Here is a 115,343-nt window from a genome sequence, read left to right as displayed (position 1 = left end):
TTGCGGAGGGAAAGAGAAGAAAGCAAAAGAAACGTCTTCAGAAGAAGTAAAAGCAAACACTTTAGAAATAGAAAAACCTCAGTTAACCTTTGGTTTTATTAAATTAACAGATATGGCTCCTTTAGCAATTGCTAAAGAGAAAGGATTTTTTGAAGAAGAGGGGCTTTATGTTTCTGTAGAAGCGCAATCTAACTGGAAAAATGTTTTAGACCGTGTTATAGACGGGCAATTAGATGGCTCACATATGTTGGCAGGGCAACCTATAGCTGCAGGAGCGGGTTTTGGTAGACAAGCAAAATTAGTCACCGCTTTTTCTATGGATTTAAACGGAAATGGAATTACCGTTTCTAATGATGTTTGGTCTAAGATGAAACCAAATGTTCCCATTGATGAAAATGGAAAACCTGTTCATCCAATAAAAGCAGATGCATTAAAACCAGTGGTTACCGAATATAAAAATAGCGGTAAACCTTTTAAAATGGGAATGGTATTTCCGGTATCTACACATAATTATGAAATACGCTATTGGTTAGCAGCAGCGGGTATTCACCCAGGAATGTATACCGCTGAAAATGTGCAAGGACAAATAGATGCCGAAGTTTTACTTTCTGTGACACCTCCGCCGCAAATGCCAGCAACATTAGAATCAGGAACTATTTATGGGTATTGTGTAGGTGAGCCATGGAACCAGCAAGCAGTTTTTAAAGGAATTGGAGTGCCTGTTGTCACTAATTATGATATCTGGAAAAACAATCCAGAAAAAGTATTTGTAATGACAGAAAAATTTATTGAAGATAATCCAAACACTGCAGTAGCAGTTACAAAAGCACTTATTAGAGCCGGTAAATGGTTAGATGATCCTGCAAATAGACCAGAGGCTGTAAAAATATTATCTATGTCTCAATATGTCGGCGCACCGGAAGAGGTCTTGGCAAATTCTATGACAGGAACTTTTGAATTTGAAAAAGGTGATAAGCGTTCTATGCCAGACTTTAATGTGTTTTATAAGTACAACGCAACATATCCTTTTTATTCTGACGGAATTTGGTTTTTAACACAAATGCGTAGATGGGGGCAAATTCCTGAAGCAAAACCTGCCGCTTGGTATGAAGAGACTATTAAAGATATCTACAGACCAGATGTATGGAAAAAAGCAGCCGACTTATTAGTAGCGGAAGGTAAAATACCGGCAACAGATGTGCCAACTACAGATGGATATAAGCCGGCAACCGCAGATTTTATTGATGGGACAACATATGATGCAAAAGATCCTATTGGATACATTAACAGTTTTGCCATCGGTAACAAAGATTAAGTAGTACAATAACCAAGGAAAAGAACAAAAGATGAAACAAGAAATCACATTGGAAAAAGAAAGCCAAGGCCTTACATTTTTAAAGCCTCTAGCTACACTCTTCAAGGCGAAATTTGAAAAAGATGTTGTATTAAAGTCTTTCAAGAAAACAGGAATTACACTGGTGTCTATTCTTTTGTTCTTAGGCTTATGGCATCTTGGCTCTAAGGCATTATACAATAAGGAAGCTACTTATAAAATAGAGAAAGCTTTGTCAGAACAAGGTCAAGAAGCAGCAGATGCAGAAAGGGCTTGTATAGCATCTGGTGATAGTAGTTGCCAGCCTAATACCTTGCCTTCTCCAACACAAGTATGGGCTTCTTTTCAGTCCTTAATAGCAGACCATCAACTTATAAAAGCAAAGAAAGAGGCTTTTGCCACGAAAATGGCAGCTACCAATGAAAAATTGATAGCACAGGGTAAAGATGCGATCATTTACACGGGGCGTGCGTCTTTTGTAGATACGGTTCTAACAAGTATTAAAACGGTCTTCGCAGGCTTTCTGTTAGCACTGATTATTGCTGTGCCTATTGGAATTGTGATTGGTTTGAGTCCGTCGTTACGGAGTGCATTCAATTGGTTTATACAAATATTTAAGCCAGTATCCCCAGTAGTATGGTATTTGCTTGTTTTTATGATTGTAAAGACTTTGTATATAGGTGCAAGCTCTGATAACGCCTTTGTTATCTCGTTTATTAGTGTTGGTCTTTGTGCCATGTGGGCAACTTTAGTAAACACGGCAATGGGGGTTGCATCAGTAGATAAAGATTATATCAATGTGGCAAAAGTGCTAAAACTAGGTACTTTTCAAAAAGTATTTAAAGTAATACTACCATCATCTCTTCCTTTAATTTTTACAGGATTACGCATTACACTCTCTGTAGCATGGATGGTTTTAATTGCGATTGAATTATTGGCACAAAGTCCGGGATTGGGATTATTTGTTTGGGAAGAGTTTCAAAATGGGGCTAATGATTCTAACGCTAAAATTATCGTTGCCATGTTTGTCATCGGGATTATAGGATTTCTTTTAGATAGGCTGATGCTTATGGTACAGCAAATGGTATCATTCAATAAAAACGAAGGAATATAATTTCTTTAAAGCGAAACGTATGGCATATTTAGAATTAAAAAATGTTTGTAAAACTTATGGTCAAGGGGAAAATAGTACAGCGGTGCTTTCTAATATCAATTTGAAGATTGAAGAAGGAGAATTTGTAGCTATTGTGGGCTTTACAGGTAGTGGAAAGACAACTTTGGTGAACCTTATAAACGGACTCATAAAACCTACCAGTGGTGAAGTGTTATTTAAAGGAGAACCAGTAGTAGGTACGAGTCATGAACGTGGGGTTATATTTCAAAATTACTCATTGCTTCCTTGGTTAACGGTTGCACAGAATGTATCCATGGCGGTGAAAGAAGCTTTTCCTAAAGAAAGTAAAAACGAAATAAAAGATAGGGTTGCTAACTATGTAGAAATGGTAGGTTTATCACATGCAATAAATAAAAGACCAAAAGAATTATCTGGGGGTATGCGCCAACGAGTAGCGGTAGCAAGAGCATTAGCAATGAAACCAGAAATGATTATTATGGATGAACCCTTGGGTGCACTTGATGCGCTGACAAGAGGAAATTTACAAGATGAAATCCTGAATATTTGGAATCAAGATAAGCGTACGGCACTCTTAATCACGAATGATGTTGATGAAGGTATTTATATGGCAGACCGTATCATTCCTTTGAAGCCAGGTCCTAAAGCAACCTTAGGTCCAGAGTTTAAAATAGAAATAGACCGCCCTAGAGATAAGACGGAGCTTAATGATAATCCTAATTTCATGAAAACTAGAAATGAAATTATCGCCTATTTAATGGCTATAGGAGAAGACCGTAAGTCGGTTTCAGAAATAGAATACCTGCTCCCAGATATAGCTCCAAAAAATTTTGTAGACCAATTTTAATAGTAGAACCATGAATTCAGCAACTATAGATACTAAAGACTCTTATTTAGAAAATGGGATTTACTACCCTTCAAAAGTAATGTTAGATCTTAAAGACCTGAAAAAGGTATATCCTACGCCCAAGGGAGATTATGTAGTTCTTGAGGATTTGAATTTGCAAATCATGAAAGAAGAGTTTGTGACCATCATTGGGCACTCTGGTTGTGGTAAAACAACCATGCTTTCCATGATTGCAGGTCTCAACCCTATATCTGGCGGAAATATTTCCGTATTAGGAAACCCCGTAAAAGGTCCTGGTCCAGATCGTGGGGTTATTTTTCAATCACCAAGCTTAATGCCTTGGATGACAGCGTTGCAAAATGTGCTTTTAGGGGTTAATCAAGTATTTCCGCATGCCACAAAAAAACAACGTATAGATATTGCTAAATATTATTTGCACAAAGTGGGTTTAGATGGGGCTTTTAATAAAAAGGCAACAGAATTATCACAAGGAATGCAACAGCGAGTGGGTATTGCAAGAGCTTTTGCTATTAAGCCTAAGGTATTGCTGTTAGATGAGCCTTTCGGAATGTTAGATTCTTTAACAAGGGGTGAGCTCCAAGATATTCTGATAGAAATATGGAATAAAGAAAAAATTACCGCAGTAATGATTACCCATGATGTAGATGAAGCCATTTTTCTTGCAGATCGTGTGGTAATGATGACCAGTGGACCCAAAGCCAAGATTGGCGATGTGCTAAATATAGATTTTGAAAGACCAAGAACAAGAAAATCTGTTTTGGAACATCAAGATTACTACAAATATAGAAAGCATTTAATAGATTTCTTAGAACATTAAAACAAGTTGAAAATTTAAAATAACACAATCAAATTTCAAATTATGAAAAAGGAACAATACGTACTTTTAGGGCTCTTTTTATTGGCCACACAATTTATAGCCGCACAATTTACTATAGATGGCGAGTTTAGACCACGAACAGAATACCGTCACGGATTTGGTAGTCCAATAGCGGAAGATGCGGATGCCGGATTTGGAATTTCCACTAGAGCACGTGTAAATTTTGGGTATGCAGATGAATCATACAAAGTGTATTTAAGCTTACAGGATGTAATGACATGGGGAGAAAATAGGCAGCTATTACCTGCCGATGCAAACAATTCTTTTGCCATTTTTGAAGCCTGGGGAGAACTAACCTTGGGAGAAGGTTTTTCAACCAAAATAGGAAGACAAACCTTAGATTATGATGATCAAAGAATATTGGGTTCTGTAGGTTGGGCACAACAAGCACGTAATCATGATGCCGCACTTTTAAAATATAAGAAAAACAAATTTTTATTGGATGTAGGTTTGGCATTTAACCAAGATAAAGCAGATTTATCTGGTTTTTCATCAGTAGGTACAGCATATAGCACAACAGGATTCTTTTCCTATAAAACCATGCAATATGCGTATTTAAAACAAAGCTGGGATGCATTTTCAGGAAGTTTATTGGTATTAAATAATGGTTTTCAAGAATATGAAGATGATGCAACTACGCCAGATGGTACCAGTAGTTTATTAACAATTGGAACCCATTTAGCGTACAAAAAAGGGAAGTTAGGATTGGAGAGTAATATCTTTTTGCAAACAGGACAAAGACAAGGAGAAGTAGATGTAAAGGGGGCTTACTTAGCGAGTCTAGATGCCAGCTTAAAGGCTTCTGATAAAGTAACATTAGGTGCTGGAGTAGAAATTATTAGCGGTAATGATGGTGATGCAGGAGAAACAGGAGCTTTCTTTCCGCTGTACGGAACCAATCATAAGTTTAATGGGTTTATGGATTACTTCTATGTAGGCAACCATGCAAACTCAATAGGTTTATTAGATGTGCATGTGAGTGCTAAATTTCAACTAAATGAAACTTCTAGTCTAATGGTAAAAGCGCTGAATTTTAGCGGCGAACAAGAACTGGCTAGTGGAGAGAAATCTTTAGGAACGGAAATAGATCTTGTATTTGCAAAGAAATTTAAAGGATATGGGCTAGCTATTGGATACTCTCAAATGTTTGCTAGTGATGGCATGTATGAATTAAAAGGTATTACAGAAGATGCTGCTGCAGGCGGTCAAAACTGGGCTTGGGTAATGTTGACCATTAAGCCAAAGTTCTTAAATACAGCGTCCAAATAAAGATAAGGTCACTCTTTCTATACACTAACTACTATGATGAAGAATATTTCATTGTAGTAGTTTTTTATTTTAAATTATAAGTAGGAATAATCTTACAAAATTGTACATTTGATGTTTCAATCATTAAATAAGCAAGTATATGAAAACTTATCTCATGCATCGGGTATCACTTTTAGTATTTTCAATATTCATTTTTAGTAGCTGTACTAATGATGATGCGGCTAATTATTATGAAGAAATTGCATCATCTTCCGAACTTTTTATTGCGGGCTACAAAAATGTACCCACTTATTTTTTTGATAACGAAGGTTATTTTAAACACAATCATACCGCGAAAGGAATAGATGGTTTTATCGAAGGTTTTGAGGAGGCTTCAAAATCTAGTTATGCTGCCAATGATGTAGTCATAGAAAATTCTGGGAGTTGGAATCTTTCTGACGCATTGATTGGTTCTTTGCCCAATGATAGAAAATATGGTTCTAAATCGGTTAGAATAAGAAATTCGGGACACTTGATTATGAATTTTGATATGACTAGCGGGGTAGAATCTTTGAGTATTCGGCATGCCGCATATGGTGCTGATGGAAGCTCTACTTGGCAACTAGTGCTATCTTATGATAGTGGTGTATCATGGCTAACGGTAGGGGATGTGGTGACCACCAATGCCACAATTTTAAACACAGTTGTTTATGAATTAAATGAATTAGGGAGTGCGCGTTATGGTATTTTAAAATTATCAGGAGGATCTAATCGTGTAAATATTGATAATATTGAAATGAGCATACCAGACGTTTCCGTAGGCGCTGGTGTTGCTTCAAAAGATAGTAATATTACCTTCGGAAACCCTTCTGATGCCGGAGTATTGTCAGATAATTACTATTTAGATAACACAGATTACGTCTTGTCTTATAATAACTCAAAAGGAACAGCAAATTGGGTGAGCTGGCACTTAAGTTCTGCTTGGACAGGAACTACAGAAAGATGTAATTGTTTTAAACAAGATACAGCCCTACCCTCTAGTTTTTTCAGAGCTACTACATCAAATTATACCAATACAGGGTTTAATAGAGGGCATTTGTGTCCGTCTGCAGATAGAAATGGGGATGAGGACTCTAATGAAAACACCTATTACATGACCAATATAGCACCCCAATCTCCTAATAATAACCAAGGAATTTGGGCTAATTTTGAAGACTATTTAAGAGATGTGGCAGCCGAGGGTAATGAAATTCATATAATTGCAGGCGTTGCAGGCGTGGGTGGAACAGGTGCTAACGGAGCTGCAGATTATATTTACAATAACATGATTACGGTGCCCGATACTTTTTGGAAAGTGGCGTTGATATTACCTAATGGTTCAGATGATATTGCAAGAGTAAGCTCTTCTACAAGAATGATTGCCATTAATGTTCCTAATGATCAAGGAATTAGTAGTGATTGGACGCAGTTTACGACATCTGTAGATGCTATAGAAGTTCTTACAGGTTATGATTTATTTGAAAATATACCTAACACTATTGAATCAGTTATAGAAGCAGTAGTAGATAGTGGTCCTGCTATTTAATGACAAAATAGGCAAACAAAAACCCTATCACCATTTTTCAAGAGTATAGGGTTTTTTGTGTGCTAGCGGTGTTCAAATTTTTCTAAGTATTCAACTACGTATTTTTAATTTATATTTGTAGAAATATCATTTAAAATATGAGCCAGACGATACGAATAGTTTTAGCAGATGACCACTCTTTAGTAAGAGATGGAATTCGTGCTTTGCTCGAAGAAGAAGAAGATTTAGTGGTTGTTGCGGAGGTTTCAAACGGTAAAGAAGCCATTGATATGGTCAATGAGAAAAAGCCAGATCTTTTAATTATTGATATTCGTATGCCGGTAATGAATGGTATAGATGCGGTTGAAATTTTAAACAAACAAGGGACTGCAACAAAAACCATTATTCTATCCATGCATGATTCGGAGGAATATATACTAAAATCTGTGAATGCTGGAGCCAATGGCTATTTGCTTAAAGATACCGGTAAGACCGAATTTATAAAAGCAATACGTACGGTACAGCAAGGAGGTAAGTATTTTAGTGGTGATATTTCTAATGTTTTGGTCAACAATCTTTTGAGTGGAAGTAAGCCTGTTTCTGAGAAGCCAAAACACATTAAATCAAGCGATAATCCATTTGATTTGACAAGTAAAGAACTTCAAATTTTGGAATTGATATTGTCAGGTTTAACGAACAAGCAAATCTCGGAAAAATTGGAGAATAGTAAACGTACGGTAGAGACACACCGGTTTAATTTAATGCGCAAGATGGATGTTAAAAACCTTATCGACCTATCTAAAAAAGCACAAGAATTTAACCTAGTCTAAGGGCTAATCGCGTTGTAGTTTAGTAATAATTTGACCTACATTTTTTTCTTCAAAAGATCTAATTCCTTTTAATACATAGCCAATTATTTTGGACTTTGGGTCTTTTATAAATTTTGCTAATTCTAAAACCAATAAATCTATTTTAGCGATAGCCTCAGGTTTTTGGCTTTCGTCAAGGGCCCATAATAGATTTGTACTGTTCCATGATTGTTGTCTGGCCTTACGCATGCTAAAATCAATCACCTTTTCATCTGTATTTTTCCCTAATAGATCTAATAAGAAAAGCAATGGGGAAACACGACTTAAACGATCTTGCATTTCATTGGTGATATTAAAAAGAATATCATTTACAGTATTAAAATCTTTTTCAATAAGCGTTAGCTCTTTTCCTTTCATAGTAGCCGCCGTTGCAATGCCTAAATCTAGATTTATGTGTGCATTAATCCCTAACATAATATGTTGCAGAATGGTCAGCTCTTCTGTTGCATTTTCAAAAGAAAATAACCAAGAAGCACTTACGCTATTCCCTTTAGTATGCTCCTGGTAGGCGTCTATGTACAAATTGGCAAAAGCAACATCCATCTGTTCTAATTGTGCATTGTCTTCAAAACTGCCACGTTCTACTTCCTTTAAAATTTCGGCAGTAGTTCTTCGGTATAAATAAGCAAATAAGCCCAATCGGCTATTTTTAGCAATACATTCTTCTATGATGGTATCCAGTACAACCAGTACTTCTTTGATGGTTTTAGGTTTATTCATTAGAGCAATAAAAAAGTTTTACTTCCTAAAAGTACCATTTTCTCTCTAGTACCTACCATATTGGGTGCTATATGCTGCATAATTTTGTCATTAAGTTTTAACATAAAAAATAAACAAATGAAAAAGACGGCATTAATTGTAGGAGGAAGCAGTGGAATAGGAAAAGCTACAGCTCAAAGATTATTAAAAGAAGGAGTAGAAGTGCATATTGTTGGTACCAATGATACGAAACTCAATGCTTTTAAAAGTGAGGTTTCGGAGAATTTACATTGTCATAAGGTTGATATTACAAACCTTAGTGCAGTAAGTGAGCTAAATAGTATGGTTGATGGATGGGAAAATTTGGACTATCTCGTAAATGCTTCTGGGATTTTTGGACCTAAACCATTCTTGGATCATACGGTAGAAGATTATGATTCTTATCAAGATTTAAATCGTGGTTTCTTTTTTATTACACAAAATGCGGCCAAAAAAATGGCGGCTACAGGTGGCGGAGCCATTGTAAATGTAGGTTCTATGTGGGCAAAACAAGCCGTAAAAGCAACACCTTCTTCGGCGTATTCTATGCAAAAAGCAGGATTGCATTCTCTTACACAACATTTAGCTATGGAGCTTGCGGATCATAAAATTCGTGTCAATGCAGTTTCTCCTGCTCTTGTAGAAACACCGGTGTATGATAGTGTTTTTGGTGATGCAGAAAAAGCACACGAAGCTTTAAAGGGGTTTAATGCGTTTCATCCAATTGGAAGAATAGGGCAGCCGGAAGATGTTGCGGAAACCATACATTTTTTATTGTCAGATAAAGCCTCATGGGTAACAGGTGCCATTTGGGATACTGACGGTGGTGTAATGTCTGGGAGAAATTAAGCCCAGTTTTTAATAAAGGATAAGAGGCGTGTCTTATCTTATTTTTTTTAATCTTTATAAAATATAAGTAATATGTATACAATGGATAATTTAAAGCACTTAGGTGCTTTGGAAAAAAATGCGAGTCCGGCTATGAAAGCATTTCAAGCTTTTGACAAAGAAGCCCTGAGTGATGGTGTAATTCCTAAAAAATACAAAGAATTAATTGCGATTGCGGTAGCATTAACAACGCAATGCCCTTATTGTTTAGAAATACATAAAGAGCAAGCTGTTAAAGCGGGTGTTACACAAGAAGAATTAGCAGAAGTAACCTTTATCGCAGCTGCCTTGAGAGCAGGAGCCGCCGTGGTTCATGGAACTCATTTAATGAATAAGTAATGATACAAACTACCTCTAAATATTTAATAATAGGCGCAGGCCTTTCAGGATTAACAACAGCATATGAGTTATACAAAGCGGGCGAAACAGATGTTATTGTTTTAGATGCTAGAGCAACCATTGGAGGTAGGATTTTGACCACTAATCAGATCGATTTTGGCGCTACTTGGTTTCAAAATCATCACACACATGTGGCTGGCTTGTTGAGGGAATTGAAGATTAAAAAATTCCCTCAATATACGAAAGGACAGAGTGTTTTGGTGTATAGTACTATGGCACCTGAGCATTATTTTCAAAATGATCCTAGTGCACCATCTGCACACAGAATTGCAGGAGGATCTATGGCAGTAATTAAAAAATTAGCAGCACCTTTCTCTAATCAAATACATACAGATACCACAGTTATAGCGATGGAAGATCTTGGTAATAGCATAAAAGTAGTAACCAATAAAGGTGTATATAGCGCAGAAAAAGTTGTGAGTACCATTCCGCCACGGATTGCAACACGGATAGATTTTTCACCAGCATTACCCAACAATGTTACTGAGGTGATGAAAAATACGCATACTTGGATGAGTAATGCTATAAAGGTTGGACTAAAATTTAAGCAGCCTTTTTGGAGAGCTAGAAATTTATCAGGAACGGTCATTGGGCAAGTAGGTGCTGTAACAGAATTGTATGATCATAGCAATCATGCGGAAACGGAATTTGGTTTAATGGGCTTTGTAAATGAAGCGCTAAGAGATGTAACTCCTGAAGAACGACAAGCAAAAATTCTTGCATATCTTACTAAATATTTAGGAGAAGAAATTATGGAGTACACCTCCTATAACGAAAAGGATTGGTCGCAGGATAAAAATACTTCTTGTGAAACCATTAAATCTATTTATATGAGTCCGGCGTATGGAAACCCTGTTTTTGCCGACTTCTATATGAATGGGAAACTGTTATTTTCTGGGGCAGAAACATCGCCCCTGCACGGAGGTTATATGGACGGTGCCATATATAGTGGAAAATTAGCGGCCGAAAAATTAAAGCACTAGTGAAAGATTCTCAAAAAATAGAGCAATATCACCTACATAAAGCGCACCCTAATAAGTTGCAGTTTCAATTGCATGATCTAAAAAGCTATCGGAAAAAAAATCCAGAAAAAGCAGCCACACCACATTCACATAGTTACTATCAATTATTATGGTTTTTTAATGCAGGAGGTACACACACGGTAGATTTCAATTCGTATGAGATTAAAGAAAATATGGTGCTTTTTACGAATAAAGATCAGATTCATTTTTTTGATGATAACCTAGAAGTAGAAGGTTGGTTAATTCATTTTAATGAGAGTTTTTTTATGCATTCAGATGTTGATATTTTCTTGAAATATAACATTTTCAATATCGAGCAAAATCCTTGCTATCTATTGGATCGTAATACGGTAAAAATTGCAACGCATCATATAGAATTAATAGCAAAAGAATTGCCCAATAAATTAAGTTTTGGTCATGAAGATATGATTCGTTTTTTGCTTAAATCGCTCTTAATAACCATGGAGCGTATTCATTATTCAGATAGTAGTAGAAAGCTGCAAATAAATAATCATTATGAGCGACAGTTTTTTGCATTCAAAGATCTTTTAGAACTTCATTATAGAGAGGGGTTCGCGATAAAAGATTATGCCAATTTGCTAAATACTTCCGCTAAGACATTAACCACCATTACTAAAAGTGTGGTAGGTAAAGCACCATCCGAATTGGTGAAAGAACGCATAATACTGGAGGCTAAACGCTTATTAAAATTTACAAGCCTACCTATAAATGAAGTAGCATTTCGTTTAGGTTTTGAAGACGACTCTTATTTTATTAAATATTTTAAAAGAACGATAGGCATGCCCCCTAAGGCCTACCGGGGCAATATATTATAGCTTTTTTACCTACATTTCTGAGCATAAATCTGTTTTTTTGATATTTGTTAATTATTGATATATCAAAACCTTAGGCTGATTATTATTAAATCAGCACTACGTATTTATACGTATTTTTTGTACCTTTCGATGGCTAATTATGATGCGTTTGCATCTAGATTTAAAATCATGCAAAAGAATACAACACACAAAACGATATGTTCCTACTGCGGAGTAGGCTGCGGAATAGTAGTAGAGAAAGATTCAAAAGGTGTTTTGAGTGTAGAAGGAGATGAAAATTACCCTGTGAATTCTGGAATGTTATGCTCTAAAGGTAAAAACCTAAACTACGTAGCGCAAGATACTTCAGATCGAATTTTGTATCCTGAAATGCGTTGGAGTAGAAACCACCCTTTACAACGGGTCTCTTGGGACACTGCGTTTGATCGGGCGGCAGCAGTTTTTAAAAGTATCATAGCAAAGCATGGTCCGGATAGCGTAGGTTTTTATGTGTCTGGACAGTGTTTAACAGAAGAATATTACTTAGCAAACAAAATTATTAAAGGGTTTATTGGGAGTAACAATATAGATACCAACTCTCGTTTGTGCATGAGTTCTGCGGTAGTAGGCTACAAAAAAACAGTCGGTGATGATGCAGTACCTATTGCATATGCTGATATAGAATTAGCAGATTGTTTTCTAATTGCTGGAGCAAACCCTGCTTGGTGTCACCCCATATTATTTAGACGTTTAGAAAAACATAAAGAGGAAAATCCGAATGTAAAAATTATAGTAGTAGATCCTCGTAAAACGCAGACCTGTGCTTCTGCAGATTTGCATTTACAAATCCTTCCAGGAACAGATGTTATCTTATTTAATGCTATTGCTAGGCTCTTAATAGAAAAGAAAAAGATAGATAAGAATTTCATAAAAAAGCATACAGAAAATTTTGAGGCGTGTAAAGCAAGTGCTTTTGAGCTAACCATTCGTCAGGCGGCAGATAAATGTGGAATTCCAGCAGATGAAATTAAAAAAGCAGCTCAGTATATTGGTAATGCAAAAGGCTTTATTAGCATGTGGACCATGGGGCTCAACCAGAGTGTTATTGGTGTTTCTAAAAATGTATCCTTACTTAATTTATCGCTGTTAACAGGCCAAATAGGAAAACCAGGATCAGGACCTTTTTCACTTACAGGGCAACCAAATGCTATGGGAGGTCGTGAGGTTGGCGGAATGGCAAACTTATTGGCGGCACATAAAGATTTAAGTAATCCTGAACATAGAAAAGAAGTGGCAGATTTTTGGGGAGGAAAACCTATTCAGGAAAAGCCAGGGTATACAGCAACAGAAATGTTTGATGCACTTGATGAAGGAAAGCTAAAAGCTATTTGGATTATTTGTACCAACCCTGTGGTGAGTATGCCTAATTCTAATAAGATAGAACGGGCTTTAAAGAAAGCTAGCTTTGTTGTGGTGCAAGAAATCTCTCATAATTCTGAAACTACAAAATTTGCAGATCTAGTTTTGCCAGCAGCAGGTTGGCTAGAAAAAGAAGGTACAATGACTAATTCAGAACGTAGAATTAGTTATTTGCCAAAAGTAATTGATGCTCCCGGAGAGGCTTTGCCCGATGCGGAAATCTTATGGCGTTTTGCACAAGCAATGGATTTTGAAGGGTTTAATTATACCAATGCTAGTGAGGTGTATGATGAGCATTGCTTGTTAACAAAAGGTACCGATATAGATATATCAGGATTGTCTTATTCTAGACTTAAAAACGAAGGTAGTTTTCAATGGCCAGTACCACACAATACCCATCCAGGAACGCCAAGGTTGTTTACTGACCTAGTTTTTAGTACACCAGATAAAAAGGCACATTTTAATGCGCCAGCCGAAGTTTATAATTCATCAGAAGAAACAAATATAGAATACCCACTAATCTTAAATACAGGTAGAGTTCGTGATCAATGGCATACCCGTACAAAAACAGGAAAAGTAAATAGATTACTCACTCATATTCCGCATCCTTATTTAGAAATGAATAAGGTGGATGCTTTTTTAAGGCGATTAAAAGAAGGCGATATAGCAGTTATTAAAAGTAGACGTGGAGAAGTTCAGGTAAAAGTGACTATTAATTATGACATTCGGGAACAAGTAGTCTTTATGCCTATGCATTGGGGTAAAGTTTTAAATAATGACTTTGGGCGTGCCAATAATTTAACCAATGATATTGTAGACCCTGTGTCTAAAGAACCAGATTTTAAATATTGTGCCGTTCAAGTGGCAAAATATGTCAAACCAAAGCAGAAAGTTGTCATTATAGGTGCTGGTGCTGCAGCGTATCGTTTTATTCAGTCGTACAGAGAAAAGAATGATGTTGATGAATTACATGTTTTTTCAAAAGAGCAGGATCCATTCTACAATCGGGTATTACTGCCAGAATATGTAAGTGATGAACTTTCCTGGGCAGCTTTAGAGAAACTTAAAAAAGGAGAGCTTAAAAAGTTAGATGTCGTGTTGCATCCTGGAGTTGGAATTTCACAAATAGAGGATAAAGAAAAATTCGTGGTAGATGCTAATGGTGTGAAGCATACGTTTGATTTATTGGTCATGGCAACAGGGAGTAGGGCATTTGTACCTAGTGATGTGCAAATAAAACTTCCGGGCAGATTTACGATGCGTGAACGTGGTGATGCAGATCGATTAAAAACCTATTTGAGAGAAACAGGCCTGCAAAATGAGGAGCAACATGTAGTTATCGTAGGGGGTGGTTTATTAGGACTAGAACTTGCGGCGGCACTAAAGAAAATACAGGTAAATATTAGTATTATTCAGCGTGCACCTAGATTAATGGAGCGTCAGTTAGATGATGTTGCTAGTAAATTATTAGCACAGGATGTAGTAGAGCGTGGTATTAATCTTTATTTTGATAATGAAGTAAGTACGGTGTTTAAGGAGAAGTCTAGTGATCATACCTTGCTGGTAAATTTAAAAACTGGAAAAACGATTAAATGTAATGCTATAGTTTATGCTATTGGTACCCGACCAAATATAGAACTGGCAAAGCAAACCAAGTTAAAAACAAGAAGAGGTGTGGTGGTTAATTCCTATTTGCAAACCAGCAATCCATCTATTTATGCTTTAGGGGAAATAGCAGAGTTTAATAATCAATTGTTCGGAATTACGTCTGCAGCAGAACAGCAGGCAGATATTGCTGCGAACTATATTTTAGGAGATTTTAGTAGCATCTATAATGGCTCTGTCTTAATGAATATTCTAAAATTTGAGAATTTAGACCTGTGCAGTATAGGAATGGTAAATTCTCCTGCGGGCGACAGTAGTTTTGAAGAAATTATACTGATGGATGTAAGCAAGCGTTTTTATAAAAAATGTATCGTTAAAGACGATACCCTAAAAGGAGCCATCCTAATGGGTGATAAGAACGAGTTTGCAGAATTTAAACGTTTGATAGAAGAAGAGATTGAACTCTCGGAAAAACGAAATGAATTGCTTCGTGGAGCTTCAAATACGGCTCCGATGAAAGGAAAACTGGTGTGCTCTTGCAGTCAGGTAGGAGAAGGTAATGTTATAGAAGCTATTCAGGGAGGATGTTCAGATTTCACAAAATTATGCTCAGAAACAGGAGCAGGTCTGGGATGTGGAAGTTGTAAACCAGAAATAAAAGAACTATTAAAAAATCAGCTTCAATTAAGCCATTAATGCATACAATTATGAATGATGATTTACATAGAATATTGCTAAAAGGAGGAGTTACCTCTCCAGGAGAATTAAAAGATGTGATTACCATGTTGGAAGCAGCAGGGCTTAAAGAAGTTTACTTTGGTTCTAGGCAGGATTTGCTTTTTCCATTAAACAATGCAGATGAAGAGCAGCTAGAGCGAATTTCTAAATACAATACAACAATTATTGGCGAGCGTTCCTATCAAAATATAGTATCTTCTTATGTCTGTGCAGATATTTTTGAGATGACCTATTGGTTAAAAGGATCTACCTATTTATACATACTTGAAGGGTTTGATTATGCGCCAAAGCTTAAAATAAATATCACAGATGCTAAACAGCGTCTTGTCCCTATTTTTAGTGGGAATTTAAATTTTATAGCCTCAGAAAGTGAAGACTACTGGTATCTGAATGTAAAATTACCACACTGGGAGACAGGTGCATTTTATCCTGTTCTAGTGTACAGCTGGGATATTAACACCATCTCAAAAGCAATAGAAGCTATTTTTGATGATATTCAAGATGTAGATGAGTTGTTTTTTGTGTTGAATAAAAATCTAGAAACCAATAATAAAACTATAGAAAAAGAGCTAGAAGTCCCCTACCTAACATTTCCTTATTATGAAGGGATGAATAGGATGGGGCTAGATCAATATTGGCTAGGATTGTACTGGAGAAATAATAGATATGATTTAAATTTCTTAAAAGAGTTTTGTGGTTTCTGTTTGGATAATGGCGTGGGTAAAATATGCATAACCCCTTGGAAATCATTTATCGTAAAAGGAATAAAAAGGCAGAGTAGACCAGATTTAGAAAAGTTTTTAGGACAGTGGGGTATCAATATTCGCCACTCACAATTAGAGATGAACTGGCATTTGCCTGTTGATGATATTGAGGCATTAGAATTAAAGAAATTTTTGGTGCTAAGTTTTGATCAAAATGATATTAGTACCTATGGGTTAACTTTTGGGTTGAGTAATGAATCTGGAAAACGCACCCATTTTTCTTCGGTGGTGATTGAAAAAAATACGGCGCCAACTATAGTAAAAGACTTTGCAATACGGCCAACGTATAATGTACTGCATTTTAAAAACTTTGATCCAAATACTCAAATCTATGAGGTGTACGCTCAAGATGTAGATAAAATAGAATTGCCAGGTTTATTAATGGAACTGAGTAAAAAGTACTTTAAACAATTAGGGCAAGAAAAAATCATCAAAGAAGAAACTAAAAAGGTATCAGAGCAATTATTTAGAGAAGTCTACCAATGTACATCGTGCTTTACAGTTTATGATAAGGAATATGGAGATGTGTCATTAGGGATTCCTGCAGGAACGTTATTTGAAGATTTGCCAGAAGATTATTGTTGTCAAGTATGTGATGCAGAAAAGTCAAATTTCGAAAAAATTGAACTTCAATTAAATTCTTAAGGCTTTTATGAACATATGCATATAATTTAGAATAGGTGTAAATACGTGCTTTCCTTGCGGTCTCGGCTAAATTTAGTAATTTTACCTACTTATTTATTTGTGATCGAAGCCATTTTTTATGTTTAAAATGGTTAACTTATAGATAAAAAAGCGGGAACATAACAAAACAATTTCAACCAATTTCTCTGCATATGTCAACAAATAGTAAGCCGGTAATAGATTTAAACAATAAAGAAACGCAAGCAGGTTCAAAAATCGATTTAATTAAGAATCTTATTTTTGGCGATGATATTCAGGCGTATGACTCTGAATTCGAGGCGCTTAAAAAAGATATTCTTGAAAAGAAAAGAATTTTAGAGGAGCTTGTTGAAGAAGTAAGAACAGAACTTAATACAGCTTTAGATTCTGTAGCTACAGACGTTAATATTAGAGTAACGGAGTTAGAAGAAAAATTAGAAGACAAGATTGAAACTCTAGATGCTGAAAAGCTTGATAAGAAAGCTTTGGGCAATATTTTAATTGAACTAGGTGAAAAAGTAAGCAAAAAGTAATTTTTTAAATAAAATTATTATGGTCGAGAAAGACAAAGTAGAGCTTCTTAGAGACATTTTGTTTACAGATGACCGTGTTTTTGCCGAAAAAATCGCCGATCGTATTAAGATTATAGAAAAAACGGTTAATGAAAAAGATCAACTTTCAGAAAAAGTAGATCCTATTATTACGCAAAGGCTTAATGAGTTTATAGCTGATATTCCTAAGACACTAGGTCCTACAATTACCCTCACGTTAAAAGAAGAAATAAGGAAAAACAAGGATGATATTGTAGATGCGTTGTATCCTATTTTGGGTAAAATGATTAAAAAATATATCTCGCAAGAGATGAAAATCTTATCCGAGAAAATCAACCAAAAACTATCAGCATCACGCTGGAAGATAAAGTTTAAATCTTGGTTTACGGGGGTTAAAGAAGAAGAGATTATTCTTAGTGAACTAGAATCTGCGAATATAGAACAGGTCTTGTTAATAGAAAGAGGCTCTGGGATTTTAGCGGCGAGTTATACCAAATCAGAAACCATAGATGAGGATATGATTTCTGGAATGCTAACCGCAATAAAGGGCTTTGTAGAAGATGCCTTTGGACAGAAAAATCAAAATTTGGAATTAATAGAATACGAATTATATAATATTCACTTACAGAGTTTTGTGTCTTATTATGTAGCTGTAGTTATATCTGGTAATTATTCTATCAGCGCAAAAGATAAAGTTCAAGACCTTATTTTTGATTTTTATGATGATTTTATGGGAAAAAATTTAGATTCACTTTTCGCTTCAGAAAAGGAATCAGATAAAAAAATAATGGACAGAGAAACACTTGAAAAAGAGCTACTCGTAAAATTTGAAAATGCAAGTATCTAAAAAAATTGTAGTCTTAGGACATTTTGGGGTGGGTAAAACCTCATTAATTAGGCGTTTTGTAGAAGATAGTTTTTCAGATAACTATAAGGTATCTATTGGCGTTCATATCACAAAAAAGGTAGTAGAGGTTTCTCCTGAAGAAGAAGTGTCTCTAATTCTTTGGGATTTAGAAGGAACAGATGATCTAACAACTATAAGAGATGCGTATCTATTAGGAACGCATGGTGTTGTATTTGTTTTTGATGTAACAAGACCCTCTACATTCCAAGCATTAAATGCTGATTTAGATATTGTAAGATCTAAAATATCAAAAACTCCGCTATTGGTAGTGGGTAACAAGGTAGATTTAGTATTGAAGGAAGATTTAGAAACACTATTTACAAAAAATAATATAGAAACAAATTTTTTAACGAGTGCCAAAACAGGTAATGCGGTAAATGATTTATTTCTACATTTAGCCAAATTATTACATTAGAATGCTAGATCAGTATCAGAAAGAATATGCTACCCAAAACGTTCAATTTATTTTAGTCGATGAAAAGGGCACTATTCTAGAAACAGATCAAGCCTTTTTAAAGTTAGAAATAAACAGCTCAATCTTTGATGTACATGCGTTCTTTTATACCTTTGAATCTATAAAAGATACCTTAGAGAACGCGTTGCTATTTAGTTGCGTTCATATACACTTTAAAGATGAAGATTATGTTACAGACATAAGATTTGTTAAAAAAGAAGAAGGGTATTTAATAATTATTACAGACTATACTAGTCATTATACGGAGTACCAGGCCATTGCTCAAACACGTAATGAGTCTATTATAAATGGGGAGCTTGTTGCCATAAAAAATGCTGAATTAGAGGAAAGAGAAAATTTTAAAAATTCTTTTATCCGTAATTTTAGTCATGAATTACGTAACCCACTTACCAGTATCATCTCTATTACCAAGATACTTTCAGATACGGCATTAACCAATCAACAGCAAGATATGGTTACTTTTCTCCAACAGTCAAATGCGAATCTAAAACAGCTTTTAGATGACATATTAAGTATCAGTATGATTTCTTCCGGAAGGTTAAAACTTCGTGAGAATATTTTTAGTTTATCGCAGCTTTTTGATTTACTACGTTTTACGTATAAGACTAGAGCCCTTGACAATAATATTGAATTTGCTGTTAATGTAGACAAGAAGATTGTAGATCTTGTAGAAGGTGATAGATTGCGATTGTTTCAGGTGCTTACCAATTTGCTTGATAACGCTTTTAAATATACGCAAACGGGTAGCATACGTTTAGACATTCAATTAAATCAGAAAAGAGCCAACAGATTAAACTTACGCTTTGAAATCGTAGATACAGGAGTAGGGATATCCGTAGAAAACCAAACCGCTATTTTCGAGAGTTTTTCACAATTGAGTGGAGAACAAAATTCTGATGCACCTAGAGGCACTGGTTTAGGCTTGTCTATTGTGAAGGGGTTATTAAACTTAATGGATTCAGAAATTAAGGTAATTTCGAATGTTGGTGAAGGATCTTCTTTCTATTTTGATTTAACACTAAAACAACCATTAGCTACTACATCTAAAACCAGTATTATAACACCGCGTAAAAAGAAAGATAAAAAAGCGAAGTTTAGAACAGACAAAAAATTTAGAATATTACTAGCCGAGGATGATATTAACGTGCAAACGGTACTGTTTAAATCTCTGTTAGACACCAATTACTTCTATATAGATCTTGTGAGTGACGGTGCGCTAGTGATGGAGAAACTTATTAATGAAGAGTATGATCTGTTATTAATTGATATTAACTTGCCTAATGTAACAGGAGATCAAGTGGCACGGTTAATTAGAGATTTTCCTTTTAAGAACATTAAGAGTATACCGATTATAGGCATCACTGCGTATTCTTATGAAGATGATTTTAAGGCTTTTAAGAAATCAGGGATGAATGCAGTTCTTTCTAAACCCTTTGAACATGAGGAGCTTTTGAGCACTATGGCGAAATACCTGAAATAGCCAAAGTTATACGTCTTAAAGGACTACAAATTTAAAGTATATAGCATTCTTTCAATTTATGAAATGAATGCTTTTTTTTGTTTCATCCGTAAGAAAAAACCTACAATTGTGCTTTTTGTCGATAATTAAGCATATTTCAACGAAGAATCAATTTTGCTCTTGTAGGATTCTTAAATAAGGAAATAGTACTATATTTTTACAAAAGATTTGAGGGAGTAACCAACCTTAAGTTCACGAAAACACATGACCAACTTAATGAATACAATTAATTTTTAATATATGAATACTTCATATTTAGTGATTTTTTTGTTTGTATCGAGTACGATCTGTTTTCTGTATTCACTCTTTTTAGTGTTGAACATTTTCTCCGTTAAAAAAAGATTGAATAGTTATTTAAAAAAAAAAGACAGTCCGATAGATGAAGCAATTAACAATATCAGTAGTAATGGGTCTATTATGTGTATCCACATGGATATTAGCGGCGCCAGTATTAACAGCAAATAAAGTAGAGGTTGAAAAAGAAAAATCAACTTTAGATAGTAAAAGTTTAGCGAGTAGAGCACAAACACTAACCATGTTATAAGAGTGCAAAAACGATAACAAACCCATTTACAATGGTTGAAAAGTAAAGTGTTTGTTATGTTCCCCTAAAAGGGCATTTTGGAAGCAATTTCAAATGCCCTTTTTTCATGTTTAATAGTGCCGATTCAAATTAATTTATAGCAAGCATTAAAGAGTACGGTTTTTTATCCTAAATTGTTTGGCAGATTATCTCAGCCAAATGAAAATTACCAGAAAAACAGTGGCCCTACTATTGGGTCCCTTATTATACTTATTTTTTTATAATTCAAGTCCGCCTTTGGGCATGTCTGATGATGCTTATCTAATGGTGGGAATTACACTTTGGATTGCCGTCTGGTGGATTACAGAGGCAGTGCCCATTGCGGTTACTTCTTTATTACCCATAATATTATTTCCTCTTTCTGGAATCCTAGACGTGGCTGCTACTACTTCTGCTTACGGAGATAAATATGTTTTCTTGTATTTAGGAGGGTTTATTCTTGCGATTGCCATTGAAAAATGGAATCTCCATAGGCGTATTGCTATTAATATTATCAACTTAATAGGAACTAATATCTACAGAATAATTCTAGGGTTTATGGTGGCTACTGCATTTCTTTCTATGTGGATCTCAAATACGGCAACTGCTGTAATGATGCTACCTATGGGAATGTCTATCGTATCGGAATTAAAAGACAATCCAAATACGGCGGCCAATGAAAATAGTATTTTCGGAAAAACCTTAATGTTGAGTATTGCGTATGCTGCATCTATTGGAGGGATTGCGACACTTATAGGTACTCCGCCTAATTTAGTTTTTGCGGGTTTTGTAGAAAAAACATATGGGATAGAAATTTCTTTTTGGCAATGGATGAAGTTTGGTTTGCCTATTTCTGTTTTATTACTTGTAATAGCGTGGTTTTATTTAACGCGAGTGGCATATACCTTTAAGCAAATTGAATTCCCTGGCGGTAAAAAGGAAATACAAAGGCTTAAGAAAGAATTGGGTCCAATGAAAAAAGAAGAAAAGGCCGTTCTTTTTGTTTTTGTGCTCACGGCTTTATGCTGGATTTTTAGATCGTATGTACTGCAGAAATTTATACCTAAAATAGATGATACTGCGATAGCCATTGCAGCTGCAGTGCTTTTATTTATTATTCCATCGACTAAAAAAGAAGCGTTAATTATTTGGGAAGATGCGGTCAAAATACCGTGGGGAATTATTTTATTATTTGGTGGTGGAATGGCACTTGCTTCAGGATTTCAAATTACGGGTTTGGCAGCATGGCTGGGGGCTCAAATGGGGTTATTGCAAGGGCTATCTTTATTCTTATTGGTGCTTTTTATTATTGCTGCTGTTAATTTTCTAACCGAGGTAACTTCAAATTTGGCAACAGCAGCTATGCTCATGCCAATATTAGCGCCCATAGCTTTGCAATTAGAAGTTAACCCATTTATTTTAATGGTCGCCACAACACTCGCGGCTTCTTGCGCTTTTATGCTTCCTGTGGCTACGCCTCCTAATGCCGTGGTGTTCGGCTCTGGCTATCTTAAAATTTCAGACATGATAAAATCTGGGTTTTGGTTAAACATCATTTCTATTATAATACTCACTTTAATGGTGTATTTCCTGCTTCCTTTAGTTTGGGATTTAGATGTGCTTACGGTATAACTGAAAACAGGTATAGCAATTGTACTAGACCTAGGGGCTTTTTGTTTGAATTGTGGCTATAACTTTGTCACATTCTATATATGACAACCACAATTTAAACGACTATTATGAAAAAAACATTTGGTACCCTAATCTGTATTTCCCTTTTCCTAGCAAGTTGCGGAGATTCAAAAGAAAAACAAGTTGATGAGCATGGTACAACGACTACCTCTGCAGTGCCCGAAAGTAAGTTTGATTCAAACGAATTTATAGGGAAATATAATGCATATATTGATTTTGGCAATGCCTTCAATAAAAGAGCTAATGATGCTTATAATCATTATTTTGATTGGGCATCTATTGAAAACGGGCCAAAAGGAGCTAAGAATATTAAAGGGGTATATACATTACCAGAACATTCTTTGAACGCTTTGGAAAAAGGCTTGATGATGAATGTAGAGATAGCGGGTGTAGATGCGCCTATGAAGGTGGTACATGAAAAAGCAAAAAACCTGTTTAATATTCTTGAAGAAGCAAACGGTTACTATAAAAAGCAAGACTATAAGGATGATGCTTTTGTGAAAGGACAGGAGCTACATGAGCGCTTAAAAACAGCATTTGATGCATACTTTATCGCATATGATACTATGTTTTCAGAATTTGTAGTGGTACAAGATGAGTTGTTTGCGTTTGATGTAGAAAAATTCAAATCTAGTGGACAATTAATAAAATATAATTTAATGATGGGCTTGCATACCTCTGAAGCTGTCTTAGATGTCATAGGAGGTTTAGATGGTCCCGAATTAAAAAATATAGACATGAAAGCTTTTGATACTAAAGTTGCAGAATTTAGGCTTTTTTATGATGCGTTAGAAAAATTAGCTCAAGATGAAACACAGTTTAAAAAAGAGTACGGAACGTCGGTGGGTGCAAAGCACAGTCTCAAAAGTTTTATAACAACGGGAGAGCAGTTTATTCGCGAGATAAGAAACTTAAAAGAGCGTGTGGAAGAGGGTGATTTTAAATATAGTATTGTGCATCCTAGTATCCCAGACAATGGCTCGCCGTTAAAATTAAGTAAGACGTATTCAAAAATGGTAAATGAATACAACCGAATTCAATAAGGTATTGGAAAAGTGTATGATAGAGGAGCGGTTAATACGGCTCCTTTTTTTATTTAAAAAGAATAAGCAAAGCACCAAGAGCGGTTAGTATTAGAATCATTTTTCGGTAAAAATCATCTTTAATTATTTTAACCAAGCGCACGCCAATAAATAAACCGATAATAATTCCAGGAGCTAATTTTAAATTGATGAGGAGCGTGTCTGTTGTGATTGTTTTCCAAACAAAGATGTGAAATGGTAATTTAAAGACATTAACTATAAAAAATAACCAGGCAGCAGTACCTATGAATTCATTTTTAGGCAAGCGCATCGCTAGGAAAAATATATTAGAAAATGCCCCGGCCAAATTTCCAATCATAGTGGTGATACCTGCCATAATACCTGTAAATCCAGCAAAGGCCCAATGAGTAGGAACAGATTTACTCTTTCTCCTGTCCCACCAGTACATCATTAGTACACTGCCAAGAATTATAAAAGCCATTCCAAATTTAAAAGCTTGCTCATCCAAGTCTTTCCCGATAACCACGCCAATAAGTACTCCAGAAATCATCCAAGGTAAAAACCGGATAATGTATTTCCATTGCGCATGTCTGTTGTAATAAATAACAGCAAAAATATCACCAACAATAAGTAAGGGTACAATGAGGCCTGTAGATTCTCTTGCGCCAAAAGCAATAGCCATTAAAGTTACAATGATAATTGCTATTCCTTTAATGCCCGATTTTGAAATTCCTAAAATAATAGCAGCCAAAAAGGCTAATATCCAAGAAGATTGAGGGATTGTTGAAGAAAGGGTTAAATACATGAAAACTGTTGCTCTGTGGTTTACAAAAGTATTGTAAAATAATTAACTTTAAAGGCAGACATATAAATTCCTAATCCCATGAAAGAGAGAATTGCAGCGGTAGATATATTTAGAGGAATGACAATTGTGTTAATGATATTGGTAAATAATCCGGGAACATGGGCTAGTGTGTATCGGCCATTTTTACATGCAGATTGGCATGGATATACCCCAACAGATATGGTGTTTCCATTCTTTATATTTATTGTAGGAACATCAATTTTCTTTGCGTACAGTACTAAGAAGAGTAATGTAGCGACCTATAAGAAAATAACAATTCGCAGTCTTAAATTAATAGGCTTAGGTTTGTTTCTGGGTGCTTTTACCTTGACCTTCCCATTTGTCAAGGATTTTTCAGAGATTCGTTTTCCTGGCGTATTGCAGAGAATTGGTGTCGTATTTTTTATTACTTCAATCCTATTTCTAAATTTTAATTGGAAACAATTAATGGCCGTAACAGCGGTAATTCTTGTAGGGTATTGGGTGGTCATGGGCTTCATTCCTGTAAACGGTATAGCATCAACTTTTGATAGGGCTCCTAATAATTTAGCCAATTATGTAGATTTAAAGCTTTTGGGAACCCATATGTGGAAAGATGATTATGATCCTGAAGGAGTGTTAAGTACAATTCCAGCTGTAGCAAGCTGCCTTTTAGGGGTGTTCACGGGGCAGATCTTACGTACAAAGCGGCAAAATAAAATAACTATTTTAATGGTGCTCGGGAGTGCTTTAGTACTTCTTGGTCATGCTTGGGATTTTGTTTTTCCTATAAATAAAGCGCTATGGTCTAGTAGTTTTGTATTGGTAAGTGCAGGTTGGGCTAATCTAATTTTAGCACTAATTTATTATATCACAACCATTAGAAAAGTGCAATTTGGGACTATTTTTAACTATGTAGGAGCTAATGCAATAACGGTATTTTTCTTATCTAGTTTTGTAGGTAAGTTATTTGGTTTGATACATGTTGGTACGGCCAATGTTACTCTAAAATCATGGTTCTTTACAACGTTTTACGTTCATGATTTTTTACCCGCAGAACTCTCTTCCTTTTTATATGCCTTCACAATTATGAGCTTTTATTGCCTCATCGCTTTGGTACTTTACAAAAGACAAATTTTTATTAAAGTGTAGTGGCTATTCAATTAGATTGTGTAGTTTTATTTGAAACAAGAATGATTATGACAGATAACGAAAAATACACGAAGATATATAGTGGTACTCAGGTTGGGGTGATTCTCTTAAAAGGATTATTTGAAGAGGCAGGTATTCCATACATTGAAAAAAACGAACAAAATTCTGGAGTGATTGCTGGTTTTGTAGGTGGTACCTCTTCAACAATATCTTTAGCGGTACTGGAGAAAGATAAAGAAAAGGCGCAAGTTATTATTGCGGGTTATGAAAGCGGAGTAGCTAAAAATTAAGACCTATTGGCCATTAGTTTTGCTACGTATTTCCCTATAACGTCAAACTCAAGGTTTACAATAGTTCCTTTTTTATAGGAGTTAAAACGGGTGTGCTCATAGGTATAAGGAATTATTGCTACACTAAACGTATTAGATCCAGAGTTAACTACTGTTAGGCTGGTTCCGTCAATAGTGATAGATCCTTTTTCTATTGTTGGGTTATTTAGGGTAGCATCATATTCAAAAGTAAATACCCAGCTACCCTCTTTTTCTTCTATAAGGATACAGGTTCCAATTTGATCAACATGTCCTTGAACAATATGGCCATCTAGGCGAGAACCTAAAATCATGGCGCGTTCTAAATTTACGCGGTCACCCACCTTTAAGTGATCAAGGTTGGTTTTTTGTAAAGTTTCATCAATAGCGGTTACGGTATAGGAATCATCCTGTATGCCAACTACAGTTAAGCAAACACCATTATGAGATACACTTTGGTCTATTTTAAGATCAGGAGTAAGAGAAGACTTCACGGTAATGTGCAAATTGGTGTTTTCTTTCTTTAATGTCTTTACTTCTCCTAAAGTTTCAATTATTCCTGTAAACATGTCTCGTTTTAATTAACTAGTTTTGTGCTGTAAAATTACTATAAACCCATAAGATATCATGGAGGAAAGACAAAAAATAAAAGTAGGGGTTTCTATTGGCGATTTAAATGGAATAGGTTGTGAGGTAGTATTGAAAACTTTTGAAGACAATCGAATGTTAGATTTCTGTACTCCTGTGATTTTTGCATCTAATAAAACTATATCATACCAAAAGACAGAGCTTAAGTTAGATATTAATTATCATGGGGTTCAAGAAGCTTCAAAAGCGTTGGATGGTAAGATTAATGTGGTTAATGTATGGCGTGAAATTCCAAATATAAAGTTTGGAGAAGCTACTGCAGAAGCAGGTGATTTTGCTATTAAATCTTTAAAGGCAGCTGTTCAAGCCTTAAAGGAAGGAGCGATCGATGTATTAGTTACCGCTCCTATAAATAAAAATAACATTCAGGCAGAAGATTTTAAATTTCCAGGGCATACAGATTTTCTTGCACAGGAATTAGAAGGAGAGAGTCTAATGTTTATGATCACGGACGACTTGAAAGTAGGTTTGCTCACAGATCATATAGCCGTTAAAGATGTTGCCGCAGCAATAACACCAGAATTAATAAAAAGTAAAGTAGCGACCATAGAGCAATCTTTAAAAGTAGATTTTGGAATCTCTAAGCCTAAAATTGCGATACTAGGTATTAACCCACATAGTGGTGATAATGGTATTATTGGTAAGGAAGATGATGATACGTTAAAGCCAGCTATTAAAGAACTTTCAGATAGCGGGAGCTTAGTTTTCGGGCCTTACTCAGCAGATAGCTTTTTTGGATCTGATGGATATAAGAGTTTTGATGCTATTTTGGCGGCATATCATGACCAAGGGTTAATTCCGTTTAAAACATTATCATTTGGTAGAGGTGTAAATTACACCGCAGGATTAAATAAAGTACGTACTTCTCCAGATCATGGTACTGCTTATGAAATAGCAGGAAAAGGAAAAGCAGATCATAGCTCATTTGAAGAAGCTGTTTTTAAGGCGATAGAGATCTTTAGAAATAGAAAAGAATACAGCGAGCTAACGGCAAATCCTCTTAAAAAGTCAAGATTGAAAAGAGAATTTAGATAAATAAGTCGAGCGAGAAATAATTTTTAGCTAATTTTATTAGTAAATACAGCCTTTGAACGCTATTTTACAAAAAAAGCTAAAAAGTTGGGTTTTAGTAAAATAATAGTATCTTTGCACCCGCCTTTACGTGGCAGGAGCACTAAATAAGTGTCAAACATGAAGAAGCATAAAGAGTTCGTGATTCCTTTTTCAGGATTGAAGCAAGGAAGGCATGAATTTAATTTTGAAATAGACAATACGTTCTTTGAATCTTTTGAATACGATGAGTTTAATAGCGCTGCAATTAAGTTAGCAGTTGTATTAAATAAATCTAGTACGATGTTGGAGTTAGAGATAGCTGCGACGGGTACTGTAAATGTTTATTGTGATGTTACCAATGAACCTTATGACCAACCTATTGAAGCAGATTTGGAACTGCTAGTTAAATTTGGTGATGAGTTTAATGATGACAATGATGAAATTCTGATACTTCCTCACGGAGATTTTCAGGTAGATATTTCGCAATATGTTTATGAAATGATCGTTTTAGCAGTGCCGCTAAAAAAAGTTCATCCTGGAATAGAGGACGGAACTTTAAAGTCAGCAGCATTGGATAAACTAGAAAAATTGCATCCAAAAGAAGTAAAAGAAAATAAAAATAAAGAAACGGATCCTCGTTGGGATTCATTAAAAAAGTTATTAACGGATAAATAAGTTTTAAAAATGGCGCATCCAAAACGGAAGATTTCCAGAACAAGAAGAGATAAAAGAAGAACACATTATAAGGCTGTTGCCCCTACTCTTGCAAAAGATCCAACAACTGGTGAAATGCATTTGTATCACAGAGCACACTGGCATGAAGGTAAATTATACTACAGAGGCCAAGTTTTAATTGATAATACAGAAGAAGCAGTTGCTTAATTAACTTCTGATATAAGTATATGGACTCCCACTTGCAAAAGTTGGGAGTTTTTTTATGACAGCAATCCAAAATCTTAAAAACAAGTCTTTTTAAGATAAAAAGTCGCAAAAAATCACTAATTTTCACCAAATTTGTGGCTTTTTTAAAGATTTTAAGCACAAAAACATTTCTAAATGGGTAAACTATCAGCGGCCATCACGGCGGTAGGGGCTTATGTTCCAGAGTTTGTAATGACTAACAAAATGTTAGAAGATCTAGTGGATACTAATGATGAATGGATCACTACTAGAACAGGCATAAAAGAAAGAAGAATACTAAAAGAAGAAGGAGCCGGTACGTCTTATATGGCGATTAAAGCGGCGGAAGATTTAATAAAGAAAAGGGGTATAGACCCTAAAGAAATAGATTTAGTACTTGTAGGTACAGCAACTCCAGATACTTTGGTGGCTTCTACAGCAGCATTTGTAGCCTCAGAAATAGGAGCAACCAATGCTTTTGCCTTTGATTTGTTGGCGGCATGTTCAAGCTTCTTATTTGGAATGTCTACAGCAGCAGGTTTTATAGAATCTGGAAAGTACAAAAAAGTGCTTTTAATAGGGGCCGATAAAATGTCATCTATTATTGATTATAAAGATAGAACTACCTGTATTATTTTTGGAGATGGAGCAGGAGCTGCACTTTTTGAACCTAATGAAGAAGGTTTAGGAATGCAAGATGAATACTTACGTTCTGATGGAAACGGAAGAGCTTATTTAAGTATGAATGGTGGTGGGTCTATTATGCCCGCTACGGAAGAGTCTGTTAAAAACAAACAACACTATATATTTCAAGACGGTAAAACCGTATTTAAGTTTGCTGTATCTAATATGGCAGATGCTGCAGCAGAAATTATGGAACGAAATTCCTTAACACATGATGATATTGCTTGGTTAGTACCACATCAAGCCAATAAGCGTATTATAGATGCCACAGCGAACAGAATGGGCTTAGATCATGATAGTGTGATGATGAATATTCAAAAGTATGGAAATACGACATCAGCCACTTTACCGTTATTATTAAACGATTACGAAAAGCAGTTAAAAAAAGGAGACAACTTAGTTTTTGCAGCTTTCGGAGGTGGATTCACCTGGGGATCTATCTATTTAAAATGGGCATATAACTCAAAATAACAATATCAACTATATATTAAACTAGAATTCGATGGATATTAAAGAAATTCAAAGCTTGATTAAATTTGTAGCCAAATCTGGTGCTAGCGAAGTTAAATTAGAGATGGAAGACATCAAAATAACGATTCGCACAGGAGCAGTTGGTCCTGAACCAGCTACTTATGTTCAACAGATACCAATGGCACACAACCCAATGGTACCTGCAGCGCCTGCACCTGCACAAGAAGGAACTCCTTCAGTGGAAATTGCAGCAAAAGCAGAAGTTAGTGATGATGATAAATACATCACAATTAAATCTCCTATAATTGGTACTTTTTATAGAAAAGCATCTCCAGAAAAACCAGTTTTTGTTGAGGTAGGTAGTGTCATAAATAAAGGTGATGTACTTTGTGTTATTGAAGCAATGAAATTATTTAATGATATTGAATCTGAAGTTTCAGGTAAGATTGTTAAAGTTTTAGTAGACGATTCTTCACCAGTAGAATTTGATCAACCATTATTCTTGGTAGATCCATCATAAGAAGTTTTAGATACTTAAATTTTAAATGGTTGTTGTCAACCATTTAAAATCATTTAAAATTTAGGACTCAACTAATAAAATTTCAAAAGATGTTTAAAAAGATATTAATTGCAAATAGAGGAGAGATTGCACTGCGTATTATCAGAACTTGCCGCGAAATGGGAATTAAAACTGTTGCAGTTTATTCCAAGGCAGATGAAGAAAGTTTGCATGTGCGTTTTGCAGATGAAGCAGTATGTATTGGCCCAGCTCCTAGTAGCGAGTCTTATTTAAAAATACCTAATATTATAGCAGCCGCAGAAATTACAAATGCCGATGCTATTCACCCAGGATACGGGTTTTTATCTGAAAATTCTAAATTCTCTAGAATTTGCGCAGAACACGATATTAAATTTATTGGTGCCTCTGGGGATCAGATAGATAAAATGGGCGATAAAGCTACTGCAAAGGAAACAATGAAAGAAGCGGGTGTACCATGTGTACCTGGCTCTGAAGGTTTGCTTAAAGATGTTGCCGATGCTAAGAAGATTGCTAAAAAAATGGGTTATCCTGTTATGATTAAAGCAACTGCTGGTGGTGGTGGTAAAGGTATGCGTGCGGTTTGGAGTGAAGATAAGATAGAAGATCTTTTCAACAGTGCTGTTCAAGAAGCTAAAGCTGCCTTTGGGAATGGCGGTATGTACATGGAAAAACTTATTGAAGAGCCAAGGCATATCGAGATTCAGATTGTTGGTGATCAGTATGGAAAAGCATGTCACTTGTCAGAAAGAGATTGTTCTGTGCAAAGACGTCACCAAAAGCTTACGGAAGAAACACCTTCTCCTTTCATGACCGATAAGTTAAGAGAAGAAATGGGTGCCGCTGCAGTAAAAGCTGCTGAGTTTATAAAATATGAAGGTGCGGGTACTATAGAATTTTTGGTAGATAAACACCGAAATTTCTATTTTATGGAAATGAATACACGTATTCAGGTAGAGCATCCAATTACAGAACAAGTGATAGATTACGATCTAATTCGTGAGCAAATTCTTGTTGCTGCCGGTGTGCCAATTTCTGGTAAGAATTACTTGCCAAAATTACATTCTATTGAATGTAGAATTAATGCAGAAGATCCATATCATGATTTTCGCCCTTCACCAGGAAAAATTACAACATTACATACTCCAGGAGGTCACGGTATTCGTTTAGATACGCACGTTTATAGTGGGTATACTATACCGCCAAACTATGACTCTATGATCGCAAAATTAATTACCACTGCTCAAACTAGAGAAGAGGCAATTAATAAAATGAAACGTGCATTAGACGAGTTTGTTATTGAAGGAATTAAAACAACAATTCCTTTTCATAGACAACTAATGGATCATCCAGATTATTTGGCAGGTAATTACACCACCAAATTCATGGAAGATTTTAAAATGGATCCTCCTAAGGAATAAATAAAATAAAAAACTCCGGCGCTATGCCGGAGTTTTTGTTTTGTAAGTATTTTAAAAAAATCAAGCGAAAACTTTATTCTTTATTTCTACAGATTCTAAAGCCTTGATCCATGGCCTTTCTTTTAGCATCATTATAACCTCTGTGAGCTACCTTAGCATATGTATCTATGTTGATCCATCCGCCACCTCTTTGTGTTCGGTATGTTCCTTTAGAAATATGTTCTGTTTCATGCCACTCTTCACACCATTCCATCACATTGCCGGTCATATCATAAAAGCCTAGTTCATTAGGTTTTTTTAAACCCACAGGTTTCGTGGCGCAGTGATTGCTTTGCATGCTTCTGTAGTTCCAGGTGCCAGAAAGAAGGCTGTCGCCTGTATTCTTCCAAGTCCAAGCAACACTGTCAATTACATTACTACCGCTATACGTAAAACTTTTGCTTAGCTGCCCACCTCCAGCAGCATATTCCCATTCTACTTCTGTGGGTAATCTGTAACCGTTTGCTTTTTTATTTATAGGAATATCTCCATCTAAAGAATCTTTAGTAGTATCAATATTATAATAAGGAAGCAAGCCTTCTTTGCTGCTTCGTTTATTACAATAGGTGATACAATCATACCAAGTAACCATTTCAACAGGTAAACTGTCACCTACATGATTAGAAGGGTTTACAGGCATAATTTCGTTCCATTCTTTTTGGGTAACTTCAAATTTACCCATATAAAAGTCAAGAACTTTGCCTTTAATTCCATACAATTGAGAATTCTTATTTTTCATCATTCCTCCTTCAACAAAAATAAAATTAGCGAAGGTGACAGGAGCTGTCTTATTTTCTGCGCAGTAGCTATTTAAGAGAAGTATTAATGTGAATAAGAAGTATCCTATAGGTCTTTTCATAAAATAAGCAAGATTAAGTATGTGTTTAGTAAAATTATTGCAGACACTCTTATAAATTTATTTTACCAGATTGTAGCATTTATTTTACCCCAGTTGCCATTGCCGTCATTTTGACTTGGTGTGTAGTTAAAACTTTCAATACCAAAAACTTGGTACCATCCCCAGTTATTTAAACTACCTTCATTACCGTAAGTACCCCAATGTTCTGCATGTTTTTGAAAGCTAATTCGCTGATTTACATTTAATGCAATACTATTTGGGTTTTTGTTTTCAGAAATAAATTGCTTGAACTTCTTATCACCTTCAACAGAGGGTCCTTCTCTATCTTGAATTAAAAATCTGTAATTTTTATTGTTTACCGTAAAGTCTTGATTTTTGTTCACTCCAGGAATGCCATCTCCTTTTTTCTTCTCTACGATATAATATTCAATTAATTCGCCTGAGGTAGCTTTGACCCAGCCATACGCTCCAACAAATTTATAAGAACCTTCAAGGGTACCAATGTTGTAATTAATGACTCTGTTCCATTGGCCAAATTCCCAACCTTTACCGCCAACAATATCTTGGTTGTTCTTGTATTCTATTTCAAAATTTCCAGGATAAGTTTGTGCGCCAGAAAAATTTAATTTTCCCCAACCACCTTCTTTGTAGATGGTCCACCAATATCCGCCATTTAATGTTGTAGCATCTGTACGATCATCGCCAACAAAAAAGGCTTGTGTTGCAGAAAATTTTAATACATCTAGTTCTTCAAGACTAGTGCTAGTGTCAGCATCTTCCGTTGAACAATTTACAAGAAGCATTCCTCCTAGTAAAAAAGTAAACATTTTTAGTTTTTTCATCATGTAATAATTTAGGTTTATTGTTATTTTAATTCAATTACCGGAAACTCTAGGCGTTGATTTTCAAATAATTATAGTCAAACTTACTGCTTGGTTTAGCGTAGCTCTATAAGTATTGAGTCATTATCTGCAAATCTTGAAGCATTAAATACAGCTTGAGAAAATATGCAACATACGATATTATGAGTGGCTGTTTATTTTGTAGGAGATGCTGATCAGTGCTCTTGATTTCAGCAGGTTACGAATGTTTTTGCAATAAAAATTTTCAAAAGTTATTTTGTAGGGTTACTGCTTTGGGCTATTTAGAAATTGAAAATGAGCTATTTATAGATTTTAAGATTCACGGTATTCAGGGTATTTTCAACGCGTTTTATGTTATTTCTTTGTACAGTAATCTAAAAATTAAAAAATAGTTCATACAATTTGTAACATAATTAGAAGTTTACATACTTAAATAGTACTACATATGCATATGATTAGAAAAACTACATTATATATTATTCTATTTTTTTCAATGACACTTTTTACGAGTTGCTTTGAAGTTCTGGAAGAGATAAATCTAAATTCTGATGGCAGTGGTACTATGCTAGTTACTTTTAATTTGAGTAGAAGTAAAAGTAAAATAGCCTCAGTGATGTTACTAGATAGTGTCAACGGCTATAAGGTGCCTTCTAAAAATGATATTAACTTGGCGTTAAAAGATGCTGAAAATCATTTAAAAACCATTAACGGCGTTAGCAATATTAAAAAGACAGCAGATTTCGAAAATTATATTTTCACCCTTTCTTGTAATTTTGATAAGGTGGCAAATTTAGACGCTGTGTTTCAGGATTTAATTCGCCAACAAAACAAAAAGGAAAAAACAAATTTCAATACGACTAATTTTGCCTACAATAGTGCTACAAATAATTTTGAACGCTACTTTTCGTATGATACCAAAATAAAAAAAATCTTCTACAAATTAAAAGGAGAAGATAGAAAAGTTTTTAATGATGCTACGTATACAAGTATTTATCGTTTTAAAAATGCAGTCAAAAGTATTTCTAATACTCATGCAAAAGTTGCTCCCAACAAAAAAGCAGTATTCTTAAAGATAGATGCGATGTCTCTTATTCTAGGAGAAAAAAGTGTCGCAAATACTATACAATTATCAAAATAATTCAACCACAACAAATACAATTTCCAATGAAAAAAGTATTACTTTTTACATCGCTTTGCTTTGCTACTTTAGTAGCTTCGGCGCAAGATTTAATCACTAAAGTACCTAAAAATGCGAGTGTTGTAATAGCCCTTAAAGGAAAAAATATAACCAATTTAGTTTCTATTTCAGAATTTGAAAATTCTAAAATGGGAAAAATGTTTATAAAACAATTATCTAGAAAAACAGATGGTGCCGTCGTAGATTTAGAAACCTTAGGAATAAATTTATCTGAGAACTTCTACTATTTTATGGAGACTCAAGAGGGTGTTTTTACCCACAATTTTCTAGTTCCTTTAAATGATAAAAGAGGTTTTTTTAGCCTTTTATCAGAACATCAAAAAGAAGGCGTGCAGTACGATGGTGATTTTGCCTATATCGTAGATGACTACGATAATATGGTAACCATGTGGAATAACAACACCTTGTTATTCACAGTTTCTCAAGAAGAGACTGATTATGATGATGTGTACGGATACGATGATTACGATTATGACTATGCGGAAGATGCAGCTGTAGCCGTAGAAGAAGCAGTAGATGCTGCTGAAGCTACCTATCCTATATTGAGTTTTGATCAAACCACCTATAATTTCGGAACCATTAAAGAGGGTGATATTGTAGAGCATACTTTTAACTTTGTAAATACAGGATCTTCTTCTTTAGTTATTTCCGATGCTAAAGCTAGTTGTGGTTGTACGGTTCCTAGTTTTTCTTCAGAAGAAATTGAGCCAGGGGCGTCAGGAACTATTTCTGTAAAGTTCGATAGTTCTAATAAGAGCGGTAGCCAAAGTAAAACAGTGACTATTACAGCTAATACGGAGAATGAAGTGGAAAGATTATACATCAAAGGTATGATCACGGAAGACGGTGTTGCCGAAGTTGAAGAGGTAGTAGAAATTGTAGAAGATGTTTACGAAACGGAAATAGAAGAAACGGTAATAGAATCTACGGAATATGATGATTCTAGCTATTATAATGATGATTATTATGCGGAGCAAGATAGAAAGCGTGAGATAAGAGAAGCTAAAAGAGCTGAAAAAAGAAAAGAAGCTATGGCTTCTGTTATAGAAAAAGCAAAAGCTACGCTTACAGGTAATTATGCAGAAGGAAGCATTTTAAAAAATAGTTCTTATCTAAAAAGTGTAGGTACAGGAAAAGATGAAGCAACGCTATGGGTTAATGATTTTACAGCCATTTATAATGATGCTATTCCTTCTTATTTTGGAAGTGGCTATTACGGTAGTAACCCTTATGAAATGTTTAATTTTGAAAGGTTGTATGGCGGAATGTCATTGACTTCGAAATTAAATTTTGATGATACCAATGCATCGATCAAAACATCGTATACGATGAATGATGAAATGGCGCAGTACCATAAAGACATGTATAATGGAAAAATGAATAGCAATTTCTACAAGTATTTTAATGAAGATACGATGCAAGGCTATTTTTCAGTTAACACAAGCACAGAAGGTACTTTAAAGGCATATCCTAAATTGGTAGATGCGATGTTTGAAGGTGTAGAAAAAGAACATTTAGAAGATTTTGTTCCTATTGCAACACGTTTGGTATCTATTTTATTAGACGAAGAAGCTATTGCTAAAGTGGTTCGTGGAGATATGTTATTGGTGATGAATGGTATAGAAAATGTTGAAGTGACCTATACTACGTATGATTATGATGAAAATTATGAAAGTGTAGAGGTGACTAAAACAAAGACAGAGCCAATTCCAAAATTTATTTTGATGGTTACTTCAGAAGAGAAAGAAATCTTTAACCGTATCATGCGAATTGGGATAAAAGAAGGAGCAGTAACTGCAGAAAACGGATTCTACCAAGTTGAAATTCCTGACGCACCATTTAAAGTAAACATGCTGTTTAAGGACAATACCTTATTAATTAGTAACTCTAAGGCAGATATTACAGCAATGAGTAATGGTACTTATAATGCTAAGGTTTCAGGAAGACATAAAAAACTTATCTCTAAAAACTCTGGAAGTATTTATGTAAATGGTAAAACTATTACGAGAGATATTCCAGGAGACATGATTCCTAATGCGTATAAAGAAAAATTAAATTACATTTCAGACAATGTAGAAGATGCTACATTTAAAGTAAGTAAGATGAAAGGTAATGTTCTTGAAGGTGAAATGATTTTAAATACACCAGAAGGAAAAGGACATAAGAATAGCTTGGCTTATTTCTTAAATATGATTGATGCTTTAATAGATTAAATTAACACAGCAATTCATGAAAAAGTTTTTAAAAATCACCTTATCATTGCTAGGAATAGCAGTGATAGGGTATTTTATTTATGTGCAGTATCAGAAATCGGCCTCGTTAAAAAATCGCATTCATGTAAATGCAGACAGTGTACTAAAAGTTGGCTTGCATGATTTTCAAAAAACTATTTTGCTAGATGCCTTGTCTTCTCCTATGTTTTATTGGGATAATGCTGATTTTTCAAGTAGCTCAAAAGATGATGAGGATAAAAAAGAAGATAAGAATGGGATAAATCTCAAACCTTACTCCCTAGTTTTTTACACCATGAAAGAGGTGAAAAACACCTTATTTACTACCCTACCAATTAAAGATTCAGAAGCATTTAATGCTTATGCTTTAGCCTATTTAACTGCTAAAAAAGTTACAATTATTGAGGGCGATTATACATATGCCTTAGATGAAAAAACAAAAATTATATATGCATGGAATAATGAAAATCTTGCAATAGCCTATGCTCCCAAAAAATCATTTGAATTATGTAAACCTGTTTTTGATGATGTTCTTTTAAATAAAAAGCTTATTTCCGATACAGACCATCCTTATTTAAAAAGCTTAATAGCAGCAGATGATCATGTTACGTATGTGAAAGATAGTAGTGTCGTTCATTTAAATTTTAATGATGGGAACGCTTATTTGTCTGGAGTCATGTATACAGCTCAGCCTAAGGAGTTTAATGAGTCTATGAAGTATGTAGCTACTCCAGAAGCATCCTTACTGTTGTATGTGGATGCAAATTTTTCTAATACCGCTCATGCATCTAGTGTAACCGATTTGTTGAAGGATTTTTCATTTTTCGAGAAAAATAATATAGAAGCAGATTCCTTGGTAGCTAAATCTACAGGTATAATAAGTTTGGCGGTTAAAGGTACTACCCTGCAGACAGATAGTATTGTTACCTATGAGTATGATGATAATTTTGATAAGGTGGCCACTGTTGCGCTACAAGAGAAAGAGGCACCGTCTATTTTTCTAAACATAGCTTCAGATACTACCCTAAAATCATACTTAAAAAAGCAAGGGGCTATAGAGAATGGCGTTTTAAAAGCCTTACCAATGTATTCCTTTTACGAAAAAGACACGACCTCAGAAGTATCTTTCTCTACTCAAAAAGAAACCCTTAACCATCCGTTCAAAACAGGTAGTTATTTTTTTAGTCTCTCAGCCAATTTTAAGAGCTTGCAAAAAGATTTAAAAATTCCGAAAGCAGATAAGCTTGCGGCTTTATTAAAAACAGTTAGAATTAATGCCCAACAAGTAGAGGGGAATAAAATAGTCCTTGAAGGGAGTCTAACAGCAGAAAATAACGAAATTAATATTATTTCACAGTTGTATTTTGGACTTCAAAAAACAGATTCTATTCCTTAACTTAGGCTACTTATGAAGTTAAGTTATTGGGAATATAAAACGTGGTTATCTCATATAGATTTTACAATTGTCGGTAGTGGAATTGTAGGTTTAAATTGTGCCCTACAATTACGAGCTAAATACCCTGAGGCTAAGATTTTAGTTTTAGAAAAGGGTATTTTACCACAAGGAGCAAGTACTAAAAATGCCGGATTTGCCTGTTTTGGAAGTATTTCTGAGATCTTATCAGATTTAAAAACACATACAGAAGAAGAGGTGTATGAGTTAGTAGAAAAACGTTGGAAAGGAATTCACCTCTTACGGGAAAATTTAGGAGATAAAGAAATAGGGTTTAAAAACTGGGGAGGGCATGAAGTATTTACCGAACAGCAAGAAGTGCTTTTTACAGAATGCTTAGAGCAAATCGCGGCAACAAATTCATTTCTAAATCCAATTTTTAAAGGCGATGCGTTTAAAGTGCATTCCAATACATTTGACTTTAAAAAGGTACAGGAGGAATATATTACAAATGTATTTGAATCTCAGATTGATACCGGTAAAATGATGTCTCAGCTCTTACTTCGTGTTCAATCAAGTGGCGTCATTCTATTAAATTCAATAGAAGTAGAATATTTTGAGGATTTAGAAGATCATGTGGTGGTGAAAACCAATGAGTTTGAGTTTAGGACTAAAAAATTAATCATTGCAACCAATGGTTTTGGAGCTGCACTTTTAGAAGAAGAAGTAAAACCAGCACGGGCTCAAGTATTAATTACGAAACCCATTAAGGATTTAAAAATTAAAGGGACTTTTCATCTAGATGAAGGGTATTACTATTTTAGAAATATAGATAACCGAATTCTGTTTGGCGGGGGTCGGAATTTAGATTTTAAAGCAGAAGAAACGAGTGCTTTTGGAGAGACACCACTGGTTCAAAATAAATTAGAACAATTATTAAAGGAGCTAATACTCCCGGATTACGATTTTGAAATTGCGTATAGTTGGAGTGGTATTATGGGTGTAGGTCCGCAAAAAAGACCCATAATTAAGCAAGTTTCTAACCGGGTGTATTGTGGAATACGAATGGGTGGAATGGGAATTGCAATTGGTAGTATTATTGGTAAAGAATTGGCGGATTTAGTCTAGATTTGCGCGCGCAAAAATTAGATCTAGTAACTGCTTTTTGCTTTAATTTAAATCGGATTTGTGATGGAACAAAATTTAAAAAAACAGCTATATGACTTCTGTAAGAATTTTGCAGATAAGAGAATATCTCGTATTCGGTTGAATATTGCAGATTTTAAAGAGTCATTAGATAGTGAAACGAAGAGTAGTGCTGGTGATAAGCATGAAACGGGAAGAGCTATGCTTCAGTTAGAATTAGAAAAATCTGGAGTACAACTAGCAGAAGCAGAGAAAATGGCTAAGGTTTTAGATATGGTAAATATTAAAACTAAAACAAATTTTGTAGGCTTAGGTAATTTGGTCAAAACAAATAAAGCAAACTATTTTCTAGGCATCTCAGCAGGAGAATATAAGGCAGATGGTATTTCGGTCTATTGCATTTCTTCAGAAACACCAATGGGAAAGTTACTTTTTGGTAAAGAAAAAGGAGCTATAGTTACTTTTAATACCAATGAAATTACAATTAATGAAATTCTCTAAACAAGCTTTAGAGAATTTCATTTCTCATTACTTTTAGTTTTCTACTTTCAGTAAATTAATATCAAAAATTAGTACAGATCCACCTGGTATTGGGCCATATGTGTTAGAGCCATAGCCTAAATGTGCAGGGACAAATAATTGACCAGAACCACCTTCATTAAAATAGGCAATACCTTCGGTCCATCCTTTTATGACACCATTAATATTAAATGTAATACCATTAGCATCACTCTCGTCAAAAACTTTACCATCTAAGTAGTAGCCTTTGTAAGCAACGGTAACATCAGAATTACTTAAAGGTTGTTCCCCTTCGCCTTGTGTTTCAATACGATAATACAAACCAGATTCACTTCTAGTGGCGTCTATATTAGTTTTGGCGATATATGCTGCGATATCAGCTTCGTTTTTTGCAACGTAATCAATATTTTCTTTCTCTTCATTACATCCTAGAAATAGGATAAGGCATAAAAAAAGGATACTATTTTTCATTTGGATTTTTTTATCAAATATATGTAGGCTATTTTAATTCTAGTCTATTTTTTTTCCTTGAGTGGTAAAAGACAAACCTTGTGAGCCAGATGTAGAAATCATTACACCTTCAAAAATAGGTTCTGAAGTATTTGGCTTTACTTGCCAATCAAAAATAAAATTGGCTCCCGGTCCACCCTGCTTATCTTTTTCGGCAATAACAATAGCTAAGGTCTCTAACGGATTTAAATAGATTGTCTTGTCTATGTAGGTGTTAAGAAGCTTGCCCTGTGAGTCAAAATATTCTCCTTTAGTAATGTACAATGTATCTTTTCTACTGGTGTTTCTAATGCTTACCGTGGCCGTTAAATCGTGTGTTACGTGTTCTGTGACGCTGTAAATCTGCGAATAAACGGATAAATAACTACTCCCATTTTCAAGTGAGTCTGGTAAGGTTGTCGTGTGCATTCTTTCTTCCCAGTTCAAATTACTATCTACTGATTTTGGTTGGGGGTCCTCACAAGATGCAAGGAAACATAATAGACTGCAAAGACATAATAGGGTTTTCATCTGCTCAACTTTAGAGCTATAAAAATACGTAAAGTTTAGTAGTTATTACGGCCTTAAATTTAGGAGTACTTACCAATTGTTTTTATTCCGATTTGCTTTTTTCTCCGCAGCTTTCTTTTTACTGTGTAAACGTTTTTCAATAGAAGATCTACTTGGTTTTGTTCGTTTACGTTTTTTAGGTTCTTTTAGCGCATTTTCTAAAATAATAAGGAACCTTTTAATAACGAGTGCTTTATTTTTATGTTGGCTTCTGCTTTCATCACATTGCAGTTGTAAGACCTTTTCTTTGTTTATTTTATTTTTTAACTTTAAATAAATTCGTTCTTTATCAAGGGTATTTATACTGCTGGAGTTGGCCACATCAAAGAATAACTCAATTTTAGTAGCCACTTTGTTTACATGTTGGCCACCAGCACCGCTACTTCTAACTGCTTTAAAATGTAATTCTTGAATAATCTGTTCTTTATGAAGCATTAATCTTTAATTCTTGCATTGATGGTTTCAAGTGCTACATTTAAGAACACTTCTTTTTCTGCCTCATAGGCATGAGGAGCGTTGAATAGAATAGGATCGGTCTCATTAAGTTGGGCTTCAATTAAATAATGAGAACCTTTAAAATACGAGTTTTTAACCCATACCTTTAAACCACTATTTTCAGAAATAATCAGTTCTGATGGGTATACTAAAATAGATTTCTCAAGCGTAGCATAAGGTTTTAATAAAGATATAGGGATAAGATTTACATCTCCAAATAAGGAAGCGGTATAGCTATTTTTGGGATGCATGTAGAGTGTTTCGGGATGTTCTTTTGCTAAAATTTTACCTTCTTTTAATACCATAACCTCATCTGCAAAAGATAAAATATCATGAGTGTCATGTGAGGCTACGATGCAAGTGATCTGTTCTGTTTTTAAATAGTTGAAAAGATTCCTTCGCAAACTATTTTTCCTAGAATTATCAATGTGGCTGAAAGGTTCGTCTAATAAAAGAATTTCAGGTTTTTGGGCAAGAACTCTTGCTAGTGCTACTCTTTGCTGTTGGCCGCCACTTAAGAGTTTTACTTTTGTCTTAGCAAAAGCTGTCATCTCAATCATTTCTAAAAGCTCTTCCGTGCGCTCTTTAAGTTCTTGAGGGTAGAATACAGATAAATATTGACTCACATTTTCTTCTACCGATACATAGGGCATCAAATCAAAATCTTGAGAAAGGTATTTCATGAAGGTCTCTCCGGGAACCAATTTAAAGTCGGGACCTAAAATAGGATTGTCGCCCCAAGAAATACTTCCATGAGTGGGTTGTAAAATACCATACAAAAGTTTTAACAAGGTACTCTTTCCGCATCCGCTTTCACCAATAATAGAAATATGGGCTCCTTTATCAGCGGTAAAACTAATATTAGAGATAATCTGATGTGAGGAATAAGAAAAAGTTAAGTCTTTTACGTGTAACATAGTGTATTCTATAGCAGACAAAATTAGAAATAAAAAATCCGTTTCAGTTAGAAACGGATTTTAATCTTAGATATTGAATGAAGAGGAAATCAATTTAAGCTTGAAAATGCTTCATCATTACTAGTTTTCTATTATTCTATGAACTGATTGGTATTCATAATTCTGTAATGACTACCTTCTTTCATACATGGTTTAAATGTGCCCTTAATTTCTTTAAAAACTACTTGATCACCATTAGATAAAACAATCTCTTTACTATCGTCTCCTTTGTAGCGTAAGGTTAATTGATCATTCTCGTAAATGCGAATTTCTGGCTTTACCGTTGTTTTTAATGAAGCCATTCCTGATTCCATCTCAGGGATACTCGTAATTTCAATTTTTGAAAAATCAATAGTCTTATCTTTATAGGTAAGGGTGCCATTTTCTAATGTGGTGAAGTAGGTGCAATCTGGAGTAACTGCAATCGTTGCCATATCTTCAGGGTTTTCAAGGGCATTAGTACTTTCAAATCTTTCAAATAATGGTTTGTAAGAAGAAGTCCACATGTCAAAAAAGCCTGTGTTTTCTTTTACAGTTTCCAAATCTTTTTTAGCAGCCGCTATATCTCTTTTTAAAAGATGAGCGGCAAGTAAATTTGCATAGATAACTTTGTTTTTAATTTTGTCTTTAACTTTTTTTCCAAAGTCAACACTTAATTGACTAGTCCAATAGGCTATGGCTTTGTCTAAGCTCGCAGTGTCGCTGCTGTTGGCTACGATAGCGTCAATTAGGGGTTGTGAATTGGTATTGAAATCATTTGCAGCACCATCTTTGGTTTTCTTAAAAAGGCCAAACGGAATTTCTAAATCTGCAGAGCCAGAAAATAGGTGCTCTTGAGTTTTTAATAGCTTTTGAACATATGAGGTTACCATTCTGGCTCTTGTCACTTTTCTATCATTTGCCATGTCGTATTCGCTACTGGCAACCACTTGATAATCTACATGATCTTCAATGCGGGTTACTAGTTTGTTTTCTTTATTAAGCACTAAAATATTATAATTCCCTTCTAAATTAATTACTGCTTGCCCCGGTATTAATTTACCGCCAATAAAGCCCACCAGTATTTGAAGATCTGCATTATCATCTACTTGGGTTAGACCACTTAATTTTAAACCATTTGTGTTTGATGCAATGGTTGGGTTTTCATCTGTTGGTGTGTAGTTCCAATAAGCACCATCATCTTGAATAGTATAACTAAATGTTTTGGTGTTTTTAAGAAATTCTGGTTGTTCAAAGCTTGTCGTTACATTACTTGTTTTTACATCTGATTTTTGTGCATTGGCAAAGGAAATGCTTGCTAAAAAGGACAGTAAAAGTACTTTTTTCATAATCGGTAAGGTTTTGTTATTGAGGTTTAATTAAAATAAATAATCCGTTCCCTAATGGAAACGGATTTTAATCTTAGATATTGAAAATGTATTACTCTTTAAATTCTTTCAAAACGGCTTGGTTTGGTAGCGTTTCAAACCCCATGTTAAACAAAGTGAAAGCTTGTAAGTCTACTTGCTCATTTATGATAGCCTCGGTAGATTTTCCAGCGCCATGACCCGCATTTACATCAATACGAATTAAAGTAGGATTGTCTCCTGCTTGTGCTTCTTGTAAAGCTGCGGCAAATTTAAAACTATGCGCAGGTACCACACGGTCATCATGATCACCAGTAGTAACTATGGTTGCTGGGTATGCTGTTCCAGCTTTTACATTGTGTACTGGAGAATATCCTTTTATGTATTCAAACATTTCTTTAGAATCTTCAGAAGTTCCATAATCATAAGCCCAGCCAGCACCAGAAGTAAAGGTATGGTAACGTAACATATCTAAAACACCAACGGCAGGCATTGCTACTTTCATTAAATCTGGTCTTTGGGTCATTACAGCTCCAACTAATAAACCACCATTAGAGCCACCTTTAATAGCTAAAAATTCTTTAAATGTATATTTTTTCTTTGTTAGGTATTCTGCGGCAGCAATAAAATCATCAAACACATTTTGCTTCTGTAATTTTGTGCCGGCATCATGCCATTTCTTACCATATTCTCCGCCACCTCTTAGGTTAGGAACTGCATATACACCGCCTTGCTCCATCCAAACCGCATTAGAAATACTAAAGGATGGGGTTAGGCTCACATTGAATCCTCCATATCCGTATAGTATGGTTGGATTTTTGCCATTAAGTTCTAAGCCTTTCTTATGGGTGATGATCATAGGAATTTTAGTACCATCTTTAGACGTATAAAATACTTGTTTTGATTCGTAATCTGACGGATTAAAGTCAATATTAGGTTTCCAGTATTGCGTATAGTCTCCTGTTTCTACATTGTATTTGTATAAAGAACCAGGTGTATTATAATTGGTAAAAGAAAAATAGAACTCTTTGTCTTCTTTTTTTCCGCCAAATCCTCCGGCCGAACCAACACCAGGGAGTTTAACTTCTCTAATTAGTTTGCCATCATAATCATATTGAAACACTTTAGAGATCGCATCCACCATATATTCCGCAAAAAAGTATCCACCGCCCGTATTAGGAGATAATACGTTTTCTGTTTCTGGGATAAAATCTACCCAATTTTCTGCACCAGGATTTGCGGCATCTACAGTAACTATCTTTTGATTAGGGGCATCCTTGTTTGTCATAATATACAATTTGGAACCCTTGTTTTCTATTACATAACTATCGGTGTCTGTGTGGTCTAGAATAGTCACAAATTCAGCATCTGCCTTGCTTAAGTCTTTCATTAAGAGTTTATTTCCTGAAGTAGATGTACTAAGGTATACAAATAGGTATTGGCCATCTTCAGTAACGCTACCACTTATGTAACGGTGTTTTTGATCAGGAGTACCACCGTAAATTAAAATATCTTCTTTTTGAGGGGTTCCTAATTTATGATAGTATAATTTGTGCTGATCTGTTTTGGCAGATAATTCACTTCCTTTTGGCTTATCATAGCTAGAGTAGTAGAACCCGTCATTTTCTTTCCAAGAAATGCCACTAAATTTAATATCGACTAAGGTATCTTCAATAACTTCATTTTTGGCAGCGTCTAAGATAATTACTTTGCGCCAATCACTACCGCCTTCTGAAATAGAGTAGGCAGCCTTGCTGCCATCTTTAGAAAAGTCTAGACCTGCTAGAGAAGTTGTGCCATCCTTAGAAAAAGTATTTGGGTCTAAAAATACTTCAGCGTCTGTATCTTCTCCTTTTTTTCTATAGACGACATATTGGTTTTGTAGTCCGTCATTTTTATAGAAATATGTATATTCTCCTTCTTTGAATGGGGATCCTAATTTCTCATAATTCCAAAGCTTTTCTAAGCGCTTCTTTAAATCTGAACGAAAAGGAATGTGCTCTAAATAGCCGTACGTAACCTTGTTCTGAGCTTTTACCCAGTTTTCTGTTTCAGAACTTTTATCATCTTCCAACCATCGGTATGGATCTTTTATTGCTACACCAAAATAGGTGTCTACGCTATCTACTTTAGCTGTTGTTGGGTATTTCACAGTAATTTTTTCTTTTTTAGGTGTTGTTTCGCAACTGACTAGTAGTAAGGTAGTCGCTGCTAAGCTTGCTAGTTTTTTCATAGATTGTTTAATTAGTCACTCTAAAAATAGCATAAAAAAACCTTTGTAACGAGCTTGTTACAAAGGTTTTAACATTCTTAAAAATTATGCGCTTACACTAAATTGTGCGCAACTAAGTATTCTCCAATTTGTACGGCATTTGTAGCAGCACCTTTTCTAAGGTTATCAGCAACAATCCACATGTTTAATGTATTTCGTTGGGTTTCATCTCTACGAATACGTCCTACAAACACATCATCTTTATCATGTGCATAGATAGGCATTGGGTAGGTGTTGGTATCTGGATTATCTTGTACAATAACACCAGCGGTTTCACTTAATAATTTACGTACTTCTGTTAAATCAAAATCGTTTTCAAATTGAACGTTTACCGATTCTGAATGACCACCAGCTGTTGGGATACGTACCGCAGTAGCGGTAATTGAAAAAGTACGGTCATCAAATATTTTTTGAGGTTCACGTGCTAACTTCATTTCTTCCTTAGTATATCCATTTTCTAAGAAAACATCACAATGTGGTAACGCATTTCTTCCTATAGGATAAGGGTAAGCCATTTCTCCCTGAATACCAGCTATTTCATTTTCTAATTGTTGAACCGCTTTTACGCCGGTTCCAGAAACAGATTGGTAGGTTGAAATTACCACACGTTTCATTTTATATTTTTTATGCAGCGGAGCTAAAACCATTACCAATTGTATGGTAGAGCAATTTGGATTTGCTATGATTTTATCTTCCTTAGTTAATTGGTCTGCGTTAATTTCTGGTACCACTAATTTTTTAGTAGGATCCATTCTCCATGCAGATGAGTTATCAATAACGGTAGTTCCTACTTCAGCAAATTTAGGAGCCCATTCTGTTGAGGTATCTCCACCAGCAGAAAATATTGCAATCTCTGGCTTTGCTGCTACAGCATCTGCTAAACCTATAACGGTATATTCTTTATTTTTATAGGTCATTTTCTTCCCTACGGAACGTTCAGAAGCTACTAATAATAATTCTGTAATAGGAAAATTACGTTCTGCTAATACTTTTAGCATTACTTCCCCTACCATGCCTGTTGCACCTACAACTGCTACTTTCATTGTTATAAATTTAGATGGCAAATGTAATTCAATACAATGTATCGGACAAAGAAATTAAAGATGAATAATTATAATTTAACAAAAAGTTATATTTGTAACAATTTTACATTATCTTTCAGCATATGGAAGCTAGGACATCTAAAAACCATAAATTTACGAAAACAAGCTCTTTAGTAGAATATATGAAGGTATGGATTATTGATGATGACCTAGTGTCACGATTTGCAACACAATATGGGGTACAACAAGCTTCGGCATTATGCAATATTGCTATTTTTGAAAGCGCAGGGGAAGTACTAGATTTAATTAGGGAAGACGCATTTACAGGAGACGATTTACCAGACATCTTATTGTTAGACCTGGTAATGCCGGAAATAAATGGGTGGCAATTTTTAGAAGAATTAGAAGTAACGGGTAAGACTAAAGATACTTTGCGTATTTATGTGTTGTCTGCTTTTACAAATTATAAGGATCGAATTTTGGCAAAGGATCATCCTTTAGTATACGGTTATTTTGATAAGCCTTTATCGCGAGTAAGTGCAGATGCTATTTTTAAAGCACTAGAATAACCTTTCTTTTCCATCAACTTAATTTATTGGAACAAAGAAAAACCGTCAAATACATTAGCGTAATGTACTTGACGGCTTAAGATTACTACTGTAGTGCAGCGGTATTACCCAATAATTGGATAATGAATATTATTTATTTTTTCAATAAATCTCTAATTTCAGCAAGAAGATCTTCTTGAGATGGTCCAGCAGGAGCTGCAGGAGCAGGAGGAGTTTTTGTTTTGTTGTAAGCTTTTACAATCAAGAACATAACGAAACCAACAATGATTAAATTAACGATAGTGTTAATCCAAGAACCGTAAGCAATAACAGCACCACCAGCTTCTCTTGCAGCTGCTAAGGTTGCGTAATCATTTCCGTCCATTGCAATGTGCATGTCCTCAAAATTCATTCCACCAGCAAAATATCCAATAAATGGCATAGCGATATCTTTAACAAATCCATTAATTACGGCTCCTAATGCGCCAGCCATAATTACTGCAACTGCAAATTCAATGACGTTACCCGTCATAATGAAATTCTTAAATTCTTTTAACATGATTTAGTGTTTTTAATTATTAGTTAATTTGTTTAATGTAGCGCAAGATACTAAAAATTTAAATCTTAAATAAATGTTAATGAATATTTTGTTATTCAATGATAACACGCTTTACCCTTTGAGAAATGCCGGTAAGTACTTCATAAGAAATGGTATTGGCTCCTTCGGCAAATTCTGTAGCGGTTGGTTTCTCACCAAAAACAATAACTTCATCTCCTTCATGGCAGTCAATAGCCGTAACATCTACCATAATCATATCCATGCAAGTGTTGCCAATAATAGGGGCATAGTGCCCATGAATACACACCACACCCTTGCCGTTTCCGTACTCTCTTCCAATACCATCTGCATGGCCTAGCGGTAGAGTGGCTGTTTTTATGGGGGAATTAGAAGTAAAAGCGCGGTTGTAGCCCACACTTTCATTAGCTTCTAGGTAATGTATCTGAGAGATGTTTGTTTTAAGGGTAACTATAGGAATAAAATTTTTATCTTCTATAGGGTCATTGCCAAAACCATAAAGACCAATGCCACTGCGTACCATATCAAAATGGGCTTCCGGGTAATTTATAATTCCAGAAGTATTGGCTAAATGTTTAAAAGGAATATAAGGTAAAGCAGCATCTATTTGCGTACAAATTTCATGGAAACTTTTAATCTGACTTAAGGTGAACTCCTTCTCGTTTATATCTTCGGAAGCAGCCAAATGTGAAAAAATAGACAACACTTTTATAGTAGAAGTTTCCGCTAGTTTACGTGTAATCTTAGAAATATCATGGGCGTTAAACCCCAATCTATTTAATCCGGTATTAAATTTTAAATGTACAGGATAGTTTTTTTGTTGGTGGCGTTCAGCAGCAGTTATAAAGGCGGTTAATATTCTTTCAGAATAGATATTGGGTTCTAAGCACCGTTCAATAATAGTATCAAAACTCACAATTTGTGGGTGTAAAACTAAAATGGGAATTTTAATTCCTGCATTTCGGAGTGCTACCCCTTCTTCTGTATAGGCCACAGCAAGATAATCGGCACCTACTGTTACTAATTTTTGAGCAATAGCAACCGCGTCACTGCCATATGCATAGGCTTTAACGACTCCTAAAAATTTAGTTTTTGAACTGATTTTACTTTTTAAGTATCTGTAATTGTGTTCTAGTGCGTTTAAATTAATCTCTAGAACAGTTTCTTGAGCCTTAGCCATTAGAATTGGTATTATCTTTTACTTGCTCCACATCTATATCAATATCTTTTATTTTTTCACGGAGCATAGCCTTGTAATATGCGCCACGACTCAAGGGCTCATAAGCATCTATTTCTCCTAGTAGTACCAAATTATCATTGGTAGATTTTCTAAAGCTATAGTTGGCTAGGTTACCTGTACGCGTACATATTGCATGTACCTTAGTAACATATTCTGCCGTAGCCATTAAAGCGGGCATTGGACCAAAGGGGTTTCCTTTAAAATCCATATCAAGACCTGCGACTAAAACACGAATACCTTTGTTGGCTAAATCATTGCATACCGCAACAATTTCATCATCGAAAAACTGCGCTTCATCAATTCCAACAACATCACAGCCGTCTGCTAGCAAACGAATATTAGCAGCTGCCGGTACGGGAGTAGAGCGTATTTCATTAGCATCGTGAGATACTACCATTTCCTCATGATAGCGTGTATCGACTTGAGGTTTGAAAATTTCAACTTTTTGCTTCGCAAATTGGGCTCTCTTTAGCCTTCGGATCAGTTCCTCTGTCTTACCAGAAAACATAGAACCGCAGATAACTTCGATCCAGCCAAATTGTTCTTTAGGGTTTACAGTATTTTCGAGAAACATTTTGTAATTTTAGACGAAAGTTATACGTTATTCGTTTTATTAAAACGAAGCCATAAAATTACTAAACAAACACGGTCTTTTATAATAGATTAGAATAAAAAGTTTTGACAGATGAAAAAACAGCTGAAAAAGAAATTGGTTAAAATTGCTACAAATATTATTACTGCTGATGACATTAGTGATATAACTGAAATGTATGCTGCATCAAAAGAGTTGTATGAAAAGCTAGCTGTACTTAAATTTATTGAAGAGGAGCTAAATGATATAGAGATAGATGTTTCTAAAAATGCAATTGCAGCTAAATTTGAGGAATTAGCAAATGCCGTTATGCATGAAAATAAACACGTTCCAGAAAGCAATCCGCATCAAGAAGATATCATTATTCCAGGAATGGATACCATTAAGGATATGGTTTCTGAAATGCCTATGAGTGCAGAAACAGAAGACGTATTCGCAGATTTTATGGCAAAACCTGCATTAATGAAGAATGATAAGGAGCTTTTTATGCCTGTAGAAACAGAACAAAAAGTGAATGAAGAGGTAAAGAAATCTGTAAATGAAACTTTTCAGAAAGAAATAAAAGTAGGTCTCAATGATCGTTTAGCTTTTGTAAAGCACCTTTTCAATAATAATATGGAAGATTATAACCGTGTTATTTCACAGTTAAATACGATTGCTACAGAAGAACGCTCTATTGCTTTTATCGTAAATATGGTGAAACCAGATTATAACCATTGGGCAGGCAAAGAGGAATATGAAAATAGATTCATGGAATTAATAGCACGCAAATTTTCTTAAACATTAATTTGTAAGCAAGCGCAATAAAGGCTGACTTATAGCATAACTTAAACTATATATCAGCCTTTTATTATGAAATACCTTAAAATTCTCTACTGGATTGGAACTGCATTATTAACTGCAATTATGCTATTTTCCATTCAAATGTACTTGTTAAATACAGCAGCAATACAAGGTGCATTTGTAGCCTTAGGATACCCTGCTTACCTGGTGTATCCCTTAGCTTTTGCTAAGATCTTGGGTTTAATTGCTATCCTTGGTAATTTTAATACATCTTTAAAACAATGGGCATATGCAGGCTTTTTCTTTAATATCAGTTTAGCCTTTTTTGCACACATAGCAGCTAATGATGGGCAATATTTATTTGCGCTATTAGCCTTTATAGGATTAATAATTTCTTATTTTGCGGGTAAAAAGGCAAGGCCGTAATTTTACCCAATGGGAAAACTCTATATTGTACCAACACCAATAGGAAATTTAGAAGACATTACACTAAGAGCCATACGTGTATTAAAAGAAGCAGATTTAATTCTAGCGGAAGACACACGTACGAGTGGTAAACTATTGCATCATCTTGAAATCTCAACGCATATGCAGAGTCACCATATGCATAACGAGCATAAGACGGTAGATGCCATTGTGAAACGTATGCAAGCAGGAGATACTATTGCTTTAATTTCTGATGCCGGTACGCCAGCAATTTCAGATCCTGGGTTTTTGTTAACTAGAGCTTGTGTAGAGCATCATATAGAGGTAGATTGTCTTCCCGGAGCTACGGCTTTTGTTCCTGCATTAGTAAATAGCGGATTGCCTAATGATAAGTTTGTTTTCGAAGGTTTTCTACCTGTCAAAAAAGGAAGACAAACAAGGTTATTGCTGCTCGCAGAAGAACCAAGAACTATTATATTTTATGAGTCACCACATAAGCTTGTGAAAACACTTGGAAATTTTGTAGAATATTTTGGTGCAGATCGGCAAGTTTCTGTTTCTAGAGAATTAACCAAATTGTATGAAGAAACAATACGTGGCACGGCAGAAGAAGTATTAAAGCATTATACAGATAAGCCGCCTAAAGGAGAGATCGTGATTGTCGTTGCCGGTAAAACCAAACAAAAATGAAGATAGCAGAGTTTAAAAGTAAATTAGAAAATACCCCTAAAGAAATTGAATTTTCTGAAACGATGGCTGTTATAGAGGAGCATTATAATTTTTCTCCGACAGCATTCACCAACGGAACATTGAAAAATGCTGCAGGTGAAAATTCAGGATCGTGTAAATTATTTGCTTTTGCAGTAGATCAAGAATTGACAAAGGAACAGACTTTAGCTGCTTTTGGGGCTTTTTATTTCAAAGATGTTTTGAATGATATAGAAGGAAACGGACATCAGAATATTCGAAATTTTATGGCGACAGGTTTTGAAGGATTACATTTTGATGGTGTGGCTTTACTCCAGAAGTAATGGCTATGAAAACCCCGTCTTATAAAATACTGTTTGCGATTACGCTAATAGCCTTTTTTGTGTCATGCACAGATAAGGTAAAAGAAACAGTGACTAAAAAGAGTGAAATGTTACCTAATGGGATGCATCTTACGATTGAAAAAACAGACATTAAAAAAACCTCTTTTGGGATATTCACCAATCATAACTACGGAACTTCTCATAGGTTTAAATACCGCGTTGCTGTAGATCAAGGAAGTATAGAATGGGATTTTGGTGTAGGGGAGCCAAAACACTTTCTTTTTTGTGACAAAGGGATCTATATTCATTACTTAAATGAAAATAGTTATACCGAAGAAGCTAGAGATACTATCAATGATACGATTGAAGAAGTACGAGTTACTAAAATTGAAAATCAATACCAGAAATATATAGATGAACGGTATTTATTCAAATTATTTGGAGATGCTTACTGGGTAGATGTTACAGAAGAAGAATATGCTAGAAACAAATCACTATGTTCTGAACAGGCCATACCAAACGACAATGAATTGACCATTGATGCTGTTGAATAGTTTGAGCTTAAAAATAAACCCCACCAATTGGAAGGGCTTGATTTTTAATTTTTTATAGTCATTGGTTCTCGATACTATTTTTGTTTTATAACGCTGCACAAAAATCATTGGAACTGACGCTATGCTGTCTTGATTTTTAATCTGAATACTATTGTCACTTCGAGTGAATTTTAAGCTTTTTTGCTTTAGATTAGTATCGAGAAGTATTCGTGTTCCTAGCGTTTGTCCATATTATCTTTTTACACGGAGCCATTCAAAAATCACTGGAACTCATATTTTTGAAATTACCATCAACTAATATTTAGATCCGTCGTGTTTGCCTTTCTCCCACCCCGTTTTTCCTAAATATTGGTCCGCACTTTCAACCGCACCATTTTCTATAGTGGTTCCCATAGAATCATTCCATCTATTTAAATAGCCAAAAAGAGAAATGACACCTAGCATCTCTACAATTTCACCTTCATTCCAATACTGGTATAAACGTTCTTTTATTTCGGCATCCACACCATTTGGTACTTGAGACGCTTGCAATGAAAAATCTAGCGCAGCACGTTCTGCCTCAGAGAAAGCAGCATGAGTTCTGTATTCCCAAATATTATCTAATTGCTCTTGCTCTGCTCCGTAGCGTTCTGCGGCTCTAATGGCATGTGCTTGGCAATAACGGCATCCTGTGGCATTACTACTTACCCAAGCAATCATACGTTTTAGGGCAGAAGTAACTCTACCTTCATTAGCCATAACAGCTTTGTTCAAATTAATAAATGCTTTAGAAATTGCAGGTCTGTGTTGCATGGTTAACACAGAATTTGGGCAGAAGCCCAAGGTTTCATTAAAGAATTCTGCTAATTCTTTGGTTTCTTTATCGTGATTCGGATCTAAAGGTTGTACTAAGGCCATATCGTTCTTAATTTATATTCTTTTATCGTATTTTTGAGTAATCAAATCCCTTACAAGAAACGAAAAATTATGAGCACAACAAATCATATATCAACCAAATGGTTGGGCAACATGACCTTTGAAAGTAATAACCCTTCTGGGAATAGTTTAAAAATAGATATTGCTAAAGAAGATGGTGGTGATGGAAATGGGTACAGGCCTAAAGCTTTAATGCTTTCTTCTCTTGCAGGATGTTCAGGATTGGATGTAGCAGCATTAATCAAAAAAATGAAATTAGACGTAGAAGAATTTCATATTGAAACCATTGCAAATTTGACGGATGAGCACCCAAAGTTTTACGATAAAGTTGCGGTAGAATATCATTTTCATGGCGCTAATCTTAAAGAAGATAAATTGCAAAGAGCAGTAGATTTATCCGTAGAAAAATATTGTGGCGTAATGGAAATGTTTCGTCAGTTTGCTGAGATCGAAATAAATACGTTTTTCCATAATAAATAAGGGTATTCAAGTTCAAGTATCAAATTCATTATCAAGGCTGAAGACTAAAGTTTAAGTTTATTTTTTAAAGGATATGGAAAATAAAAAATATAATTTATAGGATAGACTGGTGGCTTTTGCGGGAGATATTATTTTATTCTGCAAAGACTTGCCAAATGATATGACTGGAGAGTATTATGGGAATCAATTACTGAGGTCTGCAGGTAGTCCTGCTCTTAATTTTGGAGAAGCTCAGGGAGCTAGTTCGGTTAAAGATTCTATTCATAAGGCAAGTATTTGTTTAAAAGAATTGAAAGAGTCTAGAGTAAACCTGAAGATTTTGAATAAGGTTTTTTATGGTGATGAAAGTATACGTTTGAATCTATTAGAAGAAGTAGAACAACTAATAAAAATTATTGCAACAATTATTAAAAATAAGAAAAATCAGTGACTTTAAGTTTTTTGAACTTAAACTTGATACTTGAACTTGATATATGCGCTGGACGATTAAAGCCAAACCCGAAGAAGAAAAAATTAAGGAACTTGCCAGTGCTTTAAACGTAGAAGATCTCGTAGCGCAATTATTATTGCAACGCGGCATTTCTACTTTTGAAGAAGCAAAATTGTTTTTCAGACCTCAGTTATCAGACCTACATGATCCTTTTTTGATGAAGGATATGGATATTGCGGTAGCGCGTATAGAAACGGCAATTAATGAAGGAGAGAATATTCTGGTTTTTGGCGATTATGATGTAGATGGTACTACAGCGGTAGCCTTAATGTCTTCGTATTTATTATCTTTTTATCCTAATGTGGCTACCTATATTCCAGATAGATATGCAGAAGGTTACGGCGTATCTTATAAAGGAATTGATTTTGCAGAGGATAATAACTTCTCTTTAATAATTGCCTTAGATTGCGGGGTAAAAGCGGTAGATAAAGTGGCTTATGCCAAAGAAAAGGGCGTAGATTTTATTATTTGCGACCACCATAGACCTGGTGATACCTTGCCAGATGCTGTTGCTATTTTGGATCCTAAGAGAAGTGATTGTACGTATCCGTATGATGAACTCTGCGGGTGTGGGGTAGGTTTTAAATTGATACAAGCATTGGGTTCTAGGCAAGGAGAAACCATTCAAGATTTAATTCCTTATTTAGATTTAGTAGCTACCGCTATTGGTGCAGATATTGTGCCTATTACGGGTGAAAATAGAGTGCTTGCCTATTATGGCTTAAAAGTAATAAACTCAGACCCAAGAGCTGGTTTCAAGGCAATAATCAATCAGATTAAAAAATCCGTATTAACCATTACAGATGTTGTTTTTGTCATTGCCCCACGGATTAATGCTGCGGGTAGAATGGTACATGGGCAGCATGCTGTTAATTTGTTGACGGAAACTAATGAAGCCCAAGCTGAAAAGTTTGCGGGTGAGATAGAGAAATACAATATTGATCGGAGAGGTTTAGATCAAGAAATAACCAAAGAGGCACTTACTCAGATTATTGAAAATAAAGAGGAAGAAGGTTTTACGTCTGTGGTGTATAAAGAAACATGGCACAAAGGAGTAATCGGTATTGTAGCTTCTAGACTTACGGAAACCTATTATAGACCAACTTTAGTGTTCACAAAAAGTGGTGATAAATTAGCGGCTTCTGCACGCTCTGTTAAAGATTTTGATGTGTATAATGCACTCGAAGGTTGTGCAGATTATATAGAACAGTTCGGGGGACACAAATATGCAGCTGGACTTACTTTACAAGAGGACCAGTACAATAATTTTAAACATCAGTTTGAAAAAGTAGTTTCAGAAACCATAGATCCTAATTTGTTGATTCCTGAGATTGCAGTAGATATGCAAATTGAAATTAAAGACATTACACCTAAGTTAATGCGGATTATAAAACAGTTTGAACCTTTTGGACCGGAGAATATGACGCCTGTGTTTATGGCGGAAAATATTCAAGATTCTGGGTATGCAAAGGGCGTAGGTGAAGAAGGGAAACATTTAAAATTTGCGGTTACCCAAAATGGCTATGGCCCTATTGGGGGAATTGGTTTTAATTTAGGCGATAAATTGCCATTGTTAACAGGTAGAAAACCTTTTAGCGCTGTTTTTTCTATTGATGAGAATGAATGGCAAGGTAATGTGAGTTTGCAATTAAAATTACGAGATATAAAGTAGATTAATTTAAGGGTTTTGTATTCCTAATTATTGTTGATACACGTACCTTTGCAGCTTACTTTTTTGAATGCTTCGCTATGGATCCGTATGCTGCTTTACGCTATAAAGAGTTCAATATTTTTTTACTAGTCCGTTTTGCCATGGTTTTTGCCTGGTCTATGCAATTTATTGTAATAGAATGGCAGGTGTATACCTTAACTAAAGATCCGTTATCCTTGGGGATTATTGGTTTAATGGAGGTAATCCCTGCAGTTTCTATGGCACTTTTCGCTGGGCATATTGTAGACCAGAAAGAAAAACGAAACCTGTTGATGCTTTGTATTCTGGGGTTTTCTGTTATTAGTTTTGGGCTGTTTGTGATTAGTATCCCTTCTGTGATCGTTGATTTAGACACCAAAACTATTTTATATACCATATATGGCTTAGTATTTTTAGGGGGTATTGTACGTTCTTTTATTGGTCCCACTATTTTTTCATTAATCGCCCTAATTGTTCCTAAAAAAATATATCCCAATGCTGCGACATGGAGCAGTTCTACCTGGCAAATGGCGTCTGTTTTAGGCCCAGCGTTGGCAGGGTTCTCTATCAGTTATATTGGTGTGCATTGGTCCATGTGCTTGATTTTTGGTTTTTCTATAATGGCATTAATAGCACTTTTCAAAATTGAGCGTAAGCCTATTCTAAATCCGAAAATAGGAGAGCCAATTTTTCAGAGTTTAAGTGAAGGTTTAAAATTTGTATTTACGAATAAAGCCATTTTAGGGGCATTAACACTAGACATGATCGCCGTTTTATTCGGAGGTGCCGTGGCGCTATTGTCTGTCTTTGCACAAGATATTTTACATGTGGGCGCAGAAGGCTTCGGGATTTTGAGAGCAGCACCCGCAGTGGGAGCAGCAATTACCATGTTGGGCTCTACCCGATTTCCTATTCATAAAAATGCTGGGAAAAAATTACTCTTGGCGGTATTTGGTTTTGGTCTTTGTATGATTGTTTTTGGATGGTCTGTATATTTTTGGGTATCTGTTGCGGCCTTATTTTTAAGTGGAGCGCTAGACGGAATCTCCATGGTGGTACGCCAAACTATTCTACAATTAAAAACTCCAGACCATATGCGAGGGCGTGTGGCATCTGTAAATTCTATTTTTGTAGGTTCTTCTAATGAATTAGGTGCTTTTGAAAGCGGCGTAACTGCAAAATTAATGGGCACGGCTACTGCTGTAATTTTTGGAGGTATTATGACCATAACTACAGTAGGGATAACTGCTCTTGCTTTTCCTAAATTTAGAAAGCTAGACCTTCAGAAAGATGTTGAGGAACATGAGGCAGAAGATTAAATTCTTTAGCTTTTGAGTACAAAAAAAGCCCAATGAAGGGCCTTTTTGTCTGTAGGTAATTTAAGATTCGGGGAGAACACTTATTTTTTAGTAGGTTGATTTTTTCGATTTGGGATCAATAACTCAACTTTAATAACAGGGTAAAGATAGTATGGTAGTTCGGTTTTTTATAATTTATGTTGTGAACTCATAAATAGTAGTTGTAGGAAAAGGATTACATGTTGTTTGATGTTTATTTTAGGCAAATGTTCTTCTAATAATTTTAAAAGGATATGCATAAGGGATAAATATTTTTTTAGGAATGGCTTCTATAATGACTGAGTTTGGGCAATAAAAAAAGCCCAATGAAGGGCTATTTTTTGCTGTAGGTAATTTAAGATTCGGGGGAATACTTATTTTTTAGTAGAGTAATTTTTTCGGTTGCGTTATTCAACATAGTAACAAGGTAAAGATATCGTAGGAGAGTATTTTTTTCTAATTTATGTTGTGAACTAGCGCAAAAAACGTTGTAAGAAAGAGCTTACTGTTGTTTGGGCGATAATAAAGGAAGTGCAGATTTATTTTGAAGTAGGGCTATACGTTTTCAGAATCATTTCTTTACCATCAAAAACTCCGTAAGTATAATAACCAATCCAGTCTCCTAGGTTTATATATTTAGATTTGTCAGTTAAGGTAATATCTAAAGGTAAATGTCTGTGGCCAAATACGAAGTAATCATAATGGTCTTGCTCTAGCTTGCGTTTGGCATATTGTACAAGCCATTCCTTCTCTTCTCCTAAGAACTTAGCATCGTCATCACCAGAAATCAGCTTGTTTTTTACCGATAGGTATTGCGCTAAACGTACGCCTAAATCTGGATGTAACCATCTAAAGAGCCATTTAGAGAACGGATTGGTAAATACTTTTTTCATCCGTTTGTAGCCTTTATCACCAGGACCTAAACCATCTCCATGACCAATAAAAAAAGACGTGTCGTTAAAGGTGAACTGTTGGGGTGAATGAAAAACAGGAATGCCTAATTCTTCTTCAAAGTAACCATTCATCCAAAGGTCATGATTGCCTACAAAGTAATAAATAGGAATTCCGGAGTCTGCAATTTCAGCTAATTTTCCTAAAGTTCTAGTGAAGCCTTTTGGAACTACGGTCTTGTACTCCATCCAAAAGTCAAACATATCTCCTAATAAAAAGATAGCCGCAGCATCTGTTTTAATTTCATCCAACCAAGCCACAAATTTTTTCTCTCTTGGATAGCTGTGTTCCATAGTGGGAGCACCTAGGTGATTATCACTAGCAAAGTATACTTTCTTACCTTCTGGAACTTTTAAGGATTGCATTTATTAGAGACTATTAAGGAGATTAATTATCACTAGCGTACCACTCTGCAAAAGAGGTATCTGTTTCTTGTAGTCTTAACGAATGTAATTGAATATTTTCTGGTAGTCTTGATATAATTCGTGCAGAAAAATCAATCACCATATTCTCACTTGTAGGTTGGTAATCTGCTAAAATTACCATGTGACCGCGGTCTGTAAGCTCTTTCGCCAATTCTACATGAGGTGTATTTTTATTAAATACGGTAGCATGATCAAACTGATCTACGATTTCTTCTTTGACAATCTTTTTTAAATCACCAAAATCTATCACCATGCCTAATTTTACATGAGAGGTATCTGTAATAGGCCTGCCAATTACCGTAACAGAAAGTTTATAACTGTGGCCGTGTACATTTCTACATTTACCATCATACCCATAAAGGGCGTGACCGGTTTCAAAATTAAATTGCTTGGTGATTCTGATATTACTCATAATGATAGCTTAAACAAAATGCTTAAATAAGCTGCAAAAGTATTGATTTATATGGAGTAATTTTAAAAAACACCAATCTTAAATAAAAGGTTTGCAGTTAAGATTTGGCGCTAGTTGTTATTGCTACACAATAGCAAGAGCATCTTTACGGTACAACTTTATAGAAAAAGTACCTTTTAAGGCGGTTACTTTCTTTTAAATTTTTTATTATTTCTGTATTTATTGAAAAAATAAATAGCACCAACAATTAATAATAACAAGGCAAAAAATGTACTGCCGTTTAAAAACTCAAGTATTTTCATGATAACTAATAATAGGATAAAAGAATAGAACGATTATTTTTTAGAGATATTATTTTTTAAATTTTTCTAAGGTGTTTTTTGTAAATACTGACAAGGCTAACTTTCCTGTGATGGCAGCTCTTTCAGGTAATAAATCATGCCAGTGGTCTGTGTTTTTCCAGAGCACTTTTTTCCAATCTTCCAAGGCTTGCGGATTGTATTGTGATAGACTATTGGTGTAAAAATCTAACTCTTTGTCTAACTCAGAAATAGAATCATAAACTTTAGCAAATAAACCTTTCTCTTGCGCCCAGTACGCATTTTTCCATGCCGTAGGGCATAAGGATAGTTCAGATAAAGCGGCTGTTCCCAGCTTACGTTCTACGGCTGGTTCAATCACAAAAGGAGCTATGCCAATAGTAAGCTCAGATAAACGAATAGAAGCGCTTTCTGTAGCGTAAACAATATCACACGCGGCTGCTAGACCAACACCACCGCCTACGGTTTTACCTTGTACGCGTCCAACAATTACTTTGCTACACGCACGCATGGCATTGATGACTTTTGCAAAGCCATTAAAAAAAACTTTTCCTTCTTCCAGCGTAGAGACGGCTACCAATTCATCAAAAGATGCGCCGGCACAAAAAGTACTATCGCCTTCAGATTTAAGAATAATTACGGTAACATCTTTATTCGCTGAAAGTTTAGAGAACTCGCTTGCTAGCCGATCTAGCAATTCACTTACAAAGGAGTTGCTTGCTGGATGGCCAAACTCTATGGTAGCCACCTTGTTTTCTATTTTCGTATAAAGACTTCCGTTAGGTCTTGTAGTAGCCATATATTGTAATTTATATCAAAAGTAATTAAAAAATAAGAGAGACTAAGACGCATCACATAGTTCTAAGCGGCATAAATTTTCTTTTAAACTCGATCACCAAGGCACCACCACGGATAAACATCCAGAGGGTAAATGCGATCCAAATACCTTGGAGTTCTAAACCAAAATACTTCCCGATAAATAAAGCGGGAATAAAACCTAGAAAAGTGGCAGCTAATAAAGTATTTCTTAAATATTTCATTTCCCCTAACCCTTTAAATAATCCGTCAAATATAAATGCAATACTATTTATAGGCTGCCCTAGAATTACAATAAAAAAGATCCCATAAAAAGCGTTTAGTACCGGAATGTCATTGGAGAAAAAGGTTCCAATCGGGGTGTAAAAAATAAAGCCTAAGGTCATAAGTAATAGGCTGACAAGTACACCATATATCATAATTTTTTTTGCCAATAAAAAGAGGCCGTCATAGTCTTTACTCCCCAATAGTTTTCCTCCCATAATATTACCTGCAGCAGCATAGCCATCAATGAAAAAAGCAGAGAAAAGCCATAGATTTATGGCAATGGTATGCGCGCCAATATACTTATCGCCAAGTGCTGTGGCCTCTCTAACAGCTAATATTAATGCAATATTAAGTGCTAAGGCTCTTACAAATAAGTTTAAACTCATGATGATGAGTCGGCCTAACTCTGGATGTAAAGGAAGTTCAGGTTTTAAGCGAATGGTTGTTTTTGTAAGGAGTAAAATAAAAGCCATAATGGCCATAACTGCTTGTGCAATTAAACTTGCCCATGCTGCGCCCTCTAAATACATAGGCTCTAAAATGCCTGTAATTCCGTAAACAAAAATATAATCAAGAAATACATTGAGAACTGCACCCACAATAGCAATGAGCATGGGGTAAAATGTATTTTGTAATCCTCTGAAAATACCCATTACGGCAAAGGTGAAGAGGGTTAGTGGAAAGCCCCAAACTCTAATAGAATAATAGGAAATACAGTACTCCAAAATTTTCCCTGTAGCGTTTAAGAATCTAAAGATATCGTCTACAATAAAGATGGTTGATAGTAAAATTAAAATACTCAGCCCAATATTTAAATATATGGCTTGTGCGGGTAACGATTTTATTGCTTCTTTTTTTCCGGCCCCTACATATTGAGAAATTATGGCAGAAATAGCACTTCGGGTTTGTCCTAAAATCCAAATTAACATGGATAAAAAAGAACCTACAATACCTGCCGCAGCCAAAGACTCTATACCATCTACCTCAATATTACCAACAATAGCAGTATCCGTAATAGAAAGTAAGGGCTCTGCAATGCCCGCAATAGTTGCCGGAATTGCCAGTTTATTTATATCTTTAAAAGTGATGGTATTCTTCAAGTAAAAAGGAATTTATAGTACAAGCTCGTAACAATGAAAAGGATGTATACTTTGTTTAGGAAAGTAGATATCGCCTAGTTTTTTATAGCCTCTAGCTTCGTAAAATTTTTGATTTCTTTTATTTTGGCTAAAGGTATCTAATCTTACACTGCTATAATTTTTTTGCTTGGCGTAATTTTCAGCAAAAGTCATCATTTTTTGAGCATAGCCCTTTCCTTGGTTCTCGGGATGCACAGAAAGTCTGTGAATATAGATGTTGTTTTTATTTTCTGTGAGCCATTTTATGGGCTGGTATTCCTGATCCATATGGGTAGAAATAACAATAGTGCCTATAATTTTAGAATTTTCTTCTAAGACATACAATTCATTTCGGTCTATGTCGTTCTCAAAAGCGTCTTTTGATGGGTAATGTTCATTCCATTGATGAATACCGTTATCAGACATATTTAAAGCACAGGCTCTAGTAATTTTAAGAATATCGGGAATTTCTAATATCTTTGCGCGACGCATTTTTTTAGTATATTTCTTTATTATTTGTAAATTTAAAAGATATAAAATAAAAGCGTAGTGCATTTTTTGAAATCAATTTATTGCGATTGCTTTTTGTTTCAACTAAAAAAAATATAGACTACTAAAACAAACAATTTCTACACATGAAAAATATATTAGTTCCGATTGGTACCTCACCAGATTCTCATGAAACTTTACAATACGCAGTAGATTTTGCGACTCAGTTTTCTTCTGAAATTTATGTAATGGAAGTATTTAGTGTGTCTGCTAACGCAGGTACATTAAGTAACGTTTCTGGAAAAATTACTGAAAATAGTATTGAGCGTTTGAAAGAAATAATAGAGAAAGTCGATGCTAAAGATATTGTCATTAAGATTGCAACCTACAATGGAGGTATTGTTAGTGGCGTAAAAGATATTGATAAGGAATTAGGAATAGATCTAATTATTATTTCTCCTAAAAGTAATGATATAAAAGAAGGGTTGTTCTTAGGGAATACTTCTGGTAAAATTGTAAAGCAAACAAATATTCCTAGTTTAATTGTACCTAAAGGAAGTGTGTTTGCACCTTATAAAACAATTCTTACCGCATTTAAATCAGGGGTGTTAAAACGCAATAGAATTTTAGTGCCATTAATTCAGATTAAAAAGAAATTTAGCTCTGTAGTGAATCTTTTATTGGTAAAAACACCGGGATATACAGATGCAGATTTAAAAATCAATACCGCTTTAATGGATATCAGCTCTCAGCTTACCTTAACCGAAAATGCCACTACTTATTTAGGAGTATTGGAGCATTTTCAAGCGCAGCACCCAGATCTATTGTGTGTTTTTAGAAGAAGAAGAGGCTTCTTTAAAACCTTATGGGAAAAGAATACCATATCAAAAGAAGAGTTTTATTCTCCGGTACCCGTTTTAGTTTTAAGCGTAAAGAAAGATTAATTTTTCATTTTGATTCACAAATAAAATAGACGTTCTTTGAAGGGTCTATTCGGGGGATTAGCTCAGCTGGCTAGAGCGCTTGCCTGGCAGGCAAGAGGTCACCGGTTCGACTCCGGTATTCTCCACAAACCATCACGAACAGTGATGGTTTTTTATTTTGTAGCGCTTCTTGTTTACTCTGATGCTTCATAGGTTTAATTTGTTATTTTTGTTAGGGGAGGCATTAATAGCATATGAAAAGACACTTTGGAATCGCAATCTTACTTTTAGTCTGTTCAATTTCATGCAATCAAATAGAAAAAAAACCTATTGATTCGGTAAATGAGATGGATGTAGTTACCACTCCTTCTAGTTTATATACGGATTTAGAGGGTAATCCTATTTCTTTAAATGATTATAAAGGCAAGAAAATTTTACTAAATTTTTGGGCAACATGGTGTAGCCCTTGTATTGAGGAAATGCCTTCTTTGGAGCGCGCCATGACGCTATTGAAAGATGATAACTTTATCTTTCTTTTAGCTACCGATGAGCCCATCGAAACCATCAACAATTTTAAAGCTCACGCGAATGTTAAACTTAATTTTATACGTTACACTGGTGCCCTATCGCAATTAAAAATTTATGCGTTACCAGCCACATTCATTTATAATGAGCAAGGAAAGGAAGTCACAGTAATTAGGGGTGCATCTGAGTGGGATGCTCCCGAAATGATTTTGAAACTAAAGAATAGCAATTAAATGAAGTCTATAAATTTCATAACCGTAAGCATAGTTTTAGTATTATTTGTCTCATGTACGTCTAAGAAGAAAGAGCAAGTACCCTCAGAAAAAAATGCAGTGTTGGTGCATTCTTTGGCATTTCCTGGCGGCACAGAAACATCATTACCGCATTTATTTTCAAACACGGAGCAAACCATACTCTCTTGGGTAAAAAGGGTCAATGATTCTGTAGCGCAGTTAAATTACTCCTATTTAAAAGAGGGGAATTGGGAGCAGCCTAAGGAAATTATAACAGGTACGGATTGGTTTGTAAATTGGGCAGATTATCCAAGCATTACAGAGAATAATGGAAACTTACTTGCACATTACCTTAAAAAATCTTCTAAAGAAACTTTTTCATATGACATCAAATTAAATGTTTTACCCAAGGATGCCTTAAAATGGGAAAGTCAGAAGGAATTACATACCGATAATACAAAAACAGAACACGGTTTTGTAACGGTTGCGCCTTATCAAGAGGATTCATTTTTTATCACTTGGCTAGACGGGAGAAATACGATGTTTGATGCCGCTGAGGCGCATGCGGGTCATGGAGGTACTATGGCTATTAGAGCTGCTGAGGTTTCTTCTGAAGGTACCGTCAGTGAAGAGGTGCTTTTAGATCCTAAAACCTGTAGCTGTTGTCAAACGACAGCCGCAATTACGGCTAATGGCCCTATTGTTTTATACCGAGACCGTACGGATGAGGAAATTAGAGATATTGCCATTACAAGACGCGTAGATGGGAAATGGACGACTCCTAAATTTATTCATAAGGATGGATGGGAGATAAAAGGTTGTCCTGTTAACGGACCTAAGGTAGATGCTATTGAAAATAATATTGTAGTTGCTTGGTTTACGGCGGTAAATGGGGAACCAAAAGTGCAGTTGGTTTTTTCTGAAAATGGAGGCGAAGATTTTTTAGAACCTATTTTAATAAGCAATAAGGAAACTTTGGGTAGGGTAGATGTTGAAATGCTAAACCCTGATGCTGCTATTGTAAGTTGGATGGAAACAATTGCGAAAACTACCTACTTAAAAGCAATGAAAGTAACTAAAGGAGGCGTAAAATCTACGCCAATTTCTATTAGTGTGTTGGACGACTCTCGAAATACTGGGTTTCCACAAATGGAAAGAGTAGGCGACAAAATGTATTTTGCATGGACTGTTTATGATGCTAAAATATCAAGTATAAAAACAGGAACTGTAGCCTTAGATTTATTCTAATAAACGATGCTTAAAGGGTATAAATAAATAGCGGAGCTTTGCTCCGCTATTTTCATTTTTAACTAAAATAGATAGCAATAAGCTATAGTTTGCGCTATTTCTGCAGCTTCAATTTCACTTAGAACCTTAATTTAAATTAACTACGTTTATTCCAGTATTGATATGGTCTGTTTCTGGGCTATTAATAGCAGCACTCGTTCTATTGTAATTGCAGGAGTCTTGGGCTTCTAGAGCAAATTCTCGCCTACTATCTTCTACAATTTGCCCTTTAGGTGCGATACCTGTTTTTTGGGGTCTAAAAGTGTGGTTATTTGAAGGTTTTAAATACTTAAATAATTGCAAAATGTAATTCCTGATAGTTTGTTACGTCCAATATTGTAATCTCTTATTAGGGTAAATGGGTTTGAAGTGTCGCCTCAAGTAACATCTGAAAATACTTTAGGTTCCAGTGAAGACAATTAATCTTAGTTTTATAATTAGCTTAAAATCAGCAACTATTGAAAACACTTACGACATATTGGTTTCTACAAGATTTTAATCTATTTAAAAAATTAGGGATGTCTACAATGATGGAAATGTGCGATTTGTTAGAGATGGAAAATATTGATAAGGGGCAAACCATACAAATTGGTACTCGAGATAAGAAGTGCGTTTTCTTTGTAAAAAAAGGAGCGGTTAAAATTATGGATGCTTCTAGTAATACCACAAAGTACATCGTTAAAAACGGTAATATTTTTGGCGAGCTTTCATTATTTAATCTGGAAGCGGCTTCAAAAGAGGTAGCGCAAACGCTTGAAGATTCTATCATTTGTTATATAGAATCTGATACCATGGAAAGGCTTCTGGAAAAGCATAATTCATTAAAAAATAAAATTCTCAAAATTTATGGATTGCGAATTCAAAAATTAGAGAATAGGCTAGAGAATCTTTTATTTAAAGACAGTAAAACAAGGATAGAAGATTTTATACGGGCATATATTGAAGAATTTGGACTAGTGAAGCAGGGTAAAATTGAAGCTAAAAACCTACTGTCTCATAAAGATATTGCGAACCTGACCAATACCTCACGACAAACAGTAAATAATGTACTGAGCTCTTTACGTAAGGAGGAAAAGATATTTTATGATTCAAAATACATTTCGATCCTACATCAAAATATACCTGAAATTACATAAGCGATTAAAGCAACCAACTAGACCATATCATTTATGAGTACCAATACAACCATTAAAACCCTAGGATACCTAGGATTATTAGGAGCCCTATTCGTAGGGATAGGAGAATACTTACTGCATTATTCACCCAATATTTTAGGCCATGCAAAAGACTATGAGTTTTTTGCGTTTGTAAGCCTAGAGCACATGACGCTTGGGCATTTTCTAACGGTCATAGGACTTCCATTTTATTTTGCAGGCTATATTCATATTTATTTGATGTTAAGGTCTGGAAATGAAACGCTCGCAAGACTTACGCTTGGGTTGGGTTTTATAGCCTTTGCAGTAGGAGGTATTTGGATAGGTTCTAGAGCCACAATAGGGAATATTGTGCACTTAAAAGAAGCTATCTCTCCCGAAGTTTATAAAAACCTAATAGCGCATTATACCAATCATGCAGAGATATTGGTACAGGCATTGCGCGTAGTAATCGCCCTATTATCCATCACTTTTGTGGGTGCTATTTTAAAAGGAGGTACGTATTATAAAAAATGGATGGCCATTTTTAATCCGATACTTATTTTAATAGCCATAGCGCTTAGTGGTCTAGCAATACCATCTATTGGGCAGCATACCTTACCTATTTTAATGAATATCACGCATTTCATACTTTTTAGCCTATCAATTTATCAACTAAACAATTTTATAAAACCATTACATCATGATTAAAAAGATTTTAAAAGTACTAGGCATCGCTTTGGTATTAATAATAGGGATCGTCCTTTTTCGTTTCTGGAAAGATTCCGTTTCTGACAAGTACGATGTTAGTATAGCTGCAGAGAAAATTCCAAAATTTAAGAGTATTCCTTTAGATTTTACTCATAAATATAGGGGTGATACATCATTACCTATAGCGCCATCGGCACTTATCGATATTGATAATGATAATGTTGATGAAGTGTTTTTTGGTGGCGGAATGGATCAAGAAGATGCAATCTATGCCTATAGAGATCATGCATTTGTCTTAATTTCTGAAGAAGTTGGTTTGGCTAAAAAAGGAAATACAACGACCACCTTAGGAGCTATATCTGCCGATATGGATAATAATGGATTTTCAGATTTAGTATTAGGTCGTGAAGATGGTCTGTATATTTATTATAATACAGATGGTGTTTTTACCATTCAGAAAATTGAGACACCAATCAATAAAAAATCTACACCTGCTGGGATTACCGTGGGTGATATAGATAAAGATGGCGATTTAGATATTTTCCTGTCTACCTACCTTAAAAAAGAATTAATGGAAGGGCAGAATATTTTTGAACGTTATGATTATGGAGCTACGAGCGAGCTTTTATTGAACAACGGAGATAATACTTTTGCTAGCATTACCAAACAAGCAGGATTAGAATATGTACATAATACCTTTCAGGGTGTTCTTGTAGACATTGATAATGATTCTTGGTTAGACTTGGTGGTGGTTCATGATACCGGAGAGGCTAGAACGTATAAGAATAACGGTGATTTAACCTTCACCATGAAAGAGAACCCTTTAACAAAGAAATTTGCTTACCCTATGGGCTTGGCAGTGGGGGATTATAATAATGATGGTCTGGTAGATTTTATGTTTTCTAATGTAGGTACTACCGCACCAGATTTTATGGCCAGTGGTGATATTAAAAATAAAGAGTTATACACAGATAAGTGGATTCTCTTTAAAAATGAAGGCAATTTTAAGTTTACAGATGCAGCAGAAGATGCTAAGATTGCTGATTATGAATTTTCATGGGGATGCACTTTTGCAGATATGAATAATGACGGACTTCAAGATTTAATTGTGGCAGAAAATTATGTTGATTTTCCATTTAGTAAACTGTTTAAACTACCAGGAAGATTTTTAGTGCAAAAAGAAGATCACACTTTTGTGCCTACCGAAAAGGAAAGTGGTGTTGAAAATCCTTTTTACGGGATAACTGCTTTGGTAAGTGATTTTAATAAGGACGGGTATTTAGATTTAATTTGGACCAATATAGATGGGCCAGCTTTTGCTTACCTAAACGAAGGTGGTACTAACAACCATATTCAAATTAATTTAGTAGAAAATGCAGCAACTATGGGGGCAAAAGTCACTGTAGAAACTCCAACGAGAAAACTAACAGATTGGTTAGTTACGGGAGAAGGGCTTGCAAGTGATCAAACTGCGTTATTAAATTTTGGATTAGGAGAAGAAACTACGGTAAATAAAATTACAATCCAATATTCTAATGGTAAGGTAGATGAGCTTTTGAATCCTAAAGTAAATACCATAGTAGATGTTCAAAAAGAAAAATTGTTAGCAATGAAACTGATGTTAAAAGATTCTATAACTCAATAATATGAAAAATCTCTTAAAATCAGTTTTTAATAAAAGACCAGATGCATTTGATGCGATCCCTGAATCAGTATGCCCTAATTGTTGGGGAGACCAGGAATATGGGAATGTTATTCGTGAAAAGTATAGGGATATTCAAATAGAGGTCAATAATAAAGAACGTAAGCACGCTTTTATTCAAGATTTTATCGTCACAAATTTAAGTGGTATACGATTAAAAAGTACGGTTAATGGTTTAGAGTGCCCAACCTGTCAATTGCGTAATGAAAATTAGTAGTTATAGCTTAATTCTATTCTTGCTTATTATTGGAACTATAGGAGTAGGAGGGCTTGTAATAGAAGAGATGCAAACAGGAAGTGGTTGTCCTAAAATAGGAATGCTACCAGCATGTTATATAATCTTGTTTTGTTTTTTAGTTCCGCTTGTAGCGCATTTAAAAAAGAAATGGAATATGCTGTATTTTCTTTTTACAGGCTTGGCTTTTCTAATTGCGATAATGGCTTCGGTGATGCAGTATTTAGGACCTAGTGAATGCCCTAAAACAGATGGGGGTATCCCTATGTGTTATTTGTCTTTGGTGATTTTTTCACTATTAATTACGCTTAAAATAGTTCAGATAAAAAAATAATATAGTAACTAACCAACGGTTCAAAATGAAAACTTTTAAATTATTCAATCTTTTGTTGCCATTAATAGTGGTGCTAAGTTCCAGTTTAGTTTTTTCACAAAAAATAGAAAAAACTATTTACATGACAGGGAACACCTCAGATGTAACGAATACTCATGTCCTTACTCAAATAGCCTTAGCGGCAAAATCTGCAGAAAACCCTATGCTTATTTTATTGGGTAACGAAGCTCCTAATGAAAATTATGAATCATCACTTAATGAGCAACTTTTAATTTTAGATGATTTTAAGAAAGAAGCCGTTTTTATTGGTGGTAGTCAAGAATGGTCAAAAGAAGGCTACAAACGTTTAAAAGATATTGAAAAGCATATTAATAAAAATAGCAAGGCTAAATTTTATCCTGATAATGATGAGCCTATTGATTCTTATGATATTTCTGAAAATGTTGTTTTAATTACCGTAGACTCTCAATGGTATTTAGAAGATTGGAACCAAAATGTATATATTAATGAAGATGCGGAAATTAAGAATAGAAATTTATTCTTTTTAGAATTCGAAAACAGAATTAAAAAAGCGCAAGGAAAAATTATTCTTATAGCGATGCATCATCCTATAGAAACCAATACAAGACAAGGCTTATGGGCGAATACCGGTGGTTTTAAGCTTAATGATTTTCAAAATACACAATATAGAAGTTTAAGACAGCGGCTCAAAACGATAGCTAGAGGAGCAGAGGATGTTATTTTTCTTTCTGGCCATGGTAAAAACCTTCAATACCTTAATAAGGCAGTTCCTCAAATTATTAGTGGAGCGGCAGGGGAATTAGAAGCAGTAAAAAAAGGAGAAGATGGGCAGTTTTCACTGGCAAAAAATGGCTACGCGCGTTTAGATATAGATGTAAATGGAAAAGTTGTAGTGCATTTTTTTACGCTCGAAAACGGAGTTTCAAAACAAGCTTTTACAACAACTATTTTAAAAGGCGGATTGGAAGAGGAGACGGAAGCATACGCAACCAAAAGTAATTTTCCTTCTAAAAAATCTGCTGCAGTATATACCAAGGAAGAAACGACTAAAAGTGGGGTGTATAAAGCACTTTGGGGAGATCATTATAGAGAATATTACGGAAAAGAAGTGCATGTTCCTGTGGTGCTTTTAGATACCTTAAAAGGTGGGTTGATGCCTGTTAAACGTGGTGGTGGACAACAATCCAAATCACTTAGATTAGAAGATAAAAACGGACAACAGTTTGTAATGCGTGCTTTAAAAAAGAGTACCACCAAATTTTTACAAGCCAATGCTTTTCAAGACACTTATATTGGTGATGCTTTAGAGGGTACCGTTGTAGATAAATTTCTTTCAGATTTCTATACCACTTCGCATCCATATACTCCTTTTGCTATTGGGGGTTTATCAGATGCTGTAGGCGTTTTTCATACCAATCCGGAGTTGTATTATATTCCTAAACAGAAAGCATTAGCGGAGTTTAATGATGATTTTGGGGATGAATTATATATGATAGAAGAGCATGTAGGAGATACCCAATTAGCGTCAAAGTCTTTTGGTACACCGGTTAAAATTTTAAGTACTGCAGATGTTTTACAAGAGATTAATAAATCGGGTAAATCTGTTGTAGACGAACCTTCCTATATTAAAGCGCGTCTTTTTGATATGCTTTTAGGAGATTGGGATAGGCATGAAGATCAATGGCGATGGGCACTTTTTAAAAATGAAGATGGTACAGAATACTGTAAGCCTATACCTAGAGATAGGGATCAAGCTTTTTCAAAGTATGACGGTGCACTTATCAGTTTTTTAACTAGAGCCATACCAGGCTTACGTAAAATGCAAACCTATGACGATGATTTAAGAAGCGTAAAATGGTTTGCGTCATCCCCATACCATTTAGATCTAACATTGATCAATGCTTCTGGATGGGAAGAGTGGGAAAAACAGGCAAAAGCAATTCAAGAAGGGCTCTCTGATGCTGATATAGAAAAGGCTTTTGAAAATATCCCGGCAGAAATAAAAGGAGCTACAATAGAAGATATAAAAGAGAAGCTAAAAGGAAGGCGTGAAAATCTTCTAAAAATTGCCAATGCATATTATTTGTATTTAAATAAATTTGAGGTAGTCACAGGAACACAAAAATCAGACGATTTTAAAATTACGAGACTACCAAATGGTCAAACAAACATAAGAATAGACCGTAAAGATTTAGGAATTTTAAACCGTACTTTTTCCAGAGATGTTACCAAAGAAATATGGATATATGGTCTTGATGGGAGTGACACATTTGTCGTAGAAGGTGAAGGAGATCACTTGGTGAATATAAAAATAATTGGAGGCAAGAAGAATGATACTTACGATTTTAAAAATACCAAGAAAGTAAAATTATATGATTATAAGAGTAAGGATAATACCATCGTCAATAAAAAATCTAAAAAATGGCTGGTAGATGATTATAGTATCAACAACTATGATCACAAGAAAGTAAAATATAGTTTTGATCAACTCTTGCCCATAATTGCGGTTAATCCAGATGATGGTCTTAAAGTGGGTGTACTTAGTAATCATACTTTTTATGGGTTGCAAAGAAATCCGTTTACCTATAAGCATAGTATTAATGCCGCTTATTATACAAGTACATCGGGCTTTGATGTTTCGTATAAAGGAGAGTTCTCTAATATCTTCAAGCACTGGAATTTTGGAATAGAAGGCTTATATACGAGTCCAAATTTTGCTGAAAATTTCTTTGGCTTTGGTAATGAAACGGAGTATGATACGGATGTGAATGATTTAGATTTTAATAGAGTTAGAATACGGAAGTGGAATGCAGCTGTCTCTTTAAATTGGAGAGGCGCAAACGGAGGATTCTTTCAGTTTAAACCACTTGTAGAATCATTTGATGTTGAAAATACAGAAGACCGTTTTGTTTCTAACCTTTCAGTAGCTAACTCAATTTTTGAGCGTCAGATTTATGGCGGAGCTGAGGCTACCTACAGTTTTGAAAATAAAGATAGCGCCGCTTTTCCTACTTTAGGGTTAAGTATGGGCTTAACGGCAGGATACAAAACAAATATTGATGATACCACCGCAGAAAATAGCTTTGGATACCTACAACCAGAATTAGCAATAAACCATAAGCTTACAAAAAGTGGTAGTTTAATACTGGCTACCAAATTAGGCGGTGAAGTTATTCTTGGAGATGATTTTGAATTTTATCATGGGGCTACAGTAGGAGGTAACAATAGCCTTAGAGGATTTAGAAATGAACGCTTTACAGGGAAACAATCTTTTTATCAGAATACAGATGTAAGAATACCATTAGGAGGTTTAAAAACAAGTGTCATTCCTATTCGTTTTGGCGTAACAGGAAGTTTTGATTATGGTCGTGTTTGGACAGCTAATGATAACTCTAACCTTTGGCATAACTCCGTTGGAGGGTCTTTATGGGTTGTTGGAGCAGAAGCTTTAACAGCTAATCTTGGCTATTTTAATAGTACAGATGGTGGTAGAATTGTCTTTGTACTCGGATTCTCATTTTAATACTAAAAACCAATATACCTATGAAAAAACCAATTGTTATTGCGGAAGTAAAATCATTAGAAAACAAAAAACCGGCGCATGCCTTAATCAATGGTCTTGATTTGGTCATTGTTAAGTTTGATGATGTGATATCGGTACTCTACGGAAGGTGCTTGCATCGAGGGGCATTGATGTCTGATGGTCACATAGATGGTCATAACCTTATCTGTGGGGTACATGGTTGGGATTATCGGTATGATACCGGTGTTTCTGAATATAATAATAATGAAGTGCTGCATAAGTTTACAACAAAAGTTGAAAACGGAGAACTCTTCGTAGATGAGGTAGAAATTGATGCCTATTTGGAAAAACACGCACAACCTTTTAATCGGGAAGAATATTTAGGGGCTTACGCAGATACGCACCCTGAAGAAACAGAACCTTATACAGGGTATATAAAAGAATTGGCAAAAAACGGATTAAAAAATCTTGGACATCATGGTTTCTCTGCGTCCATGGGGGTAGATAGAAATACACTTCCAAAATGGAGTGATATTCAGTTTTTACCGGCACAATTAGCGAGTCGCCCTTTGTTAGATGAAGAAGATGTGGCTACTAAGGTGGTGATTGGTCCTAATGCGAAAAAACCATTGAGCTTAGACATTCCTTTGTTTGTTAGTGATATGAGTTTTGGTGCCTTGTCACGAGAAGCAAAAATTGCATTATCAAAAGGAGCAGAACTTGCAGGTACGGGTATTTGCTCAGGAGAAGGGGGTATGCTTCCTAAAGAACAAGAAAATAACAGCAAATATTTTTACGAGCTTGCCTCTGCACAGTTTGGTTTTTCGTGGGATAAATTAGATCATGTACAAGCGTTCCACTTTAAAGGCGGACAAGGAGCTAAAACAGGAACAGGAGGTCATTTACCAGGAAGTAAAGTAAGTAAAGAAATTGCTGAGGTAAGAGGCTTAAAAGAAGGTGAAACTGCAATATCACCAGCAACCTTTCCAGATTTTCATTGCGTAAAAGACTTTAAGGCTTTTGCAGATAAAGTAAGAGAATATACAGGGGGTATCCCCATAGGATTTAAGATAGCGGCGAGTCATATAGAAAAAGACATTCAGTTTGCACTAGATGTAGGAGTAGACTATATTATTCTGGATGGCCGAGGAGGAGGTACGGGCTCTGCTCCTACCATTTTACGAGACAATATAAATGTACCCACTATTGCGGCCTTAGCAAGAGCACGTAAATATTTAGATAAAGTAAATGCTAAAGGGGTAACCTTGATAATTACAGGCGGACTACGAATTGCAGAAGATTACGGGAAAGCACTAATGTTGGGTGCAGATGCTGTTGCCGTTTCTAATGCTGCATTACAAGCTATTGGTTGTTTAGGAATGCGTGCTTGTGGGAGCAATAACTGCCCTGTAGGAATAGCCACTCAGAAAGAATCATTAAGAAGCCGATTAATTATTGATGCTTCGGCCAAACAATTGCATAATTATTTTGATGCCACTAATAATCTAATCAAAGTAATTGCAAGAGCATGTGGCTATGACGATATCTCTAAATTTAATATGGAGGATTTATCCACTTTTGATAGAGAGATGCATTATTTGACAGGAATACCCTATGCAGGTACAAATCTTTAAAGACAAAATCATGACAAATCAAATTCATATTGCAGCACAATACTTAGCAACAGCAGGGATTAATTTTTTAGATAAAAAGCCAGATGATAGTCACACTAACCTTGGATTCAATGCAGAAAAAGGTTCTTTGGAAACATGGCCTCTAAATGATAATGGCTATAAAATAGCACTAGATTATCAGACTTTTTCACTTAGTTGGTTGCGCAATGAAGAGCAATTGGAGGTTATTTTTCTAGACGGTAAAACGCATAAAGAAATAATTACATGGATACAGCATGTATCGGAAGTTTTAGAACGGAATACACCTTATAGTTATGCATTACATTATGAGTTGCCATATGAAAAAATAACAGCTGATTTTACGTTTAAAAAACCAACACAAGAAGAACTTACTCGTTTGGTAAAGCTACGTACCATTGCCCAAAATTCTTTAGAAGCGATAGTCAAAGAGCTAAATTTAGACACTACCATTCGGGTTTGGCCACATCATTTTGATACTGGAGGCTTTATAGCCTTAGACAAACCGGAAGATGTTAGCGTAGGTTTTGGTATGGCCATACCAGATACACTAGTAGCTGATTTTTATTTATACACTAGTGGATACAAGGGGCACAATGGTATTAGTACGGAAGCATTTGAGAAATTGCCTTTAGGAAGTTGGAAAAATGAAGGTTTCAAAGGAGCGGTAAACCCTATGAAACATGTAGATGTAGACAAAGCAATTGCTTTTTTTAAAGAAACAATCTTAACCTATAAGGCATTATAATTTTGAAAGAAAATCATTTTGGAATTACAGAGGCATTATCATTGGCTTCTTTTAAGGAGATGGATTACCTCGCAGTTGCGCAGTACAATTTACCTATAGCCCTGATGATGGAAAATGCAGGGCTGCAATTGGCTAATTTGATTGCATTATCTGCTACTAAAGCCTCTACAATTTTAATAGGGGTAGGCAATGGTAATAATGGTGGTGGCGGTCTAGTGGCTGCCCGTAGATTAGCCGCTTGGGGTTATGAGGTGTATTTAGATATTCCTGTAGAAATTACCAAACCATTACCGGCAGAGCAATTAGAGCGTGCGCTCCTGTTTGGAGCGAAAAAAGAAGTAATCGCAATACCAGATATATGGGTAGATGCTTATTTAGGTTTTTCGCAGAGACTCCCTTTAGGCGAAGCATTTTTAACCAGAATGCAGGCAGCCAATACGTCTAAAGCCATTAGAATTTCGTTAGATATTCCTATGGGGATTTCAGAAGATGGCACGCAGCCTATGTTCCAAGCAGATCAAGTGCTTACCTTGGCAGCACCTAAGCAAATTCTGAATACGCTCTCTCTTAAAACTAAAATTTTTATTGCCGATATAGGAATTCCCTATGGCATCTATGAGAAGTTTAATATTCCTATGCCTTCTTTTTTTAAATCATAAAATAGCTAACTTTAATCCGTATGGAGCCAAAAGATAAAAAAACACAAAAAGCAGAAAGTAAATATTTAATGGAGGAATTAAATATTGATATGGATGGCTTAAAGGCATTAAAAAAGAAATTGGCTAAGGTAGAGCCAAGGTCAGAACGTGGTGCAGAAACGCTATTTAGGTTAGTTTCTAAAAATCAATACACGCTCAATACCATGATAGATCGGAAATCAAACATATTGATTTCTATAAATGCCCTTATCCTATCTATAATCTTAGGAACCGTTTACGGGCAGTTAGATAAAGATCCTCATTTAATATATCCAGTGGTAATGATGCTGCTTACCAACATCATATCTATTGCATTTGCAATCTTTGCTACTAGGCCAGAATTAAAACACGGGGAGAAGCATACCAACAACTTATTGTTTTATGGGAATTTCAATACCATGAATGAAGAAGAGTATGTAACCCAGATGACTGGTTTAATGTACAAAGGAGATGAGTTGTATGAAACTATTGCAAAAGATGCCTATTATCTTGGTAAAACGATAGATAGAAAATTTAGGCTTCTTCGTAAATCTTTTCATGTTTTTTTAATCGGGATTATTCTTTCGGTGATAGCTTTTCTTATGTGTCATTTATTGTTTGCCTCGATGGTCTAATGACGGGATTTTATAAAATTTTATTTATTTAAGATCTTTTTAGTAAAATAAAAAATATTCTGCTTTTAGTTACGGTATATCGCTGGTAATGAATGAGTAGTATTTTTGAATACAACCCAAGAAATGACTGTTTTCTTGAGTTTTTTATTTTAAGTAAAAAAAAATCAATTTTTTTTCAGGAGTTTTAAGTAGATGGTTGTTTTATTTATATAAGCAATGAAAAAGAAAAGATGATGACTATACATGAACAAACCTACGGAGTAAAGACAAATGGAATGGAAGAGATTAATGCAATCTTCGCTAACTGTAATAAATTTATTATTGGTATTGGAGTACTTGCAATTATTCAATTTTCAATTCTATATATGGTACTATAATCTTTGTTATTTATAAAAAGCTGTATATAGTTTCCCCAAGCGTTATGTAGCCCATATAGATTACAAAGTAATAGTGTTAAGTTTTTTACAAATGAAAATCTTTGGTGTTGTAGCCCCCAGATTACAGTATCAAGATTGACATTTATTTTTTAGTAATAACATTGAACAGCGGACATTATGGATTTACATGAACGAATTTCTGCTCTAAAGATTACTCAAAATGAAGAAATGAAAACTATACTAGTTAAGTATAAAAAGTTTCTAATTGGACTAGGTATTTTTATTCTAATCCAATTCTTAATCCTACTTATGATATTATAAAAATTGACAACTAACTATTGGGCTACACCGCAATTGTCCCCCCACAATGTGTAGCCTAATATTTTTTCTTAAAAAATTAGCTTTACGGTGGCATTAGGAGTAAGACCCAGAGAGCTTTGATCTACCTTTTGTATGTTTTCAGAGGCATCTAGTCTATAGTAAGAAGTCATAGAGTTATCTCTATTTAGTATGTTCCATAATGCAACACCAACTTCTAATTTGGTTTTTTCACGCCAATTAAATTGATACTTGCTCGATACATCTAAACGCAAATAATCACTTTGTTTACTGCTATTTGCTTCGCCGTAGTTAATGGTGCCATTTTCTACTTCATTCCCTATAATAGGTCTGGTAAAAGGTTTTCCTGTTCGCCAGTTGAACCCCGTTGCTAATAACAAACTCTTAATTGTATAATTTGTACCGGCAGTAATCGTATTTGTAATATCAAAATTGCTAGGAAAACTTTCATTCTGCAAGTTTTCAAAAGTATAGTTGCTTTTCAAGTGCGAGTAACTTATCCAGCTACTAGAGTTTTTTAATTGTTTTCTAAGCAATACGTCTATCCCGCTAGCATCATAATTTCCGCGCTCTCTAGAAAATTCATAAGCATCTTTAAAACCTTGACTTTGTGTGGTTATGCCCTGTACTTCTTTATAAAATGGCACCACATTTACCAACCATCCTTTCTGATTATGGCTTAGGCCCAAAGACACTTGCTTGCTTCTAATAATAGGAATGGTACTGTCATTAGATAATTGCCAACGTCTTTTTTCAATTCCTAAAAAATCATTTTGAAAATTAATGATCTGAGATGTATTTTGGTGTTTATACTCTCCTAGAATTTCAATATTAAAAGTGCTCCAAAAATCATGGTTAAAACTTATTCTTGGCTCCCAAAGTGTTTTTTTAAATTTGGTAATGTAATTATATCTAAGTCCTAAGTTAAGGTGGGTTCCCTTGTTTTTTGTTGATACATTCAAGGCGCTAAAAGCACCATGAGCTCTTAGTACTTCTGCTTCTAACAATACATATCTAGGATCATCTACGTCATCTAAATTAGAAACTTTGGTTTCTACAAAATCATACCCATTGGTAAGTGATAGTTGAGAAGACAATTTTGTTCGGGTTAATAGTTTTGCTCCGGTCTCAGAAACAATGTTTTTCTGAAGAAACCGTTGATTTTCTTGAATGTTTACATTTGTACCTTTTAACTGGTAATCGGTCTCATAGACGCTCACTTCAGTTTTAAAAGTATCCGTCCAATTTCTGTGGTATTGTATGCCGCCAGCGATACTACTTTGCTTTAGGTTGCTCTGTTGTATTTCTTGGGCACCGAATGAATTTTCAGTCTCATTAAACCTCACATTATTGGCCGTGTGTATGAAGTTAAACTGCAATCGGTCTTTATCAGAAGGAGTAACTAATAATCGAAAGGAAGTGTCGTAAAAATTAAATCCAATATCAGAATTGGTTCTAACAGAAGCTTCATTTTCTATTTCTGTATCTTGAGAAATACGTTTATAGTATTTAGAGTAGGTGGGGGTTTCTACAAGATCACTGATAGATTTTCTTGCGGCAATTTGTAAAGATGCATTTTTCCCTAATGGGGTATCAATGTAGCCATTAATGTCTAAAAGGTTAGCAGCGATACTTCCCTTAAATTTTTGGTTGATGTATTTATCGGTACCCATAGAAATGGTTCCAGAAACACCATCGGTCTCGGATGCATTGCTGCCATTTTTTCGAAGTTCTACTTTCTGGGTTATGTTAGGGTTGTACATAGAGATTAGTCCAAAGAAATGACCAGATTGGTACATTTTAATACCATCCCAAGTAATTAGATTTTGATCATTACTGCCTCCACGTATATTTATATTAGATACGGTTTCATCAATACTTTGTACGCCAGGTAAGGCTTGTACCGCCTGTAATACGTCATTATCAATAAGGCCAGGAAGTATAGAGAATTTATTAAAATCTATTTGAAACGTTCCATTGTCTAATTTGTCTACACCTCTAATTAAATAATCATAGACCACAATTTCTACCAATTGCTCATGGTTGGTAACTAAGTAGATGTTCTCACAGGTACTACTTTTACTAAAATACCGTACTTGCCTTTGTAGAATTTTATGTCCAAAATGTCTAATAAAGATGATGTCATCATCAGAATTAACTTCTATTTCAAAATACCCCGCTTCATTGGTGAGTGTTCCTGCGCTTCCATTTTGGATGGTCACATAGGGCAGTAATTCTCCAGAGTCTTTATCGGTAATATAGCCGCAGAGTTTCCGCTTCTTTTTTCTAATAGAGATGATTTTTTTTGAAACAAAAACAAAATTTAAATTAGATGATTGTCTTAAATCTGCTATGGTCTCTTTTAAAGATAATGAGGTGTCAATGGCGTTAACGGCTACGTTCTCTATAAGAGAAGATGCGTAATTAAATTGTACATCATAGTGAGATTCTATGGTGCTTAATATACTGTCAAGAGGAAGTGCCGTATTTGTTTCTTGAGCGTGTATATGTATGCTATTAAAAAATAGCAGGATTATTCCTAAATAAAAATAAGACTTCTTACTCACTAATAAGCAAACGCACTTTGTTTTGCTTTAGTATTTCATACGTTAATCCTAATGGCTCAGCTATAGCCATAAGTGCATCTTCTAAATTGTTATGAACAAAACCTCCTGTAAATAATTGTTCAGTGTCTATATCTTGAGCGCTTATCTGAATAGCGTATTGCCTTTCAAGTTCTGCAAGCACTTCATATACAGGAATACGCTCAAACTGACTCATATTATCTACCCATTGCGGACTAGGCACCGTATGTTTACTTGTTTTAATCGTCTTGTTAATTTCAAGAAATTTATCTCCTACTTTCAATATTTCTGTACCCGTTTCTGTAACTACACGTACCGTACCTTCATAGCAGGTAACTTCAAAAATGCCAGCTCTTTGTTTTACATTAAACTCGGTACCTAATACAGATACGGTTCCTGAAGGCGTAATAACATCAAATTTAGATCCTTTGGCAACATCAAAAAATGCTTCTCCATTTAATTCAATTTCTCTTTTATCATTCCATTCATTCGCATTGTATTTTACTTCAGAGCTTGCATTTAATACTACTCTTGAGGAATCTGGTAATTCAATAGTTGTTTTTTGCGCGACACTTGTTTCAATATCAGTAAGGGTAGTATAAAAGAAACTATAGTAAACACCAAATAGGATTACAACGGCACTTGCAATTTTAAGCATAGGCGTAAACCATTGCAGTTTTTTAACGGGAGTTTTGTCTTCTTCAATACGAGCTTTAAAAGTCTCGAAATCTGGCATTTTAGAAAAGTTTGAAGCCTTGAAAACAGTAGCATCCTCGATAATTTTCGTATAGAAAGGCGCTTCGTCTAAGGTAGCGAAAACATTGTTTTCTTCTTCCGTTAGTTCGTCTGCCAACCATTTCTGTATTAATTTGTTTTTATCCATGAGATATACTCGTTTATTATAAAACAACTAAGAAGCTAAAATTCCTGACTATTTTATCTTAAAATTTTCTAATTCTTTTTTTAATTGATCAAAAGCCGAGTATATACGGTATTCTACAACTTTTCTTGTTACCCCTAATAGTTGTGCAATTTCTTCATGCTTTTTACCTTCTACCTTATTAAGCATAAAAGCGCTACGTTGGTCTTCAGATAATTTAGCCAACGCATTTTGGTATTTTTTATAGTATTCATCTTGCTCAAGAAGAAATTCTGGAGTTTCGTTCGTGTAGTCCTTAGGAGCATCATTCTGATATTTTAAAACTACTTTTTGATGTTTGTATTCATTCAGCATTAAATTATTAGCAACAGTATATAAAAAAGATTTAGCCTTCTCTAGGGTTACTTTTTTACAATTTTCCCATAATTTTATAAACGCTTCTTGTGCTTTATCACCAGGATTTAAATTTTCTCCATACTTGTAGTATAAAAAATCATGTAAACTTTGGGAGTATTTATTATAGATATTGGCGTATAATGTTTCATTGCAAATATCTGCGTGGAGGTCTTTTTTCAATACGATATTTTTTATTTCAAAAATTTCAAAAAACTTTTTTCTAAAATTTTCAGGAGTTTTTAACGTTGAGTTGTTATAGTAGTACACAAAACACATTAATTTATCCTAACCATGAAAAACAGTAACGTATTAATAGGTTTTTTATTACTTTTTCTAAGTCTTCTAAACACTTCTTGTAGAAAAGAAGAGTCAGTTTTTGAGGGGGCTACACCACAAGATAGACTGGTTGTTGGTTCTAATGCCTATACATTACTAACCCGAACAGCCTTACATGATGGTTCTTATGATAATATTATAGACCAAGCAAGTTGCATTTCTATGAAGCTTCCAGTAGATGTTGTTGTTAACGGTGTAGCTATAGAAGTATTGAGTATTGAAGATTTGGATCTTATCAGTGATGTTTTCAGTTTAGATCCGGATGATGACGATGTCTTAGAAATAGTTTACCCAGCTACAGTAGTTTTTGCAGATTATTCAGAAGCTATAGTTTCAAATGCAGCCGAGCTTGAAGTTTACAGGAATGCTTGTGGAGATGAGAATAGTATTGATGATGATATTGAATGTATTGATATAAAATATCCAATAGGTATTTCTTTGTTTAATACCATTACAGAAGTTCTAAGTGCTAATACGGTAAAGAATGATCATGAGTTGCTAGATTTTTTAGATGATTTGACAGATAATCATGTAGTGAATATAGATTTTCCGATACAGGTCTTATTAAAAGATGGCTCAGAATTAGAAGTCAACACTATGGAGCAATTAGAAGCTGTTATTGAGAGTTCTAAAGATAGCTGTGATGAGGAGGATACTAATGTAGAAGATACGGAATGTGATGATTGCTCTGAAGAAGAAGTTGCAACAATTTGGTCTACTTGTGATGCTTGGGAAGTAGATAAGCTTTTTATTTTAGGTATCAGTAAGAAAGATGAATATGAAGGTTTTTCATTCAATTTTAAAGCAGATGGAAGTGTTGAGGTGAATACTTCTACATCAGAAACTTATACGGGTAGTTGGGCTACCACCAAACTGACACTTTTTACCTACTTAGAAATTACGCTTCCGGAGTTATCAGATATTAATGGTACCTGGACGATTATAGATCTTGCTATCTTTCATAACGATGAGGCTAGAAGTAAAATAGAACTCTTAAGTGGCTTAAGGAGTCTTAGATTCAAAGAGGAGTGTGTTCCTACTGGCGAGAGCGAGAATAATAACCGGGAGGATGATGACAGTGATGATGACGATGATTAGTACCACTACTATTACATGCGATAGCTGAAGATGTTTGAATACCACGCTTCAGTAAAGTAAAAGCTCCATAATTAGATTATGGAGCTTTTGGTGTAAAAAAACTAGTAAAACTAACGAAACTTAGTACCCACTATTCTGTACGAATTCTTTGGTGACATCCATAGTTTCCTGAGGGATAGGAAAAATTCTTCGATATGGTTCGGTTGCTGGTTTAGCGGTATATGCCGCATCAAAAGTGCCAAAACGTACCATTTGAGGTCTTCGTTGTAACTCCCAATACAATTCAAATCCTATTTCTTTATAGAGTTGCGCTTCATCCAAAGCCGTTAATATTTCGCCAGGAGCATTACCAAAAAGGGCTTCTCTAGTTCTGCCTGTTCTTAGCATATTTAGATCTGTTAATGCCGCTCCCGTTTGGCCGTTTCTAAAATAGGCTTCTGCGCGCATAGCATACATTCCTCCTAAACGATATAATGGAATATCTACTTTACTAGTACCGTTACCGTTTTCAGGATCATATTCAAACTTAAAAATACGGACTCCTCTATTGATTTGATCTTGGGCAAAAACCGCTTGAGCAGGGTTATCAAAGTTAAGCTCAGGAGTAAAATCCATAGGAGTAGCAGTACTTTTTTCCATAACTAAAGGAGATACCGCAATTCTTCCATCGGCAGTCATAATAAAGCCTCCATTGCCATCTAAAACAGGACCAAATTGTGGACCTACTAAAAACCCGCTATTAAAATGAAACCAAGCATTGCTTTCTGAATCTGGAACAAAATCTTCTGCAGGTACACTTATATCAGTACCATCGTTCATGAACCAGGTACCGTCACTGTATTGATATTTTCTAGAAAAACGAGGATCATTTTCATTACCAGTCCAAGTCGCAAAAAATTCTGGAGTAGTACAGGCTGCATTGGTTCCTCTATTAGCCGGAGAAGGTCTTTGGTTTCGGGCTACAGATACGTACCCAAAATCATTATCTCCAGAGCGTACTGCTTCAATTTCTTGAACTACCGCAAAAATCATTTCTGTGCTTGAGCCATTATTAATGGAGAAGTTTGAAAAGTAATTGTTTTCTAAAGCAAATTTCCCAGAATTAATTAATAAAGAAGTATACTTAATTACTTGCTCCATATCATTACTGCCAGCAACCAAAGATTCTTCTGTAAAATTAAAAGCGGCGCTACTGTTATAGCGGTCTTTAAATACGGCCCTATTTAAATACATGGTAGCTAGGAGACCATAAGCAGCTTCTTTGGTAAAACGGCCATTGTAGGTAGCTTGTTCTCCTAACGCAGCTAAATCTGGAATAATAGTTTCTACTTCAAGAATCAAATCATCAATGGCATCTTCTGCTTGTAGAATCTGGATCGTTTGGTCTTCTCCATAAGGATCTCTGTAAGGTGCTTGTCCATAAAGATCTAGGGTGGTGTACGTGTAAAATGCTAATAAACCGCGAGCTTCGGCTAAAAATAAGTCTTTAGTACTCGCCTCTGAAGTATAAATGCTTTCAATGGCGGTTAAAGAACGTGTTATTCCGTTGGTGAGATAATTCCAGTTGCCTGTGACGATACTGTTGTCTGGTGCCCAAGTAAACTCATGCATAGACCTCCATTTACCACCATCTCCCCAGTCACTACCCCGTGTAGGTAGCATAGCTATGTCTGTTGTGTATTCTTGAAGTGCAAAAACCCCACCGTGATCTACAAAAGTTTTATCGCCTAAACGATCATAAGCAGAAGCCAATACTCCTTCTGGATCTGCAGTTTGTTCTCCTAATTCCTCATCCAAAACCACTTCTTCTAAATCAGTACAACTGGTAAAGAGTAAGCTAAGCATAAGAAAGGTGATGCTATATATTGTTAATTTTTGTTGCGTGTTCATAGTTTATTATAATTTAAAAATTGCGCCTAAAATAAATGTTCGAGAACCAGGATAGCTAGAATAGTCAATTCCTAGTGATTGATTTCCGCCACTAGATTTTGGACTATTAATTAATGGATCGTATCCAGAATAATTAGAAATAGTCAAAAGGTTTTGACCTGTAACATATAAGTTAATCCCCTCTAGCCAGTTTACATTATTCAGCTGTAAGTTATACCCTAAACGCGCCGTATTTAGACGTATAAAATCTGATTTTTCTAAATAGAACGTAGACAATTGAGGCGAGTTTGCTGGGTTTGCACCTGTTTCATAATAGGCAGTAGAAACATTCCTATCAGATGCCAAATTATTAATGTTTAATGCATTTAAGCCCGTATTGTTTATTAAATAACCTCCGGCTTGACCAATTAAAGAGAACGAAAAATCAAAATTCTTATACTTCATTTGACTGTTGAAACCATAGGTAAATTTTGGTAAAGCACCTTCTATAATGATACGATCATCTGCTGTAATATTACCGTCATTGTTCGTATCCTTAAAAACATCAAATCCGTCTTCGTCAAAACCTATATGTTCTAATAAATAAAAAGACCCAGCCGCATAACCACTTTTGTAGATGTTGGCTAAAACGCCAGACTGGCCAGGCCCAGATATGGAACCAGAAAGTATTTCAGATACGGGTAGGTTTTTAATTTCATTAGCTAATGTTGCACCGTTGACATCTACATCCCAACTAAAATCTGAGTTGGAAATAAGATTGGAACCTATCATAAATTCCAAGCCAGAGTTTACAATTTCGCCATCTATATTTACCCAAATATTATCAGTGGGACTCAATACTTGAGATGGAATATTTAAAATGGCATCTGTAGTGGTTTTTTGGAAATAATCTAAGGAACCATATAATTTTCTATTCCATAAACTAAAATCTAAACCAACATTATACTGCTCAACAACCTCCCATTTAAGATCCGGATTTGGAGTTCTTAATACAGATATTCCATTGTTCAAAGCATCAGTACCATACAAGTAATAGCCATCTGCTCCAGAGAGTGCATAACTAGCTTGTGTTATTTTGTTTTGTACTTCCTGATTTCCAGTTTGGCCCCAGCTTGCTCTTAGCTTAAGACTTTCTACAGGACTATCTCGTAAGAAATCTTCTTCAGAAATATTCCATCCTAAAGCAAAAGAAGGAAAGTAACCATACTTGCTATTTTCGCCAAAACGGGTAGAGCCATCGGCACGCATAGAAGCGGTTAGTAAGTACTTGCCATCAAAAGAGTAATTAAACCTTCCAAAGTAAGACTGTAGTTCATTCTCTTGCGCAAAGCCGTCTATATTGATCTGTGAATTGTTTGAAGTTGGGCTGTAAACCGGTTTAACGCCATTGTCTTTCTCAGGGATATTGTCTAGGTTAAAACTAGTTCCGGAGCGCTCAAACTTCTGATAAGAGAAGCCACCTAAAATTTCTAATTTGTGCTTTTCTCCTGCCATTAGGTTGTAGGTTAAGTAGTGTTCTAACAATGTGCTCTTAGACTCTAGATTATTTTGAACATACATTCCTAAAGGATTCAAATCTGTTAGGTTTGGATAAATGGTAGTGTTACGTTCAGCAATAGAGCGGTCTACTCCATAGTTCAATTTATACTCTAAACCTTTAAATAGACGCAAAGAAGCTTCTATATTCCCAAGAATACGTAGTGTACGTGTTTCGTCCTCATAAATACTTAATAAGTATGCTGGGTTGTAATGAGCATTCATATTAAAATTGGTGTATACGCCATTTTCATCATAGACTGGTCTTGTTGGGTTAGCCATTAACGTATGTATAATTAATTGCCCGTTAGATCCACCGTCATCACTAGTGGGTACACCATTATCTACAGTTTCACTTGCGGTAAGGTTTACTTTTACTTTTAAACGCTTATCGTCTAAAAAGCTTTCAGCAACATTTATCCTACCAGAGGTTCGGCTAAATTCACTATTAGTTACAATACCTTCTTGGTCCATATTTCCTAAGGAGACATAATAGTTTCCACTTTCATTGGCTTTGGAATAGGACAAGACATTACTTTTTGTAATGGCGGTTCTATAAATTTCATTTTGCCAATCTGTACTAGCGCCATGGTCAAAAGCATCATCTGTGATGGCGGCTCTATAGTCATCCGCATTTAGAAGATCTATTTTATTGGCTACGGTAGACATTCCTAAATAGGTATCTAAGGTTAAAGAAGCTTTTCCTGTTCTTCCTTTTTTGGTAGTGATGATGACTACACCATTAGATCCTCTTGCGCCATATATTGCAGCAGCAGAGGCATCCTTTAAAACATTTATAGATTCAATATCACTCGTATTTAAGAAATTTAAAGGGTTTTTGGCACTTGAAGAACCAAACCCAACATTAGATCCAGAAGGGCTTACGTCATCATTGGTTAACGGCACACCGTCAATAACGAATAATGGACTACTACCACTACGGATAGAGCCAACACCACGAATACTTACATCTATTCCTGCTCCAGGTTCCCCACTTGTATTCACGACGCGTACGCCCGCTACTTTACCCTGTAATAAACCATCAGGGGAAGTGTTGATCCCTTGTCTAAAGCTAGATTCTTTTAATTGCGTGACAGCGCCAGTTACATCGGCTTTGGTTTGGCTACCATAACCAACTACGACTACCTCATTGAGTTCTGCTGCATCTGGGATGAGTTGTGTTCGGACAGTGGTAGATGTCACGGTTACCTCTTCGGTCTTATATCCAATATAGGAGATTTTTAAAATACTTCCGATGCTCGTTGCTATTTGAAACTCACCATCAAAATTGGTAACTACGCCATTAGAAGTTCCTTTAACTTGTACACTTGCACCAGGCAATGGTGCATTGTTCTCGTCTAAGACAACACCCGTGATTGTTTGTTGTGAAACTGTTTGGGAGGGTGCAGGAGCTACTTTCTTTAAGAGAATTATGTTGTTGGTAATACGATACGAGAAACCCGCCTTGGCACCCAAATCTTTTAAAGCGGCTTCTAATGAAGTATTGTTATAGGAAACCGTATACTTTTTGACATCTTTTAAAATGTCTTCTCCATAGCTAAAGTTATAGGAAGATTGTGCGCTTACTTCATTTAAAAGTGTAATTAAATCAGCATTGGTATAGTTAACTGTTATTGTTTTTTGATTCTCTAGAGTAACATTTGACCATCCTATCTGGATGAAAAATGAACTTAATACTAAAAAAAGTATTGGTTTTAATTTAAAAGGAATATTTTTAAAATACATTTATTTAAGTGTTAGTGAATAATGCTTGAACATTTGCCGCAATTGTTCGTAGCAATTGCGGTTTTTTTAATTTTAATCCGTAGTAATTATTTCATTTTCATAGCGCAGATTTAAATTGGTTATATAATTTATTTGATTTAATATTTCTTGGACACTTGCCTTTTTACCGATGAATAGCGTAAGTCTTAGGTTTTTTATTTGGCTATCTTTTAGATTGTTTTTTATGCCATATTTTAGATGTATGAAGTGCAATACCTCATGAAGTTTTATCGCATTCAGGGGTAAATCTTGGTTATACCAATTAAGGCGCATAATGCCTGTTAGCGTTTCTTTTTGGAGGGTATTTCCAAGAGTATGTACTTCTTCTCCGGGAATTAAATTTTCAAGCTTGTTATTGTAGCGTACCTCAACTTTTCCTGTAACTACCGCTACACTACATTCTTTTTCTTCCATTCGTATGTGGAAAGAAGTACCCAGTACTTTGGTTTTTAATTTTCCTGATTGAATAACAAAAGGATGTTTCGGGTCTTTAGTAATATCAAAAAAAGCATTTCCTTTTAAAAGTGTGACATTTCGTTGCTCACCTTTAAATGTTTCAGGATATTCCAAACTAGAGTTTGGGGCTAAATATACTAGTGAACCATCATTTAGAACAATAGAATCTAGGGCATTTGTAGTTGTAGCAATTAGGATATTTGTCGTATTATTTCGGTACTGAAATACAAGAATAAGAGAGGTTATGATTGCCAATGCTGCAGCATATTTTAAAAAAGTAAAATTTACTTTTTTTACAGGGGTAATGGCTATTCTAGATCTAATTTCATCTTTTATCTCGTTTTTGTCTCCCATTGTTTTTTCGTCCCAAGAAATAGTATGGTATACTTTTCTTAAAAGTATAGAGAGTAATTTATCCTCAGCGGCATTCGTTTTATTCTCAATGCTTTTGGAGAATAATTTTTTGAGTATAGATGTAGATTCTTGATGCATAAACATGTTTTCTAATAGTAAGTACCAGAAAACGCTTATGCGTACTATCGCTACATGTTATGATAAGATTAAGCAAACATTAAGTAAAAAAGAACCTGAAATTAACCCCAAAAGCAACCAGCTAAGTTGTGCTAATTCTATTCTAATTTGTCTTAAAGCAGATGATAATTGGTTTTTTACAGTTTGTTTCGAAAGTTGTAATTCTTCTGCAATCTGATCAATGTTCATTTCCTGCAGTTTGTTCATTAAAAGAATTTCCCTTCTTTTTTCAGGAAGCTTCTCTAATAGTGGCGTTAGAAATTCAGCATAGGCTGATGAAGTATATTCCGATGTCTCTTCCGTAAGTTTTTCAAGGGTTTCGTCTAATACAGAAGGGTTGTGCTTTTGTTGTCGATAAAATTTTAAAATATGATTTTTTACCGCTCTAAATAAAAAGTTTTCAATAGAAATGATGTTTATTTCTGCTCTGCGTTCCCATAAATTCGTAAAAACATCTTGGATTATGTTTTTTGAAAGGTTGCTATCCCCTGTCATTTTATAAGCGAAAACATATAGTTTTTCCCAATAATTAGAATATATTTTTTCAAACTCTTGGGTGGTTTTCATTTGTGTGGTATAAGATTTTATGGATACCGCAAAAGAAGAAAATCAATTTTCAATTTATTTTATGTGAATGTTATCATATAATTAAATCAATTTTTTATTGGTGCACAAAATGACTTTTTTATAGTGTAGTTTACATAAGCTTAAACTAATGATTAAGCTTATATCACTACTAAATTTTTTAGAAAGCTTTTATTTTACAACTTGTCTTGTAACTTCATGAGCCAAGGCTATTCTTAATTTATTCAACTAATTTAGTTATGATCAAAGCTTTACAATTACTTCCTTTTATAGTGTTAAGCACTATTTCTTTACATTCTCAGGATAGAAAACTACACCAGACTCAAGTTATTGGTTCTCATAATAGTTATAAACAAGCCATACAGCCTAACTTATATTCCTATTTGGAGCGTAGAGATACTACGGGAGGTTTGCAAAGCCTGGAATACACTCATATTCCTATTCCCGAACAACTAGACTTAGGCTTGCGAAATTTAGAAATTGATGTACATGCAGACCCAGAAGGAGGAAGGTATGCACACCCTAAAGGGCTTTCTATAGTTTCGGGTGATGAGGTTTATGATAAAAAGCACAGCATGAATTCTTCAGGGTTTAAGGTTTTTCATATTATAGATATTGATTTTAGAACCTCATATTACACGTTAAAAGACTGTCTAATAGCATTGAGAGCCTGGTCTGACCGAAATCCGGAACACAGTACCATATTTATTACCCTAGAGCCAAAAGATAGTGATCAGAGCATTTTTGGTACACAGGCAGTGCCTTTTACAGCTGCACTTTTTGATGCTTTAGATACGGAACTACGTACTTATTTAGGTGCGGATAAAATTATTATGCCAGATAATATCATAGGGGAATATAAAACTTTAGGAGCGGCAGTTCTGGCAGGGAATTGGCCAAGTATGGAACGTGCTAGAGGAAAGTTTCTGTTTATTTTAGATGACAATCATAAAAAGAAAGAGCTCTATAAGAAGGAACATTCTAATTTAAAGGGTAGAGTGGCATTTGTCAATGAAAAAGAGGGCAGTCCTGAAGCTGCCGCCATGATTTTGAATGATCCTAAGGATTCTCGTATACCAGAACTAGTTAGAAAGGGGTACCTCATAAGAACTAGGGCAGATGCAGGAACAAAACAGGCAAGAACCAATGACTACTCTAATTTTGAAGCGGCTAAAAAGTCTGGAGCACAAATTATTACTACAGACTATTATTTGCCAAGTACGCTGTTTAGGTCTACCTATCAAGTACAATTTGATGATGCTACTTATGAAAGAGCTAATCCAATCAATGGGGACTACTAGTTATTTATCATAACAGTTTTGCTATTTTCTAATTGAATTTTAAACTAATTATAACAGTCAATTCTTGATTAGAAGATTCAAGTATTTTAACTTCACTAAAAAATCAAGAATATGAATTTAAAAGATAAAGTAGTTTATATAACAGGAGGATCAAAAGGTATTGGTTATGGTACTGCAAAAGTATTACTAGCAGCTGGTATGAAAGTAGCTATTAGTGGTAGAACCTTAGCCTCTGTAGAAGATGCGGCGAAGAGTTTGGGAACTAATTCTAATGTCTTGGCTTTGGAGTCTGACGTTACTAAATTTATAGATGAAGAGAAAGCGGTAGCCACCATTCTTGCTAAATGGGGGCAATTAGATGTGGTCTTAGCAAATGCTGGAGTTGGTAATTTTGCCCCTGTAGATAAGATGACAGAGGAGGAGTGGCACCAAATGATTAATACTAATTTAAATGGTGTTTTTCATACGCTGAAAGCTTCTGTAGAAGCATTAAAAAAATCAGAAGGGTATTATATTACCTTGGCGAGTTTAGCAGGAACCAACTTTTTTGCCAATGGCGCAGGATACAATGCCACTAAATTTGGTGTAGTTGGCTTTACACAAGCTGCCATGTTAGATTTAAGGCAATATGGCATTAAAGTTTCTACCATAATGCCTGGTTCTGTGGCTTCAGAATTTAACAATCATGTGCCCTCAAAAGATGATGCATGGAAAATTCAGCCAGAAGATATCGGAGAGCTTGTTTTAGATGTCTTAAAAATGAATCCTAGAACACTACCGAGTAAAATTGAGGTACGCCCTACCCGTCCTGATTTAAAGTAATTTAAACTTCCTTTTCAAGGAAAGGTATTTCAGGGTTAAAAATTTCCTGAACTAAAGTATCTAGCACGCTTTTAAATTCTAAAAGCGTGCTTTTGTTTATTTCCTCTGTTTTTGACTCAGAGAAGTATAAAGTTCCGCTGTTTAAATTCTTAAAAGATATAATACCTGCTTTTATGGTTTCTATTGGTTTCATGGTGTCTATCATGATCGCGTAACATAGCAATTGAAAAGCTTTGCTTTTATCGTAATTCTCAATCACGTCATTCCAATCCGTGATTTTTACATTTCTAGCTTCTACTTTTCCAGTTTTGTAATCTATGATTCTGGTGACGCCATCTACTTCATCTACTCGATCTAATTTACCTTTTAATCTTACTGTATGCGGAATTCCTGGAATCTCTAATGCAACATTTAACATTTGCTCAAGAGAGACTATCTTAATTTTTTGATGCTTAATTTCCTTTAATTCTAGTTTTATAAAGTTTTCAATATACCGTAGAATAACCGTGTATGCGATTAAGTTTTTACCTCTGGTAATATCTCCGTCTGCATAGGTCTTTGCAAAATTATGTTTTACAGTACCTTCTATCTTAGGTAATAATGCTTCTAAAGCTTCTTTCTTTAAAAATTCGCCAACGAAGGGTTGGTATAAATCTTCCAGAGTGTCATGTACAATGGTTCCAAAAGTGTTTGCTGCTAAACTTTCTTCAACCTCATTGAGGTCATTGATTTTTAGAATACTTTTTTTGTAAAAATCGATAGGGTTTCTGACATAATTGGAGAGTGATGTTGGTGAAAACCCTTTTTCAGATAAGGCTTTCAATTGCGCCATAAGAGGTTTACTTTTCTCAATGCGTTCAATAGGTACGGTGGGAGACGAAACCGCGGCAGATCCCGTAATTTCTTTTATATTTTGTGATATTGTATCGTCTGTTAAAAGTTGGGTTAGGAGCCTGCTTTTTTCATTTCCTTCAAGTACATTTGGTTCTGTATTGTAAATTAAATAAACATTCTTAGCGCGTTGAAGTAATCTATAAAAGTGATAGGTATAGACGGCATCTTTTTCCTTATATGTAGGGAGCCCGTATATTTTTTTTAAATCGAATGGGATAAATGAATTATTAGATTTTCCTGAAGGTAAGATTCCCTCATTCACAGAGGTGATAATTACAGTTTCAAAATCTAGATTTCTACTTTCTAACATTCCCATGATCTGAGTTCCTTGTAAAGGCTCTCCTTGAAAATCTAAGGTTTCTGTACCAATCAATTCTTTATAGAGTGATTGTAAAGATTTAATATCCGTAATAAAGGCATGCTCATTAACCATTAATTCTAATTGGTTGAATAGCGTATGGAAACGAAATAAATACTCTAAGCCTAAATTATTGCCCGATTCTTGAAATTTTTGTTTTAATACATTAATCAGTTGTAAACTTCTTTTAATGAAGCTTTTTGGCGTTAATGCAGTATCCTCAAATAAAATATCCGTCAAATCTTTTACGTCAGGAGCCGCTTTGTCTATTTGTTCTGTTTGTACAAAGATCCAGTTTCTAGCTTTTATTTTATTGGCTATTACACTGGCATTGTTTGTTTTCTCTGTTTGATAATATATTTGAAGGTAAGGATGGGCTAGTAGATTTAGTAATTGTTGATAAAACCATCCATTTGGTTCTTTGGTGAGCCATACTTCAAAATATAAATTGAAGAGTACAGCTATTGGTGTTTTATGAATAGGATACCCCATAGTAATATTGATACGTGCTATTTTTTCTGGAATAGCATTCAATATAGGATTTAACAGATTTTCATCTCCTAAGACAATGGCAGTTTCTTTTAATAAGAGGGGTTGTGTTTCTTGAATTTTTTCTAATAAGTTTCCTACGTATTTTGCTTGAGATACATTTTTAGGAACCCCGATAAGTTGAATATTTTTTTTTGAATTAAAATTGGCGCTTATTCCTTTAAAAGAATGGGTCTTAAAATAATTCCAGTTTTTTTTATGTTGTCGTATAAATAAACTAGCGTCATGCAGGGTGTCTTCTAAAAAATAGCGGTCAATGTCCCAATATATTGCTGCAGTAGCATGTTCCAGTATGTATTGCAAAATGTTCTCTTCTGCTTTGTTCAAGGCATTAAAGCCTATGAAGACAAATTTTTTGTCTAAGGTTTGTTCAACATATGCTGTTACGGCCGTATTTGCAGTTCTATAGGCATAGCCTTGAGAAGCTAAGTTTTTTTCTAAAAGATGTTGATTAAAACTATGATATAATGCTTCTAGATTATTCCAAAATTTCACGTAATCAGCAATCATCTGAGTAGGCTCTTCTTGAAAATAGGTGTTTAATTCTTGTATGGCAGAAAGATGAGAAAATATAGCTTTGGTATCAATTAGATAACGATCTATCTCATTAAAATCCTGAAGGACCGTTTGCCCCCATTTAGAGAAGCTCAGGAAACTATCTTTATCTTTCTCTGTGCTTGTTTGTAGGTATGATTTATAGAGCGTAAAGAGTTGCTCTGTGCTCGATGCATATTCTAATCCTGAGATAAGTTCAATGAAGCTTTCTATGCTATATATTTCTGGAGCGAATATCGTTTGGTGTATATTTTTAGAAATGGTATTTTTTAAAAAAGTACCGGCTCTCTTACTGGGTAGTACAAAAATGGTATCGGTAAGATTAGTACCGTTATGTAGTAATTCCTGAACGACTTCTTCTATGAAACTTTGCATCATATAAAAATAAAAAAAGCTCCGCAATTGCGGAGCTTTTAACTATAAATTTGAATTGAACTTTTAGTTATTATTTAACTAAGTTAATTTCAACTCTTCTGTTTTGAGTTCTACCAGCTCTTGTACTGTTAGAAGCGATAGGCTTCTCTTCACCGTAACCAATTGCAGATAATCTGAATTCTTCGATTCCTTTTTCTACTAAAAATTCTTTTACAGAAAGAGCACGAGACTCAGATAAACTTTGGTTCAATTTAGCAGAACCAACGCTATCAGTATGACCTTCTACAGTAAATTTAGCATTAGGATATTCTTTTAAGATTGTGATAATGTCAACCATAACTGAAGTAGACTCAGCTTTTATAGAAGATTTACCTGTATCAAATAAGATAGTTCTAGCATAGTCATTCAATTGTTTCTGAACTTCTTCAGTAACTTCAGGACAACCTTTGTTAGCTACAGTACCAGCAACATCTGGACACATATCATCTTTGTCTAATACACCGTCACCGTCTTTATCTAAGAAAGGACAACCTTTGTTAGAAGCAGGACCAGCTTCAGCAGGACACTCATCATCTTTATCAGCAACACCGTCACCATCAGCATCTGGACAACCTTTTAAGGCAGCAGTACCAGCTTCGTTAGGACAAGCATCATCTTTATCAGCAACACCATCGCCATCAGCATCTGGACATCCGTTCATTTCTTTAGAACCAGCTTCATTAGGACAAGCATCTTTGCTATCTTCGATACCATCACCGTCAGCATCTGGACAACCGTTGAAAGCTTCTAAACCAGCAACTTCTGGACAAGCATCATCTTTGTCATAAACACCATCACCATCTGTATCAGTACCACCAAATTTGATGCTAAGACCAGCTAAGTGCTGCATGTGAGGAGCTAAGTAATCTTCGAAAGAATGCTTATATTGAGTTTGTAAAGTTAAACCGATGTTCTCAGTAAACCAGATATTAACACCAATACCACCGTTAGCTGTACCCGCTCCGATTTCATCAATCCAAGTATAACCACCACCGATTTCAACGAAAGGATCAACTACTGTATTTTTTAAAATGTTGTATTTAATAGTACCATCAAGAGCGTAGTGAGATAAATCATCAACAGATACATCACCTAACTTGTCGATTCTGTTTAAAGAACCTCTAGCTCCAACAGAAAATCCGTCACCAACGTATCTAGAAACAGATACATAAGAGATAGAAGGAAGGATATTCCAGTGATCAGTAGCGTTGAAATACTCATTTCCAAAAGAACTTACATCACTAGTTGGATAAACATCAATTGCGTTTACACCAAAACCAACTTGCCATGGATTATTCTCGTCTTGCGCTTGAATGCTGTTAAATCCTACAAAAAGTAGGGCAACAACCAATAATTTGCTAAGATGTTTCATTTTATTATATTTAAGTTTAAGGGTTTATTAGCTGCAAATGTAAGTTGTTAAGAATTATTAACAAAATCAATTTCCTATTTTTTTTAACACAATTAAAGCATTAAATGATGCATTTAAACGATTTTCAGCGTTTTTCCTACCTCCGTGAAGGCTGAAATTGCTTTATCTAAGTGATTTTTTGTGTGCGCAGCAGACAATTGAACCCTAATTCTGGCCTTATCTTTGGGTACAACCGGATAAAAGAAGCCTATAACATAGATACCTTTCTCTAATAATAGGTCTGCCATTTGCTGTGATAATTTAGCATCATAGAGCATAACGGGCACAATTGCAGAATCTCCTTCTATAATATCAAAACCTGCAGCTTTCATACCTTTTTTGAAATATAGCGTATTTTCCTCAAGCTTATCTCTTAAAGAAGTATCTCTTTTTAACATTTCAAACACTTTTATAGAAGCACCTACGATAGCGGGTGCTAATGAGTTTGAAAACAAATAAGGTCTGGAACGTTGGCGCAACATTTCAATAATCTCTTTTTTACCGGTAGTATAACCACCCATAGCACCACCTAGTGCTTTACCAAGTGTACCTGTAATAATATCTATTCTTCCTAAAACACCTTTTTCTTCTAGTGTTCCTCTTCCTGTAGCACCAATGAATCCTGCAGAATGGCATTCATCAATCATAACTAAAGCATCATATTTATCTGCTAAGTCACATATTTTATCTAATGGCGCTAAAACACCATCCATAGAGAACACACCATCGGTAACAATAATTTTAAAACGAGCACCTGCTTCATTTGCCTTTTTTAACTGCTCTTCTAGATCTGCCATATCATTATTAGCATACCTATAGCGCATTGCTTTACATAGTCTAACGCCATCAATGATAGAAGCATGGTTTAAAGAATCAGAGATAATAGCATCTTCAGCAGACAGCAAGGGTTCAAAAACACCGCCATTAGCATCAAAGGCAGCGGCATATAATATAGTGTCTTCGGTTTGATAGAAATCTGCTATGGTACTTTCTAATGTTTTGTGGATGTCTTGTGTTCCACAAATAAAACGAACAGACGACATTCCAAAACCATGACTGTCTAAGGTGTCTTTTGCTGCTTGTACTACTTCTGGATGTGATGATAGACCTAGGTAATTATTAGCGCAAAAATTAATAACTTCTTCTCCGGTGCTAATTTTAATAACGGCATCTTGAGGAGACGTAATTATGCGTTCCTTTTTAAACAAACCAGATTCTTTGATATGCTCTAATTCTTCTGTTAAGTAATTTTTAATATTTCCGTACATGTTTTAATTTTAAATAAATTCAGGAATTATATCTTTATTTATATAAATGATAATTTTTTTATCAATTTGATATCCCATTTCTTCAATGGCATTGGCGTAAGTGTCTACTTGGTCTTTGTAGCTTACGTTTCTTGCGCCTGTTTTATAATCTATAATACTTGCTTTGTTGTTTTTGAAAACCAAACGATCTGGGCGCAAAATTATACCATTTTTTGTGATTATATCGGTTTCATTTTTAACAATGGTATCTTTTGCATAGAATTCTTTTAATTCAGTATGTTCAATTATAGATCTAACCTTTTGTTCTAATAGCGGGACCTCTTCTGAATTTAAAGATCCTTTTTTTACGAGCTTCTCAAAACATTTTTTAATATCATCAACCGTTTCAATTAAGCTCAGTATTTGGTGAATGGTATTCCCTTTAGAAAGTGCGGCTTCTGTAGAAGTATCCCAAAGCATTCCAGATTTGGTAACAATATTAAAACTAGTACGCTCTTTATAGGAATATTGGAATTTGATTACTTCTTGATCGTTTGTAAGCTGGTCGCTACTGTTATTTTCATCGAGCTGTCCAAATTGATAATGTAATTGCTGATTTTCCCAAAGGCCTACTTGTTTTAAATAACCCATAAATAGGCCGGAGTAATAATCGCTCTTAGGGTTTTCTGTTTTCCCTTCGAATTCTTTTTTGGTGAAGACAAACAAACATTTTACGGCTCTGGTTAAGGCTACATACAATACATTAAAGGCGTCTAATTCTAATTTTTCATGTTCTTCATTGTAAATACTTTCGGCCTCCTCGCTATAGTTTACAATTTCTTTAGTCTTATTAATTAGTACGTCTGTAAAGCCATTAAATTCCTCGGCCGCTACGGGCAACCATGTTTTTGGTTTTAGCTCCTTATATATATGACTATTGGCGTAAGGGAATAAGACTACCTCAAATTCTAATCCTTTAGATTTGTGAACCGTCATGATTTGTACCGCATCCATTTCTAATGGAGCGCTGATACTTAGCATATCTTTTTTCTTTTCCCAGTAATCTAAGAATAAGGTAGCGCTAGCCCCTTGTTTGTACTCTACGTCTAAAACTTCATCTAAGAAATAGGTAATATACGCATCAGATTCATCAACTAGATTAAAGTGCTTTACGGCCTGTTCAAAGCCGTCATAGACGCTAGATTGCTTCAGTATATTGGCATCAAATTGATAGGCTTCTAATAAATGCTTCTCTAATTTATTCAGGTTTTCAGAAATATATTCATGCTTGGGGTAGTTAGAAGTATTTCCTAAATAAGATAAAATGGCATAGGCGGCTTCGTAATCTTCACTATCAACACTAAGCTTGAGAAGGTTAACAAGGAAATTAACTTTTGGATTGTTTTTAAGTAATAAGGTTTCAGAAGATATAATCGGAATCTCATTTGCACTCAAAAAATCAGCTAGAAGTATCCCATGCTTTTTATCACGAACTAAAATACAGATATCTTTAAGAGGGTATTTCTTTTCAGAAAGGTTGGTAATGGTTTGTAGCACTTCATTGCAATACAACTCATCTTCATTTTTATCGTCTTCTTCTATAAATGAAATTTGAATAAAACCTCCTTCTTTATGGTTTACCTTTTGTTTGTTGCCTTCTTCAAAAAGCGATTTGTATACTGCATTGGTAATATTGGCACTAATGGTAGTAAAGAAACTGTTGTTAAAATTGATGACTTCATGATAGCTTCTATAGTTTGCAGGGAGGTTTTCTACATTAGGAAAATATACAAACGGATTTTTAGTTTGATGTACCAAGTTTAAAAATTGCTCTGCTTTACCGCCTCTCCAGCGATAAATAGCCTGCTTAGCATCGCCTACCAATAGTAAAGAACCATTGTTTCCTTTTTCGTCTTGACTTTCTAAGGCATTACCAATTAGAGGTATTAAGTTACTCCACTGCAATTCTGAAGTATCCTGAAACTCATCAATAAAATAATGACGGTATTTTTCTCCAAGGCGTTCATAAATAAAAGGAACGGGTTGGTTTTTTATCTCTTTAGAAATAATGCTATTAAATGTAGCTAACGGAATTTCATCGCGCTCTAGTTCTAGATTTTTTAATTCTTTTTGTAAAGCATTAAGAACGGTTAGTGGTACAATGTTTTTGTAGGCATTTTTCAGGAAAGCCAGATCAAAGAAATTCTTTTTTATGCTTTGAAAATGAATAGCAAAGGTGGGGTGCAAGCCATCAATGGTTGCTTTTTTGTCTTCTGATAGTGTTTTGGTGTACAATGCCGTGTTTTCAAAATCTTGTTTCCAAGCGGCATTGAAGTTTATGGTTGGTTTTAATTCAGATACATCCATCATAAACTTTGAGAAATAAGAACTTTTAAAATCTTTGATCTCTAAACCATTATCAGTCATTAATTGCAGATTTGTTTTCCCTGCAAGCTGTATGTTGTCTTCTGCTTTTTTAATTTTCGCTTTTAATAAAGTTTTTAAGGTATTAAAATCTTCAATATTTTTTTGACCGATAACTTCTAGCGCATCCTCATATTTTTCTTTAAAGAGAAGCTCTCTTCCCATGTCAAAGATATCTCTTGAAATATCCCAACTTTTATCTTCGTTTGCTTTTTCTAAGGCAAATGCAATAAGAACTTTCGTAAGTTCTGGTGCTGTACCTGCTTTATTTACAAGGCGATCTACTGCTTCACTTAAAAGTAAATTAGTGTCTAGGATAACTTCAAAATTCTGAGGGAGTTTTAAATCTTTGGCGAAGGTTCTAATTAACCTATGCGTGAATTTATCAATGGTAGAAACATCAAAAAAAGCATAGTTATGTAAAATTTCTTTTAATCTAGTCTTAGATCTTTTTTGCAGCGTTTCTGTATCTACGTGTAGTTCTTTTACAAGATCTTTGAACATAGAAGGGGCGTCCTCAGCGTTTTTAACTTTGCCAAAGTCATATAAACTATCAATAATACGCTCCTTCATTTCAGCTACCGCTTTATTGGTAAAAGTAATGGCTAAAATTTCTCGGTAATTTGCAGATGTTGCACTAGAGAGAATAATTTTCAGGTATGATTTGGTAAGCGTGTATGTCTTTCCAGACCCTGCTGAGGCATTATAAATATTATACGATGTGTTTTCCACCTGCTTTTTACTTGCAAATTACGTAATCTTATACAGTTCTTAACAAATTATTAGTGGAATTAGTTTCTTAAAACCTTAACTTTGTTAGACAACATTTTATTAACTTAAATACAATTATATTATGGCCTTTGATTTACCAAAATTACCATATGCATATGATGCACTAGAACCAAATATTGATGCTAGAACTATGGAAATTCACCATACTAAACATCACAATGGATATACAAACAATTTAAATAACGCTATTGCAGGAACAGATTTAGAAGGAAAATCTATTGAAGCTATTTTTGATACTTTAGATATGGATAATGCTGCCGTAAGAAATAACGGTGGTGGTTTTTACAACCATTCTCTTTTCTGGGAAGTAATGTCTCCAAACGGTGGTGGGGAGCCAACAGGTGAATTAGCGACTGCTATTGATGCAGCTTATGGTTCATTAGAAGCTTTCAAAGATGCATTTTCTAAAGCAGCAGCTACAAGATTTGGATCTGGGTGGGCATGGTTATGTGTTCATAAAGGTGGTAAAGTAGAAGTTTGTTCTACACCAAACCAAGATAACCCATTAATGCCTGGTGTAGGTTGTGGTGGTTTTCCAATCTTAGGTTTAGATGTTTGGGAGCATGCTTACTACTTAAACTACCAAAATAGAAGACCAGATTATATTAATGCGTTCTTTAACGTAATTAACTGGAATAAAGTTTCTGAGTTATATGCTGCTAATAAGTAGTCTATAGTAAGAACAATTTTCTTATATATAAAGCCCACTAGTTAATTCTGGTGGGTTTTTTCGTTTATAAAAACAGAAAAGGATGGAGAAGTCTCCATCCTTTTCATCCCAAATCTTACCATAAACTTAACCTACTTATGCTATGGCAATGCTAAGTTACTGGTATTGTGAGAAATATCAAAAGATATAGAGATAATTTATAGTACTAATGCTATAAATTTTATAAAAAAGAATCGATTAAAGGCTATTTTTTGGGTTAAAGTGCTGAGTATCAGAAATGAAAAAGGCGGAATATTATTCCGCCTTTTTCCCCCAAATCTTACCATGAACTTAACCTACTTATGCTATGGTCCTACAAATGTAGTTTGAGATAGTATATTTAGACGAAAGTTTTAGATGAACGCCGTTTATCCAAGTTGAAATACTCTTTTTGGCTTTTTGAAAGGGATTATGGTATTTTTTTTATGAAGAATAATGTAAATACAAAAAGGTGAAGTCAGACTCCACCTTTTTTCCCCAAATCTTACCATGAACTTAACCTACTTATGCTATGGTTCTCCAAAGGTATGTTAATGAGTATGTTGTGCATCAAAGTTTTAGATGAACACTCGGATATAAAAGTCAAAAGGTAAAACAGCAGTGTATTTGGTAGTCTTGAAGTATGCTGTATTGAAATTAGAAAAGTATAGAAATAAAAAAGGCGGAGTTAGACTCCACCTTTTTCCCCAAATCTTACCATAAACTTAACCTACTTATGCTATGGCAATCTAAAATTACTCTTGCCACTCGTTGAAACGACTAATTTTACGTCAATCGGTCAATATTATCGATGAAATGCACTATTCGTTGCATTTCATCGATAGCTGTAGGTTAATATGCGCGTTCGTTTTTTCCTTCGTAGAAATTTATAAATGCTCTATTGACTACTCTGTTCCCTCCAGGTGTAGGATATTCTCCTGTAAAATACCAGTCTCCTAGGTTTTGCGGACAAGCTTGATGTAGGTTAGATATCGTTTGATAAATAATCTGTACCTCTGCATTTATCTCAGGGGAACTTAACAAGATGCCTATTTTGTCAGATATCTCTGTTGCTGTAAAAGGCAAGTAAAATTCTTTTACATAATTGATCACGTCTTTATCATGTGAATTTACTTGCAATAGGCATTTCTGATAAATATCATCAACAATATGCATGGTATTTCTATCCTTATGCAATTCTAATGCCGCTCTAAAAGCAATAAAGTCTTCTAGCTTTGCCATATCAATACCATAACAATCAGGGTATCTAATTTGTGGAGCAGAAGATACTACTACAATTTTCTTAGGATGTAATCTGTCTAATATTTTAAGGATACTTTTCTTTAAGGTAGTACCTCTAACAATACTATCGTCTATTATGACTAAGTTGTCTCCTTTTTTTACAGAACCGTAAGAGATGTCGTATACATGCGCAACCAAGTCATCTCTACCGCTATCTTGTGCGATAAAGGTTCTAAGCTTAGCATCTTTAATTGCTACTTTTTCAATTCTTGGTCTTACATCTAAAATCTCATGCAATTCCTCTTTGGTAATCTTTGAACCAATAGAAAGAATTTGTTCTTCTTTCTTTTTGTTCATGTAATTTTGAGCTTCCTTCACCATTCCGTAGAATGAGGTTTCTGCTGTATTAGGAATATAAGAGAATACGGTGTTCTTTATATCTTCATCTATACACTCAAGTATTTGTGGGAAGATGAGTTTACCTAATTCTTTACGTTCTTGGTAGATTTCTTTGTCGCTACCTCTAGAGAAATAAATACGCTCAAAAGAACAAGCTTTGCGTTCTGTTGGCTCTAGAATTTCTTTAATGATAGTTTTGCCGTTCTTTTTCACAAGAATTGCATGTCCAGGATCTAGTTCTTTTATATCTTCAAATTGTATATTGAAAACGGTTTGTATTGCGGGCCTTTCTGAAGCAACAACAACAACTTCATCATCTTTATAATAATACGCAGGTCTAATTCCTGCAGGGTCACGTAATACAAAAGCATCACCATGACCTAATAAGCCTGCCATAGTATAACCACCATCCCAGTTTTTTGCTGCTCTACGTAAAATTTTAGCCACATTTAAGCGCTCTGCAATTAAGGGAGAAGCTTCTTGTTTGTTAAAACCTTCTTTTTTAATTTCTTTGTAAAGCTTTGCGACAGCATCATCTAAAAAGTGACCGATTTTTTCCATAACGGTAACCGTATCTGCCATTTCTTTTGGGTGCTGGCCAATTTGAATTAAATTATCAAAAAGCTCATCAACATTAGTCATGTTAAAGTTCCCCGCAACAATAAGGTTACGGTGCATCCAATTGTTTTGTCTTAAAAAGGGGTGTACACTCTCTATACTATTTTTTCCAAACGTACCATAACGTACATGTCCTAATAAAACCTCGCCAATGTATGGAATGTGTTTTTTCTGAAGAGCAACATCGTTTTCATACTCAGGATTTTCTTTAATAGCAGAGTTTACTCTATCATTAATTTGGGCAAAAATATCCTGAATAGGTTGCTGTGCAATAGAACGTACTCTGCTCATGTAGCGTTCACCAGCCTTCATATCTAGTTTAATACTTGCAAAACCAGCACCGTCTTGACCTCGATTATGCTGCTTTTCCATCATAAGGTACATCTTGTTTACGCCGTAAAAAGCAGTACCGTATTTCTCTTGATAATATTCTAGCGGCTTTAACAAACGTATTAAAGAAATTCCGCATTCGTGTTTAATGGCATCACTCATTTTCTTCTCGAGATATATTAAAAAAGCCCTGAAAAGACAGGGCGTAGGTTTTTTTATTGTAATTCAATATCAAATTGACTTAACTCTTTGAACTGATGTAATCTTTTATTAGTTTCTTCTTTTGATAATTTCTTCATACGCTCGGTGCCAAACTTCTCTACGCAGAATGACGCTAAATTAGAACCTTGTATAATTGCGTTTTTCATATTGTTAAAGGAGATGTTTTGTGTCTGGGCTAAATACCCAGAAAAACCACCTGCAAAAGTATCACCGGCACCAGTAGGATCAAAAACTTCTTCTAAAGGAAGCGCAGGAGCAAAGAATACTTTGGTCTCATGGAAAAGTAATGCGCCATGTTCTCCTTTTTTAATAACTACATATTTTGGTCCCATTTTTTCAATTTTAGCAGCTGCCTTTACTAAAGAGTACTCTCCAGTTAATTGGCGTGCTTCTTCATCATTAATGGTAATTACATCAATATGCTTTATAACCTCTAATAATTCAGGTAAGCTATTGTCCATCCAAAAATTCATAGTGTCTAATACTATTAATTTTGGTTTTTGTTCTAATTGATTAATTACACTTAATTGGACGCTAGGATGTAAATTTCCTAACATAACAACATCGGCATCTTTAAAACCATTAGGAACTACAGGATTAAAATCTGCTAATACATTAAGCTCTGTGGCTAAGGTATCTCTAGTATTTAAATCGTTGTGATATTTACCTTTCCAGTAAAAAGTTTTTCCTCCTTTTACAATTTCTAACCCAGAAAGATCAATATTTTTCTCTTTCAAAAGTGTTAAATATTCTTCTGGCATATCATCGCCAACAATAGAAACAATGGCTGATTCTACATTAAATTGAGATGCCGCTAAGCCAATATACGTTGCAGCCCCTCCTAATATTTTATCAGTTTTTCCGAAAGGTGTTTCAATAGCATCAAAAGCAACCGTTCCAACAATTAATAATTTACCCATTATGGTCTGTAATTTTGTGCAAATATAAGGGTAACTTTTGAGGTATGTAAAGGAGTTTTAAAAAAGTATGAACAGTTTAACGAAGTTGTTTCACTTCTATAAACGCGTAGGGCTTATTGTTGTTTTAAAGACCGTTTATTTTCTTATGTTCTTTAGGCTTAGTGGTCTGCGTTTCTTTAAAAATCATTAATTTTAGAAATCAATTTTTTACTTACCAAACTATGAAGGCTGTACATTCTCTTCTTTTGATTTTATTCTTAGTAGTAACCACTATTTCTGCACAGGGAAGAAAAATTCCTGTCGATACGATTATCACAACAAAAAGTAAAGCAACTATTAACGGTACTTTAATTAATTATACGGTACACGCAGGTATGCAACCTGTTTGGAATGAAAAAGGGGAGCCAATTGCAAGCTTACAGTATACTTATTATACAAGAGACAATGTAAAGGATAGCGCTTCAAGGCCACTACTTATTTCCTTTAATGGTGGGCCTGGTTCTGCCTCGGTCTGGATGCATTTGGCGTATACAGGCCCTAGAATATTGAAGATTGATGATGAAGGGTATCCCGTACAACCTTATGGTGTAGATGAGAATCCATATTCTGTTTTGGATGAAACAGATATTGTATATGTAAACCCGGTAAATACGGGCTACAGTAGAACTATTCCTGAGACAGGAGAAGAGGTAGATCGTAAAAAGTTTTTTGGGATTAATGCTGATATAAAATATTTGGCGGAATGGTTAAATACATTTGTAACTAGAAATAATCGGTGGCGTTCTCCAAAATATATAATAGGAGAAAGTTATGGAGGCACACGAGTGATGGGTTTGTCTCTTGCGTTGCAAAATCAGCAATGGATGTATTTAAATGGTGTTATTATGGTTTCACCAGCAGACTATAAGGTTTTAAGGGAAGATGGCCCTGTTTCAGGAGCACTTAATTTACCGTACTACACGGCGACGGCATGGCATCATCAAGCGTTGCCAGCAGCATTACAGCAGAAAGATTTGAATGATATTCTGCCAGAAGTCGAGGTGTATACTATAAATAGTGTGTTGCCTGCAATAGCTAAAGGTGGTTTTATTTCTGAAACCGAAAGAAATAATGTGGCAGAGAAAATGGCATATTACGCTGGTTTGACTAAAAAAGAAATACTGGATCAAAACCTGGTAGTGCCTACAAACTATTTTTGGAAAAATTTATTAAAAAATAAAAGTGGTTATACAGTAGGCAGATTAGATAGTAGGTATTTAGGTGTAGATAGGCAGCTCTCAGGAGACAAGCCAGATTATAATGCAGAACTTACCTCATGGTTGCACAGTTTTACGCCAGCAATTAATTATTATTTACAGGAAGAGTTAAATTTCAAGACAGATATTAAATACAATATGTTTGGCCCAGTGCACCCTTGGGATGATAGTGATGACCATACTCGTGATAATTTAAGACAAGCAATGGCGCAAAACCCGTATTTAAATGTGTTGGTGCAAAGTGGGTACTATGATGGGGCTACTACCTATTTTAATGCAAAATATACCATGTGGCAAGTGGATCCTAGTGGGCGTATGAAAAATCGTTTTGAATTTAAAGGCTACCGCAGTGGGCATATGATGTATTTGCGTAAAGAAGATTTAAAAAATGCTAATGATGATATTCGCGCTTTTATACGTAAAACTCAGGCTAATGGTAAAAGTGCAAAATATTAACTAGGATTAAAGCCTGAATCTTCTTTAAGGTTTCGTTCTTTTGATGCAGCAACAGCAAGAGCGTCGCATCGTTCATTTTGTCTGTGATTGTTATGACCTTTGATCCATTGAAAAGAAACGTGCTGTTTTCTATATTCCACAAGGAAAAGCTTCCAGAGGTCTGGGTTTTTTTTACCCTTAAAATTCGTTTTTTCCCATTTTACATACCATTTCTTCTCTACGGTATCTACCACATATTTAGAATCTGTGAAGACTTTTACATAGGTGCCTTCGTTTTTAAGTTTTTTTAAAGCTTCAATTACAGCAAGAAGTTCCATTCTATTATTAGTAGTATGTTTAAAACCTTCTGAGAATTCTTTCTTGTAGGGTTTTCCTACCCATTCCATGACAATACCATATCCACCAGGACCGGGATTTCCTCTTGCAGCTCCATCAGTATAAATATGTACTTGTATTTTATCCATGTAATATTTGGTCTATAACTTTAGGAAAGTGTTTGTATTCTAATTCGTGTATTTTTTTAGCGATATCATCAGCGCTATCTTCAGGTGCAATTTGGGTTTTTTCTTGTCTTATTATGGCGCCTTCATCGTAATTTTCGTTCACAAAGTGGATTGTGATACCTGTTTCTAGTTCATTATTGGCTTTTACAGCATTATGAACATTCATTCCATACATTCCCTTTCCTCCGTATTTTGGCAATAGAGCTGGATGAATATTTACAATCTTATTTGGGAAGCTCTGCACGAGTTTTTCAGGGATTTTCCAGAGGAATCCTGCCAATACAATTAGATCTGGTTTCATTCCCTTCAAAATGTCTAATAGGCAATCAGTATCATAAAATGAGGTTCTGTTGAAGTGTAAGGCGCTTATTTTCAGTCTTTTACACCTGTCTAAAACTTTGGCGTCGCTTTTGTTAGTAAATACAGCGGCGATAGTAACCTCAGAATTATCTTGAAAATAATGTACTATGTTTTCAACATTAGATCCAGAACCAGAAGCAAAAAGAACAATACGTTTCATAGGGTGTTTTGGGGTTATTGAAGGAGAAAAATTTTAGGCTAAAATAACACTCTTGTAATTAATTTGGTTAAAATCTGATACATTTTAACGACAAATAGTGTTATTAATCCAAAGTTTTTTATTTTTGCCACCAGTTAAATTTTTAAAACAAGAATAATTATGTCAGATATTGCATCAAGAGTTAAAGCTATCATCGTTGATAAATTAGGAGTTGATGAGAACGAAGTTGTTGCTGAAGCAAGCTTTACAAACGACTTAGGAGCAGATTCATTGGATACTGTTGAGTTAATCATGGAATTCGAAAAAGAATTTGATATCCAAATTCCAGATGATCAAGCAGAGAATATTGCTACTGTTGGTCAAGCTATAAGTTATATAGAAGAAGCAAAGTAATTTTATGATATCTTAATTAAGATTATAAAATATCCATGTGGTAATTACTCCGCATGGATATTTTTTTTTAATTTACACCTACTTTTGATAAAGTTGTTTACTTAAATAAAATGAAATCAATGCAGTTAAAGCGAGTTGTAGTTACAGGAATTGGGGCATTAACCCCAATTGGTAATACTATTGAAGAGTATTGGGATGGTTTGGTGAATGGTAAAAGCGGTTCGGCTCCAATAACCTATTATGATAGTGAGAAATTCAAGACCAAATTTGCTTGCGAGCTAAAAAACTTCAATGCTGAAGATTTTTTCGATCGAAAAGAAGCAAGAAAATTAGACCGGTTTGCACAGTACGCAATAGTGTCTTCAGATGAAGCAATTAAAGACAGTGGTATCGATTTTGATACGGTTGATAAATTTAGAGTTGGTGTCATTTGGGGAGCTGGGATAGGAGGTTTAGAAACTTTTCAAAATGAAGTTCTAAATTTTGCTGCAGGTGATGGTACCCCAAGATTTAATCCGTTCTTTATTCCTAAGATGATTGCAGATATTGCTCCAGGCAATATTTCTATCAGACATGGTTTTATGGGGCCTAATTATACCACAGTTTCTGCATGTGCATCATCTGCAAATGCAATTATTGATGCGTTGAACACCATTAGATTAGGACATTGTGATGTGGTGGTTACAGGTGGTAGTGAAGCTGCGGTAACCATAGCAGGTATGGGTGGTTTTGGTGCAATGCACGCATTATCTACCAGAAACGAAGAAATGGAAACAGCTTCTAGGCCTTTTGACGCTACTAGAGATGGTTTTGTGCTTGGAGAAGGTGCAGGAGCATTAATTCTAGAAGAATACGAACATGCCGTAGCTAGAGGTGCAAAAATCTACGCAGAGGTTGCTGGTGGTGGTCTTTCAAGTGATGCTTATCATATGACGGCTCCACATCCAGACGGTATTGGTGTTGTGCGCGTGATGCAGAACTGTTTAAAAGATGCAGGTCTTAATCCAGAAGATGTAGATGCTATAAATACGCATGGTACTTCTACGCCACTTGGTGATGTAGCAGAATTAAAAGCGATATCTAAGGTGTTTGGAGAGCATGCACATAAAATAAATATCAACTCAACAAAGTCTATGACGGGGCATTTGTTAGGAGCAGCAGGAGCTATAGAAGCCATTGCAGCTATTTTATCTATGGAACATGGAATTGTTCCTCCAACAATCAATCATACACATATTGACGAGAACATTGATCCTAAATTAAACTTAACGTTAAATAAGGCTCAAAAAAGAGATGTGAAAGTTGCATTAAGTAATACTTTTGGTTTTGGTGGACACAATGCATGTGTTATCTTTAAAAAAATAAGTTAAGCTACCAATGAATTTTCCCTCAAATATATTTAATTCCCATTCTAAAGAGGATGGGGATTTTTTTTTAGGGATGACCCGAATTCTAGGTTTTAAACCTAGAAAACTGGCTGTTTATAAGAAAGCATTTTTACATAGATCTGCGAATATTAAGGATGAAGATGGTATGCCTATGAATTATGAGCGCCTTGAGTTTTTAGGCGATTCTATGTTAGGAACCATCATCTCTAAATATTTGTATAGCGAAGTTCCAACAGGTGATGAAGGATACTTGACGAAAATGCGCTCTAAAATTGTAAGTAGAGAGCATTTAAATGAATTAGGGAAAGACTTAAACTTAATTCATTTTGTAGAAAGTAGAATCCCTAAATCACATTTTGGCGATAATATTCACGGCAATGTCTTTGAAGCATTAGTGGGGGCTATTTATTTAGATCGTGGTTATAAATACTGCGAGAAATTTATTAGTAAGAGGGTAATTGATCCCTACGTTGATATAGAGCAACTGGAAGGTAAAGTGATCAGTTATAAGAGTCTTTTGATAGAATGGTGCCAAAAGCAAAAAAAATCTTTCTACTATGATATTTATGAGGACACTGGCAATGATGCGGTAAAGCATTTTGCAGTAAAACTCCATATCAATAAAAAAATAATTTCAAAAGCCAGAGCTACTTCAAAAAAGAAGGCAGAAGAAATTGCATCAAAAAGAGCTTATTATGCCCTGCAAAATAAAATAGATAAAGAATAGTGTTATTTTTTTAAATCTATAACGTTTTCGCAACTTTTCATACTTTAAAAAAGTGTTATCTACTAGTATTAGAGGAGTAGAAATCATATATTTACAACTTGGTTTTTTTTACTAGGCTATGGTCGCAATGCATAAAATGTCGCTGGATTTTCACGAAGATTCTTTCGCTTTGATTGCTTTGCATTGTAATATAGAGGACTTTAAACTAGCCTACACCATAAATAAATTTCTTAAATGTGGTTTTAAAAGGCGAAAAAATAATTTAGTTTTTTCTGATACTATTTCGCTTCCCGTTTTTGAATGGAAAGATACTATAAATGACCGCTATTGGATGCTGATATCAAACAGCGGACAATCTGAAGAAAGTAACGATAATACGGGGTTGTTTAATGACATGCCTTCTATTAAGAAACAACATTTAATTCCGGAATATAAAAACGTTGATTATTTTATAAAGTTAGAACAAGAAGATTTAGACGCAGAAACTGCAATTTTAAAATCAATATTGGCTATACCTAAAATAATCACGGCTTATACGATAAACACAGATACCTTAAAATCTAAAAATAATTTAATATTTTAAATAATGCCGACTAAAAAAAAGACAAAGATTGTTGCTACACTAGGGCCTGCTACAAGTAAGAAAGAAGTTCTAAGAGATATGATTAATGCTGGAGTAGATGTCTTTAGGATTAATTTTTCTCATGCAGATTACGAAGATGTTGCAGAGCGTATTAAAATGATCCGTGAGCTTAATGATGAGTTAGGATTGAACGTCTCTATATTGGGAGATTTACAAGGTCCTAAGTTAAGAGTGGGTGTAATGGCAGGAGAAGTTGTTGTTGCTCCTGGTGACGAAATTACTTTCGTTACAGGAAAACCTTTTGAAGGTACAGCAGAACGCGTTTACATGAATTACACGTCTTTCCCTAAAGATGTAAATGTTGGCGAGAAGATTCTTTTAGATGATGGAAAGTTGATGTTTGAAGTGCTTTCTACCAATAAAGAGAATGAAGTTAAAGCAAAAGTTATTCAAGGAGGTCCTTTAAAATCTAAAAAAGGGGTAAACCTTCCAAACACAAACATATCTTTACCTGCATTAACAGAAAAGGATATTAAGGATGCCATCTTTGCTATTTCGCAAAAAGTAGATTGGATTGCATTATCATTTGTTCGTTTTAGTCAAGATTTAATTGATCTTCAAAATCTTATCAAAGAGCACACAGATGAGAAAATTCCAATTATTGCTAAAATAGAGAAGCCAGAAGCGGTAGAGAATATTGATAAAATTGTAGCTTATTGTGATGGTTTAATGGTTGCTCGTGGAGATTTAGGGGTAGAAGTTCCTGCACAAGAAGTTCCATTAATTCAAAAGCAATTAGTATTACGTGCTAAGAGAGCCAGAATTCCTGTAATTATTGCCACTCAAATGATGGAGACGATGATTACAAGTTTAACACCAACAAGAGCAGAAGTAAACGATGTTGCTAACTCTGTAATGGATGGTGCTGATGCTGTAATGTTATCTGGAGAAACTTCTGTAGGTAATTACCCAGTTCAGGTTATTGAAAAAATGTCTAGTATTTTAGAGACTGTAGAAAATTCTAGCTTAATAAAAGTGCCACACGAAGCACCACATGTAAGAACAAAAAGATTTATTACAAAATCTGTTTGTTACCATGCAGCATTAATGGCTAATGATATTAAAGCAAAAGCAATTTCTACTTTAACAAATAGTGGGTATACAGCTTTTCAAATTTCTGCTTGGAGACCTAGCGCTCATATTTTAGTATTTACCTCTAATAGAAGAATATTAACGCAGCTAAATTTATTGTGGGGTGTAAAAGCATTTTACTATGATAAATATGTTACTACTGATGAAACTATCGAGGATGTAAACAAAATGGCTTGCGAAAAAGGATTCCTAGAGTTAGGAGATATGTTAGTGAGTCTTGCGGCAATGCCTATGAAAGATAAAGGTATGGTAAATACCTTAAGAGTAACCGAAATAGAAGCTTCTCATTTGCAAGCTTAAATAGTTTACTACGTAAAAGCCTCAATCTTAATTTCTAAGATTGAGGCTTTTGCTTTTTACCTCTTTTTTAAGGTGTTTTATTCATAATGTATTAGAACCACTAACCTATGTTTGTTTTTGATCCTATAGGCTTGTGCGCGTAAGGTTATTGCTAATTTCAGACTAACTGAATGCCGCAAAAAAAAAGCTACTTATATGAAATACGAATTCTACGATACTAATTTAGGATCCATATTTGGATTAACAGATAATATTAAGAAAGACGAAAAATCATTCCGAATTAATTCTTCTACTATTAGTTTTTTGTGGAACAGGAATAGTACCGCTTTAGAACTTACCATAGATGATGCAACCATCTTATTACAGCCCAATCAGATTGTTACTACCACATACTTGCATCATGTTTCCTTTATAAAAACAGAGTTGCCTTTAACTAGTTTTTTATTCAATAGAGAATTTTACTGTATTGCAGATCATGATAGTGAGGTATCCTGTAATGGAATTTTATTTTTCGGTACTCAAGATTTACCGGTGATAACAATTCCTGAAGCTCAAGAGAAAAAATTTGAAACACTCTATGAGATTTTTCAGGATGAATTTAATACCCCTGATAAAATTCAAGGAGATATGCTTCAAATGCTTTTAAAGCGATTAATAATTATTTGTACGCGTTTGGCTAAAGACCAGCTTATCTTAAAAGATTTTGATAATGAACAAGTAGATGTTATCAGAAAATTTAATGTTTTGGTAGATACCCATTACAAGACAAAGAGAAAGGTAGCTGATTATGCCGATTTACTTTTTAAAAGCCCTAAAACACTATCTAACCTCTTTGCGAAATACAATCAGAAATCGCCACAACAAATTATATTAGAACGTATCACTTTAGAGGCAAAGCGTTTAATGCAGTATACGGATAAGCAAAATCAAGAAATAGCTTTTGAACTTGGCTTTAATGATTCTGCCCATTTTAGTAGTTTCTTTAAAAAAATGACGAGTATCTCTCCTACACAATACCGTGAAAACAAGACAATCCTAGGCTAAGGGAAATTTCTACAACTAGTCGGGAAATTAGTGATAACAAAAAGCTTGTTTCTCATCGCATCTTTGTACTGTAATTAAAAAACAGCTAAAAGATGAAATCAAAAAATAAATCACTCTTCAACTTAATTGAAATATTCCGTAGTGCGCCTAAACAACGTTTAGCGCTTAATGCTATCCCGCAAACGCATTGTTCGGAGAAATACCATCATGATTTTTATTGTGATGCGGAGAAGCCTTTTATATCAATTTAATAATTTTTAAAAAACATACTAGTATGAGCACATTTAATGTACCTAAAAGAGACGAAGTATCAAGTTCCAATCAAGCCTTATTTGACAATTTAGAAAAAGCAGTAGGATTTGTACCTAATTTATATGCAACCTATGCCTATAGCGAAAATGCTTTACAAAATTATTTAGCCCTGAGTGGTGCAAAAACATCACTTAAAGCTAAAGAAAAAGAAGTGGTAAACTTAGCCGTAAGTCAAGTTAATGAATGTTCTTATTGTTTAGCAGCACATACAGCAATCGGAAAAATGAACGGCTTTACAGACGAGCAAATTTTAGAATTACGAGCAGGTAAAGCATCTTTTGATCCTAAATTAAATGCTTTAGCAGCATTATCTAAAAACATTACTGAAAACAGAGGTGGTACAGATGCTGCTGTGGTAGCGAGTTTCTTTGCAGCAGGGTGGACTAAAGAAAACTTAGTAGATACGATAGTGTTAGTAGGCGATAAAACAATTTCTAACTATTTACATAAAACTACAGATGTACCTGTAGATTTTCCAGAAGTATCTCTAGCACTTTAATAAAATTCATTTTAATAAAAATAAGTAATCATTTAAATAAAACAAAAACATGAAAAATTTAGTAGTAGTATTAGCCGTAGCCTTAGGATCATTATTTTCAGTAAATGCGCAAGACATGAAAATGGGTAAAACAATTGCACTAGAGCAAACTAAAGGTGAGTTTACGCAAAAGCAAATTACAGTTGATGAAGGTACCTATACTTTTGAAATTGCAAACAATGCAGTAGGGCATGATGTAGGATTCGTATTGGTGAAAAAGGGACAAGACATTACTAAACCGGAAAATCATATACAAACAGCGTATGTAACAAAAGCAGTAGGTACTGGTTTGAAGCAAACGTCTAAGCCAACAACATTGACAAAAGGAGAATACGTTTATTTCTGTCCGTTAAACCCAACGTCTACAGATAACATACTAACAGTAAAATAATTTTTTAGTGTTGCTTCATTAATCCCGTAAATTAATTTATGGGGTTAATGTTTTAAAAATCGAATTGCAATTGAATGGTCACCATTTTTTTCTCTTCGGTTTTTTCTTTTTTATCGGTATTTAAATTCGCCAATGAGATCCCTAATAAGCGTACAGAATTTTCTAGTTTTTCCTGATACAAAAGTTCTTTTGCGGTGTCTAATATTAAATTCTTATCTGCAACATAATAGGGCAAGGTTTTACTTCGTGTCTGCAAAGTAAAATCGCTATACTTAATTTTCAAGGTTATAGTTTTGCCAGAAATAGTAGCTTTTTTTAAACGACGTTCTAGCTCGTTTGCAATATGCTCTAAACGTTCTAGCATAAAAATTTCACTACTTAAGTTTTCGCTAAATGTACGTTCTGCTCCTACAGATTTTGGAATGCGATGTGGTTTTACGGTACTGTTATGTACTCCTCTTACCACGTGATAATAATAGGCTCCACTCTTGCCAAAATGTTCCGTTAAAAAGGCTTCAGATTTTTGTTTTAAATCAAAACCAGTGAAAATACCCAACTTGTACATCTTTTCTGTGGTTACCTTTCCAACTCCATAGAATTTTCTAATTTCTAATTTTTCTAAAAATTCAATGACCTCTTCGGGGTTTACTGTTTTTTGCCCGTTTGGTTTGTTGTAGTCACTAGCAACTTTAGCAATAAATTTGTTGATAGAAATACCGGCAGAAGCGGCAAGTCCCAATTCATCAAAAATGCGCTGCCTTATTTCCTCAGCAACTAAAGAGGCAGATGGGTTTCCTTTTTTATTCACCGTAACATCAAGGTAAGCTTCATCTAAAGATAAAGGCTCTACCAAATCTGTATAGTCATAAAAAATTTTTCTAATTTGCTGAGA

Annotated in this window: 108 protein-coding genes and 1 tRNA gene (2 of these 109 running past the window's edge); 71 read left to right on the top strand and 38 right to left on the bottom strand. The window is 34.9% G+C overall.

Annotation, left to right across the window (positions count from 1 at the left end; all coding sequences use genetic code 11):
• The 7 genes from M666_RS04585 to M666_RS04555 all read left to right on the top strand — a co-directional run.
• On the top strand, positions 1 to 1,315 hold the 3' portion of the coding sequence (locus M666_RS04585; protein WP_025616373.1) for a CmpA/NrtA family ABC transporter substrate-binding protein. The gene continues 59 nt to the left of window position 1, outside the view; the window shows 1,315 of its 1,374 coding nt (coding positions 60-1,374); its start codon lies off the left edge, out of view; the stop codon is at positions 1,313 to 1,315.
• 31 nt (positions 1,316 to 1,346) lie between these two features.
• Positions 1,347 to 2,447: an ABC transporter permease gene (locus tag M666_RS04580; RefSeq protein ID WP_024482467.1), complete on the top strand. Its 1,101-nt coding sequence runs from the start codon at positions 1,347 to 1,349 to the stop codon at positions 2,445 to 2,447.
• A 19-nt stretch (positions 2,448 to 2,466) separates the two neighbouring features.
• Positions 2,467 to 3,312: an ABC transporter ATP-binding protein gene (locus M666_RS04575; RefSeq protein WP_024482468.1), complete on the top strand. Its 846-nt coding sequence runs from the start codon at positions 2,467 to 2,469 to the stop codon at positions 3,310 to 3,312.
• 10 nt (positions 3,313 to 3,322) lie between these two features.
• The gene (locus M666_RS04570; RefSeq protein ID WP_029447581.1) at positions 3,323 to 4,150 is read left to right on the top strand and encodes an ABC transporter ATP-binding protein; all 828 of its coding nucleotides are present in this window, start codon (positions 3,323 to 3,325) and stop codon (positions 4,148 to 4,150) included.
• 42 nt (positions 4,151 to 4,192) lie between these two features.
• Entirely contained in the window at positions 4,193 to 5,479 is a 1,287-nt protein-coding gene (locus M666_RS04565) for an alginate export family protein (RefSeq protein WP_029447582.1), read from the top strand.
• 139 nt (positions 5,480 to 5,618) lie between these two features.
• Positions 5,619 to 7,043 carry a DNA/RNA non-specific endonuclease gene (locus M666_RS04560; protein WP_029447583.1) on the top strand — a complete coding sequence of 475 codons (1,425 nt, stop codon included), beginning with the start codon at positions 5,619 to 5,621 and terminating at the stop codon, positions 7,041 to 7,043.
• A 137-nt stretch (positions 7,044 to 7,180) separates the two neighbouring features.
• On the top strand, positions 7,181 to 7,852 hold the full coding sequence (locus M666_RS04555; protein WP_029447584.1) for a response regulator transcription factor: 672 nt from the start codon (positions 7,181 to 7,183) through the stop codon (positions 7,850 to 7,852).
• A 3-nt stretch (positions 7,853 to 7,855) separates the two neighbouring features.
• On the opposite strand, the gene M666_RS04550 is transcribed toward M666_RS04555, so the two are convergent.
• Positions 7,856 to 8,611: a DUF5995 family protein gene (locus M666_RS04550; RefSeq protein ID WP_029447585.1), complete on the bottom strand. Its 756-nt coding sequence runs from the start codon at positions 8,609 to 8,611 to the stop codon at positions 7,856 to 7,858.
• Between the two features lie 117 nt (positions 8,612 to 8,728).
• Between M666_RS04550 and M666_RS04545 the strand changes: the two genes are divergently transcribed.
• From M666_RS04545 to M666_RS04490, 13 genes are all read left to right on the top strand, one after another.
• Positions 8,729 to 9,478 carry an SDR family NAD(P)-dependent oxidoreductase gene (locus M666_RS04545; protein ID WP_025616380.1) on the top strand — a complete coding sequence of 250 codons (750 nt, stop codon included), beginning with the start codon at positions 8,729 to 8,731 and terminating at the stop codon, positions 9,476 to 9,478.
• A gap of 81 nt (positions 9,479 to 9,559) precedes the next feature.
• Complete coding sequence (locus M666_RS04540) at positions 9,560 to 9,856, top strand: carboxymuconolactone decarboxylase family protein (RefSeq protein ID WP_226989950.1); 297 nt, start codon at positions 9,560 to 9,562, stop codon at positions 9,854 to 9,856.
• On the top strand, positions 9,856 to 10,899 hold the full coding sequence (locus tag M666_RS04535) for a flavin monoamine oxidase family protein (protein ID WP_029447586.1): 1,044 nt from the start codon (positions 9,856 to 9,858) through the stop codon (positions 10,897 to 10,899). The genes M666_RS04540 and M666_RS04535 overlap by 1 nt, the downstream gene beginning before the upstream one ends.
• Positions 10,899 to 11,774, top strand: coding sequence for a helix-turn-helix domain-containing protein (locus tag M666_RS04530; protein ID WP_029447587.1), 876 nt, complete (start codon positions 10,899 to 10,901; stop codon positions 11,772 to 11,774). The genes M666_RS04535 and M666_RS04530 overlap by 1 nt, the downstream gene beginning before the upstream one ends.
• 168 nt (positions 11,775 to 11,942) lie before the next feature.
• Positions 11,943 to 15,473 (top strand): nitrate reductase, encoded by a 3,531-nt coding sequence (locus M666_RS04525; protein ID WP_029447588.1) that lies wholly within the window; start codon positions 11,943 to 11,945, stop codon positions 15,471 to 15,473.
• 11 nt (positions 15,474 to 15,484) lie between these two features.
• Entirely contained in the window at positions 15,485 to 16,924 is a 1,440-nt protein-coding gene (locus M666_RS04520) for a rubredoxin (protein ID WP_029447589.1), read from the top strand.
• Positions 16,925 to 17,115: 191 nt separating this feature from the next.
• Complete coding sequence (locus M666_RS04515) at positions 17,116 to 17,475, top strand: fructose 1,6-bisphosphatase (RefSeq protein ID WP_029447590.1); 360 nt, start codon at positions 17,116 to 17,118, stop codon at positions 17,473 to 17,475.
• A 19-nt stretch (positions 17,476 to 17,494) separates the two neighbouring features.
• On the top strand, positions 17,495 to 18,340 hold the full coding sequence (locus tag M666_RS04510) for a hypothetical protein (RefSeq protein WP_025616386.1): 846 nt from the start codon (positions 17,495 to 17,497) through the stop codon (positions 18,338 to 18,340).
• Positions 18,327 to 18,815 (top strand): Rab family GTPase, encoded by a 489-nt coding sequence (locus M666_RS04505; RefSeq protein WP_024482482.1) that lies wholly within the window; start codon positions 18,327 to 18,329, stop codon positions 18,813 to 18,815. The genes M666_RS04510 and M666_RS04505 overlap by 14 nt, the downstream gene beginning before the upstream one ends.
• A 1-nt stretch (position 18,816) precedes the next feature.
• A complete protein-coding gene (locus M666_RS04500) occupies positions 18,817 to 20,355 on the top strand; it encodes a hybrid sensor histidine kinase/response regulator (RefSeq protein WP_029447591.1) in 1,539 nt (512 codons plus the stop codon).
• A 418-nt stretch (positions 20,356 to 20,773) separates the two neighbouring features.
• Complete coding sequence (locus M666_RS20465; RefSeq protein ID WP_155854981.1) at positions 20,774 to 20,938, top strand: hypothetical protein; 165 nt, start codon at positions 20,774 to 20,776, stop codon at positions 20,936 to 20,938.
• A 198-nt stretch (positions 20,939 to 21,136) separates the two neighbouring features.
• Positions 21,137 to 22,588, top strand: a complete 1,452-nt coding sequence (locus M666_RS04495) for an SLC13 family permease (protein ID WP_024482484.1) — start codon at positions 21,137 to 21,139, stop codon at positions 22,586 to 22,588.
• Between the two features lie 107 nt (positions 22,589 to 22,695).
• Positions 22,696 to 23,691 carry a YiiG family protein gene (locus tag M666_RS04490; RefSeq protein WP_029447592.1) on the top strand — a complete coding sequence of 332 codons (996 nt, stop codon included), beginning with the start codon at positions 22,696 to 22,698 and terminating at the stop codon, positions 23,689 to 23,691.
• Positions 23,692 to 23,740: 49 nt separating this feature from the next.
• Here the strand turns inward: M666_RS04490 and M666_RS04485 are convergent, their stop codons facing one another.
• Positions 23,741 to 24,496, bottom strand: a complete 756-nt coding sequence (locus tag M666_RS04485) for a sulfite exporter TauE/SafE family protein (RefSeq protein WP_024482486.1) — start codon at positions 24,494 to 24,496, stop codon at positions 23,741 to 23,743.
• A gap of 78 nt (positions 24,497 to 24,574) precedes the next feature.
• Between M666_RS04485 and M666_RS04480 the strand changes: the two genes are divergently transcribed.
• Both M666_RS04480 and M666_RS04475 read left to right on the top strand, forming a co-directional pair.
• Positions 24,575 to 25,666: an acyltransferase family protein gene (locus tag M666_RS04480; protein ID WP_029447593.1), complete on the top strand. Its 1,092-nt coding sequence runs from the start codon at positions 24,575 to 24,577 to the stop codon at positions 25,664 to 25,666.
• A 47-nt stretch (positions 25,667 to 25,713) separates the two neighbouring features.
• Positions 25,714 to 25,956: a putative signal transducing protein gene (locus tag M666_RS04475; RefSeq protein WP_158399873.1), complete on the top strand. Its 243-nt coding sequence runs from the start codon at positions 25,714 to 25,716 to the stop codon at positions 25,954 to 25,956.
• Here the strand turns inward: M666_RS04475 and M666_RS04470 are convergent.
• The gene (locus tag M666_RS04470; RefSeq protein WP_029447594.1) at positions 25,953 to 26,543 is read right to left on the bottom strand and encodes a riboflavin synthase; all 591 of its coding nucleotides are present in this window, start codon (positions 26,541 to 26,543) and stop codon (positions 25,953 to 25,955) included. The two genes, M666_RS04475 and M666_RS04470, sit on opposite strands and share 4 nt — an antisense overlap.
• Before the next feature lie 58 nt (positions 26,544 to 26,601).
• Here M666_RS04470 and pdxA point away from each other — a divergent pair, with 58 nt between their 5' ends.
• The 6 genes from pdxA (at position 26,602) to accC (ending at position 31,689) form a co-directional block, all read left to right on the top strand.
• A complete protein-coding gene (gene pdxA, locus M666_RS04465; RefSeq protein WP_025616392.1) occupies positions 26,602 to 27,657 on the top strand; it encodes a 4-hydroxythreonine-4-phosphate dehydrogenase PdxA in 1,056 nt (351 codons plus the stop codon).
• A gap of 156 nt (positions 27,658 to 27,813) precedes the next feature.
• Entirely contained in the window at positions 27,814 to 28,350 is a 537-nt protein-coding gene (locus M666_RS04460) for a YceD family protein (RefSeq protein WP_024482491.1), read from the top strand.
• A gap of 9 nt (positions 28,351 to 28,359) precedes the next feature.
• Positions 28,360 to 28,557 (top strand): 50S ribosomal protein L32, encoded by a 198-nt coding sequence (gene rpmF, locus M666_RS04455; RefSeq protein ID WP_013550138.1) that lies wholly within the window; start codon positions 28,360 to 28,362, stop codon positions 28,555 to 28,557.
• 174 nt (positions 28,558 to 28,731) lie between these two features.
• Complete coding sequence (locus tag M666_RS04450; RefSeq protein WP_024482492.1) at positions 28,732 to 29,730, top strand: beta-ketoacyl-ACP synthase III; 999 nt, start codon at positions 28,732 to 28,734, stop codon at positions 29,728 to 29,730.
• Positions 29,731 to 29,761: 31 nt separating this feature from the next.
• Entirely contained in the window at positions 29,762 to 30,250 is a 489-nt protein-coding gene (gene accB / locus M666_RS04445) for an acetyl-CoA carboxylase biotin carboxyl carrier protein (protein ID WP_025616393.1), read from the top strand.
• Positions 30,251 to 30,339: 89 nt separating this feature from the next.
• On the top strand, positions 30,340 to 31,689 hold the full coding sequence (accC, locus tag M666_RS04440) for an acetyl-CoA carboxylase biotin carboxylase subunit (RefSeq protein WP_024482494.1): 1,350 nt from the start codon (positions 30,340 to 30,342) through the stop codon (positions 31,687 to 31,689).
• A gap of 73 nt (positions 31,690 to 31,762) precedes the next feature.
• Here accC and M666_RS04435 read toward each other — a convergent pair whose 3' ends face one another.
• Both M666_RS04435 and M666_RS19925 read right to left on the bottom strand, forming a co-directional pair.
• Positions 31,763 to 32,587 carry a formylglycine-generating enzyme family protein gene (locus tag M666_RS04435; protein ID WP_029447595.1) on the bottom strand — a complete coding sequence of 275 codons (825 nt, stop codon included), beginning with the start codon at positions 32,585 to 32,587 and terminating at the stop codon, positions 31,763 to 31,765.
• 62 nt (positions 32,588 to 32,649) lie between these two features.
• The gene (locus tag M666_RS19925) at positions 32,650 to 33,432 is read right to left on the bottom strand and encodes a glycoside hydrolase family 11 protein (protein ID WP_082007888.1); all 783 of its coding nucleotides are present in this window, start codon (positions 33,430 to 33,432) and stop codon (positions 32,650 to 32,652) included.
• A 463-nt stretch (positions 33,433 to 33,895) separates the two neighbouring features.
• Between M666_RS19925 and M666_RS04420 the strand changes: the two genes are divergently transcribed.
• From M666_RS04420 to M666_RS04400, 5 genes are all read left to right on the top strand, one after another.
• Positions 33,896 to 34,588 carry a hypothetical protein gene (locus M666_RS04420; protein ID WP_052206642.1) on the top strand — a complete coding sequence of 231 codons (693 nt, stop codon included), beginning with the start codon at positions 33,896 to 33,898 and terminating at the stop codon, positions 34,586 to 34,588.
• 26 nt (positions 34,589 to 34,614) lie between these two features.
• On the top strand, positions 34,615 to 36,861 hold the full coding sequence (locus M666_RS19920) for a DUF1573 domain-containing protein (protein WP_029447599.1): 2,247 nt from the start codon (positions 34,615 to 34,617) through the stop codon (positions 36,859 to 36,861).
• Between the two features lie 16 nt (positions 36,862 to 36,877).
• Positions 36,878 to 38,275 carry a hypothetical protein gene (locus M666_RS04410; protein ID WP_029447600.1) on the top strand — a complete coding sequence of 466 codons (1,398 nt, stop codon included), beginning with the start codon at positions 36,878 to 36,880 and terminating at the stop codon, positions 38,273 to 38,275.
• A 12-nt stretch (positions 38,276 to 38,287) separates the two neighbouring features.
• Positions 38,288 to 39,400: an NAD(P)/FAD-dependent oxidoreductase gene (locus M666_RS04405; RefSeq protein ID WP_029447601.1), complete on the top strand. Its 1,113-nt coding sequence runs from the start codon at positions 38,288 to 38,290 to the stop codon at positions 39,398 to 39,400.
• A gap of 63 nt (positions 39,401 to 39,463) precedes the next feature.
• Positions 39,464 to 39,919 carry a 3-oxoacyl-ACP synthase gene (locus M666_RS04400; RefSeq protein WP_029447602.1) on the top strand — a complete coding sequence of 152 codons (456 nt, stop codon included), beginning with the start codon at positions 39,464 to 39,466 and terminating at the stop codon, positions 39,917 to 39,919.
• A gap of 33 nt (positions 39,920 to 39,952) precedes the next feature.
• Here M666_RS04400 and M666_RS04395 read toward each other — a convergent pair whose 3' ends face one another.
• From M666_RS04395 to M666_RS04365, 7 genes are all read right to left on the bottom strand, one after another.
• Entirely contained in the window at positions 39,953 to 40,408 is a 456-nt protein-coding gene (locus M666_RS04395) for an FKBP-type peptidyl-prolyl cis-trans isomerase (RefSeq protein WP_029447603.1), read from the bottom strand.
• 39 nt (positions 40,409 to 40,447) lie between these two features.
• The gene (locus M666_RS04390) at positions 40,448 to 40,957 is read right to left on the bottom strand and encodes a DUF3124 domain-containing protein (protein ID WP_029447604.1); all 510 of its coding nucleotides are present in this window, start codon (positions 40,955 to 40,957) and stop codon (positions 40,448 to 40,450) included.
• A gap of 69 nt (positions 40,958 to 41,026) precedes the next feature.
• Positions 41,027 to 41,431 (bottom strand): alternative ribosome rescue aminoacyl-tRNA hydrolase ArfB, encoded by a 405-nt coding sequence (arfB, locus tag M666_RS04385; RefSeq protein ID WP_029447605.1) that lies wholly within the window; start codon positions 41,429 to 41,431, stop codon positions 41,027 to 41,029.
• Positions 41,431 to 42,408 (bottom strand): ABC transporter ATP-binding protein, encoded by a 978-nt coding sequence (locus tag M666_RS04380; protein WP_029447606.1) that lies wholly within the window; start codon positions 42,406 to 42,408, stop codon positions 41,431 to 41,433. The genes arfB and M666_RS04380 overlap by 1 nt, the downstream gene beginning before the upstream one ends.
• A 131-nt stretch (positions 42,409 to 42,539) precedes the next feature.
• Positions 42,540 to 43,775, bottom strand: coding sequence for a hypothetical protein (locus tag M666_RS04375; RefSeq protein ID WP_029447607.1), 1,236 nt, complete (start codon positions 43,773 to 43,775; stop codon positions 42,540 to 42,542).
• 91 nt (positions 43,776 to 43,866) lie between these two features.
• Positions 43,867 to 46,026 (bottom strand): prolyl oligopeptidase family serine peptidase, encoded by a 2,160-nt coding sequence (locus M666_RS04370; RefSeq protein WP_029447608.1) that lies wholly within the window; start codon positions 46,024 to 46,026, stop codon positions 43,867 to 43,869.
• A 92-nt stretch (positions 46,027 to 46,118) separates the two neighbouring features.
• Positions 46,119 to 47,108 carry an aspartate-semialdehyde dehydrogenase gene (locus M666_RS04365; RefSeq protein ID WP_029447609.1) on the bottom strand — a complete coding sequence of 330 codons (990 nt, stop codon included), beginning with the start codon at positions 47,106 to 47,108 and terminating at the stop codon, positions 46,119 to 46,121.
• Positions 47,109 to 47,230: 122 nt separating this feature from the next.
• On the opposite strand from M666_RS04365, the gene M666_RS04360 reads away from it, so the two are divergent.
• Positions 47,231 to 47,677: a response regulator gene (locus M666_RS04360; RefSeq protein WP_029447610.1), complete on the top strand. Its 447-nt coding sequence runs from the start codon at positions 47,231 to 47,233 to the stop codon at positions 47,675 to 47,677.
• Between the two features lie 133 nt (positions 47,678 to 47,810).
• Here the strand turns inward: M666_RS04360 and mscL are convergent, their stop codons facing one another.
• The 3 genes from mscL to M666_RS04345 all read right to left on the bottom strand — a co-directional run bounded on the left by mscL (position 47,811) and on the right by M666_RS04345 (position 50,047).
• Positions 47,811 to 48,215 (bottom strand): large conductance mechanosensitive channel protein MscL, encoded by a 405-nt coding sequence (gene mscL / locus M666_RS04355; RefSeq protein ID WP_024482510.1) that lies wholly within the window; start codon positions 48,213 to 48,215, stop codon positions 47,811 to 47,813.
• A gap of 91 nt (positions 48,216 to 48,306) precedes the next feature.
• The gene (alr, locus tag M666_RS04350) at positions 48,307 to 49,413 is read right to left on the bottom strand and encodes an alanine racemase (RefSeq protein ID WP_024482511.1); all 1,107 of its coding nucleotides are present in this window, start codon (positions 49,411 to 49,413) and stop codon (positions 48,307 to 48,309) included.
• On the bottom strand, positions 49,406 to 50,047 hold the full coding sequence (locus M666_RS04345) for a thymidine kinase (protein ID WP_029447611.1): 642 nt from the start codon (positions 50,045 to 50,047) through the stop codon (positions 49,406 to 49,408). Before M666_RS04345 ends, alr begins: the two co-directional genes overlap by 8 nt.
• A gap of 111 nt (positions 50,048 to 50,158) precedes the next feature.
• Between M666_RS04345 and M666_RS04340 the strand changes: the two genes are divergently transcribed.
• The 5 genes from M666_RS04340 to M666_RS04320 all read left to right on the top strand — a co-directional run bounded on the left by M666_RS04340 (position 50,159) and on the right by M666_RS04320 (position 52,859).
• Entirely contained in the window at positions 50,159 to 50,845 is a 687-nt protein-coding gene (locus M666_RS04340) for a DUF8457 domain-containing protein (protein WP_029447612.1), read from the top strand.
• A gap of 72 nt (positions 50,846 to 50,917) precedes the next feature.
• Complete coding sequence (locus M666_RS04335) at positions 50,918 to 51,274, top strand: DoxX family protein (RefSeq protein ID WP_024482514.1); 357 nt, start codon at positions 50,918 to 50,920, stop codon at positions 51,272 to 51,274.
• Between the two features lie 9 nt (positions 51,275 to 51,283).
• Complete coding sequence (rsmI, locus tag M666_RS04330; RefSeq protein WP_025616409.1) at positions 51,284 to 51,964, top strand: 16S rRNA (cytidine(1402)-2'-O)-methyltransferase; 681 nt, start codon at positions 51,284 to 51,286, stop codon at positions 51,962 to 51,964.
• Positions 51,961 to 52,305, top strand: coding sequence for a HopJ type III effector protein (locus M666_RS04325; RefSeq protein ID WP_024482516.1), 345 nt, complete (start codon positions 51,961 to 51,963; stop codon positions 52,303 to 52,305). Before rsmI ends, M666_RS04325 begins: the two co-directional genes overlap by 4 nt.
• 5 nt (positions 52,306 to 52,310) lie before the next feature.
• Positions 52,311 to 52,859, top strand: a complete 549-nt coding sequence (locus M666_RS04320) for a hypothetical protein (RefSeq protein ID WP_158400207.1) — start codon at positions 52,311 to 52,313, stop codon at positions 52,857 to 52,859.
• 294 nt (positions 52,860 to 53,153) lie between these two features.
• Here M666_RS04320 and M666_RS04315 read toward each other — a convergent pair whose 3' ends face one another.
• Complete coding sequence (locus M666_RS04315; protein WP_024482518.1) at positions 53,154 to 53,756, bottom strand: carboxymuconolactone decarboxylase family protein; 603 nt, start codon at positions 53,754 to 53,756, stop codon at positions 53,154 to 53,156.
• Between the two features lie 69 nt (positions 53,757 to 53,825).
• On the opposite strand from M666_RS04315, the gene M666_RS04310 reads away from it, so the two are divergent.
• The 4 genes from M666_RS04310 (at position 53,826) to M666_RS04295 (ending at position 57,753) form a co-directional block, all read left to right on the top strand.
• The gene (locus tag M666_RS04310) at positions 53,826 to 54,254 is read left to right on the top strand and encodes an OsmC family protein (RefSeq protein ID WP_029447614.1); all 429 of its coding nucleotides are present in this window, start codon (positions 53,826 to 53,828) and stop codon (positions 54,252 to 54,254) included.
• Between the two features lie 109 nt (positions 54,255 to 54,363).
• Positions 54,364 to 54,684, top strand: coding sequence for a four helix bundle protein (locus tag M666_RS04305; protein ID WP_226989949.1), 321 nt, complete (start codon positions 54,364 to 54,366; stop codon positions 54,682 to 54,684).
• A gap of 43 nt (positions 54,685 to 54,727) precedes the next feature.
• A complete protein-coding gene (gene recJ, locus M666_RS04300; RefSeq protein WP_029447615.1) occupies positions 54,728 to 56,416 on the top strand; it encodes a single-stranded-DNA-specific exonuclease RecJ in 1,689 nt (562 codons plus the stop codon).
• 77 nt (positions 56,417 to 56,493) lie between these two features.
• Entirely contained in the window at positions 56,494 to 57,753 is a 1,260-nt protein-coding gene (locus M666_RS04295; RefSeq protein WP_024482521.1) for an MFS transporter, read from the top strand.
• A gap of 557 nt (positions 57,754 to 58,310) precedes the next feature.
• On the opposite strand, the gene M666_RS04290 is transcribed toward M666_RS04295, so the two are convergent.
• From M666_RS04290 to M666_RS04270, 5 genes are all read right to left on the bottom strand, one after another.
• Positions 58,311 to 59,087, bottom strand: coding sequence for a UDP-2,3-diacylglucosamine diphosphatase (locus M666_RS04290; protein ID WP_029447616.1), 777 nt, complete (start codon positions 59,085 to 59,087; stop codon positions 58,311 to 58,313).
• 22 nt (positions 59,088 to 59,109) lie between these two features.
• Positions 59,110 to 59,559, bottom strand: coding sequence for a 6-pyruvoyl trahydropterin synthase family protein (locus M666_RS04285; protein ID WP_025616413.1), 450 nt, complete (start codon positions 59,557 to 59,559; stop codon positions 59,110 to 59,112).
• Between the two features lie 351 nt (positions 59,560 to 59,910).
• On the bottom strand, positions 59,911 to 60,678 hold the full coding sequence (locus M666_RS04280) for an enoyl-CoA hydratase/isomerase family protein (protein WP_029447617.1): 768 nt from the start codon (positions 60,676 to 60,678) through the stop codon (positions 59,911 to 59,913).
• A gap of 52 nt (positions 60,679 to 60,730) precedes the next feature.
• Positions 60,731 to 62,062 (bottom strand): MATE family efflux transporter, encoded by a 1,332-nt coding sequence (locus M666_RS04275; RefSeq protein WP_029447618.1) that lies wholly within the window; start codon positions 62,060 to 62,062, stop codon positions 60,731 to 60,733.
• A gap of 12 nt (positions 62,063 to 62,074) precedes the next feature.
• Complete coding sequence (locus M666_RS04270; protein ID WP_029447619.1) at positions 62,075 to 62,572, bottom strand: GNAT family N-acetyltransferase; 498 nt, start codon at positions 62,570 to 62,572, stop codon at positions 62,075 to 62,077.
• 143 nt (positions 62,573 to 62,715) lie between these two features.
• On the opposite strand from M666_RS04270, the gene M666_RS04265 reads away from it, so the two are divergent.
• The 4 genes from M666_RS04265 to M666_RS04250 all read left to right on the top strand — a co-directional run bounded on the left by M666_RS04265 (position 62,716) and on the right by M666_RS04250 (position 65,498).
• The gene (locus M666_RS04265) at positions 62,716 to 63,513 is read left to right on the top strand and encodes a universal stress protein (RefSeq protein WP_029447620.1); all 798 of its coding nucleotides are present in this window, start codon (positions 62,716 to 62,718) and stop codon (positions 63,511 to 63,513) included.
• A gap of 51 nt (positions 63,514 to 63,564) precedes the next feature.
• Positions 63,565 to 63,638: transfer RNA gene (locus M666_RS04260), tRNA-Ala, on the top strand.
• A gap of 108 nt (positions 63,639 to 63,746) precedes the next feature.
• A complete protein-coding gene (locus tag M666_RS04255; RefSeq protein WP_029447621.1) occupies positions 63,747 to 64,250 on the top strand; it encodes a TlpA family protein disulfide reductase in 504 nt (167 codons plus the stop codon).
• Positions 64,251 to 65,498 (top strand): hypothetical protein, encoded by a 1,248-nt coding sequence (locus M666_RS04250; RefSeq protein WP_029447622.1) that lies wholly within the window; start codon positions 64,251 to 64,253, stop codon positions 65,496 to 65,498. It begins immediately after the preceding gene.
• A 126-nt stretch (positions 65,499 to 65,624) separates the two neighbouring features.
• On the opposite strand, the gene M666_RS04245 is transcribed toward M666_RS04250, so the two are convergent.
• Positions 65,625 to 65,840 (bottom strand): hypothetical protein, encoded by a 216-nt coding sequence (locus tag M666_RS04245; protein ID WP_029447623.1) that lies wholly within the window; start codon positions 65,838 to 65,840, stop codon positions 65,625 to 65,627.
• A gap of 155 nt (positions 65,841 to 65,995) precedes the next feature.
• On the opposite strand from M666_RS04245, the gene M666_RS04240 reads away from it, so the two are divergent.
• From M666_RS04240 to M666_RS20460, 11 genes are all read left to right on the top strand, one after another.
• Positions 65,996 to 66,673 (top strand): Crp/Fnr family transcriptional regulator, encoded by a 678-nt coding sequence (locus tag M666_RS04240; protein WP_024482530.1) that lies wholly within the window; start codon positions 65,996 to 65,998, stop codon positions 66,671 to 66,673.
• Between the two features lie 33 nt (positions 66,674 to 66,706).
• Positions 66,707 to 67,381, top strand: a complete 675-nt coding sequence (locus M666_RS04235) for a DUF6796 family protein (protein WP_029447624.1) — start codon at positions 66,707 to 66,709, stop codon at positions 67,379 to 67,381.
• Complete coding sequence (locus tag M666_RS04230; RefSeq protein WP_029447625.1) at positions 67,374 to 69,026, top strand: CRTAC1 family protein; 1,653 nt, start codon at positions 67,374 to 67,376, stop codon at positions 69,024 to 69,026. Before M666_RS04235 ends, M666_RS04230 begins: the two co-directional genes overlap by 8 nt.
• A 1-nt stretch (position 69,027) precedes the next feature.
• A complete protein-coding gene (locus tag M666_RS04225; RefSeq protein WP_029447626.1) occupies positions 69,028 to 69,297 on the top strand; it encodes a hypothetical protein in 270 nt (89 codons plus the stop codon).
• Positions 69,287 to 69,652, top strand: a complete 366-nt coding sequence (locus tag M666_RS04220; RefSeq protein ID WP_024482534.1) for a hypothetical protein — start codon at positions 69,287 to 69,289, stop codon at positions 69,650 to 69,652. The genes M666_RS04225 and M666_RS04220 overlap by 11 nt, the downstream gene beginning before the upstream one ends.
• A gap of 121 nt (positions 69,653 to 69,773) precedes the next feature.
• On the top strand, positions 69,774 to 73,196 hold the full coding sequence (locus M666_RS04215) for a metallophosphoesterase family protein (RefSeq protein WP_029447627.1): 3,423 nt from the start codon (positions 69,774 to 69,776) through the stop codon (positions 73,194 to 73,196).
• Between the two features lie 20 nt (positions 73,197 to 73,216).
• Positions 73,217 to 74,830, top strand: coding sequence for a glutamate synthase-related protein (locus M666_RS04210; RefSeq protein WP_029447628.1), 1,614 nt, complete (start codon positions 73,217 to 73,219; stop codon positions 74,828 to 74,830).
• A 10-nt stretch (positions 74,831 to 74,840) separates the two neighbouring features.
• Positions 74,841 to 75,596 (top strand): hypothetical protein, encoded by a 756-nt coding sequence (locus M666_RS04205; protein ID WP_151198025.1) that lies wholly within the window; start codon positions 74,841 to 74,843, stop codon positions 75,594 to 75,596.
• A 2-nt stretch (positions 75,597 to 75,598) separates the two neighbouring features.
• Complete coding sequence (locus tag M666_RS04200; protein WP_029447630.1) at positions 75,599 to 76,255, top strand: NAD(P)H-hydrate epimerase; 657 nt, start codon at positions 75,599 to 75,601, stop codon at positions 76,253 to 76,255.
• A gap of 20 nt (positions 76,256 to 76,275) precedes the next feature.
• Entirely contained in the window at positions 76,276 to 76,908 is a 633-nt protein-coding gene (locus M666_RS04195; protein WP_029447631.1) for a Pycsar system effector family protein, read from the top strand.
• Between the two features lie 230 nt (positions 76,909 to 77,138).
• Positions 77,139 to 77,285 carry a hypothetical protein gene (locus tag M666_RS20460; protein ID WP_155854984.1) on the top strand — a complete coding sequence of 49 codons (147 nt, stop codon included), beginning with the start codon at positions 77,139 to 77,141 and terminating at the stop codon, positions 77,283 to 77,285.
• 389 nt (positions 77,286 to 77,674) lie between these two features.
• Here M666_RS20460 and M666_RS04190 read toward each other — a convergent pair whose 3' ends face one another.
• The 3 genes from M666_RS04190 to M666_RS04180 are packed head-to-tail and all read right to left on the bottom strand — an operon-like array spanning position 77,675 to position 81,665.
• Positions 77,675 to 80,191, bottom strand: a complete 2,517-nt coding sequence (locus tag M666_RS04190; protein WP_029447632.1) for a TonB-dependent receptor — start codon at positions 80,189 to 80,191, stop codon at positions 77,675 to 77,677.
• Positions 80,184 to 81,092 carry a FecR family protein gene (locus M666_RS04185; RefSeq protein WP_029447633.1) on the bottom strand — a complete coding sequence of 303 codons (909 nt, stop codon included), beginning with the start codon at positions 81,090 to 81,092 and terminating at the stop codon, positions 80,184 to 80,186. The genes M666_RS04190 and M666_RS04185 overlap by 8 nt, the downstream gene beginning before the upstream one ends.
• Positions 81,093 to 81,140: 48 nt before the next feature.
• The gene (locus tag M666_RS04180; RefSeq protein ID WP_029447634.1) at positions 81,141 to 81,665 is read right to left on the bottom strand and encodes an RNA polymerase sigma factor; all 525 of its coding nucleotides are present in this window, start codon (positions 81,663 to 81,665) and stop codon (positions 81,141 to 81,143) included.
• A gap of 111 nt (positions 81,666 to 81,776) precedes the next feature.
• Between M666_RS04180 and M666_RS04175 the strand changes: the two genes are divergently transcribed.
• Positions 81,777 to 82,919 carry a hypothetical protein gene (locus M666_RS04175; RefSeq protein WP_029447635.1) on the top strand — a complete coding sequence of 381 codons (1,143 nt, stop codon included), beginning with the start codon at positions 81,777 to 81,779 and terminating at the stop codon, positions 82,917 to 82,919.
• 120 nt (positions 82,920 to 83,039) lie between these two features.
• Here M666_RS04175 and M666_RS04170 read toward each other — a convergent pair whose 3' ends face one another.
• The 4 genes from M666_RS04170 to M666_RS04155 form a co-directional block, all read right to left on the bottom strand.
• Positions 83,040 to 84,809 (bottom strand): RagB/SusD family nutrient uptake outer membrane protein, encoded by a 1,770-nt coding sequence (locus tag M666_RS04170; RefSeq protein ID WP_029447636.1) that lies wholly within the window; start codon positions 84,807 to 84,809, stop codon positions 83,040 to 83,042.
• Positions 84,810 to 84,815: 6 nt separating this feature from the next.
• The gene (locus M666_RS04165; RefSeq protein WP_029447637.1) at positions 84,816 to 88,091 is read right to left on the bottom strand and encodes a TonB-dependent receptor; all 3,276 of its coding nucleotides are present in this window, start codon (positions 88,089 to 88,091) and stop codon (positions 84,816 to 84,818) included.
• A gap of 72 nt (positions 88,092 to 88,163) precedes the next feature.
• Positions 88,164 to 89,078: a FecR family protein gene (locus tag M666_RS04160; protein ID WP_029447638.1), complete on the bottom strand. Its 915-nt coding sequence runs from the start codon at positions 89,076 to 89,078 to the stop codon at positions 88,164 to 88,166.
• Positions 89,079 to 89,135: 57 nt separating this feature from the next.
• On the bottom strand, positions 89,136 to 89,684 hold the full coding sequence (locus M666_RS04155; RefSeq protein ID WP_029447639.1) for an RNA polymerase sigma factor: 549 nt from the start codon (positions 89,682 to 89,684) through the stop codon (positions 89,136 to 89,138).
• A gap of 257 nt (positions 89,685 to 89,941) precedes the next feature.
• On the opposite strand from M666_RS04155, the gene M666_RS04150 reads away from it, so the two are divergent.
• The gene (locus tag M666_RS04150; RefSeq protein ID WP_029447640.1) at positions 89,942 to 91,003 is read left to right on the top strand and encodes a phosphatidylinositol-specific phospholipase C1-like protein; all 1,062 of its coding nucleotides are present in this window, start codon (positions 89,942 to 89,944) and stop codon (positions 91,001 to 91,003) included.
• A 111-nt stretch (positions 91,004 to 91,114) separates the two neighbouring features.
• Positions 91,115 to 91,825, top strand: coding sequence for an SDR family oxidoreductase (locus tag M666_RS04145; protein WP_029447641.1), 711 nt, complete (start codon positions 91,115 to 91,117; stop codon positions 91,823 to 91,825).
• A 1-nt stretch (position 91,826) separates the two neighbouring features.
• On the opposite strand, the gene M666_RS04140 is transcribed toward M666_RS04145, so the two are convergent.
• The 4 genes from M666_RS04140 to M666_RS04125 all read right to left on the bottom strand — a co-directional run bounded on the left by M666_RS04140 (position 91,827) and on the right by M666_RS04125 (position 100,409).
• Entirely contained in the window at positions 91,827 to 94,559 is a 2,733-nt protein-coding gene (locus M666_RS04140; RefSeq protein ID WP_226989948.1) for a PD-(D/E)XK nuclease family protein, read from the bottom strand.
• Positions 94,560 to 94,626: 67 nt separating this feature from the next.
• A complete protein-coding gene (locus M666_RS04135) occupies positions 94,627 to 95,967 on the bottom strand; it encodes an OmpA family protein (RefSeq protein WP_029447643.1) in 1,341 nt (446 codons plus the stop codon).
• Positions 95,968 to 96,080: 113 nt separating this feature from the next.
• Positions 96,081 to 97,274 (bottom strand): glycine C-acetyltransferase, encoded by a 1,194-nt coding sequence (gene kbl, locus M666_RS04130; protein ID WP_024482552.1) that lies wholly within the window; start codon positions 97,272 to 97,274, stop codon positions 96,081 to 96,083.
• A gap of 9 nt (positions 97,275 to 97,283) precedes the next feature.
• Positions 97,284 to 100,409 (bottom strand): UvrD-helicase domain-containing protein, encoded by a 3,126-nt coding sequence (locus M666_RS04125; protein WP_029447644.1) that lies wholly within the window; start codon positions 100,407 to 100,409, stop codon positions 97,284 to 97,286.
• Between the two features lie 121 nt (positions 100,410 to 100,530).
• Between M666_RS04125 and M666_RS04120 the strand changes: the two genes are divergently transcribed.
• Positions 100,531 to 101,139 (top strand): superoxide dismutase, encoded by a 609-nt coding sequence (locus M666_RS04120; protein ID WP_029447645.1) that lies wholly within the window; start codon positions 100,531 to 100,533, stop codon positions 101,137 to 101,139.
• A gap of 870 nt (positions 101,140 to 102,009) precedes the next feature.
• On the opposite strand, the gene M666_RS04115 is transcribed toward M666_RS04120, so the two are convergent.
• The gene (locus M666_RS04115) at positions 102,010 to 103,908 is read right to left on the bottom strand and encodes an amidophosphoribosyltransferase (RefSeq protein ID WP_025616433.1); all 1,899 of its coding nucleotides are present in this window, start codon (positions 103,906 to 103,908) and stop codon (positions 102,010 to 102,012) included.
• Positions 103,909 to 103,961: 53 nt separating this feature from the next.
• Positions 103,962 to 104,888 carry a PfkB family carbohydrate kinase gene (locus tag M666_RS04110; protein ID WP_029447646.1) on the bottom strand — a complete coding sequence of 309 codons (927 nt, stop codon included), beginning with the start codon at positions 104,886 to 104,888 and terminating at the stop codon, positions 103,962 to 103,964.
• Between the two features lie 221 nt (positions 104,889 to 105,109).
• On the opposite strand from M666_RS04110, the gene M666_RS04105 reads away from it, so the two are divergent.
• Complete coding sequence (locus tag M666_RS04105; RefSeq protein WP_029447647.1) at positions 105,110 to 106,600, top strand: S10 family peptidase; 1,491 nt, start codon at positions 105,110 to 105,112, stop codon at positions 106,598 to 106,600.
• Here M666_RS04105 and rnhA read toward each other — a convergent pair.
• Positions 106,597 to 107,064, bottom strand: a complete 468-nt coding sequence (gene rnhA / locus M666_RS04100) for a ribonuclease HI (RefSeq protein WP_029447648.1) — start codon at positions 107,062 to 107,064, stop codon at positions 106,597 to 106,599. The two genes, M666_RS04105 and rnhA, sit on opposite strands and share 4 nt — an antisense overlap.
• Entirely contained in the window at positions 107,057 to 107,623 is a 567-nt protein-coding gene (gene purN, locus M666_RS04095; RefSeq protein ID WP_029447649.1) for a phosphoribosylglycinamide formyltransferase, read from the bottom strand. Before purN ends, rnhA begins: the two co-directional genes overlap by 8 nt.
• A 159-nt stretch (positions 107,624 to 107,782) precedes the next feature.
• Here purN and M666_RS04090 point away from each other — a divergent pair, with 159 nt between their 5' ends.
• From M666_RS04090 to M666_RS04055, 8 genes are all read left to right on the top strand, one after another.
• Positions 107,783 to 108,016 (top strand): acyl carrier protein, encoded by a 234-nt coding sequence (locus M666_RS04090; protein WP_009778413.1) that lies wholly within the window; start codon positions 107,783 to 107,785, stop codon positions 108,014 to 108,016.
• 119 nt (positions 108,017 to 108,135) lie between these two features.
• Complete coding sequence (gene fabF, locus M666_RS04085) at positions 108,136 to 109,386, top strand: beta-ketoacyl-ACP synthase II (RefSeq protein WP_029447650.1); 1,251 nt, start codon at positions 108,136 to 108,138, stop codon at positions 109,384 to 109,386.
• 7 nt (positions 109,387 to 109,393) lie between these two features.
• A complete protein-coding gene (gene rnc, locus M666_RS04080; RefSeq protein ID WP_024482561.1) occupies positions 109,394 to 110,131 on the top strand; it encodes a ribonuclease III in 738 nt (245 codons plus the stop codon).
• 136 nt (positions 110,132 to 110,267) lie between these two features.
• Positions 110,268 to 110,714, top strand: coding sequence for an IPExxxVDY family protein (locus tag M666_RS04075; protein ID WP_235424947.1), 447 nt, complete (start codon positions 110,268 to 110,270; stop codon positions 110,712 to 110,714).
• A 3-nt stretch (positions 110,715 to 110,717) separates the two neighbouring features.
• Positions 110,718 to 112,166 (top strand): pyruvate kinase, encoded by a 1,449-nt coding sequence (gene pyk / locus M666_RS04070; RefSeq protein WP_025616441.1) that lies wholly within the window; start codon positions 110,718 to 110,720, stop codon positions 112,164 to 112,166.
• Positions 112,167 to 112,361: 195 nt separating this feature from the next.
• The gene (locus tag M666_RS04065; protein ID WP_025616442.1) at positions 112,362 to 113,210 is read left to right on the top strand and encodes a helix-turn-helix domain-containing protein; all 849 of its coding nucleotides are present in this window, start codon (positions 112,362 to 112,364) and stop codon (positions 113,208 to 113,210) included.
• 274 nt (positions 113,211 to 113,484) lie between these two features.
• Positions 113,485 to 114,021 (top strand): carboxymuconolactone decarboxylase family protein, encoded by a 537-nt coding sequence (locus M666_RS04060; protein ID WP_029447652.1) that lies wholly within the window; start codon positions 113,485 to 113,487, stop codon positions 114,019 to 114,021.
• A 49-nt stretch (positions 114,022 to 114,070) separates the two neighbouring features.
• Positions 114,071 to 114,451 (top strand): plastocyanin/azurin family copper-binding protein, encoded by a 381-nt coding sequence (locus M666_RS04055; protein ID WP_024482566.1) that lies wholly within the window; start codon positions 114,071 to 114,073, stop codon positions 114,449 to 114,451.
• 52 nt (positions 114,452 to 114,503) lie between these two features.
• On the opposite strand, the gene dinB is transcribed toward M666_RS04055, so the two are convergent.
• A protein-coding gene (dinB, locus tag M666_RS04050) for a DNA polymerase IV (protein ID WP_029447653.1) crosses the window boundary here: on the bottom strand, positions 114,504 to 115,343 show its 3' portion. 261 nt of this gene lie beyond the right edge of the window; the window shows 840 of its 1,101 coding nt (coding positions 262-1,101); its start codon lies beyond the right edge, outside the window; its stop codon occupies positions 114,504 to 114,506.

This window comes from Cellulophaga baltica 18, assembly GCF_000468615.2.
GTDB lineage: Bacteria > Bacteroidota > Bacteroidia > Flavobacteriales > Flavobacteriaceae > Cellulophaga > Cellulophaga baltica.
This window is presented reverse-complemented; position numbering and strand designations above follow the sequence as displayed.

Excerpts from the sequence above, each read along its gene's own strand:
- M666_RS04290 (WP_029447616.1), bottom strand. The coding sequence starts at position 59,087 with ATGCAATCCTTAAAAGTTCCAGAAGGTAAGAAAGTATACTTTGCTAGT.
- M666_RS04265 (WP_029447620.1), top strand. The coding sequence starts at position 62,716 with ATGAAAAATATATTAGTTCCGATTGGTACCTCACCAGATTCTCATGAA.
- pdxA (WP_025616392.1), top strand. The coding sequence starts at position 26,602 with ATGGAGGAAAGACAAAAAATAAAAGTAGGGGTTTCTATTGGCGATTTA.
- M666_RS04450 (WP_024482492.1), top strand. The coding sequence starts at position 28,732 with ATGGGTAAACTATCAGCGGCCATCACGGCGGTAGGGGCTTATGTTCCA.
- M666_RS04160 (WP_029447638.1), bottom strand. The coding sequence starts at position 89,078 with ATGCATCAAGAATCTACATCTATACTCAAAAAATTATTCTCCAAAAGC.
- M666_RS04475 (WP_158399873.1), top strand. The coding sequence starts at position 25,714 with ATGACAGATAACGAAAAATACACGAAGATATATAGTGGTACTCAGGTT.
- M666_RS04500 (WP_029447591.1), top strand. The coding sequence starts at position 18,817 with ATGCTAGATCAGTATCAGAAAGAATATGCTACCCAAAACGTTCAATTT.
- alr (WP_024482511.1), bottom strand. The coding sequence starts at position 49,413 with ATGGCTAAGGCTCAAGAAACTGTTCTAGAGATTAATTTAAACGCACTA.
- M666_RS04560 (WP_029447583.1), top strand. The coding sequence starts at position 5,619 with ATGAAAACTTATCTCATGCATCGGGTATCACTTTTAGTATTTTCAATA.
- M666_RS04115 (WP_025616433.1), bottom strand. The coding sequence starts at position 103,908 with ATGAGTGATGCCATTAAACACGAATGCGGAATTTCTTTAATACGTTTG.
- M666_RS04335 (WP_024482514.1), top strand. The coding sequence starts at position 50,918 with ATGAAATACCTTAAAATTCTCTACTGGATTGGAACTGCATTATTAACT.
- M666_RS19925 (WP_082007888.1), bottom strand. The coding sequence starts at position 33,432 with ATGATGAAAAAACTAAAAATGTTTACTTTTTTACTAGGAGGAATGCTT.
- accC (WP_024482494.1), top strand. The coding sequence starts at position 30,340 with ATGTTTAAAAAGATATTAATTGCAAATAGAGGAGAGATTGCACTGCGT.
- M666_RS04565 (WP_029447582.1), top strand. The coding sequence starts at position 4,193 with ATGAAAAAGGAACAATACGTACTTTTAGGGCTCTTTTTATTGGCCACA.
- M666_RS04220 (WP_024482534.1), top strand. The coding sequence starts at position 69,287 with ATGAAAATTAGTAGTTATAGCTTAATTCTATTCTTGCTTATTATTGGA.
- M666_RS04525 (WP_029447588.1), top strand. The coding sequence starts at position 11,943 with ATGCAAAAGAATACAACACACAAAACGATATGTTCCTACTGCGGAGTA.
- M666_RS04535 (WP_029447586.1), top strand. The coding sequence starts at position 9,856 with ATGATACAAACTACCTCTAAATATTTAATAATAGGCGCAGGCCTTTCA.
- M666_RS04395 (WP_029447603.1), bottom strand. The coding sequence starts at position 40,408 with ATGAAAAATAGTATCCTTTTTTTATGCCTTATCCTATTTCTAGGATGT.
- M666_RS04120 (WP_029447645.1), top strand. The coding sequence starts at position 100,531 with ATGGCCTTTGATTTACCAAAATTACCATATGCATATGATGCACTAGAA.
- M666_RS04515 (WP_029447590.1), top strand. The coding sequence starts at position 17,116 with ATGTCAACAAATAGTAAGCCGGTAATAGATTTAAACAATAAAGAAACG.
- M666_RS04210 (WP_029447628.1), top strand. The coding sequence starts at position 73,217 with ATGAAAAAACCAATTGTTATTGCGGAAGTAAAATCATTAGAAAACAAA.
- M666_RS04310 (WP_029447614.1), top strand. The coding sequence starts at position 53,826 with ATGAGCACAACAAATCATATATCAACCAAATGGTTGGGCAACATGACC.
- purN (WP_029447649.1), bottom strand. The coding sequence starts at position 107,623 with ATGAAACGTATTGTTCTTTTTGCTTCTGGTTCTGGATCTAATGTTGAA.
- M666_RS04105 (WP_029447647.1), top strand. The coding sequence starts at position 105,110 with ATGAAGGCTGTACATTCTCTTCTTTTGATTTTATTCTTAGTAGTAACC.
- M666_RS04255 (WP_029447621.1), top strand. The coding sequence starts at position 63,747 with ATGAAAAGACACTTTGGAATCGCAATCTTACTTTTAGTCTGTTCAATT.
- M666_RS04390 (WP_029447604.1), bottom strand. The coding sequence starts at position 40,957 with ATGAAAACCCTATTATGTCTTTGCAGTCTATTATGTTTCCTTGCATCT.
- M666_RS04370 (WP_029447608.1), bottom strand. The coding sequence starts at position 46,026 with ATGAAAAAACTAGCAAGCTTAGCAGCGACTACCTTACTACTAGTCAGT.
- M666_RS04495 (WP_024482484.1), top strand. The coding sequence starts at position 21,137 with ATGAAAATTACCAGAAAAACAGTGGCCCTACTATTGGGTCCCTTATTA.
- M666_RS04315 (WP_024482518.1), bottom strand. The coding sequence starts at position 53,756 with ATGGCCTTAGTACAACCTTTAGATCCGAATCACGATAAAGAAACCAAA.
- M666_RS04480 (WP_029447593.1), top strand. The coding sequence starts at position 24,575 with ATGAAAGAGAGAATTGCAGCGGTAGATATATTTAGAGGAATGACAATT.
- M666_RS04545 (WP_025616380.1), top strand. The coding sequence starts at position 8,729 with ATGAAAAAGACGGCATTAATTGTAGGAGGAAGCAGTGGAATAGGAAAA.
- M666_RS04320 (WP_158400207.1), top strand. The coding sequence starts at position 52,311 with ATGAAAACCCCGTCTTATAAAATACTGTTTGCGATTACGCTAATAGCC.
- M666_RS04575 (WP_024482468.1), top strand. The coding sequence starts at position 2,467 with ATGGCATATTTAGAATTAAAAAATGTTTGTAAAACTTATGGTCAAGGG.
- M666_RS04400 (WP_029447602.1), top strand. The coding sequence starts at position 39,464 with ATGGAACAAAATTTAAAAAAACAGCTATATGACTTCTGTAAGAATTTT.
- M666_RS04340 (WP_029447612.1), top strand. The coding sequence starts at position 50,159 with ATGAAAAAACAGCTGAAAAAGAAATTGGTTAAAATTGCTACAAATATT.
- M666_RS04205 (WP_151198025.1), top strand. The coding sequence starts at position 74,841 with ATGACAAATCAAATTCATATTGCAGCACAATACTTAGCAACAGCAGGG.
- M666_RS04090 (WP_009778413.1), top strand. The coding sequence starts at position 107,783 with ATGTCAGATATTGCATCAAGAGTTAAAGCTATCATCGTTGATAAATTA.
- M666_RS04055 (WP_024482566.1), top strand. The coding sequence starts at position 114,071 with ATGAAAAATTTAGTAGTAGTATTAGCCGTAGCCTTAGGATCATTATTT.
- M666_RS04470 (WP_029447594.1), bottom strand. The coding sequence starts at position 26,543 with ATGTTTACAGGAATAATTGAAACTTTAGGAGAAGTAAAGACATTAAAG.
- M666_RS04250 (WP_029447622.1), top strand. The coding sequence starts at position 64,251 with ATGAAGTCTATAAATTTCATAACCGTAAGCATAGTTTTAGTATTATTT.
- M666_RS04060 (WP_029447652.1), top strand. The coding sequence starts at position 113,485 with ATGAGCACATTTAATGTACCTAAAAGAGACGAAGTATCAAGTTCCAAT.
- M666_RS04165 (WP_029447637.1), bottom strand. The coding sequence starts at position 88,091 with ATGTATTTTAAAAATATTCCTTTTAAATTAAAACCAATACTTTTTTTA.
- M666_RS04225 (WP_029447626.1), top strand. The coding sequence starts at position 69,028 with ATGAAAAATCTCTTAAAATCAGTTTTTAATAAAAGACCAGATGCATTT.
- M666_RS04280 (WP_029447617.1), bottom strand. The coding sequence starts at position 60,678 with ATGGCTACTACAAGACCTAACGGAAGTCTTTATACGAAAATAGAAAAC.
- M666_RS20465 (WP_155854981.1), top strand. The coding sequence starts at position 20,774 with ATGAAGCAATTAACAATATCAGTAGTAATGGGTCTATTATGTGTATCC.
- M666_RS04490 (WP_029447592.1), top strand. The coding sequence starts at position 22,696 with ATGAAAAAAACATTTGGTACCCTAATCTGTATTTCCCTTTTCCTAGCA.
- accB (WP_025616393.1), top strand. The coding sequence starts at position 29,762 with ATGGATATTAAAGAAATTCAAAGCTTGATTAAATTTGTAGCCAAATCT.
- M666_RS04325 (WP_024482516.1), top strand. The coding sequence starts at position 51,961 with ATGAAGATAGCAGAGTTTAAAAGTAAATTAGAAAATACCCCTAAAGAA.
- M666_RS04150 (WP_029447640.1), top strand. The coding sequence starts at position 89,942 with ATGATCAAAGCTTTACAATTACTTCCTTTTATAGTGTTAAGCACTATT.
- M666_RS04135 (WP_029447643.1), bottom strand. The coding sequence starts at position 95,967 with ATGAAACATCTTAGCAAATTATTGGTTGTTGCCCTACTTTTTGTAGGA.
- M666_RS04365 (WP_029447609.1), bottom strand. The coding sequence starts at position 47,108 with ATGAAAGTAGCAGTTGTAGGTGCAACAGGCATGGTAGGGGAAGTAATG.
- M666_RS04360 (WP_029447610.1), top strand. The coding sequence starts at position 47,231 with ATGGAAGCTAGGACATCTAAAAACCATAAATTTACGAAAACAAGCTCT.
- M666_RS04155 (WP_029447639.1), bottom strand. The coding sequence starts at position 89,684 with ATGAAAACCACCCAAGAGTTTGAAAAAATATATTCTAATTATTGGGAA.
- M666_RS04570 (WP_029447581.1), top strand. The coding sequence starts at position 3,323 with ATGAATTCAGCAACTATAGATACTAAAGACTCTTATTTAGAAAATGGG.
- M666_RS04235 (WP_029447624.1), top strand. The coding sequence starts at position 66,707 with ATGAGTACCAATACAACCATTAAAACCCTAGGATACCTAGGATTATTA.
- M666_RS04540 (WP_226989950.1), top strand. The coding sequence starts at position 9,560 with ATGGATAATTTAAAGCACTTAGGTGCTTTGGAAAAAAATGCGAGTCCG.
- M666_RS04065 (WP_025616442.1), top strand. The coding sequence starts at position 112,362 with ATGAAATACGAATTCTACGATACTAATTTAGGATCCATATTTGGATTA.
- M666_RS04380 (WP_029447606.1), bottom strand. The coding sequence starts at position 42,408 with ATGTTACACGTAAAAGACTTAACTTTTTCTTATTCCTCACATCAGATT.
- arfB (WP_029447605.1), bottom strand. The coding sequence starts at position 41,431 with ATGCTTCATAAAGAACAGATTATTCAAGAATTACATTTTAAAGCAGTT.
- M666_RS04185 (WP_029447633.1), bottom strand. The coding sequence starts at position 81,092 with ATGGATAAAAACAAATTAATACAGAAATGGTTGGCAGACGAACTAACG.
- M666_RS19920 (WP_029447599.1), top strand. The coding sequence starts at position 34,615 with ATGAAAAAAGTATTACTTTTTACATCGCTTTGCTTTGCTACTTTAGTA.
- M666_RS04140 (WP_226989948.1), bottom strand. The coding sequence starts at position 94,559 with ATGATGCAAAGTTTCATAGAAGAAGTCGTTCAGGAATTACTACATAAC.
- M666_RS04485 (WP_024482486.1), bottom strand. The coding sequence starts at position 24,496 with ATGTATTTAACCCTTTCTTCAACAATCCCTCAATCTTCTTGGATATTA.
- M666_RS04520 (WP_029447589.1), top strand. The coding sequence starts at position 15,485 with ATGAATGATGATTTACATAGAATATTGCTAAAAGGAGGAGTTACCTCT.
- rnc (WP_024482561.1), top strand. The coding sequence starts at position 109,394 with ATGAATTTTCCCTCAAATATATTTAATTCCCATTCTAAAGAGGATGGG.
- M666_RS20460 (WP_155854984.1), top strand. The coding sequence starts at position 77,139 with ATGATGACTATACATGAACAAACCTACGGAGTAAAGACAAATGGAATG.
- pyk (WP_025616441.1), top strand. The coding sequence starts at position 110,718 with ATGCCGACTAAAAAAAAGACAAAGATTGTTGCTACACTAGGGCCTGCT.
- M666_RS04510 (WP_025616386.1), top strand. The coding sequence starts at position 17,495 with ATGGTCGAGAAAGACAAAGTAGAGCTTCTTAGAGACATTTTGTTTACA.
- M666_RS04110 (WP_029447646.1), bottom strand. The coding sequence starts at position 104,888 with ATGGGTAAATTATTAATTGTTGGAACGGTTGCTTTTGATGCTATTGAA.
- M666_RS04230 (WP_029447625.1), top strand. The coding sequence starts at position 67,374 with ATGATTAAAAAGATTTTAAAAGTACTAGGCATCGCTTTGGTATTAATA.
- M666_RS04410 (WP_029447600.1), top strand. The coding sequence starts at position 36,878 with ATGAAAAAGTTTTTAAAAATCACCTTATCATTGCTAGGAATAGCAGTG.
- M666_RS04285 (WP_025616413.1), bottom strand. The coding sequence starts at position 59,559 with ATGAGTAATATCAGAATCACCAAGCAATTTAATTTTGAAACCGGTCAC.
- fabF (WP_029447650.1), top strand. The coding sequence starts at position 108,136 with ATGCAGTTAAAGCGAGTTGTAGTTACAGGAATTGGGGCATTAACCCCA.
- rsmI (WP_025616409.1), top strand. The coding sequence starts at position 51,284 with ATGGGAAAACTCTATATTGTACCAACACCAATAGGAAATTTAGAAGAC.
- M666_RS04215 (WP_029447627.1), top strand. The coding sequence starts at position 69,774 with ATGACAGGGAACACCTCAGATGTAACGAATACTCATGTCCTTACTCAA.
- M666_RS04145 (WP_029447641.1), top strand. The coding sequence starts at position 91,115 with ATGAATTTAAAAGATAAAGTAGTTTATATAACAGGAGGATCAAAAGGT.
- mscL (WP_024482510.1), bottom strand. The coding sequence starts at position 48,215 with ATGTTAAAAGAATTTAAGAATTTCATTATGACGGGTAACGTCATTGAA.
- M666_RS04295 (WP_024482521.1), top strand. The coding sequence starts at position 56,494 with ATGGATCCGTATGCTGCTTTACGCTATAAAGAGTTCAATATTTTTTTA.
- M666_RS04075 (WP_235424947.1), top strand. The coding sequence starts at position 110,268 with ATGTCGCTGGATTTTCACGAAGATTCTTTCGCTTTGATTGCTTTGCAT.
- M666_RS04375 (WP_029447607.1), bottom strand. The coding sequence starts at position 43,775 with ATGAAAAAAGTACTTTTACTGTCCTTTTTAGCAAGCATTTCCTTTGCC.
- M666_RS04170 (WP_029447636.1), bottom strand. The coding sequence starts at position 84,809 with ATGAACACGCAACAAAAATTAACAATATATAGCATCACCTTTCTTATG.
- rpmF (WP_013550138.1), top strand. The coding sequence starts at position 28,360 with ATGGCGCATCCAAAACGGAAGATTTCCAGAACAAGAAGAGATAAAAGA.
- M666_RS04345 (WP_029447611.1), bottom strand. The coding sequence starts at position 50,047 with ATGTTTCTCGAAAATACTGTAAACCCTAAAGAACAATTTGGCTGGATC.
- M666_RS04405 (WP_029447601.1), top strand. The coding sequence starts at position 38,288 with ATGAAGTTAAGTTATTGGGAATATAAAACGTGGTTATCTCATATAGAT.
- M666_RS04460 (WP_024482491.1), top strand. The coding sequence starts at position 27,814 with ATGAAGAAGCATAAAGAGTTCGTGATTCCTTTTTCAGGATTGAAGCAA.
- recJ (WP_029447615.1), top strand. The coding sequence starts at position 54,728 with ATGCGCTGGACGATTAAAGCCAAACCCGAAGAAGAAAAAATTAAGGAA.
- M666_RS04175 (WP_029447635.1), top strand. The coding sequence starts at position 81,777 with ATGAAAAACAGTAACGTATTAATAGGTTTTTTATTACTTTTTCTAAGT.
- M666_RS04550 (WP_029447585.1), bottom strand. The coding sequence starts at position 8,611 with ATGAATAAACCTAAAACCATCAAAGAAGTACTGGTTGTACTGGATACC.
- kbl (WP_024482552.1), bottom strand. The coding sequence starts at position 97,274 with ATGTACGGAAATATTAAAAATTACTTAACAGAAGAATTAGAGCATATC.
- M666_RS04505 (WP_024482482.1), top strand. The coding sequence starts at position 18,327 with ATGCAAGTATCTAAAAAAATTGTAGTCTTAGGACATTTTGGGGTGGGT.
- M666_RS04420 (WP_052206642.1), top strand. The coding sequence starts at position 33,896 with ATGCATATGATTAGAAAAACTACATTATATATTATTCTATTTTTTTCA.
- M666_RS04580 (WP_024482467.1), top strand. The coding sequence starts at position 1,347 with ATGAAACAAGAAATCACATTGGAAAAAGAAAGCCAAGGCCTTACATTT.
- rnhA (WP_029447648.1), bottom strand. The coding sequence starts at position 107,064 with ATGGATAAAATACAAGTACATATTTATACTGATGGAGCTGCAAGAGGA.
- M666_RS04435 (WP_029447595.1), bottom strand. The coding sequence starts at position 32,587 with ATGAAAAGACCTATAGGATACTTCTTATTCACATTAATACTTCTCTTA.
- M666_RS04270 (WP_029447619.1), bottom strand. The coding sequence starts at position 62,572 with ATGCGTCGCGCAAAGATATTAGAAATTCCCGATATTCTTAAAATTACT.
- M666_RS04555 (WP_029447584.1), top strand. The coding sequence starts at position 7,181 with ATGAGCCAGACGATACGAATAGTTTTAGCAGATGACCACTCTTTAGTA.
- M666_RS04195 (WP_029447631.1), top strand. The coding sequence starts at position 76,276 with ATGGAGCCAAAAGATAAAAAAACACAAAAAGCAGAAAGTAAATATTTA.